Source organism: Pseudomonas sp. NBRC 111119 (genome assembly GCF_001320125.1).
Lineage (GTDB): Bacteria > Pseudomonadota > Gammaproteobacteria > Pseudomonadales > Pseudomonadaceae > Aquipseudomonas > Aquipseudomonas parafulva.
Map to the genome: position 1 here is coordinate 1 of NZ_BCAV01000019.1, position 115,343 is coordinate 115,343.

103 protein-coding genes, 1 tRNA gene and 2 pseudogenes (1 of these 106 running past the window's edge) are annotated in these 115,343 nt (G+C 63.1%); 70 read left to right on the forward strand and 36 right to left on the reverse strand.

From position 1 onward, the window contains the following. Positions 1–1,086 (forward strand): annotated as a pseudogene (locus APH25_RS25640) (ribonuclease E); the annotation flags it as partial. A gap of 99 nt (positions 1,087–1,185) precedes the next feature. On the opposite strand, the gene murB reads toward APH25_RS25640, so the two are convergent. From murB to APH25_RS07515, 8 genes are all read right to left on the reverse strand, one after another. Beyond that, positions 1,186–2,205: a UDP-N-acetylmuramate dehydrogenase gene (gene murB / locus APH25_RS07480; protein ID WP_060481527.1), complete on the reverse strand. Its 1,020-nt coding sequence runs from the start codon at positions 2,203–2,205 to the stop codon at positions 1,186–1,188. Next, positions 2,202–2,666, reverse strand: coding sequence for a low molecular weight protein-tyrosine-phosphatase (locus APH25_RS07485; RefSeq protein ID WP_060481528.1), 465 nt, complete (start codon positions 2,664–2,666; stop codon positions 2,202–2,204). The genes murB and APH25_RS07485 overlap by 4 nt, the downstream gene beginning before the upstream one ends. Then, positions 2,666–3,430: a 3-deoxy-manno-octulosonate cytidylyltransferase gene (kdsB, locus tag APH25_RS07490; RefSeq protein WP_060481529.1), complete on the reverse strand. Its 765-nt coding sequence runs from the start codon at positions 3,428–3,430 to the stop codon at positions 2,666–2,668. Before kdsB ends, APH25_RS07485 begins: the two co-directional genes overlap by 1 nt. Beyond that, positions 3,427–3,612 (reverse strand): Trm112 family protein, encoded by a 186-nt coding sequence (locus tag APH25_RS07495; RefSeq protein WP_028633616.1) that lies wholly within the window; start codon positions 3,610–3,612, stop codon positions 3,427–3,429. The genes kdsB and APH25_RS07495 overlap by 4 nt, the downstream gene beginning before the upstream one ends. A gap of 42 nt (positions 3,613–3,654) precedes the next feature. Continuing rightward, positions 3,655–4,662 carry a tetraacyldisaccharide 4'-kinase gene (lpxK, locus tag APH25_RS07500; RefSeq protein ID WP_060481530.1) on the reverse strand — a complete coding sequence of 336 codons (1,008 nt, stop codon included), beginning with the start codon at positions 4,660–4,662 and terminating at the stop codon, positions 3,655–3,657. Further along, the gene (locus tag APH25_RS07505) at positions 4,662–5,096 is read right to left on the reverse strand and encodes a biopolymer transporter ExbD (protein WP_060481531.1); all 435 of its coding nucleotides are present in this window, start codon (positions 5,094–5,096) and stop codon (positions 4,662–4,664) included. Before APH25_RS07505 ends, lpxK begins: the two co-directional genes overlap by 1 nt. Beyond that, on the reverse strand, positions 5,093–5,728 hold the full coding sequence (locus APH25_RS07510) for a MotA/TolQ/ExbB proton channel family protein (protein ID WP_060481604.1): 636 nt from the start codon (positions 5,726–5,728) through the stop codon (positions 5,093–5,095). The genes APH25_RS07505 and APH25_RS07510 overlap by 4 nt, the downstream gene beginning before the upstream one ends. 90 nt (positions 5,729–5,818) lie before the next feature. Then, positions 5,819–8,029, reverse strand: coding sequence for a DNA internalization-related competence protein ComEC/Rec2 (locus tag APH25_RS07515; RefSeq protein ID WP_060481532.1), 2,211 nt, complete (start codon positions 8,027–8,029; stop codon positions 5,819–5,821). 142 nt (positions 8,030–8,171) lie between these two features. On the opposite strand from APH25_RS07515, the gene APH25_RS07520 reads away from it, so the two are divergent. Then, entirely contained in the window at positions 8,172–8,798 is a 627-nt protein-coding gene (locus tag APH25_RS07520) for a DUF2062 domain-containing protein (RefSeq protein ID WP_156333143.1), read from the forward strand. On the opposite strand, the gene APH25_RS07525 is transcribed toward APH25_RS07520, so the two are convergent. From APH25_RS07525 to APH25_RS07535, 3 genes are all read right to left on the reverse strand, one after another. Beyond that, positions 8,682–9,461, reverse strand: coding sequence for an ABC transporter permease (locus APH25_RS07525; protein WP_060481533.1), 780 nt, complete (start codon positions 9,459–9,461; stop codon positions 8,682–8,684). The genes APH25_RS07520 and APH25_RS07525 overlap by 117 nt on opposite strands. Continuing rightward, positions 9,458–10,390, reverse strand: a complete 933-nt coding sequence (locus APH25_RS07530; protein ID WP_060481534.1) for an ABC transporter ATP-binding protein — start codon at positions 10,388–10,390, stop codon at positions 9,458–9,460. The genes APH25_RS07525 and APH25_RS07530 overlap by 4 nt, the downstream gene beginning before the upstream one ends. 144 nt (positions 10,391–10,534) lie before the next feature. After that, positions 10,535–11,158, reverse strand: a complete 624-nt coding sequence (locus APH25_RS07535; RefSeq protein WP_060481535.1) for a glutathione S-transferase — start codon at positions 11,156–11,158, stop codon at positions 10,535–10,537. A gap of 168 nt (positions 11,159–11,326) precedes the next feature. Here APH25_RS07535 and APH25_RS07540 point away from each other — a divergent pair, with 168 nt between their 5' ends. Further along, positions 11,327–13,774: an acyl-CoA dehydrogenase gene (locus APH25_RS07540; protein WP_060481536.1), complete on the forward strand. Its 2,448-nt coding sequence runs from the start codon at positions 11,327–11,329 to the stop codon at positions 13,772–13,774. Positions 13,775–13,853: 79 nt separating this feature from the next. Further along, positions 13,854–14,261: a PA2817 family protein gene (locus tag APH25_RS07545; protein ID WP_060481537.1), complete on the forward strand. Its 408-nt coding sequence runs from the start codon at positions 13,854–13,856 to the stop codon at positions 14,259–14,261. A gap of 41 nt (positions 14,262–14,302) precedes the next feature. Here APH25_RS07545 and APH25_RS07550 read toward each other — a convergent pair whose 3' ends face one another. Then, a complete protein-coding gene (locus APH25_RS07550) occupies positions 14,303–15,754 on the reverse strand; it encodes a hypothetical protein (protein ID WP_156333144.1) in 1,452 nt (483 codons plus the stop codon). Between the two features lie 376 nt (positions 15,755–16,130). On the opposite strand from APH25_RS07550, the gene APH25_RS07555 reads away from it, so the two are divergent. The 3 genes from APH25_RS07555 to APH25_RS07565 all read left to right on the forward strand — a co-directional run bounded on the left by APH25_RS07555 (position 16,131) and on the right by APH25_RS07565 (position 18,084). Beyond that, positions 16,131–16,676, forward strand: coding sequence for a fimbrial protein (locus tag APH25_RS07555; protein WP_060481539.1), 546 nt, complete (start codon positions 16,131–16,133; stop codon positions 16,674–16,676). 65 nt (positions 16,677–16,741) lie between these two features. Next, entirely contained in the window at positions 16,742–17,467 is a 726-nt protein-coding gene (locus APH25_RS07560; protein WP_060481540.1) for a molecular chaperone, read from the forward strand. Positions 17,468–17,544: 77 nt separating this feature from the next. After that, complete coding sequence (locus tag APH25_RS07565; RefSeq protein ID WP_060481541.1) at positions 17,545–18,084, forward strand: fimbrial protein; 540 nt, start codon at positions 17,545–17,547, stop codon at positions 18,082–18,084. Positions 18,085–18,133: 49 nt separating this feature from the next. Here APH25_RS07565 and APH25_RS07570 read toward each other — a convergent pair whose 3' ends face one another. The 4 genes from APH25_RS07570 to APH25_RS07585 form a co-directional block, all read right to left on the reverse strand. Further along, complete coding sequence (locus APH25_RS07570) at positions 18,134–22,000, reverse strand: RHS repeat domain-containing protein (RefSeq protein WP_060481542.1); 3,867 nt, start codon at positions 21,998–22,000, stop codon at positions 18,134–18,136. A 73-nt stretch (positions 22,001–22,073) separates the two neighbouring features. Continuing rightward, on the reverse strand, positions 22,074–24,965 hold the full coding sequence (locus APH25_RS07575) for a hypothetical protein (RefSeq protein ID WP_060481543.1): 2,892 nt from the start codon (positions 24,963–24,965) through the stop codon (positions 22,074–22,076). Between the two features lies 1 nt (position 24,966). Further along, positions 24,967–27,573, reverse strand: coding sequence for a hypothetical protein (locus APH25_RS07580; RefSeq protein WP_156333145.1), 2,607 nt, complete (start codon positions 27,571–27,573; stop codon positions 24,967–24,969). Further along, positions 27,525–29,357 (reverse strand): hypothetical protein, encoded by a 1,833-nt coding sequence (locus APH25_RS07585; RefSeq protein ID WP_060481545.1) that lies wholly within the window; start codon positions 29,355–29,357, stop codon positions 27,525–27,527. The genes APH25_RS07580 and APH25_RS07585 overlap by 49 nt, the downstream gene beginning before the upstream one ends. Positions 29,358–29,673: 316 nt before the next feature. Between APH25_RS07585 and APH25_RS25450 the strand changes: the two genes are divergently transcribed. From APH25_RS25450 to APH25_RS07605, 5 genes and pseudogenes are all read left to right on the forward strand, one after another. Next, positions 29,674–30,252, forward strand: a complete 579-nt coding sequence (locus APH25_RS25450) for a hypothetical protein (RefSeq protein WP_156333146.1) — start codon at positions 29,674–29,676, stop codon at positions 30,250–30,252. A gap of 2 nt (positions 30,253–30,254) precedes the next feature. After that, entirely contained in the window at positions 30,255–35,354 is a 5,100-nt protein-coding gene (locus APH25_RS07595) for an RHS repeat-associated core domain-containing protein (protein ID WP_060481547.1), read from the forward strand. Between the two features lie 351 nt (positions 35,355–35,705). Beyond that, positions 35,706–36,032, forward strand: a pseudogene (locus APH25_RS25890) (FimD/PapC N-terminal domain-containing protein); the annotation flags it as partial. A gap of 43 nt (positions 36,033–36,075) precedes the next feature. Next, positions 36,076–38,061 (forward strand): fimbria/pilus outer membrane usher protein, encoded by a 1,986-nt coding sequence (locus APH25_RS07600; RefSeq protein WP_256217493.1) that lies wholly within the window; start codon positions 36,076–36,078, stop codon positions 38,059–38,061. A 45-nt stretch (positions 38,062–38,106) separates the two neighbouring features. Further along, positions 38,107–39,186 carry a fimbrial protein gene (locus APH25_RS07605; protein WP_060481548.1) on the forward strand — a complete coding sequence of 360 codons (1,080 nt, stop codon included), beginning with the start codon at positions 38,107–38,109 and terminating at the stop codon, positions 39,184–39,186. 89 nt (positions 39,187–39,275) lie between these two features. On the opposite strand, the gene APH25_RS07610 is transcribed toward APH25_RS07605, so the two are convergent. Beyond that, positions 39,276–39,351, reverse strand: a tRNA-Gly gene (locus tag APH25_RS07610). A 693-nt stretch (positions 39,352–40,044) separates the two neighbouring features. Continuing rightward, entirely contained in the window at positions 40,045–40,200 is a 156-nt protein-coding gene (locus tag APH25_RS25645) for a hypothetical protein (RefSeq protein WP_162836353.1), read from the reverse strand. A gap of 29 nt (positions 40,201–40,229) precedes the next feature. Between APH25_RS25645 and APH25_RS07615 the strand changes: the two genes are divergently transcribed. The 54 genes from APH25_RS07615 to APH25_RS07880 all read left to right on the forward strand — a co-directional run bounded on the left by APH25_RS07615 (position 40,230) and on the right by APH25_RS07880 (position 87,096). Continuing rightward, positions 40,230–40,982, forward strand: a complete 753-nt coding sequence (locus APH25_RS07615; protein WP_034006773.1) for a hypothetical protein — start codon at positions 40,230–40,232, stop codon at positions 40,980–40,982. A gap of 118 nt (positions 40,983–41,100) precedes the next feature. Then, positions 41,101–41,313 (forward strand): AlpA family transcriptional regulator, encoded by a 213-nt coding sequence (locus APH25_RS07620; protein WP_023103939.1) that lies wholly within the window; start codon positions 41,101–41,103, stop codon positions 41,311–41,313. Positions 41,314–41,355: 42 nt separating this feature from the next. Then, positions 41,356–42,231 carry a ParA family protein gene (locus APH25_RS07625; RefSeq protein WP_034006775.1) on the forward strand — a complete coding sequence of 292 codons (876 nt, stop codon included), beginning with the start codon at positions 41,356–41,358 and terminating at the stop codon, positions 42,229–42,231. Next, positions 42,215–42,463: a hypothetical protein gene (locus APH25_RS07630; RefSeq protein WP_034006778.1), complete on the forward strand. Its 249-nt coding sequence runs from the start codon at positions 42,215–42,217 to the stop codon at positions 42,461–42,463. Before APH25_RS07625 ends, APH25_RS07630 begins: the two co-directional genes overlap by 17 nt. Beyond that, a complete protein-coding gene (locus APH25_RS07635) occupies positions 42,456–44,114 on the forward strand; it encodes a ParB family protein (RefSeq protein WP_034006780.1) in 1,659 nt (552 codons plus the stop codon). Before APH25_RS07630 ends, APH25_RS07635 begins: the two co-directional genes overlap by 8 nt. A 15-nt stretch (positions 44,115–44,129) precedes the next feature. After that, a complete protein-coding gene (locus APH25_RS07640) occupies positions 44,130–44,690 on the forward strand; it encodes a DUF2857 domain-containing protein (RefSeq protein ID WP_023093474.1) in 561 nt (186 codons plus the stop codon). 3 nt (positions 44,691–44,693) lie between these two features. Next, positions 44,694–45,926 (forward strand): STY4528 family pathogenicity island replication protein, encoded by a 1,233-nt coding sequence (locus APH25_RS07645; RefSeq protein WP_034006782.1) that lies wholly within the window; start codon positions 44,694–44,696, stop codon positions 45,924–45,926. Between the two features lie 316 nt (positions 45,927–46,242). Beyond that, on the forward strand, positions 46,243–47,022 hold the full coding sequence (locus tag APH25_RS07650) for a PFL_4669 family integrating conjugative element protein (RefSeq protein ID WP_034006783.1): 780 nt from the start codon (positions 46,243–46,245) through the stop codon (positions 47,020–47,022). Next, entirely contained in the window at positions 47,019–47,546 is a 528-nt protein-coding gene (locus tag APH25_RS07655; protein ID WP_034006785.1) for a DUF3158 family protein, read from the forward strand. Before APH25_RS07650 ends, APH25_RS07655 begins: the two co-directional genes overlap by 4 nt. A 72-nt stretch (positions 47,547–47,618) precedes the next feature. After that, on the forward strand, positions 47,619–48,059 hold the full coding sequence (locus APH25_RS07660) for a single-stranded DNA-binding protein (RefSeq protein WP_033894836.1): 441 nt from the start codon (positions 47,619–47,621) through the stop codon (positions 48,057–48,059). A 279-nt stretch (positions 48,060–48,338) separates the two neighbouring features. After that, complete coding sequence (locus APH25_RS07665) at positions 48,339–50,351, forward strand: DNA topoisomerase III (protein WP_060481549.1); 2,013 nt, start codon at positions 48,339–48,341, stop codon at positions 50,349–50,351. A gap of 519 nt (positions 50,352–50,870) precedes the next feature. Continuing rightward, on the forward strand, positions 50,871–52,478 hold the full coding sequence (locus APH25_RS07670) for a DNA cytosine methyltransferase (protein WP_034006789.1): 1,608 nt from the start codon (positions 50,871–50,873) through the stop codon (positions 52,476–52,478). 242 nt (positions 52,479–52,720) lie between these two features. Next, on the forward strand, positions 52,721–53,278 hold the full coding sequence (locus APH25_RS07675) for a hypothetical protein (RefSeq protein WP_034006790.1): 558 nt from the start codon (positions 52,721–52,723) through the stop codon (positions 53,276–53,278). Between the two features lie 331 nt (positions 53,279–53,609). Then, complete coding sequence (locus APH25_RS07680) at positions 53,610–53,822, forward strand: hypothetical protein (protein ID WP_003290186.1); 213 nt, start codon at positions 53,610–53,612, stop codon at positions 53,820–53,822. Positions 53,823–53,843: 21 nt separating this feature from the next. Then, complete coding sequence (locus APH25_RS07685; RefSeq protein ID WP_034006793.1) at positions 53,844–54,236, forward strand: hypothetical protein; 393 nt, start codon at positions 53,844–53,846, stop codon at positions 54,234–54,236. Positions 54,237–54,409: 173 nt separating this feature from the next. Then, positions 54,410–55,096, forward strand: a complete 687-nt coding sequence (locus APH25_RS07690; RefSeq protein ID WP_034006795.1) for a hypothetical protein — start codon at positions 54,410–54,412, stop codon at positions 55,094–55,096. Between the two features lie 80 nt (positions 55,097–55,176). Further along, positions 55,177–55,914 (forward strand): hypothetical protein, encoded by a 738-nt coding sequence (locus APH25_RS07695; protein ID WP_034006798.1) that lies wholly within the window; start codon positions 55,177–55,179, stop codon positions 55,912–55,914. A 97-nt stretch (positions 55,915–56,011) separates the two neighbouring features. After that, positions 56,012–56,290, forward strand: a complete 279-nt coding sequence (locus APH25_RS07700) for a hypothetical protein (protein ID WP_009459701.1) — start codon at positions 56,012–56,014, stop codon at positions 56,288–56,290. 289 nt (positions 56,291–56,579) lie between these two features. Beyond that, entirely contained in the window at positions 56,580–57,392 is an 813-nt protein-coding gene (locus tag APH25_RS07705) for a hypothetical protein (RefSeq protein WP_034006800.1), read from the forward strand. Positions 57,393–57,516: 124 nt separating this feature from the next. Further along, a complete protein-coding gene (locus APH25_RS07710; RefSeq protein WP_009459699.1) occupies positions 57,517–57,870 on the forward strand; it encodes a DUF3085 domain-containing protein in 354 nt (117 codons plus the stop codon). A gap of 368 nt (positions 57,871–58,238) precedes the next feature. After that, on the forward strand, positions 58,239–59,156 hold the full coding sequence (locus APH25_RS07715) for a DUF3577 domain-containing protein (RefSeq protein ID WP_034006803.1): 918 nt from the start codon (positions 58,239–58,241) through the stop codon (positions 59,154–59,156). A gap of 57 nt (positions 59,157–59,213) precedes the next feature. Continuing rightward, positions 59,214–59,903, forward strand: coding sequence for a DUF3275 family protein (locus APH25_RS07720; RefSeq protein WP_034006806.1), 690 nt, complete (start codon positions 59,214–59,216; stop codon positions 59,901–59,903). A gap of 93 nt (positions 59,904–59,996) precedes the next feature. After that, complete coding sequence (locus APH25_RS07725) at positions 59,997–60,320, forward strand: hypothetical protein (RefSeq protein WP_034006808.1); 324 nt, start codon at positions 59,997–59,999, stop codon at positions 60,318–60,320. Positions 60,321–60,422: 102 nt separating this feature from the next. Next, the gene (locus APH25_RS07730) at positions 60,423–60,830 is read left to right on the forward strand and encodes a hypothetical protein (protein ID WP_034006810.1); all 408 of its coding nucleotides are present in this window, start codon (positions 60,423–60,425) and stop codon (positions 60,828–60,830) included. A 16-nt stretch (positions 60,831–60,846) separates the two neighbouring features. Beyond that, positions 60,847–61,107 carry a hypothetical protein gene (locus APH25_RS07735; RefSeq protein WP_034006811.1) on the forward strand — a complete coding sequence of 87 codons (261 nt, stop codon included), beginning with the start codon at positions 60,847–60,849 and terminating at the stop codon, positions 61,105–61,107. Between the two features lie 73 nt (positions 61,108–61,180). Further along, complete coding sequence (locus tag APH25_RS07740; RefSeq protein WP_034006813.1) at positions 61,181–61,831, forward strand: hypothetical protein; 651 nt, start codon at positions 61,181–61,183, stop codon at positions 61,829–61,831. Positions 61,832–61,871: 40 nt separating this feature from the next. Further along, entirely contained in the window at positions 61,872–63,005 is a 1,134-nt protein-coding gene (locus APH25_RS07745) for a DUF6094 domain-containing protein (RefSeq protein ID WP_256127524.1), read from the forward strand. 50 nt (positions 63,006–63,055) lie between these two features. After that, a complete protein-coding gene (locus tag APH25_RS07750; protein ID WP_034006818.1) occupies positions 63,056–63,376 on the forward strand; it encodes a hypothetical protein in 321 nt (106 codons plus the stop codon). A gap of 90 nt (positions 63,377–63,466) precedes the next feature. Further along, entirely contained in the window at positions 63,467–63,772 is a 306-nt protein-coding gene (locus APH25_RS07755) for a hypothetical protein (protein WP_023093452.1), read from the forward strand. 135 nt (positions 63,773–63,907) lie between these two features. Further along, entirely contained in the window at positions 63,908–66,187 is a 2,280-nt protein-coding gene (locus APH25_RS07760; protein ID WP_058166161.1) for a helicase-related protein, read from the forward strand. A gap of 114 nt (positions 66,188–66,301) precedes the next feature. Continuing rightward, complete coding sequence (locus APH25_RS07765) at positions 66,302–66,784, forward strand: hypothetical protein (RefSeq protein WP_049308129.1); 483 nt, start codon at positions 66,302–66,304, stop codon at positions 66,782–66,784. A 160-nt stretch (positions 66,785–66,944) separates the two neighbouring features. Beyond that, entirely contained in the window at positions 66,945–67,544 is a 600-nt protein-coding gene (locus tag APH25_RS07770) for a PilL N-terminal domain-containing protein (protein ID WP_034006548.1), read from the forward strand. Beyond that, positions 67,541–68,182 (forward strand): membrane protein, encoded by a 642-nt coding sequence (locus APH25_RS07775; RefSeq protein ID WP_034006547.1) that lies wholly within the window; start codon positions 67,541–67,543, stop codon positions 68,180–68,182. Before APH25_RS07770 ends, APH25_RS07775 begins: the two co-directional genes overlap by 4 nt. 14 nt (positions 68,183–68,196) lie before the next feature. Beyond that, complete coding sequence (locus tag APH25_RS07780; RefSeq protein ID WP_034006545.1) at positions 68,197–68,922, forward strand: TIGR03759 family integrating conjugative element protein; 726 nt, start codon at positions 68,197–68,199, stop codon at positions 68,920–68,922. After that, positions 68,904–69,509 carry a transglycosylase SLT domain-containing protein gene (locus APH25_RS07785; RefSeq protein ID WP_034006542.1) on the forward strand — a complete coding sequence of 202 codons (606 nt, stop codon included), beginning with the start codon at positions 68,904–68,906 and terminating at the stop codon, positions 69,507–69,509. Before APH25_RS07780 ends, APH25_RS07785 begins: the two co-directional genes overlap by 19 nt. After that, positions 69,506–70,045 carry an integrating conjugative element protein gene (locus APH25_RS07790; protein WP_034006540.1) on the forward strand — a complete coding sequence of 180 codons (540 nt, stop codon included), beginning with the start codon at positions 69,506–69,508 and terminating at the stop codon, positions 70,043–70,045. The genes APH25_RS07785 and APH25_RS07790 overlap by 4 nt, the downstream gene beginning before the upstream one ends. A gap of 4 nt (positions 70,046–70,049) precedes the next feature. Then, positions 70,050–72,239 (forward strand): type IV conjugative transfer system coupling protein TraD, encoded by a 2,190-nt coding sequence (gene traD, locus APH25_RS07795; protein ID WP_034006537.1) that lies wholly within the window; start codon positions 70,050–70,052, stop codon positions 72,237–72,239. Beyond that, positions 72,236–72,985 carry a TIGR03747 family integrating conjugative element membrane protein gene (locus APH25_RS07800; protein WP_034006534.1) on the forward strand — a complete coding sequence of 250 codons (750 nt, stop codon included), beginning with the start codon at positions 72,236–72,238 and terminating at the stop codon, positions 72,983–72,985. The genes traD and APH25_RS07800 overlap by 4 nt, the downstream gene beginning before the upstream one ends. A gap of 98 nt (positions 72,986–73,083) precedes the next feature. Beyond that, complete coding sequence (locus APH25_RS07805; protein WP_034006531.1) at positions 73,084–73,467, forward strand: RAQPRD family integrative conjugative element protein; 384 nt, start codon at positions 73,084–73,086, stop codon at positions 73,465–73,467. Beyond that, on the forward strand, positions 73,464–73,697 hold the full coding sequence (locus APH25_RS07810) for a TIGR03758 family integrating conjugative element protein (protein ID WP_009459672.1): 234 nt from the start codon (positions 73,464–73,466) through the stop codon (positions 73,695–73,697). The genes APH25_RS07805 and APH25_RS07810 overlap by 4 nt, the downstream gene beginning before the upstream one ends. Before the next feature lie 16 nt (positions 73,698–73,713). Beyond that, positions 73,714–74,073 (forward strand): TIGR03745 family integrating conjugative element membrane protein, encoded by a 360-nt coding sequence (locus APH25_RS07815; protein ID WP_023103906.1) that lies wholly within the window; start codon positions 73,714–73,716, stop codon positions 74,071–74,073. Positions 74,074–74,085: 12 nt separating this feature from the next. Next, entirely contained in the window at positions 74,086–74,484 is a 399-nt protein-coding gene (locus tag APH25_RS07820) for a TIGR03750 family conjugal transfer protein (protein ID WP_034006529.1), read from the forward strand. Then, the gene (locus APH25_RS07825) at positions 74,481–75,170 is read left to right on the forward strand and encodes a PFL_4703 family integrating conjugative element protein (protein ID WP_023835765.1); all 690 of its coding nucleotides are present in this window, start codon (positions 74,481–74,483) and stop codon (positions 75,168–75,170) included. Before APH25_RS07820 ends, APH25_RS07825 begins: the two co-directional genes overlap by 4 nt. Continuing rightward, positions 75,167–76,093, forward strand: a complete 927-nt coding sequence (locus APH25_RS07830) for a TIGR03749 family integrating conjugative element protein (protein WP_034006526.1) — start codon at positions 75,167–75,169, stop codon at positions 76,091–76,093. The genes APH25_RS07825 and APH25_RS07830 overlap by 4 nt, the downstream gene beginning before the upstream one ends. Next, complete coding sequence (locus APH25_RS07835; protein ID WP_034006524.1) at positions 76,083–77,513, forward strand: TIGR03752 family integrating conjugative element protein; 1,431 nt, start codon at positions 76,083–76,085, stop codon at positions 77,511–77,513. The genes APH25_RS07830 and APH25_RS07835 overlap by 11 nt, the downstream gene beginning before the upstream one ends. After that, positions 77,494–77,934: a TIGR03751 family conjugal transfer lipoprotein gene (locus APH25_RS07840; protein WP_029885961.1), complete on the forward strand. Its 441-nt coding sequence runs from the start codon at positions 77,494–77,496 to the stop codon at positions 77,932–77,934. Before APH25_RS07835 ends, APH25_RS07840 begins: the two co-directional genes overlap by 20 nt. Then, complete coding sequence (locus tag APH25_RS07845) at positions 77,934–80,801, forward strand: conjugative transfer ATPase (protein ID WP_034006522.1); 2,868 nt, start codon at positions 77,934–77,936, stop codon at positions 80,799–80,801. Before APH25_RS07840 ends, APH25_RS07845 begins: the two co-directional genes overlap by 1 nt. Positions 80,802–80,814: 13 nt before the next feature. After that, a complete protein-coding gene (locus APH25_RS07850; protein ID WP_034006520.1) occupies positions 80,815–81,579 on the forward strand; it encodes a thioredoxin domain-containing protein in 765 nt (254 codons plus the stop codon). 177 nt (positions 81,580–81,756) lie between these two features. After that, on the forward strand, positions 81,757–82,251 hold the full coding sequence (gene radC / locus APH25_RS07855) for a DNA repair protein RadC (protein ID WP_034006518.1): 495 nt from the start codon (positions 81,757–81,759) through the stop codon (positions 82,249–82,251). A 161-nt stretch (positions 82,252–82,412) separates the two neighbouring features. After that, positions 82,413–82,859 carry a TIGR03757 family integrating conjugative element protein gene (locus tag APH25_RS07860; protein ID WP_017514119.1) on the forward strand — a complete coding sequence of 149 codons (447 nt, stop codon included), beginning with the start codon at positions 82,413–82,415 and terminating at the stop codon, positions 82,857–82,859. Beyond that, positions 82,856–83,803 carry a TIGR03756 family integrating conjugative element protein gene (locus APH25_RS07865; RefSeq protein WP_034006516.1) on the forward strand — a complete coding sequence of 316 codons (948 nt, stop codon included), beginning with the start codon at positions 82,856–82,858 and terminating at the stop codon, positions 83,801–83,803. Before APH25_RS07860 ends, APH25_RS07865 begins: the two co-directional genes overlap by 4 nt. A gap of 9 nt (positions 83,804–83,812) precedes the next feature. Next, positions 83,813–85,207, forward strand: a complete 1,395-nt coding sequence (locus APH25_RS07870) for an integrating conjugative element protein (RefSeq protein ID WP_023103896.1) — start codon at positions 83,813–83,815, stop codon at positions 85,205–85,207. Further along, positions 85,204–85,560: a hypothetical protein gene (locus tag APH25_RS07875; RefSeq protein ID WP_058166156.1), complete on the forward strand. Its 357-nt coding sequence runs from the start codon at positions 85,204–85,206 to the stop codon at positions 85,558–85,560. The genes APH25_RS07870 and APH25_RS07875 overlap by 4 nt, the downstream gene beginning before the upstream one ends. 15 nt (positions 85,561–85,575) lie before the next feature. Then, positions 85,576–87,096, forward strand: a complete 1,521-nt coding sequence (locus APH25_RS07880) for a conjugal transfer protein TraG N-terminal domain-containing protein (RefSeq protein WP_034006510.1) — start codon at positions 85,576–85,578, stop codon at positions 87,094–87,096. An 11-nt stretch (positions 87,097–87,107) separates the two neighbouring features. Here the strand turns inward: APH25_RS07880 and APH25_RS07885 are convergent, their stop codons facing one another. The 3 genes from APH25_RS07885 to APH25_RS07895 form a co-directional block, all read right to left on the reverse strand. Next, positions 87,108–87,473: a DUF3742 family protein gene (locus tag APH25_RS07885; protein WP_023103894.1), complete on the reverse strand. Its 366-nt coding sequence runs from the start codon at positions 87,471–87,473 to the stop codon at positions 87,108–87,110. Between the two features lie 85 nt (positions 87,474–87,558). Beyond that, positions 87,559–88,191 (reverse strand): RES family NAD+ phosphorylase, encoded by a 633-nt coding sequence (locus APH25_RS07890; RefSeq protein WP_034006506.1) that lies wholly within the window; start codon positions 88,189–88,191, stop codon positions 87,559–87,561. Positions 88,192–88,203: 12 nt separating this feature from the next. Beyond that, on the reverse strand, positions 88,204–88,830 hold the full coding sequence (locus APH25_RS07895; RefSeq protein ID WP_034006504.1) for an integrase: 627 nt from the start codon (positions 88,828–88,830) through the stop codon (positions 88,204–88,206). Positions 88,831–89,150: 320 nt separating this feature from the next. Here APH25_RS07895 and mobH point away from each other — a divergent pair, with 320 nt between their 5' ends. After that, positions 89,151–91,013, forward strand: a complete 1,863-nt coding sequence (mobH, locus tag APH25_RS07900) for a MobH family relaxase (protein WP_060481550.1) — start codon at positions 89,151–89,153, stop codon at positions 91,011–91,013. Here the strand turns inward: mobH and APH25_RS07905 are convergent, their stop codons facing one another. The 6 genes from APH25_RS07905 to APH25_RS07930 form a co-directional block, all read right to left on the reverse strand. Beyond that, a complete protein-coding gene (locus APH25_RS07905) occupies positions 91,014–92,501 on the reverse strand; it encodes a thymidine phosphorylase family protein (RefSeq protein WP_034032864.1) in 1,488 nt (495 codons plus the stop codon). A 53-nt stretch (positions 92,502–92,554) separates the two neighbouring features. After that, positions 92,555–93,913 (reverse strand): MBL fold metallo-hydrolase RNA specificity domain-containing protein, encoded by a 1,359-nt coding sequence (locus APH25_RS07910; protein ID WP_034032863.1) that lies wholly within the window; start codon positions 93,911–93,913, stop codon positions 92,555–92,557. 73 nt (positions 93,914–93,986) lie between these two features. Next, positions 93,987–96,299: a xylulose 5-phosphate 3-epimerase gene (locus tag APH25_RS07915; protein WP_034032861.1), complete on the reverse strand. Its 2,313-nt coding sequence runs from the start codon at positions 96,297–96,299 to the stop codon at positions 93,987–93,989. A 29-nt stretch (positions 96,300–96,328) separates the two neighbouring features. Beyond that, positions 96,329–97,222 (reverse strand): ribose-phosphate pyrophosphokinase, encoded by an 894-nt coding sequence (locus APH25_RS07920; protein ID WP_034032859.1) that lies wholly within the window; start codon positions 97,220–97,222, stop codon positions 96,329–96,331. A 290-nt stretch (positions 97,223–97,512) separates the two neighbouring features. After that, positions 97,513–97,842, reverse strand: a complete 330-nt coding sequence (locus APH25_RS07925) for a universal stress protein (RefSeq protein ID WP_371262499.1) — start codon at positions 97,840–97,842, stop codon at positions 97,513–97,515. Continuing rightward, positions 97,829–99,244, reverse strand: a complete 1,416-nt coding sequence (locus tag APH25_RS07930; protein WP_256217497.1) for an acetate/propionate family kinase — start codon at positions 99,242–99,244, stop codon at positions 97,829–97,831. Before APH25_RS07930 ends, APH25_RS07925 begins: the two co-directional genes overlap by 14 nt. A 181-nt stretch (positions 99,245–99,425) precedes the next feature. Between APH25_RS07930 and APH25_RS07935 the strand changes: the two genes are divergently transcribed. From APH25_RS07935 to APH25_RS07940, 3 genes are all read left to right on the forward strand, one after another. Beyond that, positions 99,426–100,190, forward strand: a complete 765-nt coding sequence (locus tag APH25_RS07935; RefSeq protein ID WP_034032858.1) for an SDR family NAD(P)-dependent oxidoreductase — start codon at positions 99,426–99,428, stop codon at positions 100,188–100,190. A 205-nt stretch (positions 100,191–100,395) separates the two neighbouring features. After that, on the forward strand, positions 100,396–100,542 hold the full coding sequence (locus tag APH25_RS25455; protein WP_153575514.1) for a hypothetical protein: 147 nt from the start codon (positions 100,396–100,398) through the stop codon (positions 100,540–100,542). Beyond that, positions 100,505–101,008, forward strand: a complete 504-nt coding sequence (locus tag APH25_RS07940; RefSeq protein ID WP_034032857.1) for a hypothetical protein — start codon at positions 100,505–100,507, stop codon at positions 101,006–101,008. Before APH25_RS25455 ends, APH25_RS07940 begins: the two co-directional genes overlap by 38 nt. 209 nt (positions 101,009–101,217) lie before the next feature. Here the strand turns inward: APH25_RS07940 and APH25_RS07945 are convergent, their stop codons facing one another. The 9 genes from APH25_RS07945 to APH25_RS07985 all read right to left on the reverse strand — a co-directional run. Next, entirely contained in the window at positions 101,218–102,264 is a 1,047-nt protein-coding gene (locus APH25_RS07945; protein ID WP_034032855.1) for a zinc-dependent alcohol dehydrogenase family protein, read from the reverse strand. Positions 102,265–102,520: 256 nt separating this feature from the next. After that, positions 102,521–104,968: a heavy metal translocating P-type ATPase gene (locus tag APH25_RS07950; RefSeq protein WP_079388757.1), complete on the reverse strand. Its 2,448-nt coding sequence runs from the start codon at positions 104,966–104,968 to the stop codon at positions 102,521–102,523. 51 nt (positions 104,969–105,019) lie between these two features. Further along, positions 105,020–105,982 (reverse strand): zinc-binding dehydrogenase, encoded by a 963-nt coding sequence (locus tag APH25_RS07955; protein ID WP_034032850.1) that lies wholly within the window; start codon positions 105,980–105,982, stop codon positions 105,020–105,022. Between the two features lie 81 nt (positions 105,983–106,063). After that, positions 106,064–108,619 (reverse strand): heavy metal translocating P-type ATPase, encoded by a 2,556-nt coding sequence (locus APH25_RS07960; RefSeq protein WP_034032848.1) that lies wholly within the window; start codon positions 108,617–108,619, stop codon positions 106,064–106,066. A 114-nt stretch (positions 108,620–108,733) separates the two neighbouring features. Next, positions 108,734–109,861 carry an ABC transporter permease gene (locus APH25_RS07965; RefSeq protein ID WP_034032847.1) on the reverse strand — a complete coding sequence of 376 codons (1,128 nt, stop codon included), beginning with the start codon at positions 109,859–109,861 and terminating at the stop codon, positions 108,734–108,736. Positions 109,862–109,864: 3 nt separating this feature from the next. Then, a complete protein-coding gene (rbbA, locus tag APH25_RS07970; protein ID WP_050159449.1) occupies positions 109,865–112,615 on the reverse strand; it encodes a ribosome-associated ATPase/putative transporter RbbA in 2,751 nt (916 codons plus the stop codon). After that, a complete protein-coding gene (locus APH25_RS07975; protein ID WP_060481552.1) occupies positions 112,612–113,691 on the reverse strand; it encodes an HlyD family secretion protein in 1,080 nt (359 codons plus the stop codon). Before APH25_RS07975 ends, rbbA begins: the two co-directional genes overlap by 4 nt. Further along, the gene (locus tag APH25_RS07980) at positions 113,691–115,163 is read right to left on the reverse strand and encodes an efflux transporter outer membrane subunit (protein WP_034033021.1); all 1,473 of its coding nucleotides are present in this window, start codon (positions 115,161–115,163) and stop codon (positions 113,691–113,693) included. Before APH25_RS07980 ends, APH25_RS07975 begins: the two co-directional genes overlap by 1 nt. A gap of 110 nt (positions 115,164–115,273) precedes the next feature. Then, positions 115,274–115,343 carry the 3' end of a bifunctional enoyl-CoA hydratase/phosphate acetyltransferase gene (locus APH25_RS07985; protein WP_034033023.1) on the reverse strand. It continues 1,346 nt past the right edge of the window, so 70 of the gene's 1,416 nt are visible here — the last part of the coding sequence; its start codon lies beyond the right edge, outside the window — the gene reads right to left on this strand; the stop codon is at positions 115,274–115,276.

Here is a 115,343-nt window from a genome sequence, read left to right on the forward strand (position 1 = left end):
GCTCCACGTGAAGAACGCGCCCCTCGCGAAGAACGCGCTCCACGTGAAGAGCGCGCCCCTCGCGAAGAACGTGCTCCACGTGAAGAACGCACCCCTCGCGAAGAACGTGTGCCGCAGGAAGAGCGTCAACTGCGCCCAGCCGCCCAGGCTGACGAGCAGGCCGCAGAGAACGCCGATGAGCAACTGCCGAACGACGAACTGCAGCAGGACGAACAGGAAGGCACTGATGGCGAACGCCCACGTCGTCGCTCGCGCGGCCAGCGTCGTCGCAGCAACCGTCGTGAACGTCAGCGCAATGCCAATGGCGATCTGATCGATGGCGACGAAGAAAGCAGCGAAGGCAACGAGAACGGTGAAGAGCAGCAACCACGTCAGGCGACTGATCTGGGTGCCGACCTCGCCGCTGGCCTGGCCGTAACCGCCGCTGTTGCCACTAGCAACATCAGCGCTGCAGCCGAGGCACAAGCCAATCAGCAGGCTGAAATCGCTTCTACCCAAACGCCTGAAGCGGCTACCGGTGAAGTTATCGCCCTGCCAGCCGAGCCTGCACCGCAAGCTGATGACGTTGCGATCGCCCCTGTGGTCGAGCAGCCTGTCAGCGAGCCGGTTGCAGTGGTCGAGCCGAGCATCGAGCCGGTTGTCGAGGTTGCGCCGCAGCCCGTAGTCGAAGCACCTGCCGTTGAAGCAACCCCGGTTGCTGCAGCAGAAGTGGAAACTGCAGCGCCAGTTGCTGAAGCGCCACTGGTCGAGGCACCAGCCGCCAAAGCCCCTGTGGTTGAAGCTCCAGTAGTCGAAGCTGCCGTAGTCGAGTCGGGTGAAGCCGAGAAGCCATCGCACGTTGCCGAGGCCCCAGCGGCCGCGCCAGTCGAAGCACCGGTGGTCGAGCAGGCTGCACCGGTTGATACCAAGCCAGAGGTTGCCGAGGCAGCACCTGTAGCGGCTGAACCGGCACCCGTGATGCTGACCAACGGCCGCGCACCGAATGACCCACGTGAAGTGCGTCGCCGCAAGCGTGAAGCCGAGGCCGCTGCTGCCGCAGCTCAAGCCGAGGCGTCGACCGATGAGCACAAGCCTCATCACGGTTGATAACCACGGCTGAATGAAAAAGCCCCGCCAGTGCGAACTGGCGGGGCTTTTTTTTGCGTTGCATTCAGCGCTGCACTGGCATATCCATGTGCCACCTACTCAGTACAGATTCGGCTCCATCTCCAGCTCCACGCCAAACCTGGCGAAGATATCAGCCTGAATTTTCTGCGCCAGCGCATGCAACTGCGCCCCCGAGGCCTGGCCATAATTGACCAGTACCAACGACTGCAGCCGATGCACGCCGGCATCGCCATCGCGATAGCCCTTCCAGCCTGCCTGCTCGATCAACCATCCCGCCGCCAGCTTCAGCTGGCCATCGGCCTGGGGATAAGCCACCACACCCGGATAGCGAGCGCGAAGCTGCTCGCCGAGCACGGCGCTGACCAGCGGATTCTTGAAGAAGCTGCCAGCATTACCCAGTTCGAGCGGGTCAGGCAGTTTCTCGCGACGAATGCTGCAGATCGCATCGCTGATTGCCTGCGCGGTCGGCTCGACGACCCCCTGCTCGCGCAGGCGCTGACGCACTGGGCCGTAGTCCAGGTGCGCATGCAAGCTGCGACTCAGGGCAAAGCGCACGCGCAGGATCAACCAGCGGCCGGGATTGCGCTTGAACACGCTGTCGCGGTAACCAAACCCGCACTCCTCAAGGGAAAAATCCTTGAGCTCGCCTGTTTCACGGTCGAGTGCGGTCAAGCCGGCAAACACGTCTTTGATCTCGACGCCATACGCGCCGACGTTCTGCATCGGCGCGGCACCGACGGTGCCGGGAATCAGGCTGAGGTTTTCCAACCCGCTGCACCCCTGCGCCAGGCTCCACTGCACAAACTCATGCCAGGGTTCACCGGCTTCGGCCTCGACCACCACACGATCGCCCTCCTCACTCAGCAGCCGCCGGCCACGGCTGGCCATATGCAGCACAAGCGCGTCGATGTCACTGGTCAACAGCAGGTTGCTGCCACCGCCGATGACCAGCACCGGGAGCTCAAGACGGGCCGCTTCGAGCAATGCCGCCCGTACCTCGGCGTCGCTGTGCGCCTGGGCGAAATAGCGGGCCTTGACGTCAATACCAAAGGTGTTGAAAGGCTTGAGCGATACCTGCTGTTGCCAGGTGGCAGTCATAGCCGCCCCCTGATTTCATTCACCAACTGCTCGCACGCCAGCTCGATCAGGTCCAACACCTGCTCGAAACCGGCCGCGCCGCCGTAATACGGGTCGGGGACTTCATCCAACGCGCCGTCATAACGACGCAGGAACAGATCCAGCTCGCCCTTGGACGCCGGCGGGCGTATGGCCTTGAGGTCGGCGAGGTTGCTGGCATCCATGGCCAGCAACAGATCGTACTCGGCAAAATGGCCGGCCTTGACCTGCTGGGCACGTTGCGCCGACAGGTCATAACCGCGCGCCAGCGCTGCCTTGCAGGTGCGCGCGTCCGGCGCCTTGCCCACGTGCCAGTCACCCGTACCGGCCGATGCCACTTCTACCTGGTCGGCCAGCCCGGCGCGTTGCAACTGATGGCGCAACACCCCTTCTGCGGTGGGCGAGCGGCAAATATTGCCCAGGCACACAAACAAGACGCGCATCAGGCCTCCAACAAGCGCCGAACGCGCTCCAGGTCTTCTGGGGTATCAACGCCCACGGCGGGAGCCTCGAGCGCATCTTCAACGTGAATACGCACGCCATGCCACAGCGCTCGCAGCTGTTCCAGCGCTTCGGTCTGCTCGAGCCAGCACGGGCCCCAGCTGACGAAGTCCTGAAGAAAACCGACGCGGTAGGCATACATGCCGATATGGCGGCGATAAGGCACTGCCGGCGGCAACTGCTCGCGGTTCACGGCAAACGCATCGCGAGCCCACGGCAACGGTGCACGGCTGAAGCTCAGGGCCAGGCCATTCTTATCGCTGACTACCTTGACCGCATTGGGATTGAACACCGTCTGCGGCTCATGGATCGGCTCAGCCAGGGTGGCGATACCGGCTTCCGGGTGCGCAGCAAGGTTGGCCGCGACCTGGTCGATGATAACCGGCGGGATCAATGGCTCGTCGCCCTGCACGTTGACGACGATGGCATCACCGGCCAAACCCAGCTGGGCGGCAACTTCTGCCAGGCGATCAGTGCCCGACTCATGGTCAGCGCGGGTCAGCAATACCTCGGCACCAAATGCCTGACAGGCGGCAACGATGCTGGCGTCATCGGTGGCGATCACCACCCGGCTGGCGCTGCTTTTGCGCGCCTGTTCCCAGACGTGCTGGACCATCGGCTTGCCAGCGATCAACAGCAGCGGCTTGCCCGGCAGGCGCGTGGAGCGCAGCCGGGCGGGGATGACCACAGTGAAGTCCAGGCTCATTTGTCCAGACGCTCGTCGTCGGTCAAGGTGCGTGCTTCGCTTTCCAGCATGACCGGGATGCCATCGCGCACCGGATAGGCCAGGCCTGCGCCTTTGCTGATCAGCTCGGTCTTGTCGGCGCTGAGCTTGAGCGGGCCTTTGGTGATCGGGCAAGCCAGGATATCAAGCAGTTTGGTGTCCATGAGTGCGTCCTTGGGGCCAAGCGGCCGGAAAATTGAACAGGGTCAGGTCTGCTGCGCAGGCAGCAGACGCTCAAGCTGGGCGTCGAACCAGGTACTGAAGGCCGGCGACGGTTGCGCCTCGACTGTCAGGTACCACCAGTCGTCAGCGGCAAAGGCACGGCATTTCACCGCATCTTTTTCGGTCATCACCAGCGGCAGCGTCGGGCTGAACGTCAGCGCTTCGGCGCTGAACTGCGCATGGTCGGCAAACGGGTGCGGCACCGGCTGCCAGTTTAGCTGCAGCAGGGTGTTGAAGAAACGTTGTGGATTACCGATGCCAGCCACCGCATGCACGGCCTGGCCAGGGCTGAAATGGTCAAGCCCACGGCGTTCCTCACTGCGCAGGTTGACCAGCGCCGAGGGCTTGAGTTGAAAGGCGAAGCCGTCTTCGCGGTCGCTGCTGGCACCGTTGTAGAGCAGCGCGTCGACCTCGTCGAGGCGCTCGACCGGCTCGCGCAGTGGCCCTGCGGGCAGGCATCGGCGATTGCCCAAGCCCCGTGCGGCATCGATCAGCACCAGCTCAAGGTCACGCGCCAGGCGGTAATGCTGCATGCCGTCGTCGCAGAGGATCAGGTCGAGGGGTTCGCTGGCAAGCAGCCCGCGTACGGCCGCCGACCGGTCAGGATCGATCATCAGCGGCACACCGGTGCGTTGAACGATCAACAACGGCTCGTCGCCGGCCTGCTCGGCGCTGTGCTCCGCCGCCACCCGCCAGGGCAGCGAAGGCGGCTTGGCACCGTAACCGCGGCTGACCACACCGACGCGCAAGCCCCGCTTGCGGCAGTGTTCGATCAGCCAGAGGATCATCGGCGTCTTGCCGGTGCCGCCAACGGTAATGTTGCCGACCACAATGACCGGCACCGGCGCGCGGTAAGCGGCGCTTGCACCACTGATGAAGCGCGCACGCTTGCGCAGCACGACGCGACGGTACAACAGCTCCAGCGGCCGCAACAAGGCCAGCACCGGGTGGCCGTTGTACCAGGCCGCGAGCAAGCGCTCGGTGAAAGCCATCAGGGCGTCCCCGCTGCGGCCTCGACCGTGGTCATGCGCAGCTGGCTGAAACCAAGCTTGCCCGCCGCGTCCATGGCCGTCACCACCGACTGATGCGGGGTCTTGCCATCTGCGCTGATCGACAACGGCAGCTTGGTATCACCGCCAGATTCCTGCTGCAGCGCTTCGACCAGAGTGGCAAGGTCGCTTTTCGGCAGCAGGTGGTTGTTCACCGAGTACACCCCGTCGGCACTGATGGTGATATCCACCCGCTTGCCCTCGTCGGCCTCGGCCGGCGCGCCTGTAGAGGCCTCCGGCAGTTCGACCCGCAGCTGGTTTTCGCGGGTGAAGGTGGTGGTGACGACGAAGAACAGCAGCAGCACGAACACCACGTCGATCAACGAAGCCAGGTTGATGTCGACGTTCTCCCGCGCACGGTTGCGCCGGAACTTCACGCCTTGACTCCCGCCACTTCCACTTCGCGATCACCTTGCACAACTTCGACCAGCTTGATCGCCTCTTGCTCCATACCGACCACCAACTCGTCGATGCGGCGCAGCAGGAAGCGGTGGAAGAACACCGCCGGGATACCGACCATCAGGCCTGCAGCAGTGGTCACCAGGGCTTTGGAGATGCCACCGGCGAGCACCGAAGCGTTGGCGGTCATCTGCGACCCCATGAACGCGCTGAAGATGTCGATCATGCCCAGCACAGTACCGAGCAGACCCAGCAGCGGTGCCATCGCCGCGATGGTGCCGAGCGTGCTGATATAGCGTTCGAGCTCGTGAATAACCCGCGAGGCGGCTTCTTCAATGCACTCTTTCATGATTTCGCGGCCATGGCGCGAATTGGCCAGGCCGGCAGCGAGGATCTCGCCCAGCGGCGAGTCAGCGCGCAGGCTCTTGAGCTTGTCACTGGTGAGCTGCTTGTCCTTGATCCACATCCACACCTGACCCAGCAGGTGCGGCGGGGTTACGCGACTGGCACGCAGGGTCCACAGGCGTTCGACGACGATAGCCATGGCGACGATGGAGCTCAGAATGATCGGCAGCATCATCCAACCACCGGACTTTACCAATTCCCACACAGTAATCATCCCCTCGAAAAAGGCCGCCACTCTACCATAGGATCCCCCTCGGCTGAGTTGCCGGAGGTCGCAACAATGCGCGTACCGGGGTCATTCTTTGTCACGCCAGAACCTGCGCTGGGCACGCTGCCCGGCAACCTGGGATCGAGCGCCCAGGCGCAAGCTCAAGGCGCCCTCTATGGCGGTGTCGTGAATCGCCAGCCCATGGCGCTGGTAGCGTTCCAGCACCTGCGCATGCGGATGGCCGAAACCGTTGTGCGCACCGCGGGAAATCAAGACGCCGCGCGGCCTGGTGGCAGCAATGAACGCCTCGGTGGAGGAGCTGCGACTGCCGTGGTGCGGTGACTGCAGCCAGTCGATGCGTTTGCCTTCATGCGCCGCCAGCCAGGCGCGTTCGGCGCTGGCTTCAATGTCGCCGGCCAACAGCAGACGCTCGCCCTGCGCCTCGACCAGCAATACGCAGGAGCGGTCATTGCTCGAGCGCGCCTGCGGCCAATGCCAGAGTGAAAAGTCGACACCGTCCCACTGCCAGCGCTGCCCCGTCTCGCAGCTTTGTGCCTGGAAGGCCTGCTCCGGCTCACCGGCCACAACGCGCCCGACCGACAGGCCGCGCTGCACGGCCGCTGCGCCGCCGGCATGGTCGGCATGGGCATGGCTGATCAGCAGCACATCCAGTCGATCGACGCCCAGTTTACGCAAAGTAGGCAGCACTACACTTTCGCCCAGATCGCTCTCGCCGCGCGCTGGGCCAGCATCGTAGAGCAGGCTGTGGTTGCGCGTGCGCAAAAGGATCGCCAGGCCTTGGCCAACGTCCAGCTGAAGCACCTCGACGTGCCCCTGCGGCAACGACTTGCCAGGCACCCACAGCGCCAGCAGCATCAGCGCGCCGAGGCCACGCATGGGTACGCCACGGGGCAGCAACACGATCAACGCGCCACTGAGCACCAGCAACCAGGCCAGTAGCGGCAACTGCCGGGCAATCCATGCCGGTCGCCACTGAGCCACCACCGTCAGCACGTCGAACAACCCAGCCAGCGCTGCGCCAGCCAGCCATAGCAGCAGGTCGCCAAACCCCGCCAGCGGCAGCAACAAGGTGCCCAGCAGCGTCAACGGCAGCACCACGAAGCTGATCCAGGGCACCGCGAGCAGATTAGCCAACGGCGCGCTCAGACTGATCGGTAGGCCCAGCGCCAGCATCGCCGGCAACAAGCCGATGGCGATCACCCACTGCGCACGCATCCACGCTTGCCAAGGCCGCCAACCGCCAAGGCGCTGGGCAAAGCAGTAGATCAGCACTGCCACCGCGCCAAATGACAACCAGAATCCGGGCAGCAAACTGGCCAACGGCTCAACCAGCAGCACACCGCACAGCGCCATCAACAGCGGTACAAAGGCGCTCACTTGGCGAAAGCGCAGGCGCCAGACCAGCACCCCCGCCAGCATCAGACAGGCCCGCTGCACCGGCACGCCAAACCCGGCCAGCCAGCCATAGCCCAGCGCGGCCGTCATGGCCAGTCCGCACGCCCACGGCAGCCATGGCCAGCGCGGCGGCCAACCTCCGTAACGTGCCAGCCCCGCCACCAGGCCGTAGATCAACCCTGCGACCAACCCGATGTGTTGGCCCGAGATGACTAACAAGTGCACCGTGCCGGTCGCCTGCAGCGTTTGCCAGTCTTGCCTGGCCAGCCCCGAGCCATCGCCCAGTACCAGCGCCGCCAACGCCGCTTCGCGGCCCCAAGCATCCACTGCCAGCAGGCGCTGGCGCAAATTGTCGCGCCAGCCGCCGGCCACCGGCTCCAGCAACGCTCCCGCCTTGACCGTGCCAGTGGCGCCGATGCGCCGGGCCAACAGCGTCGCCTCGCGGTCCGGCCCATGTGGATTGAGCAGGCCGCGCGGGCGTTTCAGGGTCACGGCCAGGCGCCAGCGCTCTCCGGCACGAACCTCTGGGCCATCGAACCAGCTCAGTTGCAAGCGCCCGGGCAATTCGGCGCGGCGCGAAGCGGATTCATCCAGCTCGAAGCGCACACCGTAGGCCGATACCGCTGGCAGGCCGACCACGCGCCCCTCAAGCCATAGCGTGCGGCCATCGAGTGAATGCGCCAGACGATCATCCAGCGCTTGCTGCGCCGACCAGCACGCCCAGCAAAAGCCCAGCAGCAAGCAGCCCAGCGGCCAGACTCGCGTAGCCAGGCAGCCAAGCGCAGCCAGCAGCATCACGACTAGCCAGCCAACCGTCGGCAGAACGGGTAGAAAGCCCAGGCACAACAGCCCGAGCGCAAGCGCCAACATCCCTGTGCGCATAAGGTAGAGCTCCGCAAGCAAGACAGCCTGCAGAGGAATAGCGTATTTAAGGGGCAGTCTTGCTCAACAATTGTCACAAACTCTGAACAAGCCATTCCGGGAATCAAGGCATACTTGCCCGGTCACTGCCCCGGGAGCCCCCATGCCGCGCCGCCTGTTCAAACGGTACATGCCGGATCCGACCAGCATTCGGGAACACAAGTCCTTACGCTTTTTCGGTAAGCTGCTGCACGATCCCAACCTCTGGCACCTGAACCGCCATTCAGTTGCACGGGCCATGGGGGTGGGCCTGTTTGCCGCATTGATCCCGATGCCGATGCAGATGCTGCTGGCCGCCAGCCTGGCTATCCCGTTGCGGGGCAACCTGCCGATCGCGGTCAGCCTGGTCTGGCTGACCAACCCGCTGACCATGCCGCCGGTGTTCTTGGTTACCTACATGACCGGCGCCTGGCTGTTGCAGACGCCACCACGCAGCCTGCCCGACGACCTCACTTTCGAGTGGATCACCGACCAGCTGGCTACCGTGTGGCAGCCATTTTTGCTCGGCTCAGTGGTGTGCGGCGTGGTGCTGGGCATCGCCGCCTACTTCATCACCATGAGCTACTGGCGCTGGTGGGTCGGCCGCCAGTGGCGGCGCCGCAAGCAACGTACGTCATGCACGCATGCCGCGGCCGCTGACCAGCAGGCGAATGCACAGGGCATACAGCACAGCCGTGGCCACCAGCATGAAAGTGATCGCAGTACCGATACTGATATCCGAAACCCCTAGGATGCCGTAGCGGAACGAGTTGACCATGTGCAGCACCGGGTTCGCCAGCGACACCACCTGCCAGAATGGCGGCAGCAGGCTGATCGAGTAGAACACCCCGCCCAGGTAGGTCAGCGGGGTCAGCACGAAGGTCGGGATGATCGAAATATCATCGAAGTTGCGCGCAAACACTGCGTTGACGAAGCCCAGCAGCGAGAAGATGGTTGCAGTCAATAGCACTACCGCCACGGTCACGCCCAGGTGATGCACCTGCAGGTGGGTGAAGAACATCGACAGGATGGTCACGATCACCCCTACCGCCAACCCACGCAGCACGCCGCCGAGCATATAGCCGATGAGAATGGTGTGGGGCGACACCGGCGACACCATCAGCTCCTCGATCGAGCGTTGGAACTTGCTGCCGAAGAAGCTCGAGACCACGTTGCCATAAGAGTTGGTGATCACCGACATCATGATCAGCCCAGGCACGATGTACTCCATGTAGGTGAAGCCACCCATGTCGCCAATCTGCCGACCGATCAGGTTACCGAAGATGACGAAGTACAACACCATGGTGATGGCCGGCGGCAGCAGCGTCTGCGGCCAGATCCGCAGGAAGCGACGCACTTCGCGGTAGACGATGGTATTCAGGGCGACCCAGTTGGTGCGCAGTTCCACACTCATACGGCCACCTTCGACAGGTTTTTCTCTACCAGTGACACGAACAACTCCTCAAGCCGGTTGGTCTTGTTGCGCAGGCTCTGCACCTCGATGTTCTGCAAGGCCAGCTGGCCGAACAGGGCGGTGATGCCGATATCCTTGTCGACCTGCACTTCCAGCGTATGCGGGGTGATCAGCCGGCACGGGTAGCCGTGCAGGGTTGGCACCGTGGTCAGGTCCTGCTTCAAGTCCAGCACAAAGGTCTCGACATGCAGCGTGCCAAGCAGTTTGCGCATGCTGGTGTTTTCGACAATGGTGCCGTGGTCGATGATGCCGATGTTGCGGCACAGCTGTTCGGCCTCTTCCAGATAATGCGTGGTCAGAATGATGGTGATGCCTTTCTCGTTGAGCTCGGTGAGAAAGCTCCACATCGACCGACGCAGCTCGATATCGACGCCCGCGGTTGGCTCGTCGAGGATCAACAGGCGAGGCTCGTGAATCAGTGCACGGGCGATCATCAGCCGACGCTTCATGCCGCCAGACAATGAGCGTGATGGCACGTCGCGCTTGTCCCATAGGCCCAACTGGGTCAGGTACTGCTCGGCGCGTTCCTTGGCCAGCTTGGGCGGGATGCCGTAGTAGCCGGCCTGGGTGACGACGATGTCGAAGGTCTTTTCAAACTGGTTGAAGTTGAATTCCTGCGGCACCACGCCCAGGCAACGCTTCAGCGCGGCAGGCTCGCGGTCGAGGTCATGGCCAAAGACATTGACGCTGCCGCTGGTCTTGTTGACCAGGGTCGAGAGAATGCCGATGGTGGTGGATTTGCCGGCGCCGTTGGGGCCGAGCAAGGCGAAGAAGTCACCTTCCGCGACATCCAGATCAATACCCTTGAGGGCCTGGAAGCCGTTGCCGTAGGTTTTGGTCAGCTGTCGGATGGACAGAGCAGAACTCATAGCGGTCACGTACCATTCTAGGAGGTTCAGGACACGCCAGATAAGGTCACTGGCGCAGTGAGTGCGGCCCATGGTGCAAGCCAGGGCCACACAAGTACAGTCATCTGCATTGATGGTGACTATCGAAAGCGCACAGGTGTTCGATCAGGTCAGCGCGGTCATCACCGCCGCTTGATAGGCCGGCCGCGCCTTGAGGCGCTCATACCAGGCCTGCAGATGGGGCAAATCAGGGCGCTCGATGGGCATCTCGAACCAGGCATAGGCGAAACAGCCCAGGGGAATGTCACCCATGCCAATCTGCTCGCCGGACAAGTACGGTTGGCTGGCCAAGGTCTCATCGGCGATCGTCAGGAGGTTGCCACAGGCCTTCAGCGCGGCGTTGATGGCCACCCAGTCGCGTTGCTCCTCGGGCGTGCGCAGGATGCCCCAGAACAGCGGCCGGAACGGCGTGGCCAAGGAAGACGTAGTCCAGTCCATCCATTTGTCCGCCAGGGCGCGCTGGCGTGGATCATCCAGATACCAGCCCTGCCCGCGGCCGTACTGCGCGCAGAGGTAGCGCACGATGGTGTTGGATTCCCACAGGGTCAGGTCGTCGTCTTCGACCATCGGCACCAGGCCATTGGGGTTGCGCGCACGGTAGTGCGGCTCGTTGACCAGACCAAAAGCGCCGCCGGCATCGATCGCTTCGAAATTCAGGCCGAGTTCTTGGGCAGCCCACAATACCTTGCGCACGTTGCTCGAGTTCTTGCGACCCCAGATCTTCAGCATGACGACGTCCTCATGAATGCAGAACCTGGAGTCTACTCCAGCGGACACCCAGGAAACATGCCCTGACAACACCCGGCGAACTCTTGGCGCCACGACCGGTCACTGAACAGACGAGGCCGTCTATGCTGCTGGGATCGGCTCAAGCCCAACTTCCAAGGAGGAAGGATTATGTTGCTGTTGTGGTTGCTGGTCCTGGTGATCGGCACGGCGTACCTCACCCACCGGCGCCTGCCACCGTTGCAGATTATCGCCATCGCTGCCGCTTATACCCTGCTGATGGGCATTTTCAGCAAGGCACCCGGCTGGCTGCTGGCGCTCATCTGGCTGGTGCTCGCGGCCAAGGCCGCCCTCCTGGTGCTCCACGATTGGCGCCGCAAGATCTTTACCGGGCCGGTGTTCAAGTGGTTCCAGCGCACTCTGCCGCCGATGTCGCAGACCGAGCGCGAGGCGATCGAGGCCGGCACCGTCTGGTGGGATGGCCAGCTGTTCAGCGGCCGCCCTGACTGGCACACCCTGCTCGACTACCCCGCACCGAAACTCACGGAAGAAGAGCAAGCGTTCATCGACGGCCCTACCGACGAGCTGTGTGCGATAGTCAGTGATTGGCAGATCGGCCAGGACCTGGACCTGCCCCCCGAAGCCTGGGCATACATCAAACAGCACGGTTTCTTCGCCCTGATCATCCCCAAGGAATATGGCGGCAAGGGCTTCAGCGCCTACGCCCATTCCCAGGTGGCGATGAAACTGGCGACCCGCAGCGGTGACCTCGCCTCGACCGTGATGGTGCCCAACTCGCTCGGCCCGGCAGAACTGCTGCTGCACTACGGCACCGATGAGCAACGTGACCACTACTTGCCACGCCTGGCTCGCGGCGATGACATCCCCTGCTTCGCCCTCACCGGCCCGCTGGCCGGCTCCGATGCCGGCGCCATGCCTGACACCGGCATCATCTGCAAAGGCCAATGGCAAGGCGAGGAAGTGCTGGGCCTGCGGCTGAACTGGGAGAAGCGCTACATCACCCTCGGCCCAGTCGCCACCCTGCTCGGCCTGGCCTTCAAGGCCTACGACCCGGAACATTTGCTCGGTGAACAGGAAGAACTGGGCATCAGCCTGGCCCTGATCCCCACCGACACCCCAGGGGTCGATATCGGTAAACGCCACCTGCCGCTGGGCGCCGCCTTCATGAACGGCCCCAACAGCGGCAAGGATGTGTTCATCCCATTGAGCTGCCTGATCGGTGGCCAGGAGATGCTCGGCAAAGGCTGGATGATGTTGATGAACTGCCTGTCGGTAGGCCGCTCGATTTCGCTGCCTGCCGTCGGCACCGGCGCAGCCAAGTACACCAGCCTGGTCACCGGCCAGTACGCCCGCGTGCGCGAGCAGTTCAACGTACCGCTGGCGGCATTCGAAGGCATTCAGGAATCGCTGGCGCGGATTGGCGGCAACGCCTGGATGATGGACAGCGCCCGCCTGCTGACGGCCAAGGCTGTCGACCTCGGCGAGAAACCCTCGGTACTGTCGGCGATCCTCAAGTACCACCTGACCGAACGCGGCCGCGAGTGCATCCAGCACGCCATGGACGTGCACGGCGGCAAGGGCATCATCATGGGCCCGAACAACTACCTGGGCCGCAACTGGCAAGGCGCGCCGATCTTCATCACCGTCGAAGGCGCCAACATCCTTTCGCGCAACCTGATGATCTTTGGCCAGGGTGCGATCCGCTGTCATCCGTTCGTGCTCAAGGAAATGGCCTTGGCCGGCCGCGAAGACCGCGACCAGGCGCTCAAGGAGTTCGATGCGCTGCTCCTAAAACACATCGGCTTCGCCGTCGGCAACGCCGCCAGCACGCTGGTACTCGGCCTGGGTCTGGGCCGCTTCGAGCGCGTCCCCGGCGATGCCCTCAGCCAAGGCTACTTCCGCGCCCTCAACCGCCAGGCCGCGGCTTTTGCTCTGCTTGCCGACCTGTCGATGATGCTGCTGGGCGGCGCCCTGAAACGCAGCGAACGGCTCAGCGCACGTTTGGGCGATGTGCTCAGCTACCTCTACCTCGCCTCCGCCGCACTCAAGCGCTACCACGATCAAGGCTCGCCTGAGTACCTGCAGCCGCTGCTGCGCTGGGCCATGGAAGAAAGCCTGGGCAAGGCCGAGCACGCGCTGGACAGCCTGCTCGACAACTTCCCCAACCGCTTTGTCGGCTGTGCGCTGCGCGTGCTGGTATTCCCCTTCGGGCGTCGTCATACCGGGCCGAGCGATGAACTGGATGCCGAAGTGGCGGCGCTGATCGGCTGCAGCAAGGGCGACCCGGCGCTGGAGGAGTTGCTCGACGGCTGCTTCCGGCCGCAAGCCGAGGGTGACCCGGTGGCAGCATTACAACGGGCCTGCGACCTGCTGGACGAAGCTGCGCCACTGCACAAAGTGCTGCATCAGGCGATCAAGGAGGGCAAGGTACAGCCAGCACCTGGGCAGTCGGCCATCGATGCGGCAGTTCAGAGTGGTGCACTGCAGGTCGAAGAGGGACAACGTCTACATGCAGCTGAAAATGCACGCAGGGCCGTCATCGATGTGGATGCATTCGACAAGGCGCAATTACTGCCCGAACAAGGCATGGTGCGCTGAGGGCAGGGGGCCGTTTTGCGGCCCCCTGCCCACCGGCGTATACTCCGCCCCCGTTTCAACCACCTCAAGGACCCTCCACATGGCCAACCCCCACCTGGAATACCACCTGCAACTGCTGAACCACCTGCGCACCATCCTGGTGGCGCTGGGTGAGGCCGAGCAGGTACCGGAGGAAAGCCACGCCCTGTTCCTCGAACGCTTTGACGAACTGCTGACCCTGCTGCCGCAAGACCCGCTGCAAAGCCAGTACCTGGGCCAGGACCTCATCTGCCAGGTAATCCAGCGCTACCCACAGATCGCCCATCTGGTGCCACGCGACCTGCTATGGTTCTTCGCCGGCGACTGCCTGCATTTCATGCCTGATGAAGAACTGGAACTGTATCAACGCCTTGAAGAGCGCCGGTACGAAGCCGAACAGAGCGATGAGCCGTTCGACTGGCACCAGGAGAAACAACTGCTCAACGGGCAACCGGGGCGCCAACACTAGACTGGGCTCGCCTGGGGTATAGTCCAATGTGGCAACACGCTTCACGCTTGCTGTAGCCGCAGTACATCGCGTAGAGACAGCAATGGCATCGGAATGATCGTCACCGCAAATCGCCATTCCCAGTCTACGCGAATATCTTGTGCCATCAGGATTGTCACAGGGCTAGGTGCTGCCGGCAGGGGTGTAAATATGCCTTGCGCCGATACTTCACCGTTGCCAGCAAGAATAAACCACTTGACATCCTCCGGCTTTAACACCACTTCCTCCTGATCGATGTTGTAATAGCAACAACTCAACCGCAGGGCGGCGCCCTCAGCGTGGAACCTGACGAAGTTCGTCGGCCCAACGAATGTCGTGACGAAAAGTGCTGAGGCCTGGGCTCCACCTCCAGCAGCCGTCACCACATCAGCGCGCGCGGGCAGCAACGGATAGCTTGATATCAAGGCAGCGGGGATCAGCGTTTCCCCCGGTTCGCTGAACATAACGCCAGGCGGCTTTGTCGCGGGCTCATAAAAGTGATCGCTACCCTCTTTGACAATACGTCCACCTGCATCACCCGCCACACTCCAGGCAGCACCGGGTAAGGGAGCACCGACAAACGCCAATTGCTGCTTTCGCTCACCGGCCGGGAAAATCCGTGCCTGCGGAGCAATTTTGTGAACTTCACCCGCACTCGCAACCGTTGAGGGATTCCACGGCGTTTTAGGGCCTCTCCTGTAGAAGCTGACCCACTCGGGTCCCGTGCCTCCAATCGGCACGCAGGAGCCCGGTGGTGTAACCAGATGGCTGACCCACGCATTGTCTGCGGGCGGCCTACCTGCTGCGGCTTCTGGAAAATAGGTTGGTGAAAACACCCCAAGCAAGACTGTCTGGGCTTCAGGCGTAGGGGCTTGTAGCGTCTGACCTGCCAGGCTTTGGTACGCTTGAGGTCGTTGAGCAAAATAGAAAAGCCGATCTCGCAGGTTGTCCATCGATATATAGATGTAAAGATCCTGAAGTTGCGAATCGACAGCCCGCGGCATCATCGCAATTTCGATTTTTTTTTGGCGATCATAATAGTCCTCATACTCCGCAGGCACCGTTGTAGGCGTTCTTGAGTCCTTTGGGTAGTAATAGGCGTAATAGGCTTCTCCTGCCCATTCGAAACTCAGCACACTTTGATCATGCGCCCGGTACCTGAGGTAGCTGCTATCGAGACGCAAACTCACCCTCAGCCTTCCAGCGGGGAGCGGAACCTGTGTCAACCGGAGAATCTGTTCGTCACCCATATTACCTAGCTTCTTCGTATCGGTGACAACGTCATACGCTGGGTACAGAGACACTTCGGTATAAACAATACCCGTCCCAATGATTTCAATGCGCGAAAACTTTCTCATCGTAGTTTCGATGACCCCACCCGGCATAGGCGTGGCGGTAACCATCGACTCGATCAGAAAGCCATCATGGTTGGCATCTCTCCACAACATATTGGCAGTGGACAGCTCGGCCAACATGAACAATAGTGGGTCCTCAGACGCTGGATCAGCGCCTTCCCTCATAGCATTTGTCATATTACTAGCCCGTCAATGCGTAAGCCTTGATTGAACACCCTTGAACAAGGCCTGAAAACTGGCATTTTTGTCAGTTGTTCTGAATGTTGAAATTAACCATTCTGAAACAGAACTCAGTAACGACATGCTTGCCAACGCACTGGGCGACGCATAAGCGGACCCTAGAATGATGAATTTACCTGGATATCATCGGAATTTACCTACGCAAATCGATTGCTTATTGGCCTAACCTCCGTGTCTCCCTGCCGGCCAGTTGTTCGGCAGAAACCCAAAGGACCAGAACGTCCTGCCCACAACTGACCCACAAGTAGAGTTCAACATGAAAAAGACGCTTATCACGCTTACCCTCGGGCTTGGCCTGGCCAGCAACGCAGCATTCGCCAACACCGGTTCGATCAACTTCTACGGCCAGGTCCATGCCGGTACCTGCCCGATTGTAATCATCGACCCATCAACCAGCCTGCCTGTGGCCCGCATCAACATGGGTAACGTCAACGTTTCGCAGTTCAACGCCATTGGCGATGAGGCCGCCTCGCGCGCCTTCGGCATGCGTGTCACCCCAGGAAGCGGCTGTGTCATCTCAGCTGGTAGCAACGCCAAGGTCACCTTCACCGCTGCTTACGGCGGCGCTGGTACAGGTGGTGCGTTGTATGCGCTGGAGCCAGGTGGGGCCAACAACCTGGCCTTGATCATCAAGGACAACGCCGGCACACCGGTGGTCAACGGTACCCCTTCCAAGGAGTACCCGCTGGATGACACGAACCCCACCACCATGATCTTCTCTGCGGCATACAAATCCACTGGCGCCGCCGTCACTGCCGGTACCGCCAATACCGATGTGCAATTTCTTGTCGACATCCCATGAGAAAATGCCCCGGGTGCGCTGAAGCCGCCTGGGGTTAGTTCATCCCGTTAAGCAGGTATCGCCAGATGAAGACTCACTTGCGCCGCCTTGGCTTGGGTATTTTCCTAGCAGCCATCCTGCAACCCGCTCAGGCAGCGCTCACCGTCAATACCACACGTGTCGTTTTCGACAGCGACAAACGCAGCACCTCTGTGGTAATCGCCAACCCCAGCCCGCGCCCCTACGCGGTACAAAGCTGGGTCAACACCGCCAAGGACGATACCGACACAGCCGTCCCTCTGGCGACCTCGCCCGGGTTGTTTCGCCTGGACCCCGGCAAGGAGCAGATGGTGCAGATCAGCCGCCTGCCAAACAAACTGCCTGAGGACCGGGAAACACTGTTCTACCTCAATGTTCAGGAAATCCCCGAAGTAACGCCTGAGGACGTAAACGTACTCACTATTGCACTGCGTACGCGACTCAAGCTTTTCTACCGCCCCAGCCAATTGAAAGATCGGCCCGTCGAACGCATCGGAGAGCTGAAATGGTCCGTGCGCCAAGGCCCTGGGCGTGTCCAGCTAGTGGTAGACAACCCGACGCCCTACTATTACACGTTCGGGCGCCTGGAGGTCAGCGCTGCAGGTAAAACGGAGGCTATACAGGCTATGGCAATGGCGCCACCGTTCGGCCAGCAGATTTATGACCTTGCCCAAATCAAATCGGTAAAGGGTTTGCAGTTGATCTTTACCACCATCAATGACTACGGGGTCGCCACTGAGGCGATGCAAAAAGCGCTGTCGAGCGTTCCCTGAGCCTGCCTGCCAATACATACGATCGAGCCCTCCGGGCTCGTTTGCTATCGTAATTCACAAAAATCAAGGAGCTCTCCATGAAGCCGCTAGTCATTGCCTTTGGACTCGCCATGGCCAGTCAACAGGCGCTGGCAAACACCGGCTCGATCAACTTCTTCGGCAAGGTCAGCAGTGGGACCTGCGCGATTGAAATCATCGACCCTTCGACCGGCCTGCCCGCCAGCCGAATCTACATGGGCATCGTGAACGCTGCCCAGTTCAAGCAAGCAGACGACGAGGCTGCAAACCGCGCCTTCGGCTTGCGCCTTACACCCGGCAGCGGCTGCATCCTGCTGCCCGGTGCCAATGCCAACGTAACCTTTACCGGAAATTACGGCGGCGCTGGCGCCAGTGGCACACTGTATGCATTGGAGCCAGGTGGCGCCACGGGCTTGGCCTTGATCATCAAGGACAACGTAGGCACCCCGGTGGATAACGGGATCGCCTCCAAACAGTACCCCCTGCATGACAGCAAACCTACCGACATGTTGTTCTCTGCCGCGTACAAAGCAATCGCTACCCAGGTCACCGCCGGTTTCGCCAATAGTGATGTCCAGTTCAGGGTGGACATACCGTAAGCCGCGCAAAAAAATCGGGCCTCACGGCCCGATCTTCATTTCCCCTCCCTCAGGCCTCCTGGCCGGCCAACCTGTCCAAAGGATCGTAGCTATAGCCGCTACCGTCGTAGCTGCTCAGACGCCCCAGGGCGTCATACGTCAACGCCTTGCCTTTGTCATCGACCTTCATGTTGCCGTCTTCATCATATTCCAGCGTGAAATCGCGATAGGCGGAGTGGGTGTTAGTCACACCGGTCAGTTGTGCAGGGTCTTCATTTTCGAATAGGTAGGTGGCCTCGTTTGCGCCCTTGCTACCGTCCTCTTCCTCAAATTCGGTCAGTACCCAGGTGATGTTATCGAGTGGATCGAACTCGAAATACTGCTGACGAATAGTCTTTCCAGCCGGGTCTTTCGGGCTATGGGAAAGCAACCCTTCACAGAGGTACTCCTCCAGCCGGCCGCGCACGTCGTACTTGTACGTTTCCTCCCGCAAGGCACTGCCATTCTCGCTCAACGTTTTGGAAGTAATCTGGTCCAGCACGCTATATTCCTGCACCAGTTCCTGCACACCCTGTACCCGCAGCCCGGCCTCTTCCACCAGTGCCTGCACAGTTTCGTTGGCGAACTTGAAGCCTTCAATCGGCGCCTGGACCACGGTATTCAGGAATACGAACCTGCGCAGGCTTTCACGTCCCTGGTGGTCATACTCCAATTCAGTGGCCAGCCCCTGGGTGCCATCCAGGGTGAGGATGCATTGGGTATTGCTCAAGCCATCGTAGAAGAACCGGCTGCTGGTACTCCCCAGCGCAGTCTGCTCCAGCAGGCCACTGGCGTAGTAGTCGTAGGTCTGCTTCTGGCCGAGAACATCTTTGTAGAACAACTGGCGCCCCAACAGGCTGGTCCCGTACTCCATGGTCCAGGTTTCGTCCCCGATCGTGCGGGTTTCCTCCTTGATCTCGCCTGTACTGAAATAGGCCCGGGTAATCTCATCCCCCTCCTCCTTGCACCAGGTAAGCCGCGCGTTTTGCGGATCGAATTTGTAGTCCGCCTGTTTACCGGGAATGCGCCGCACTTCCGGGTCCTCACCCAACTGCGGAATGTACTGGTATTCGATGACGTTGCCTGCAGCCATTTTCACCTTGCTCGGCCTGGATTGGCCAGGTTCGTAGTGCATGTGCCTTGCCCGCCCCCCGGTGATGGAGGTGGTCATGCGGTTCAGGCCGTCGAAAACCTGCTCCCCCAGCACAGTGCCCCCGACACTGATACTGATCGGCAGGTCGTCGCTGCTGTGCACGGCATAATCGCGGTGCACCACGGACCTGTCCGCCAGCGTCTGGTCTACCAGGCGGCCGAACGCGTCATAGCTGGAGCGGGTAACGGCATTGCGCGCATCGACTTCCCGCACATTACGCCCCAAGCCGTCATAGAAGTACTCCTGCTTGGCATACAGCTTATCCGCCAGGTCGAAACGCTGTGACTGGGCGGGCTGCTCAAACAGGTTCAACCAAATGGTGGTCCTGCCCAGGCTCAACGTACCATCGGCAGATTCGCTCCAGCTGGTCTGGGTGGGCAGCTTGCCCTCAGGGTTTTGCCCGTCAGGGTTGGACCCGATCGGATCATGCGCCTCAAACCGCTTGACTCCATCCGGCCCAATCTCGCAGCACTGCTGTCCCCAGTCGTCGTATTCATACCGGGTTGCCAGCGGCATTTGCTGCTCCCCTTTCCAATCGTATTCTATTGCCTGGGTCAGCTGGCCCAGCTCATCGTAGGTAAACGCATTGCGCGGGCGGAAGACCTGATGCAGCTGGATATTTTCGGCGTCCGCGTCATGACGCTCCTCGCTGGCCACTCGCCCCAGGCCATCGATATACGAGCGGATGGCAACCCCCTTGACGTCCACCCGGCTTTGCGACGCCTTACCGCCAGGCGCGCTCACAAGGCCATACCCATACACGCGCGATGCCGTGTACGCCGCTTCATTGGGCGATACCGTTTCGCGAACTACCCGGCGCAGAGCGTCGTACGCGTACTCGATTTCGACATCGTTGTCGTCGCGATTGAGCAGCGGCTGGCCAATGAGCATCGAATCCTTCAGCGTGATCACCTTGCAGACATGCCGTGGCTGGCCGGTCTCGGCGTCCAGTTCGCCATGATCAAAGCCCGTCACCTGCTGCTCGGTCACCAGCACAGGGTGGCCATCGAGGGTTTCCTTGCTGTAGGTATAACCGGTGTTGGTAGCTTTACCGCCCATGTGCAATGTTTGCAGCAGCGGGCGACCATGGCGCAGCAAGTCGGTGGGGTCATTGATCGAGCTAATGGTGGTGACTTGCAGCGCAGCCTGCTCCACCTCGCCAACCACTTCACACAAGCTTTCCTGGGTGGGGACCAGCCAATTTGACGCCACCCGTTTGGCCGAAGCACCTGGGTAGCTGACCCGGGCGAACGCTTCATACTCAAAACGCTTGCGCAGGACGGGCGCGGGTTGGTCTCCACCTGATGCCGGGAACTGCGTCAGGCTCTTCTGATTACGCACGAAGCCGTCCGGGTCGGGCGGGCAGCCATCAGCACCTTCGGCAGGGTAGTACTCGATAACGGTACGCTGGCCGGAGGGCGAGGTTTGAGCGGTCAAATTGCCATGCAAGTCATATTCGGTCCGGGTGGCCGGCTCGTAACGAACCTTGGAGGCATCCCCCAGCAGTGACCAACTTCGGGCTTGTTCCAGCGGCAACTGGAAGTTGCTCGGCTGATTGTCAAACTCCGTTGACACATTGCCGTGGTACGTCGTACTGCTGGCAAGTTGGTTTTTGCCTTGCAACACAACCTCACCCACCTGCAAGTGAAAACGGTTGTACGTGCGCTGGGTAGTGCGCAATACCTGGTCCTTGCCATCCGCGCCTTTGCCCCATTGGTGAGCGGTGCTGCCATACAAGTAGCTGGAGCGGGCGCGATACAGGTTATCTTCGCCATCGTCACGCCAGGTTACACCGCTGCCGTTACCGACAAAGTTGTTGGGCGCCTGAATACTGCCTTGCAAAATGGTATAGGTGTAGGTGGTTTTCATCGGCGGCTGGCCAGCACCAGGGTTGAGCACATGAGAAGTCACCCGCGGTATCGCTGTACGCGTCCCGCCGCCTGGCAACAGATGGCCTGTATCGCCATTCTCCCCATAGCGGATATCTTCCACGGCACCATAGGGTGTGGACAGCTTGGCCAGGCAGGTCAGGCCAAAGGCCGTGGTGTAGTCGAACCGCCAATTGCCCCCTGCTGCTTCCGGCAAGTCGATTTGGCTCAACGTCTCATTGCGCAGGATGAGTTTGTATCGCGCCAACGGCTGGTTGCCACCCTTGGCATTGGGGTGCAGATCGAGGGTCACCGTGCTGCCATAGCTGATTTTCAGCAATTCCAGGCCCGCGCCATCGACAATACGTTCCAGCCTTTGGCTATCGGCCGTATAGCTCAGCAGAATACGATGGCCGGAAGCAGCGCGGACTTCAGAAGGCAACGCAACCAGATTATCCCGGGTTCCGTACTCGCTCAGGACTTCTTCCATGTGGGATTTGTGAACAACACGATACTGTTTCTTGTTCCCTTCACTGTCATCGAAAAAGCGAAAACTTTTGAGCTTTCTTTCTTTGATTCCTGGCTCTGCGCCAGACCCGGTCACCTTGAAACTTTCCCCGGTGTGCAGCCGCAACATGCGCGTGCCCGGCACGTACTGGGTAAGCTCAAGGTACCAACCCCGGCCAAAGCCGACGTTCTTGTCACTGAACGGGTTGAACACAAGCCGAATCGGCAGTTCTGGCCCCACTTGGTCGTTACCGACGAGGGGTGGCAGGTTGATACTTAACGCATACTGGCCAGTGCGCGGGTCGACATTGTTTTGCACAAAGCCAGAAGCATTGAATGCATTGGAATGGAGTACGGTTTCGATCGCCATGTGATTGAGTATCCGAAAGGTGTTGTGAAGTGCTCACCCCAGCACTCAAACTGTGCCGAGGTAAGCCGTTTGCTTATCGAACGGAAAGTGTCAGGACGTCACGATGGGTTATTCCCTGTCTCTCTTCCTCCGCCGTGGCATCAAAAGCAAACGTCAGCGGATGCACGTTGCCTTCCACATCCAGCAGGGTAAACACCAGGTTCTTTTCAAGTGACTGGCGATAAACCGGGTCTTCCTGCTCACTCTGCAGAACGAAACCCGTATCCCGCTGCAGGATCAACATCAGTTGCCCGGCACCCGGTTTTACGCCTTGCACCACTTTCGGCAGTGCATACGCTCGCTGCTTCGCCATGCGGTAGAGCAATCCGTCAAACAACAATCCGTCGCGGACCCCGCCATCCACCGACTGGAAAGAGAAACCGGTGTAACTGACAAAGTCGTCGTCTTTGATCGGCGGCGTCGACGACCCGGGCTTCCACGACCAACGTACAGCCGATTTTCTATCGGCATCCCTGATGAACAGGCGGGCAAACTTGGTCACCCGGCCTTCCCTGAGAACGTGCTCAAGCAACCAGTTGTCAGTACTTTTGTCCACGTAAGCGAACTCATCCCCTTCGGACGGAGACTTATCCCCTGCCACGCGGGTGCGCTTGAAGGAATACAGCTCCTGGGTGAAGGAAGGGAGGTCCGCCCCTCGCAACTCGAGTCTGCCCTTCTCGCCGCTCCCCGACGACGTGACTGTTTTACCTGTCAAGGTATTCTGTATCGAAGCAATAACCCTGATCATCCCGGGTTTACGGGAATGGAAGAAGAACCGGCGGGTTCTGGCCCGCAAGGGCTCGATCGGCCCAGCGTTTACAGCAGCCTGCCTGTTGATGTTGTTTGCGTTCCTGTTTACCGCCCAGTCTTCACCCCCTAGATCAACGCTGCCCAAGGCTTCTTCCATCGGCGCGAGGAAGGGTAGATCGTTATTGCTGTCAGTGTTCAAGAACTTCAAAGTTGCCAGATCGGCGTCGGAAATATCGACCGGTTGATCATTGTGATCGTCCGCAGCGGCAACGGTGACCTCGACTTCGATCTGCTGCCAGCCGTTGGCGAAGCACTGGGGTGCACCGATGGCTCTAAGTTCAAAGGTGCCGAGGGCCTCCCATGACAACAGGCCGGCTGTTTCCTGCCGGCCTTCGCTGAACTCCACGATGGCGTAGCCGGCGCGCTCAACGCCGTCTCTCGCAGTCACCACCGCAATGGGTAACTGCGGGTTCTCTGGAGGCATATACACGTTGCCATCGAATTCCCCCTCCCCATTCACAGTCCAGGTCACGGTGCTGCCAATATCTTGCGAGAAGTCTTCAGACATCACAGTGAACGGCGTAGGTTGAACCGACACCGCTTGCCCCACGTGGAACGGAACCACATTCAGGCCCGCATGCCACCTGATCACTACCACCGCAGCTTCGGCGCTCTCCCCGGTGAGCTGGTTGGTACAACGGATTCGCTGGACCTTGAAGAGACTGCGATCGCCACCAGGCGCATAGGGCGTGAAAATGGCCCGACCGTCACCCTTGTCGTCAAGATCACCAATCGGCTCGTCAAGCGTCTGAACGCGTTGTTCACCTTCCGACAGAAGCGCTGCGCCCACCAGCTCCCATTCCAGCCTGCCTGCTTCGACACTGGAGGCGCGGAGCTCGATCGGATCTTCACCTTGCACCCAGGTAGTAACACGTGGTGCCACTTGCACCGCACGGGCACTTTCCATCACCAAAGCGTGGCTGCGCCCTTCGCCGCCGGTTTCAGGCGAGGTAGCGGTTACCAGCACCATCTGCTGGTCCTCGACGAAACTGCCTGCAGGGCGCGGGCTGTAGCTGGCGCCATTGAATGTGCCGACCGCCGCAGGGCGCTTCAGGTTAATGGCCGACCATCGCACGGTGCCAGTTGCGCCTGCGGCAGTGAACGGGATGGATTGCCCGGATACGACTGTCGCGAGGGCCGGCTCGACCGTTACAGCCTGCTGTTTTTTCTGCCAGTATCCGGACACCACAAGATCAGCTCCGGTATTTTTTTTGCCAAGAACGAACTCATGGCCGCTGGGCAGGCTGAAGGTCTTCAGTACATCCCTGATTTCTCCCGCCGCCAGGTCCTCGATATCAGGAACGAGGATCAGGGTGCCCGGCAACCCGCTCGCCTCCTCGGGGATCGGGTAAGGGAAGTCGATACCTGGGTCTGGCTGCCCCCCTGGACGCACGTCGATACCCAGCTGCATGAAGACCAGCACCGCACCGTCACCGAGGCGAGGGCTCCCTTCGCTTTGCCCCCAGGGTGCCGGCATGGTACGCACCATGAACTGGTCCGGGCTCAGCGGGTAGTAATCATCCATGACGAAACTGCCCAGGGAATAGGTACGTTGATAAGCCCGCATGTAGCTGATCGATTCTTGCAGGCGCCGACCAATCACGTTGTTGGCATAAGGGTTAGGCCCCAGATTGGTGGAGAATCCGGTGGCACTGGCAAGATCCAGCTCCAGCAAAGTGAAGCGGCTACCCTCCGGCCGGCCGAGCCGCAATGACAACGGTGCTTCAACCCGATAGCCCATGGCCTCGGTGATGGTGAAACTCTCCACGACGCGTTTGGGCCTGCCAGGCAGATGCACTACTCGCATGTATTCCCCGGCGAGGATGTTCATCCGCAACGTCAGGTCTTGGCTGAACCGCGTCGCATTCTCGAAGCTGACCTGGGGCGGGCCCAGCACTAGCCCTTGCAACGAAACGCTGACTCGCTCTCCCTCGTCAAGGTAGGCTTCCAGATGGATAGGGTCCATCATGCCGAAATTACCGAGCGTCTCCAGGTACTGTTCACGAAGCGAAAGGTCAAGAATACTGCGGTCCAGGGCAAGGACGCCCCCCCAACCGAGGCGGACCGACGCTTGCACATTTTCTTGCAAAACAGTGTTGTTCACATCACGGTTCATCTCACACCTCCTTGATGGACGGATTGAGGATATCGGCGTAACGCCGCACCGGAACGATGGGCAGGGGTAAAATGACGTAGTCGTGGGTATCACCCGCCATATCGTTGACCCAATAGGCCGATATGATCACGTACTGCTCGTCAGTATCGGGCGCGGGCGTGTATATCCGGGTTGCCTGGTCGACGGTTCCACCGCCGCGCAGCACTTTCCATTCGACAGGGTCAGGAACCTCAACCTTGTCAAAATCCATGTTGAGCCTGTAGAACGGCAGCTCCACGCGGCCATCGGTCATGGCTTTTGGCTCCAGCCAGTAATTGGGGTTTTTGGGGCCCACAACCAGCATGTCGATGGTCGCTGCCGCACCACCGGCAGCTGGCCGAACAGTGACCGGGTCCAGGCGCAGCGCCCTGTAGTGCTGCGGGTCTGTTGATTCACGCTTGGGCAGCGTAGCCGGCGCGGTGTACTTGTAACCTCCTGGGTTAAGCGGATCGGTATCGGGGGTTACAGTACCCAGCGCCGGGGTGTCCCATGTCAGCGCTGCAGAATCCGGGGTGCCCGCAGTCAGTGAATAGCCTTTGCCTACATTTACCGCCGCTACCCATGGGTTCACCGTGACCTGGCTTGGTACAACGCTAACCAACGTCTTGCTGACGAGTTCGCCACTGGTAGCCGTCACGATCAACCGGCGGTGGCCTTCTGCATGTAGCGCATCATCGGATGGCGCCGTAAATCGTCCCTTCAATGGATCTTTAAACTGCCCGGTTTCGCCCGTTTCGCCGGGAAGATTACTCACCCCCCACGTAACAGCGCCTGGTGCAGATTGGGCTACAAAATCGATCACCTGGCCGCTTGCAACGATGGGTTCCGAAGGGCTGATGGACAGCGTGGTACGTTTGGGCGCCAGGTTACCTAGCAGGGTCAGGTCGGTCGGCATGGCCACGGTGCGCGGTTCAACGACGTTTTCGCCACGGAACAGCAAGTTGTTAAGACGCAACGCGTCGATTTCGAACGTCATGTCCAAGAGGCTTTGGGCTTTTGCCTCAAACTCCGCCTTCAATTTATCTTCCAACTGATCTACCATGACTTTTGATTTGCTTCTGGCATCGGCAGCGCCGTTGCCAGAACCGAACCCATCTTCGACAGAAATGTCCGTGCTAATCGTGAATTTATCCATTACAAACTTTAGCATCGACTTACCCCCCACAACAGAGAGCGCGAACTTGTAGTTCGCATCAATCGATACCGTTGCATTGATATCCAGTGATTTGGTATCGCCTGACGAATTCCCGGTCTGAATCCAGTACACCAGCTTACCCACCTCTGACGTAGAGGACCAGCTCGCTTTAAGCGACCTACCCTCGAATACCAATTCTGCGTCCTTGGTAAACAGCTGGGCTTGGACTCCATTAACCGACAATCTCCAGCGCCAAGTCTGAGTTGTCCCACCATTGCCACTGTCGTAATATTCGAATGCCACGTAAGAAGTAGCCGCTGCATTGGCGACAAACTTATAACGGTCGCCAGGCAAGTCCACCACGTCAAACTTGTCCTTTATCCACTCAAACTGGTCCAGGCCAGGTTTGATGACTTGCTTGGCCAGAAACGCCGACGACAGCACCAGGTTACTGGTGTAAGGCGCCGAAGCATCAGGCAACATATACAACATGGCCGCATCGTCATGGGGATAAGACCCCGCATCACTGCCCCTCATCGCGACAAATACAACAACTGCACCGTCACCGTACGCCTCACTGCCGAGCAGCGCACCATTTGGGGCTTTATGGGTACGCAGACCAAAGACACCTGGATTGATAGGCGATTCGCTGTCAACGACCAGCTCACTCAGCGGAAACTGTGTGATTTTTTCGTTATCTTCGCTCCAGCCCTTCAACACTTGGTCGAAATAAAGCCCCAAGCGTATCTTTTCAAGCTCTGTTCCACCGGCACTGAATTGATGATCAAACCCATCCTTCAGATCAAGTAACACTTTACCGCTACTTTCAACGGAACCTTCTGTAGCCTCCAGCCGGATATTCATATCCAGTACACCACCGGTGGCCGCATTATAGACCGACAGGGCTGCTACGCTTCTGACGGGTTGGCCATCAAGGAACGTTTCGATCACTTCAATATGCTTACCGCCCACCAGACGCATCTGCAACTTGGCTTTCGACTCATTGATGCTTGCGTTTTCAAAAGACAGCCGTGGTTTGTCCAGTACGAGGCCAAGCAAGACATGCTCGATACCATTACCTGCCTCGACCGTGTCGTCAGGTAGCGCAGGGAAGAACACGTCTTCAATACCGATACGGTCAATGTACTCCTGCGACAGCAAGGCGTTGGCAGCGCCCCGGTCAAACACCAGCAGCGCATCCCACTTCAGGGTTTTTGCGCCTTTGTCCATCTCTTCAAGAAATTCTTCAAGCGATTGAGCACTCACAGCCTGAGTCACCACCGGAATTTTACTGTTCATCAGATTAATCTCCCTGTTCCATGCTTTGATTAATGCAACACCAAGCAGCCCGCCAAATTGCCAGGCCGGGCCAGCTTCAAGGTCGCTTACATTGACTTTTTCGGAGTAATAAGCAGCGGCCGAAGTGCGTGCCAACTGTCACCGCTATCGAAACTTACTTTCCCGCTAACGGTGTACTGCCTGTTTTCTTCCAGGCTGTTATAAACGCCAACACCCAACCACTGTTGTATCCGATTATTTCCATGTTCACCGGCGGTGACAGGCAACTGATCGCGTAATACGGCGCCGCCTTCGATGGCCAGCGTGAAGGGTTGGCCTGGTGCAGCGAAAGGCCAGAGCAGCACCCCGGAGACCTCGAGCAACGCACCATTATTCCGATCCAGCTCGGAGCGCCGAAGTTCGCCATTGGTTCGCGCATGTTGGCACTTGACATTATTTTCGAACACCAGCGGCTGGACGCGTAAATCCACAGTGGCGGAAGGCGCCGAGCGCCCACCCTCTTCATCGACGATGTGGTAGAACACAGTGAAACGCCTGCTGTTGTCCGCGCCGGCTTGATGCATGTTAGCGGCGACAACGCCAGGGTCTATCTTGAATCGTCGGCCGCCGGCCTCGACAGGTGTGGCAGTAATCTGCTTTCCGTTTTTTTCATAACCGTCCCAGTGAACCTCAAAGTGTTCGCCTGGACGCAACGGGATGTCAGGCACCACTACATAAGCCCCGAGAATTGCGCTGTCTGCCCTTAGCTTTTGTGTGCCTGGCACCGTATCGGAATCGGCACGCTCGATGGTTGGCTCTGCAAGGCTGCGTGCCGTTTCGAACTCGACGTCCAGGGCATGGGAAGTCAGCGCATGCCCCGCCCGTGCAATCTGGTAGAACACGTGATGTTTACCCGCTACAAGCAAGCTTGCGTCAACCTGCAAGACGGTCTCAGCGCTTTCAGGGCTGCTCGCATCCATGCGTGCAAACTGCACGGCAGGCTCGATCTGGGCGGGGCTTTTCCAGTGCAACAGCACGTAGTCGCCCGCTTGTAGACCTGAATAGGACGGTACGCGAACTGTGACTCCATTGGGGAATTTGCCAGGGTCCAGTGGGGCGCCTGTGAAGCCATCGACTTTAGGCTCGGGCAACAGGTCGACAGTGCTCGGCGCCCTTGCTACCGCCACTTCCTGCACCGGGGATTCAATTTTTTCGCCTATACCGGCCAGCGTGATGGTGTATTGGAGCTCCATCCGCCCGTCCTGCACGCGAATGAAGTGCGACTTGGCAACTTGCCACTGCAGTGGCTCAGCCAGGTTAGCTTCTGTCACCGCGTAAACTTCGCTTGCCGGTGGCGTCACTTCGACGCCTGCAGCACTGAACTTGCGCCCCACCAGCTCGATACGGTCGCCAACTTGCATGGCCCGGTAGCGTGGCGCAAACAGGCGCACACCTTCCGTCTCCAGGTCCGAAGCAACAATCACACGATCATGCGACTCACGTGCCTGCGCCACCGATAATGTTTCGGCACTGCCACCACGGTCGCGCAGTCCCAGGTAACAAAAGACCCGCATTGAGTCCGGCGTGCTCTCTGCTGCGTCATCAACCTTGTAAGATAAAAATGCCCAGCCACCGTCGAAGGGTTGAACAAAACGATTACTGACGACTGCTCGCATCGTTTTTGTAGTGTCGTAATCCAGCGGCACTTCAACCATCGCGTCAAGTTCATCAAAAGGTGTACCGTCTGCAGCGATGCCGCGCCAGACCGGATAGATATATTGACCAAACCTTATATCCGCACCTGTGATCACAAATTCCAGGGGCGCGCCATTCATGTTTTTGACATCAATTTCACCCCACGCATTTCGCGCCGGGATTTCAGGGGCGGGGTTGCGCGGGGACTGTTCAGCCCCGTATTCCACTGTGCGTTTGGTCGCCATGAAGAGGCTCCTAGCGGGTTCAAGATGCCCTTAGTTTTACGGCGCACTACCACGGCTGGCTACTGACAGAAATAACAGGTAGTACGCATCCGCCAGGTACGCGGGCACCGGATAAAACTACCAGGTGACAACAGCCATAAAGTATGAAGCAGCCCCAAACCCACTCCCCGGTACTTCAGCACACCTGTTAATTCTGACAGGTTTCACCGCACGGCAATTTGAATAAGCTGCGAGCAGAGAACCCGCCACTATCCCAGCAATACAAACCGTTTTTTTTGTCTGTTCAAACACCATGAACAACAGGGAGCCCTGAATCATGAAGCAGTTACACTATCGTCGCCTCGCCGTCACAACAGCCATTAAACAGGCCCTGTTGGCTGCACCTTTGCTTTTAAGCGGTGTTGCCGCCTTTGCAGCCACCACGACCGATTCAACCCAGGCTGATCCGACCCCCTTCCTCGCCCTCTACCAGACAGCGGATAACAACACCGAACCTGCTTGCGGGCTGGCGCTACCAGAAGCGGGTAGCGGCACTACCGTGAAACTGCTACCTAAAAAACAATGCTCAGCCGACGCCAATGAGCCTCACGCCATTCGCATTCGAAACGTGCCGATCAAATCGAATTTTCTGCTCACTGATAACGAGCGCTGTGAAAAAGCCAACAGCGCCTGGATCGAACTTGACACGAGCCGCTCCAACGCTTCGCTGGAAAAAATGGGCATCGACAAGCTCTGGACCTACGCGGGCACCCCGGAAAAACCGGGTTACCTGACCAACAGCGGCCTCGATAGCAATGCACCAAGCCGTGGTTTCAGGATCATCGGTAACGGCGACAAGATCGTGCAGGGGGAACTTGCCTGCATCGTGGTCACCATGGCCCCACGGAGCAATTGATCATGGCCAATTCTTCCGGGGTACACAGCAACGCCACCAACTTCCAGAGCTTCGTGCAGAACCATGTCGACCAACGCACCGGCCAGTACAACCTGGCCATTGACTTGCAAGTGCCGGCCGGCAACGACCTGACCGGCCCCGGCCTGCCCTTGCGCCTGTCGTACAGCCCGTTCAACAACGAGGACTCAGGCTTCGGCACAGGCTGGCAACTGACAATGACCCGCTACGTGCCCGCCACTCGAATGCTTACCCTGCACACGGGGGAAAGCTACAAAGTGACAGGTACCGGCCCGCAACCCGCTATTCGCGAAAAGAAAATTCACAGTTTCAACTTTTACGACGACGGCGAAAACGGCAATGGCCCGTACCGTGTAGAGCACAAGTCCGGCCTTGTGGAAATACTCACCCTGCATGACGTGGTCAACCCCATCGCCCTGCCCACCAAAGTCAGGGCGCCCTCCGGCCACGGGATAACGCTCAGCTACGTCCCTGAAAACCGCCGGTTGGAAGAGATCGTTGATGACAATGGCACGGTGCTGCTAGCGTTGAAGTACACCGACAGCAGGGTAACCATCGATACGCACCCAGGCGCCGGGGCCGACAACCAGCCATTTCTACGCTACATGCTGGAACTGAGAAACCGGGCATTGGTGGAGGTAAAACTACCACCGGCCGTGGGTGGCAACTGGCGCTTCGCTTACACCACAGCCCGGGGCCTGACCTGCCTTGCAAGGGTATCCACGCCTTCAGGCGCCGTGGAGGAGGTGCGCTATGGCGAAAACAACGACCCTGGCCACCTGCTGCCCGGCACGCAACCTCAAAGAGTGTTTCCACGGGTAACCACCCATGAAGTCAAACCCCGTGCCGACCAGCCGCCGCTGAAAACCACCTATACCTACACGCACTTCGATGAAGAAAACAGCATCGAGGTGGCGCACAGTTTCGTCGGCAGCAATAGCAATGTCAGCTGGCGTGACGACGGCGAGGACAACCTGTACCGGGCGCCATCGAGCTACCGTTACAGTGTCACCGCGCATTACTGGAAAGCAGGCAAGATCGCGCGCAAGCAGACGCAGACATTCAACCGCTACCACCTGTTGACTAAGCAAACGCTTGAAGAAGATGGCCACATCGAAGAAACCGACACCGTCTTCCATGAACGCCCCGGCAACAGTTTCGACGCTCAACCGCGCTACTTCCAACTGCCCAAAACCATCACCAAACGCTGGAAGCTGCGTGGCGACGCCGGCAAACTGCACGTGGAAACCGCCTCCACCCTGTATGACGATTACGGCAACGTCACCGAGGAACAGGCCCCCACGGGTGTACGCGTCACCTACGAATACTACGACAAGGATGGCGAAAAAGACGGTGACACCTGGGTCTGCCCGCCCGACCCACAGGGCTTTGTGCGCAACCTTAAGTGCAAAACGGTTTACCCCGTGCAGGATCTGCCCGGCGACGCCCCCGTGCTACGGACCCGGCTGACCTACAAGGCCTACCCGGTGCTGTCCAGCCTTGGCCAAGCGAGCGAGTGGCTTGCACCTTGCGAAGAACAGGTGTTGCAACTGCTCGATGCAGGCCAGCCCGGAGAGCGCGAACAACTACTGATCAAGGTAGAGCGGTCCTACCTGAACATGCCTGGCAATGCCTTCCTGCACGGCCGCCCAGACCACCAGTTGACCACCCGCTACGGTGACGACAGCGCCAACCCGGTACGCCGGGCCATAGAAAGCCGCTGTTCGCGTACCGATTGGGCGTACCGCAAGGTCGTCAACGAGGTGCATGGCCTGGAGTACTGGACCGAAGAAACCGTGTCCGGCTTCGACCTGGTGCAAAAGAGCACCAGCATGGCCGTGTCTGGCCTGCATGGCCAGAGCGTGTACGAAGAAGACGACACCGGCAACACCATTCGCCGCCGCTACGACCCCCTTGCCCGCCTGGTAGAGGAAACCGTTGCACCCGGCCAGGGCGTTGACGAGGCTAAGACAACCCATACCTACGGGCTGGTCACTCATCCTGAAGAAGGCCCGGCCGGGCTGGCCTCGCAGTCGGTTACAGGCAGCACGGGCGTGAGCACCTTCATCACCTTCGATGGCTGCAGCCGGGTGGTGACCGAAGAGCGCGAAACGGAAGTGCCAGGCGCCCCGGATAGCACGCCGGGTACTGAAAAAACACGGCAACGCAGAGTGGTTGCACAGCGTAATTACGACGAACTGGGCCAATTGAGCGATGAAACCGCGTTCGACTATTACGACGGCAAGACCCTGACACTGAAATCCACCTTCGAATACGATGCCTGGGGCCGGCTGAGCAAAACCACCTTGCCAAACGGCGTTACCCAACACAGCGAATTCTCGCCATTCGGCGAAGCAGGCGACGTGGTCACCAACTGGGTTGAAACACCAGACCAACCGGATGTTCGCCAGCAGCAGCAGGTTACCGAGACCAATCGCTTCGACAAAGTGGCGTGTCAGTACCGGCTGGACGACGCAGGCCAGAACGTTGGCCGCCATGACTTGAGCTACGACGGCTTTGGCCGCTGCATCAGCGAAGCACACACCTTCAAACGCAACGACAAGCCGGTCAGCCGAACGAGCACGTTCACCTACGACGCCGAAGGCCGAGTCACCCGTACCGAACGGCCCGACCAGTCGGCAGTGCTCAGCCAGTTCGCGCTGCACAGTGCCGCCCCGTTGGCCGAACAGCTGCTGGTCGAGCGGCGCAAGGGTGCCGAACCCACCCTTGCCTGGCAACGGGATTACGATGGCCTCGACCGGTTGAAGTCGCTGAAGGCGGGTTTGCAAGATGAAACCTACACTTACAAGCGCAACACCTCGCTGGTAGAAACCCGCACCACTGCGCAGCGCACCTTCACCTACCACTACCGCCCAACGCGCTCCGCCCAACCCAACCAGATCGACGTTGACGCGGTAAAGAGCACGACGTTCGATTACGACACCAAAACCTCGGCCATCAGCACGGCCAGCGACGCACAAGGCAAGCACAGCTATACCTACACCGATCAAGGCTACCTGCTGAAAACCCAATGGGAGGGCCAGGACGCCAAAGGCCATCACTGCGACTATCGCAATTCGTTCCAAGGCCTACCATTGGGCTCCACCGAAAGTGACGGCGCTGAGATGACCCACGACTACAACGCGCTGGGGCAACTGCAACAGACCAGCCAAGGTGACCTGATCGCAACGTTCGAATACGACACGCTCGGGCGGCTCTGGAAAACCACGACCCAGGACCTGGCCAACAAACAGGTACTGTTGTGCGAGCAGACTTACGACGAACTTGGTCGAGAGAAAAACCGCGAACAAACGCTCACCCGGCAAGATGGCTCCACGCTCACCCAAAGCATCGCGCTGGCGTGGCAGGAAGATGACCAACTGCGCACCCGCACCCTCACCCGTGACAACCAGCAAGTGTTGCTGGAAACCTTCGACTACGATGCACTCGACCGGCTGGAGCAACACAACTGCCAAGGCACCACCCTGCCGCGCAACGCTGCTGGCCGGGCTATCAAGAATCAGTTTTTCGTCTACGACGAACTGAACAACCTCACCGAGTGCTACACCGATTTTGCCGATGGCACATCGGACGAAGCGTTCTATACCTACGACGGCTTCATCCTGAAACTGGCAGAGCACTCCCTGCAACCCGATTATCCGGCCAGCCAGGCGTTCGAGCACGATGCCGAAGGCAACCTGCTGAACGATGAACAAGGCAACAAGCTGGTGTACGACGACCATGGTCGGTTGAGCGAGGTACAACGGGCCAGCGATGGGCAGCCCCTGTACTGCTACCGCTATGACGGCCACAACGATCTGATCGGCGTACGCCATGAGCAAGCCCCGGAAGTGTCGCGCCGTTACCAGGGCTACCGGATAAGCAGTACACGCGATGCCGACTTGCTCACCGAGTACCTGTACGCAGGCGACCGCCCTCTGGGGTTGCAACGCCCTGCTCAAACTGCAGACAACCGGCTGTACGCGACCGACGCGGCAAACAGCGTGGTGGGTGAATGCAGCAGTGATGAACTGCGCGATAACGCCTACACAGCCTATGGCGATTCACCGGACAACGACCAACTGGTGGGCCTGCTTGGCTTCAACGGCGAAGCCCGCGAACGGGCCTTGGGCTGGTCGCTGTTGGGGCGCGGCTACCGCGCCTACAACCCTGGGCTGATGCGCTTCCACAGCCCGGACACGGCGGCGCCAGAAGCGGCCGGTATCAACCCGTATGTGTACTGCGGCGGCAACCCGGTCAACTGGCGCGACCCAAGCGGCCATTACGGCATGCGGCACAGCACGGAGGCGCCGTACGTTCCGCCCAAACCACTGAAACCCAAGGCCGACTGGCGATCCTGGCTTGGCGTGGCCCTGGGTGCTGCATTTGCAGTGGTCAGCTTCATGGCCCTGCCCCCGGTAGGCCTGACCATGGCCTTCGCGTTTGGCGCAGCCAGCCTTGCCCTTGACGCGGCCGCCACGGCGGTTTCTGTGGTGGCAATGGTGACAGGGAGCAATGCGGCCTATGACTGGGCGTTCGGGCTGGGCATTGCCAGTGCGCTGAGTACGTTGGGGATCATGGGGTATAGCCGGCTGGTGGCGAAAAGGGCAGCAGCAGATGCAGCTGTCAACGCGACTTTCCCAGGCAAGTTGTATGCCTCTAGCGACGCTGTCACTTCCACAGTTACTACAAACATTTTTAACACTACCAACAAGACAGTTAATGTACACAGAACCACCAACAATATTAAAAAGATTATAAAAGCCGCCCCGAGAAAAACTGCCCAACTGGACCTTTCAGATAACTTCACCTTCAGGTCTAACCCTCTATTCGATGACGGGCTCTCCCTATCTCCATCTCCAGCTGTATCTCCCTCCAGGAAAAGCTCTCTTTCCACAGTCTCTCGGGACGACGGCCTTCAGGTAACAGATGAGTTACTTACTTCTCACACGCCGAAAATTGAAGCACCCGACATAGAAATAGGCCCGATCAAAGGTGGCTACAGGATAGTCGGAAAAGGTAAGTGGCTGAACATGCTTCCACTTCGTGATTTCAGAAATGGTAGGTTTGTCTTAGGTACATAAGCTTACAGGCGGCCTTCGCCGAAGGCCGCCCTCGCCTACAAGAAACTAGATAAAAGGTCACATCACTCAGAATTTTCCTACAGAATATGATCTGTCTTTCTCGCTATCTTCAGCCGCCTTAACTGGCATGCTCAGTAAGCGGCATTCCACTTTGAACAGCTAGCGCTGCAGACCCTATCAGCCCGCGCAAACCAACGGTTCCTTCTTATGCGTAACACCATCCGAAACCGGCTGTTGACTGCAAGCCATTGCTCAGTTCTGTTTTTGTCTGCCGCGAGTATTAGCCTGTTATTCATCGTTGTCGCGCCCGCTAAAGCCGATGAACGAAAAGTTCAATTCAACCCCAACTTCATGCGCCAAACGCCAGGCCAGTCCAGCGACGCCAGCGTAGCCGCCCTGAGCACCCTGGCCACTCAAGCCACCCTGGCGCCAGGCCGCTACCGGGTTGAAGTGCTGGTCAACCTGGCCCCGGCGGGCAAGCATGAAATCGACTTCCGTGAGCGCGGCGACGGCAAGGGCCTGGAGCCCTGCCTCAGCGCCAGCCTGCTGCGCGAACTGGGTCTGCGTGAACAGGGCTTGGCCGAGCCACTGCCCAGCGACGAGCGCTGCGTCGACCTGCTCGCACGGGTGCCCGATGCCACCTTCGACTTGGACCCCGGCCAACTCCAGCTGGCGCTGTCCATCCCGCAGGTGGCCCTACGCCGCGATGTGGCCGGCAGCGTTGCACCCGAGCGCTGGGGCCTTTGTCAGCTACCAGGCCTCCGCGCAGCATTTCAGCGGCAACACCGGCACCTCCAACAGCAGCCAGGACCTGTACCTCAACGGCGGTATCAACCTGGGCGGCTGGCGCCTGCGCAGCAGCCAAAGCTGGCGCGACGACGGCGAAGGCCAGGACTGGGTTCATTTCAACACCTACGCCCAGCACGACCTGCCCGGCAAATGGGGCACGCTGACCCTGGGCGAAACCTTCAGCAACGGCGATGTGTTCCGCAGCCTGCCCATCAAAGGCGTACAGCTGGCCACCGACATGGGCATGCTGCCCGATGTGATGCAAAGTTACGCTCCGGTTATCCGCGGCGTGGCCCAAAGCCGGGCCAAGCTGGAGGTACTGCAGAACGGCTACCCAATCTACTCCACCTACGTTGCCGCCGGCCCGTACGAAATCAACGACCTGGGCATCGGCGGCAACAGCGGCGACCTGGAAATCGTCCTCACAGAGGCCGACGGCCAAGTGCGCCGTTTCATCCAGCCCTACTCCACCCTCAGCAACCTGCTGCGCGAAGGCGTGTGGCGCTACAACCTGGTGGCCGGGCGCTATGACGGCGCCGACGGCATCGACAACCCCGCACTGTGGCAAGCCACCCTGGCCCGTGGCGGCCAGTGGGGCACCACACTGTATGGCGGGCTGCTGGGCAGCGAGTACTACGATGCCGCCAACCTTGGCATCGCACGCGACTTCGGCACGCTTGGCGCAGTGTCGCTGGACGTGACCCAGGCCCGTACCGACCTGGGCGAGCAAGGCGGCCAGGTGCAGGGGCAGAGTTACTCTGTGCGCTACGGCAAGGCCTTCCAGACCGGCACCAGCCTGCGCTTCGCCGGCTACCGCTACTCCACCGAAGGCTATCGCGAGTTCGACGAAGCCGTGCAGCAGCGCAACGCCTCCAGCCGCTACCAGGGCAACCGCCGCAGCCGCCTGGAAAGCTCGATCTACCAGACGTTCGGCAACCGCAACTCACTGAGCCTTACCCTTTCCCAGGACGATTACTGGGGCACCAACCGCCAGCGGCGCCAGTACCAGTTCCAGTTCAATACCCAGTACCGCCGGGTCAGCATCAACCTGTACGCCTCGCAGTCGTTGAGCGACGACAGCGGCAGCGACCGTATCGTTGGCCTGGGGATCACCATCCCGCTGGACTGGGGCACATCAACCACTGCAAGTTTCGATGTGCAGGAAAGCAATGGCCGCTTCAGCGAACGCGCCACTTTGAACGGCGGTTCGCAGGACAACCGCCTGAGCTACCTGGCATCGCTGGCCAACGACGAACAGCAGCGCAAGACCGCCTCGGCTTCGATGAGCTACCAGACACAGAAGGTGAACCTGGGTGCCGGCTACACCGAAGCGGATGACTTCCGCAGCGTCTCGGTCAATGCCAGTGGCGCGGTCCTGGCGCATGCCGGCGGCATCGTGCTGGGGCAATACCTGGGCGAGACCACTGCGCTGGTGCACTTGCCGGACGTGCCCGGCGTTGGTGTCGACAACGTGCCCGGTGGCAGCACCGACAGCAGTGGCTACATCCTCGCCCCGCACATGCGCCCTTACCGGGTCAACCAGGTAACCCTGCAAACCGACCAACTTGGCCCGGATGTGGAAATCGAAAACGGTGCCGCCCAGGTTGTCCCACGCCGAGGCGCAGTCGCCCTGGCAACCTTCAAGGCTCGCCACGTCAGCCGCCTGATCCTGACCCTGCAACATGCCGACGGCCGCCCGCTGCCCTTCGGCACTCAGGTCAATGATCAACAGGGCAAGCACCTGGCGGTAGTGGGCCAGGCTGGCCAGGCGCTGATTGCGACAGATGCCCAGGCACAAACCCTGGAAGCGCGCTGGGGCGACCGCGCCGAACAGCGCTGCCTGTTGAAAATCGACCCGGCAACCATGCCGGAAGAGCAAGGCTACCACCTGCAGACCTTGCATTGCCCTACTCCATGACCTAGCCCGTGCGACGATGCCGCATGCTTGCAACAGGAACCGACCATGCCCCATTTTTCGCGTTATTTCATCGGCATCGCTGCTGCGGCGACGATGATGACACTGTCAAGCCAGGCCCATGCCCTGGGATGCCAATGGCCAACGACCACAGGCCCGCTGCAGTTCACGCACAACCTCGGCGGCATGAAGTGGGTGGCACGCGATGCACCCGTGGGTAGCAAGATCTACTCAGCCACTTCCACTGGTGTACTGGGCCCCGGCTTTGCCTTGAAGTGCGACAACGACGGGTCACTAAGCCTGACAGCCAACATGGGGACGCCATTACCTGTCGCCCCCGGCACCTTCCCCCCCGTCGACGGGAAGGATGTGACGGGCAAAGTGCTACAAACCACCATCCCGGGCGTAGGCCTGTATCTGGAGCTGGGCGGCTTCCTCAACGCATCATCCAGCAATTCGTTCCAGGCAAACGACGGCGGTATCGGCGCCGTTCCCTATGTGGGTGAAAACAGCAGGGACATGAGGCCCGCGTTCCTTCAAATGACCAATCTCACCATCAAGTACATGGCCTTGATCAAGACTGGCCCCATCCCGCCTGGCATAAGTTCGTTCAACCAAGAGGTCGTCAGGGGTGTTGTCAGCGATGTAGGGGATGCCGTAAGGCTGACCCTGGGCGGGCAAGTCCAGCAGGCCCAGTGCACTGTCAGGGCCGACGCAGTCAGTGCCAACCCGGTACAGCTTGGCACTCATGACATCGCCGACTTCACAGGCCAGGGCAGCAAAACCAACCCGGTTGATTTTTTCATCACCCTCAGCGACTGCGAGGACGACCCGGCCGGCAGCGTTGCACGCGCATTCATGCGCCTGGAAGGCGTAGACGGGTCAGTGCCGGTTGACCGGGACATAGGGCTGTTCACACTGACGACAGACTCGACCGCGAGCGGCATCGGCATTCAGGTACTGCGCAGCAACAATACCCCGCTGAAATTGGAGGAGTTCGTGGATATGGTGGCCCTTACCCCCGGCACCCTGCGCCTTGATCTTCGCGCACGGTATTACCAGACACAAGCAAAGGTTACGCCCGGCGAGGCCAAAGGCGCATTGAACTTCACCATCGAATACCGCTAACCGCCAATAGCCTGGCCATGGCCAGGCTATTTCGCAGGCAAAAAAAACGCACCAAAGGAATGTTAGGATTCCTTTGGTGCGTTTTGTATTGGAGCGGGAAACGAGACTCGAACTCGCGACCCCGACCTTGGCAAGGTCGTGCTCTACCAACTGAGCTATTCCCGCAATGTAAAGCGTGCTTCCGTCGGAGTGAAAGGCTGTACTACCCTGCACCACCGCTGTTACGTCATGAACGCCACAGTTTGAAAAACTGGAGCGGGAAACGAGACGTGTACTAGGACAGTAAGTCGTTGTTTCCCAAACACTTTCTTCGTTGGACTGGCCAGCGAAGACCTCAATTGTAGCCTTGTTTTTCGTCCTCGGCAACAAATTCGTCCAAAGAGTTCCACAGACGTCCAAAGAGCTGCACTCAGCACACCAGACCCACGATCGGTACATCGTCGTAGGCAACTGCCTCGAACTCATCATCCACGCCCGGTTGCCTGCCCCGCATCCATCACCGCGAAGACGATCAGGCAGATGGTTCTGGTGATGGCACAGGTCGGATGCCACCTAGTAACGCCTGCACCACAACTCACAGGCGCCCTTCTGGTCAAGCTCCTTTGAAAGAACGCGCACGCTGGCCACCGCGTTTCCGCACACGATTCTTTGTCGATATATCAGGATGACGGGGCAAGCATGACAGGTGCGGGTTTGCTGCGTCCGGCTGGACATTCGAGGCCGATTGCGGCCCCCTCACGCTTCCTGAGACCGCTGGCATATCAGGTCATACCTAGACGGTTTTGCAGAAACCGTAACTTCTCACGACCCTGATAGCGTGAGCGTCACTGTCGAGCCTACGTCCCGATGCTCGACCTTCTAATCGATGAATTTTTGCACATCGAGCACACGACGACTACCAGTTGCGCGAACTGGTGAGAAGTATTCAAACCACATGACGAAGAGGCCTTCGGTGCCCACTTCCTGCACAGACGACAGGCCGACCATGAGGTCGGTGACAAAGGAGTCGGTCATGTAGTTCTTCTCCTGGAAGGAGACGGAGCATGCACGAGAACAAGAATGATGCACCAACATCAAAGGTGTTCTATCGCCCGATCGAAGCGTCCATCCGCTGGGCCGGGCTGCTGCGATACGAGCAGGTGATCCTGGCTTCGATTTCGTCGCCAAGGCGCCTGCCGCAGTCGTTGGACTGCCCACGTTGTGCCGAGCTGCGGCTTTGCACTGAACGTATCTTCGACGGCATCCTCAATGGAGAACTGCCCTTCGGGCAGAACGGCATCACGACGCGCGATTCAACGCTGATCGACTCCCCTGATCTGACGGTGCGCCACGTCGATCTGAAGCGCTGGATGCGCCAACACTATCCCGAGCAGCGACCCGGCTTCCTCTTCTCCCGAAGCGAGCGCATCGCCCATCCCTTCATCTCGCTGGAAACTGGGCAGGCGATGCTAATCGAGCGCCTGGCCCTGAAGTCCACCTTGGACCAGTACAAACGCCAACTGCATGAGTTGCAGGAAAAGCACGGGGCGCTTCTCAAGCAGATGCCGCCCTCTGCTGGCGCACAGTGCCTGATCAGTGATCGTGCCGAAGCCACCTACCTGAACATTATCGGCAGCATGCTGGACCTGATGCTCGGTCAGTCGCCTTCGGGCGTGCCGTACTCCAGCTTCAAGACGCAGGAGGCGGTGGTCAGCGCATTGGTCGCACATCACAGCGGCGCCATGGGGATCGCGGAGCGGACGCTAAACGGCAAGTTCGCCACGGCCAGACGCCGGCTGCGTAGCGCGGCAGTCTGAGGTTTTCCACCTTGTATATGCAATCACGGAGATTGCATTTGCAATGTCTTTTCGCGTCCATGTCTATTGAATGGTGGTCACGCCAACAAACGCCACTGAGCGTTCAGGAGTGACCGCCATGTCGCAAACACCTGCACTGCCCGCAAGTGAACGCCGCATCCTGCGGCTTGATGAAGTCGAAACCAAGTCGGGCTTCAAACGCGCCCACATCTACAACCTGATGCGCAAAGGCCTGTTCCCGAAGGCGCTGCGCCTGGGCGTGCGCGCCGTCGGCTGGGACTCCATCGAGATCGATCAGTGGATCGCCGAGCGCGTCAACAACCGGGTCTGACCCGTTCTCCAGCGGACTTCCCATCCTCACACGGAGAACGCCATGCAGGTCGTATCCATCATTTCAACCAAAGGTGGCGTCGGCAAGACCACCACGGCCGCGAACCTCGGCGGCCTTGCCGCGGACGCGGGGCTGCGTGTACTGCTGCTCGACCTCGACGTGCAGCCCACCTTGTCCTCGTACTACGAGCTAGGCCACCGCGCACCTGGTGGCATCTACGAGTTGCTGGCCTTCAACGAGCGCGACCTCGGGCTGCTTGTGTCCCGCACGATCATCGAGGGCCTGGACTTGGTGCTCTCCAACGACCACCGAGGCGAGCTGAACACTTTGCTGTTGCACGCGCCGGATGGGCGCCTGCGGTTGCGCCATCTCTTGCCGGTCTTGGCGCCTCTCTATGACCTGGTGCTGATCGACACCCAAGGCGCGCGCTCGGTGCTGCTGGAGATGGCGGTGCTCGCCTCCAACCTCGCGCTGTCGCCCGTGACCCCGGAAATCCTCGCGGCGCGCGAGCTGCGGCGCGGCACCATGCAGTTGCTCGAAGACATTGCGCCGTACCGGCACCTGGGCATCGAGCCTCCACCTCTGCATCTGCTCATCAATCGCGTCCACCCAGTGTCCGCCAATGCTCGGCTGATCCAGCAGGCCCTGCGCGATCTTTTCCAGAACCACGCCGGCATCCGCGTGCTGGCCACCGATGTGCCGGCCATTGAGGCATATCCGCGTGCAGCTACGCGCGGATTGCCGGTGCATCGGGTCGAACACCGTCAGCCGCCGGGCAGAGTCGCCCCCGCCGCGCTCGACACCATGCGCGGCCTCGCAGACGAACTATTCCCGCAATGGCGGCACCGATTTGCCATGGTGTCCGGCCGTCCGCCACACCCTCTTGATGCTGGGAGGCCCCATGGCGAACGCACATGAGCTTGCCCGAGGCCACAAACGGCTTCGCGCCCTGATCGAGTTCGCGGTTGGCGAAGGTTGGCACGTCAAACGCACGCCTGGCGGCCACCTCAAGTTCACCAAACCTGGCTGCGCCGCGATCTACACCAGCTCGACAGCCAGCGACCACCGGGCGACCCTGAATGCCCGTGCGCAAATCCGCCGCGCTGAGCGCGAGGCCCGATGCCAAGCGCAGGGAGGCGGCCATGGCTGAGATCACCTCCCAGCAGATGGCCGGCAAGCTGCTCGCGGCCGGGTTCGAGCGCAGCGGCCCGTCAGCCTCGACCTTGAGCGACCCGATCGCCGACACACCCATGGTCGTGACCCTGGATCAGTTGCGCCCCTACGACCACGATCCCAGGAAAAAACGCAACCCGGCCTACGAGGAAATCAAGGCGTCCATCCGCGAGCGCGGTCTGGACGCGGCGCCGGCCATCACTCGCCGACCAGGTGAGGACCACTACATCATCCGCAACGGCGGAAATACGCGGCTGGCGATCCTGCGCGAACTATGGTCAGAGACCAAGGACGAACGGTTTTTCCGTATCTCGTGCCTGTTCCGGCCGTGGCCCAGCCGCGGCGAAGTCGTCATGCTGACCGGCCACCTGGCCGAGAACGAATTGCGCGGGGGCCTCACGTTCATCGAGCGCGCCCTCGGCGTCGAGAAGGCACGCGAGTTCTACGAGCAAGAAAGCGGCACTGCCTTGAGCCAGTCCGAGCTGGCCCGCCGCCTCGCCGCCGATGGCTTCCCGGTACAACAGTCGCACATCAGCCGCATGAACGACGCGGTGCAGTATCTCCTGCCCGCGATCCCCACCGTGCTCTATGGCGGTCTCGGTCGCCATCAGGTCGAACGCCTGTCGGTCATGCGCAAAGCCTGCATGCTCGCGTGGGAGCGCTACGCCAAGGGCCGCCCACTGGTTCAGGACTTCGACGAATTTTTCCAGGAAGTGCTGTCGCAATTCGACGTCCAGGCCGACGAGTTCTCCGCGCAGCGTGTACAGGACGAGCTGATCGGCCAGATGGCCGAGATGCTGGGTGTCGATTACGACGTGCTCGCCCTGGACATGACCGAATCCGAGAGCCGGCAGCGCGCCTTGGTCAGCGACCCAACGCCGCCCTCGACGCCGCCTGCGTTGCCGGAGCCGGGAACCATCGCGCGCCCACCTGCCAACACTGCGCCACCCATCGCAGGGACTGCATCCGCAGCGCCGCCTGCTGGCCGACCTGCGGCAACGCCCTCGACGCGCGAGAGCGACACGGATGCCAGCCAGGCAAGTCCGGCCAACCCTGCGGCGGGTGGCGATCTGCTTCGGGAGCACATCGTCTCGCCGGCACCGACGACCGAACGGCTCCAGTCCATTCAGCGCATGGTCGCCGACCAGTTGGGTGATGCGCTGCCGCCCGACTTCTCGGCGAGCGTCTTGCAGTCCATCCCTGTGCAGGCTGGTGGGCTCTATCCGATCTCCGATGTCTGGTACATCGATCCCGGCCTGGACACCGCCGAGCGCCTGCGCATCCACATCGCACAGTTCGCCCGCGAAATCGCGGGCGAGGCAGACCTGGACGAGTGCATTGATGACCGTGCAGAGGGTATCGGTTTCGTTTGCCGGGCCCGCACCCAAAGCTCGGCGCCGCTGGGCCGTGCCGTCCTCGCGTTGTTGGCGTGCCTGGCAGGTCAGCGGCCCGCCGACGTCGGCCTGCACGACGGGCAAATCGTCATCGAACTGCCGGCGCTGCTGCACGGTCAGGGTGATGCGGCCCAGCGATTGAGCGATACCTCGCTGGTCAAGCTGTTCCGGCTGCTGCGGCTGGCCCGGCGCCTGCTCGACCTTGAAGCCGGCGCTGCGGGCGTTGGAATGTGAGCGAGGGAGGCCAGCATGTCCGCACCACACCCACTCAACCAAGCCGTCATCGCCCAGGCCCTCTATGACCTGCGCAATGGGCAACTGCGCCGGTGCAAACTGATGGGGTTTGGCGAGGAAGAACTGGACGCCCTCAAGCATCCCGCGCTGATCAGCGTGCTCGCCAACGCTAACGTCTCCTGGTGCTCGGTGACGGTCAACCGCGAAGTGCTCCGGCGACTGCTCAAGCAGGCGCAGGACGTGGAGAAGGAAATCGCCACGGTCGATCGCATGCTCAGGCTGGGCGCGAGCACCGAGATGGTCAGTCGGTTCTATGGCCTGACCCACCAGGAGGTGGCGCTTCGCCGCGAAATCCTCGGCCTGCCGAAGCGCAAGGGCCGCCACCCCGTGTTGGACGAGAAACAGGACACGGAGCTGTGGCGGCAATGGAAGGCCGTGACCGGCAGCAGGAATGTCGATCTCGAAGACGAAACCTCCATCCTCGACGCCACCATGGACTTGGCCGAAGGCATGTCGCTGCCTCTGTCGGTGGTCTGGGCCTCGATCAAGAGCTGGGTCGATCAGGGATTGGGTTGAGCCATGGCCGTGGACGACACCACACCACACCGTGGCCCCGTCGCACTCGCGGACCTGTTCGACGCCGCCTTGAAAGACCTCGTGCCCAAGCCCAGTGCGCCAGCACCCATGCCTGCGCCGACGCCCGCCACGTCCGGCGATGCCTTCCTCTTCAGCGGCAACCGGCATGAGACCGTGCCGCGGCGACTGTTCCTCGACCGTCGCCTGACGCCGCTGGAGCGCAACGCCTGGCAGGTGTTCCGGCTGATGCTCAACGACGATGGCGTGACAGCCTTCCCGACGTATGAGCAGCTTCGACCCTGGCTGGCGTCGATGCCCTGCGCCGGACAGGCCTCGCATGAAACCGTGGCCCGAGCGTTGACGCTGTTGCGCCTCACCCGATGGTTGAGCCTGGTGCGGCGACGGCGTGACCCCAAGACCGGCCGCATCCTCGGCAACCTCTATGTTCTGCACGACGAACCGCTGACGCCCTTCGAGGCCATGCAGCTCGACGCCGACTACCTGGCACTGGTCAGCCAGTCCCTTGGCCATTCGGCCAAGGCCGTCCAGATGGTCGGCCTGAACACCCTCAAGGAGATCGCAGAAGATCCGCTGCTCTCCGGGCGCACACTGCCGTCGCGGCTGCAGGTCCTGGCAGAACGCCTCGCCAGCCAAGGCATCACGGCCGCCGAGAGTTATCCACAGGAGGATGCCGCCCACGAATCCGAAGAAGGAACATCGAGCCTTCTTCGGAATGCGGATGACCCGTCTTCGGAATCCGAAGCAGGGGCGAAACCCGCGCCAGACGCCTCTCTTCGGAATCCGAAGCAGGCCCGTACAGTACGTAGTAGTCGTATTAATGAAGTACGTACTACCGCGCAGGCGCGCGCGCTGGGCGATCTGCAATGGCCCAAGCGCTTCACGGAACTGAAGGCAGAGCAGCAGACAGGTGCCAGGGTGGCATTGCAGCAGGTCGATGCCGCGCTGAGACAGGCCGTGCTGGACGAATGGGCCACACGATGCAGCAATCATGGCATCCGCAATCCTGCGGGGTATCTGTTCGGCATCATCCAGCGCGCCATCCATGGCGAGTTCAATGCCTGGGCCAAGAAAGACGCGCCATCGACATCCGTCCCGCCAAACGAGCGGCCACCACCAGCACCAGCACCGCCACCTCAGCCGCAGGGTAAGCCAGTGCCACCGGAAGTCGCCAAGCAGCACATCGAGCGGCTACGCAATCTGCTCGCCAGTAAGTGAGTCGGCATGCAAGGTGGTGAAAGTAGATGCCCATGGCCGCCAGTAGAGCTATCCCCTGGGGATAGTTCCGCTGCTGGGCACAACTCCAAGCTGTCGCAGGCCTGGGATCGACATCTGCCACAGCATCGGTGTTGTCCCCCTGATCCCGACGTGCAGCGTTCGTTGGCGCTCCATGGAGCTATCCCCTGGGGATAGCTCACGCCGCATGCAACCGCCACGCCCTAAACCGGGGCCGGCCGGAATTCGGATTCTTGACTGACTGCCTTCCGCTTCCTGCCGAAGCTGGCCGCTCCTTTTCCAACAACGAGCGGACACCATGGCAACCAATGAACCTCTGCAACTGAATCTCGGCTCCCTGCGCAGTGCGATGTCGCTGACCCTGCACACCCACCACGCTTCCCGCATCTGGCACGGCCGCGCCGCCGCCGAGGGGCGACCGGGCATCGTCGGCCTGAACGGCTACATCGCCCAGATGAACAAGATGCGGCGGGGCTCGGAGCAGGACGACCCGTACAGCGACTTCTGGATGCTGCGCATCGAGGAAAAGCTCGACCAGACCAAGGCCACACTGCAATCGCTGCGCGAACAGGTGGACCACGCGCTGGCGAGCGTGCCGCCAGCGCTTAGTCTGGGCGAAAACCTCAACGTGCAGCCGGTCAAGCTGCCGCTCTTCGTCAATGCGCAGCTCGGCTTTGCCGCGGTCTATCTTCTGGCCGACTACGACGACATCGCCCGCAAGCTGATCCTCGCCCATCACACCGCGCTCATTGACCGCAGCACCTTGGAACGCTGGCTCAACGAGGGCGCACATTCACTGCGCAGCCTGTTCTCGCTGGCCCAGCAGTACCGCTATTCGGGCTGCACACGCGATGATTTCGCGTCGAAGAATGCCGCAGCGCGGGCCGCGCTGGAGAAGTATGGCGAACTGCCGCAGGACGTGCTGGAAGGCACTCGCCGCTCGAAGTTTGCTCCGCCCATCGTGCGCCGTGGCCTGCAACAGCGCAGCGACGGTCCTGCCGAAGCACCTCCGCCCGGCGATGAAGCCACCACCGCAGAGCCGCCCGAAGCCGCAGCCGACGAGGACGAGCCGGCATGAGCGATCCGAACCAACCGACCCGCTACTTCCGAGGACTGCAACAGGGTGCCTTCATGCGGCTGGAACACGCGGCCTCTCTAAAAGGCCTTTTAAAGCCTTTTAAGGGTAAAGGGGACTTCGAGGCCTGGGCCAGCCAGTGCTTCGCCATGCGCGACGAGTTGATTGCCCTGGCGCAGCGACAGGTGCTGGAGCAGGCATGCGGGCACCCCTTCCACCTGCTGCCCATCGAACTGGCCCAACAAACCACTGGCGCAGGAACCGTCTTCTTGCGCTGGCGCAAGCACGACAGGTCGGCCATGGGTGTGGCGCTGTGGCGTGAGCTGATCGCTAGCAGCAGCACACCCGTCAACCTGCTGGCCGACCTGCACGCGATCGAGCTGCAGCGCATCACGTTGAACATGCAAATCAGCCTGCTGCACACCTTGGGCAGGCAGGCGCAGGAATGCGCCAGCAAGGCGGCCGAGGCGGACGACGCCTACCTGCGCCGGCACACGTCCGTTCCTGCCGCAATGCGCGATCGGTGATTGCGCCGTGCATCCAACACGCTCCCGGCGCCGACGAGGCACGGGTATTTCAACCACCACGGAGATCACACCATGAGCACGCATTTTTCCGGCGAAGGCAACATCGGTTCGCCACCGGAGTACCGCGAATTCCCCAACGGCAACGACGAACCCAGCCGCCTGCTACGCCTGAACGTCTATTTCGACAACCCTGTGCCGAAGAAGGATGGCACGTTCGAGGACCGGGGCGGCTTCTGGGCGCCGGTGGAAATCTGGCACCGCGACGCCGAGCACTGGAAGGATCTGTACCAGAAAGGCATGCGCGTGCTGGTCGTCGGCCGCATGGAGCGCGAACCCTGGACGGATAACGAGGATCAGCCGCGCGAGACCTGGCAGATCAACGCGCGCAGCGTCGGCATCCTGCCGTTCCGCATCGAATCCGTGACCCTCAGCCCGAAGCCGCAGGAGGCAGAGCCCAAGCCCCAGGCCGCGCAGGAACCGGCTGCGCCGAAAGAATCCAAGCGCAGGAAGTGAACCGGCATGGAGGGCGGTCGCACGTCTTCTCCGTCCTCCATGCGCTCGCGAGCTATCCCCAGGGGATAGCTCCACCAACGTCCACCGACTTCCACGCGCTCCCGCAAATCGCGGCTTCCGGTCCGCACACCTGCGGCCACGCGCCACCCCGCCCAAGCCATTCCATTCCGTGAAAGCGGTCGCCGCCGCATGCGGCTTGTTTGCTGCTGCCCTAGGTGGCGCTCGGCATCCTCGATTCCAGCAACTCCATTAACAAAACGGGAATCGGGATGGACGGACATGCGGCTGTTCTTGTGCGAGAAGCCCTCCCAGGGCAAAGACATTGGCCGGATTCTCGGTGCCACGCAGCGCGGTGAAGGCTGCCTCAACGGTTCCGGCGTCACCGTCACCTGGTGCATCGGCCATCTCGTGGAAGCCGCAGCGCCCGAAGCCTACGACGAGCAGTTGAAGCGCTGGTCCATCGAGCAGTTGCCCATCATTCCCCAGCATTGGCGGGTCGAGGTCAAACCGAAAACCGCCACGCAGTTCAAGGTCGTCAAGGCGCTTCTGGCGAAGGCGACCCAGCTTGTCATCGCTACCGATGCCGACCGCGAGGGCGAGTTGATCGCGCGCGAGATCATCGACCTGTGCGGCTACCGCGGCCCCATCGAGCGGCTGTGGCTGTCGGCGCTCAACGACGCATCCATTCGTGCCGCACTCGGCAGGCTCCGGCCATCGGCCGAGACCTTGCCGATGTACTACTCGGCGCTGGCGCGCTCTCGGGCGGACTGGCTCGTCGGCATGAATCTCAGCCGGTTGTTCACGGTGCTGGGGCGGCAGGCCGGCTACGACGGCGTGCTGTCGGTCGGTCGCGTCCAGACCCCGACGCTCAAACTGGTCGTGGACCGGGATCGCGAGATCGCAGCCTTCGTGTCCGTGCCGTACTGGGCCATCGACGTGTCCCTGTCCGCTGGCAGCCAGGCTTTCACCGCGCAGTGGGTTCCCCCGAAAGCATGCACCGACGACGCCGGCCGCTGCCTGCAGCAGCCCATCGCGCAGCACGCCGCGCAGCAGATCCGCGCCGCGGACAGCGCCCAGGTGGTGGCGGTCGAAACCGAGCGCGTGCGGGAAGGCCCGCCGCTGCCGTTCGACCTGGGGACCTTGCAGGAGGTGTGTTCCAGGCAGCTTGGGCTCGATGTGCAGGAGACCTTGGACATTGCTCAGGCCCTATACGAGACGCACAAGGCCACGACGTACCCGCGCTCCGATTCGGGCTACCTGCCCGAAAGCATGTTCGCCGAGGTGCCAACGGTCCTCGACAGCCTGGTCAAGACCGATCCCTTGCTGCGACCGATCATGGACCAGCTCGACCGCACTCAACGCTCACGCGCCTGGAACGACGCGAAGGTGTCTGCTCACCACGGCATCATCCCGACGCTCGAACCGGCGAACCTCTCGATCATGAGTGAGAAGGAACTGGCAGTGTATCGGCTGATCCGGGCGCATTACCTGGCGCAATTCCTTCCTCACCACGAGTTCGACCGCACTGTGGCGAACCTCTCCTGCGGCCAGCAGACGCTGGCGGCCACCGGCAAGCAGGTCGTCGTAAAGGGTTGGCGCCTGGTGCTGGCCGAACCGCAATCCGAGGAGGATGGTGACCCCGCGGCGCGCAGCCAGGTACTGCCCGCGCTGCGCGAGGGCCTGGCATGTCAGGTGGCCGACGTCGATCTGAAGGCGCTCAAGACGCTGCCCCCTCGGCCCTATACGCAGGGCGAGTTGGTCAAGTCCATGAAGGGCGTCGCCAAACTGGTCTCGGACCCGCGCCTGAAACAGAAGCTCAAGGATACGGTCGGCATCGGCACCGAAGCGACGCGGGCCAACATCATCAGTGGCCTGCTGACGCGGGGCTACCTCATGAAGAAGGGCCGCGCCATCCGCGCCTCGGATGCGGCCTTCACCCTGATCGACGCGGTGCCCACAGCGATTGCCGACCCAGGGGCAACCGCCGTCTGGGAACAGGCGCTGGACATGATCGAAGCTGGACAGCTCACGCTGGACGTATTCATCGGCAAGCAGGCTGCATGGATCTCACAGTTGATCGCGCAGTACGGCAGCACGTCCCTGTCCATCAAGGTTCCCCACGGACCGCCTTGCCCACAGTGCGGCGCACCGACGCGCCAGCGCACCGGCAAGAGCGGCCCATTCTGGTCGTGCAGTCGCTACCCCGACTGCAAAGGCACGCTGCCGATCGAATCCGGCACGTCCAAGCGTGGTGCCTCGCGCCCGCGCCGTAGCGGCCGCAAAGGCTCCTGACCGACCCCGTTCCCCGTGAGCCGTGCCCGCCATCGGCGGCGCGGCCTGTGTTCCGCACGCCCTGCGGGACGCCCAGCGCGCAACGCCTTCTTGTCCGTGTGCGCGTCCCGCTTGGTCATCCCCGGCCGCGGGACCTGAAGGTAGCTTCTCCGCGAACCGCCTCCTGCGCGTTCTGCTGATCTGCATTTCTCCCGCCTCTGCGAAGGGTCCCCCGGTGGCTTGCCAAGCTGCGCGAGCCACCCGGAGACCCTTCGTGGTCAGCGGTATTCGGTGCCGGTGCCCGCCGGCGCAAAAACGGGCTCCCTTTGTGCGCGGATGTGCGCCAGACGATGCCGGCGCGAACCACGACATGCGCCGGGTGTGATTGCTGATGAGCAGACGGTTCTAGCGACGACCGGGCCTGCACCAGCCCACGGGTGGTTCTGTCCTCCCGAGCCGAAGGCCGCAGGGCCTTCGGCGCCTTTCTCCTGCCTATCAACGTCCCGGCCCGCCCCGGGCCACACGAACAGGAGACCCGACATGAACCCGCAACCTTGCACCCTTCGCGGTGCACCCCAGGCCGCGCCACTGCTGTACGGCAGCGTATGCAGCGGCATCGAGGCCGTGAGCCTCGCATGGCAACCCCTCGGCCTCAAAGCCGCGTGGTTCTCCGAGATTGAGCCGTTCCCGAGCGCCGTGCTCGCCCACCGTTACCCCCATGTGCCCAACCTGGGCGACATGACCGCGATCGCCCGTCAGGTGCGCGCCGGCACCGTGCCGGCGCCCGACATCCTGGTCGGCGGCACGCCGTGCCAGTCGTTCAGCGTTGCCGGCGCGCGCCAGGGGCTGAACGACCCGCGCGGCGCCTTGACCCTTGCCTATGTGGAGCTTGCAAATGCCATCGACCAAACCCGCCACCAAGACCGCCGCCCGCCGGCAACGCTCGTCTGGGAAAACGTCCCCGGCGTCCTCAACGACCGCAGCAATGCCTTCGGGCATTTCCTGGGAGCACTGGCCGGAGAAAGCCGTGCGCTCCAGCCGCCAGGGGAAAAATGGGCGCACGCTGGTTGTGTGTCTGGACCCCGCCGCCGCATCGCCTGGCGCGTGCTCGACGCTCAATATTTCGGTGTCGCCCAACGCCGCAAGCGCGTGTTTCTTGTGGCATGTGGTGGTGATGACCTCGATCCCTCCGAAGTACTTTTTGAGCGCACAGGCCTGCGCGGGGATTCTTCTGCGGGCCGCGCGCCGTGGCAAGAAGCTGCCCGCGCTGCTGGACCGGGTGCTGCAGCAGCAGGCGGATACGCAGGATTCGCTGGACTGAACCAGCCCTACGGCAAGGTCACGATGACGTTCGGATTCAGCGGCGGCATTGGCCCCGTCGATGTTGCGGCATGCCTGATGGCCGCGGGTCCCAAGCACGACATCCGCACCGAGACGTTCATGGTGCAGTCCATCGCCGGCAGCATCGCCCACACCCTCGACACCGCCAACAACGGCAAGGGCAGCAGCGAGGACGGTACGGGAAAGGGCGTGCCGATCATCGCCTTCACCGCCCAGGGCAGCGGCGCGGACGCCACGATCGACCTGACGCCGACGCTGCGTGCCGGCGGGCATCGCAACAGCCATGCGAACGCAGGCGTCGTGCCCGCCATCGCCTTCGCGCAGAACAACCGCGGCGAAGTGCGCTTCGAGTCGGGCCATGGACAGGTGTCTTGCACCGTCCTATCCAACGGCAAGCCGGGCTACGGTGTGCCGATGGTGGCCTGCGTTGCCCTGCGGGGACGGACGCAGGGTCTTGCCGCCGAACTGGGCGGAAGCGTTGCGGCGGCGTTGCGTACCAGCGGCGGCGGCGCAGACAAGCCCCATGTCCTGGCCCCCGACTTCGAGGCACATTTCCGCTACGACTGGAATGAATCCGGTGCAGCGGACTGGTCGCAATGGCGGGTGCGGCGGCTGATGCCCATGGAGTGCGAGCGGCTGCAGGGCATGCCCGACGACTACACGCTGATCCCGTATCGCGGCAAGCCTGCCGCAGACGCTCCGCGCTACAAGGCGATTGGCAACTCCATGGCCGTCCCGTGCATGGCTTGGCTGGGCAACCGGCTGGTGCAGTGCCTGCACAAGACGGACTCGACCGCTTCGGATTGATCGACGACGCAGCCTGCCGGCCGCGCCATTCTCCCCCTGCATTGCCGATGTATCGGCAGCAGCCCGCAGCCAGGGTGTCAAGGCTGCCGTGGGTTCCGCCCACGCCACCCACCAGTTCGCTTCGGCATCTCACCGGCGAACGCTGCCCACCGGGGCATCGATGCCTCCTTTCTCCAACCCACGGGATGGTCGCCACGTCCCGTCAGGGGCATGTCGCCACCCGGTCGATTTCAGGACTTCCCATGGACACCATCACCAAGCAAGACCGCATCACGCTGAAGAACCTCAAGGTCGCCGACTTCGCCAGCGAGGAAACGCTGTGCTTCACCGCGACCATCGTGTTCGACGGCACTCCCATCGCCGAGGCCCGCAACGACGGGCATGGCGGCTCGACATTCCTCCGCGCGCTCAATGGCAAGACGACGCTGCTGGCTGAGGCCGAAGCCTTCGCTAAAGGCCTGCCGCCTGCGCCGCTCGATCTCGGCCAGGAGGGTGAGGACCCTCATTACATCGACATGACGCTCGACTTCCTGGTCGATGAGCTGGCCGATGCCATGCATGCGGAGCGCAAGGTGCGAGCCGCGTTCAACCGCGACATCGGCAACAAGGTGCTGTTCATCAAGGACGGCAAACTGCTGTTCATCAAGGGCATCAAGCTCAAGGCCATCGCCGACCGCAAGACGTACTTCGCTTCGCTGCGCGCCCGACAGGCCCAGCCCATCGTCATCCTCGCCGAGCTTCCGCCCGAGCAGGCATTCGATCTGTGGAAGCAGCATGTTCTGGGCGACAAGCCCGACTGACCCAGCGCCACCGCCCCCTCCTGACAGCCCCGCACTCGATGCGGGGCTTTTCTTTTCTCTGCGCCCATAAATCGGGGCTGGGCCGGATGCCGTTTTCCAACTGACGCAGCACGGCCCTCGCAGGAAGCTGCCCGCATGTTCGCTGATTCGTCAGCACATGCCAGCAGCCAGGGTTCCAGGCTGCCGCGGGTCTCTCCCGCGTCACCCACCAGTCCGCATCGCATCAATTCTGCGGACGCGCGTCCCCGTGACGCCGATGCTTTTTTTCAACCGCGTGCGGGAGCTGCCATCCCGTAAGGGACAAGGCCCCGCTTTTCCAAGGAGCCCGTCCATGTCCCAGCAAGCCTCTTTCGGCCAGTTGGCCCTGACCTACTGCGGCAAGTTCCTGCCGCTCGAAGTCCTGCAAAGCGCCGCCGGCCACTACATCGGCACGCGCGATACCGAAGGTCCCGTTTCGCGGGAATCCCGCGAGTACTTCCGCAGCTACGCCGCGGCTCAACGCGCCCTCGAAAGAGGCGGCTGGTCCCAGCTCGCCATTCCCTGATCCAACTGGAGAAATCACGTCATGAACCAGCTACTGCCGCGGGAAGTCGTCGATCAGATCATGCGGGAAGATCAGCATTTCGCTGCCGCGCCCCAAGCCTTCTTCGAGGCCTGGAAGCGCGGTGTCGAGATTGCTGGTCCCGAGTGGTTCGGCGACGGCACCCGTGAAGGCCTGAACCAGGCCAACACCAAGTGGGATTTGCGTCCCGACATGCTGCGGCTCAACGATGCCCTCGGCGTCCTGAGCAGCGGCGAACGCATGTTCCTGTCCGCCATGGTCAGCTTCTACAACGCGCGCGAGGGCGGTGCCATGCTCAAGCGCTGCCGCTTCCACGGGCTGTCGGACTTCGACGGTCTCGATCTGGAACGCCGCAAGGTCATCGCCGACCTGCTGGTGAACTACAGCGGTTGGTGAGCCGGTCTCCGGCACGCCACTGTCCTCTCGATCCCCCCGTGAGGGACATGCGCCCATAAGGCCATGTCCCTCAATTTTTCTTCCCCATCGCCCGACGCCAACGGCCTTGGGCTATTCCCTGCGGATGCCATCGTCCGCATGGGCTGGCTCCGCTCTTCTCGAAAGGAGCCAGCATGGCAAACAACTACTACGAAGGCACGGGCGTTCTCCTGCTCAACCGCGTTACTCCCGTCATCAAGGCACTGTTCGGTGCTTTCGCGCTCGACGAAAACCATCCAGGCAATGGGCAGGCCTACATCGCCCAGATCGCCGAAACCAATGATCCACGCTGGACAGATGTGCTGGACGGTCTGGAAAACCTGGCCACACAACTCGACATCCCCATGCCCGACGACGAAGAGTTGTCGATTCCGCCTCTGCTTGAACGGCTGGCCGCGCACTTCGGTGCTGACCAGGACGAGGAGCTGGAGAACCTGATCGAGCACCACCAATTCGAGGACAGCGCCGACCTGGAAGCCCTGCTTCTGATCGCCACCCGCTTCGATGACGGCCATAACCTGACCGCCATCCAGTTTGAGGGCTGCTGGTATTGCAGCAAGCCAAGGCTATTCGAGTTCGGCGGCAACGGCTGTTACCTGAGCCGCGAGGTCCAGGTCTTCAGAACGTCCTCGCAGGCGCTTCAACTCGGCGATCAACTGCGCAACACCATCCTGGCCGCCGACATCGAAGAGGCCTCAGCGTTGATCGCGCTGGAGGCCGCCAACCTGCTTGCCGGCATCACCGATGAGCAATTTCGCCTAAATGTGCGCCATCGCATCGCCGAACGGCTGTCTCAGACGCCAACGATCAGCGCCGACTGACGCATTTTCCACTTTCAACCCACCGGGTCCAATTCCCGGTGGCGGGGATTGGCCCCATTATTCAAATCTGGAGAGTTCCCATGTCCCAGAAACCCAATCCCTTTCTCCGCGGCTACTGGAATCTGAAAATCGTCCGCACGCTGTGCATCGGCTACGACGACGGAAGCCCGCATGTCTGGCGAATCATCCACGCGAGTCAAAAGCACTTTTCCGACGAGGAACTGATTTCATCCTCGTGCATCATCACCAGCGATTTCGCCGTGGTCAGGAATGGTCCCGAACCCGTGAGTGCCGAGGTGCTGGCCGAATGCGATACCGCAGAAGGTGTCAGCGGCGAAGGTGTAATCGGTGCCGTGGTCTATGCCATCCATGGCGACGACTTCGACGGTCGCCCCATCCACGTCGGCGACGCCTATTCGGCAGAGGCAGCGCGGGAAGTCGTACAGCGCCTGAGTTTCGAGACCGGCTACTACAGCCGGTGCTGGGAAATCAGCAGCGCACACATCAGCCAAGAAGCCGGCCAATACCTCGCCAACCTGGCAGACCTCGCTACGCCGGAGGCATTCCTGTTCATCGCGTTCCGGGTTCCGTACAGCCCGGCGATCGGCATCAAGCTGATCTCCACCCCCTGGACGGACAAGAACCTGGACCACGCCGAGGGCATCAGTGCGGAGCAGCTTCGCCAGGAGCACCGAAGCAAGGGTATGCCGGATGACCTGGCGAACGTCATTGAACTGGCTGGCCAGGCCGATGTGCGCTTCCTGATTCTCGACGCCGACGCACCCGTGCTGTTGGGCCTGCCGTTGGCCGAATCCTAGCAGCCGCTCGACGCAACATCCTTCCTCTTTGTTCTCCCCCATACCGGCCCGTCTCCCTCCCGGAGCCGGGCTGGTCCATTTTCATAGGAGCAACCTCATGTTCCCCGACCTCATCTCGCGCACGCCAGACTTCGAGCACCAGCTCGGCGCCTGCGTCAATGCCATGGGCCAGGACGACGCCATCGGCCAGATCCTGGTATTCGAGCGCATGAGCGGTACGCTGCACATGCGCCATATCGCCAGCGCCGATCTGGTGGACACCGACATTGACGACTACGAAATGGTCGTCTTCGACGGTGGCAACACCAGCGGCGATACATGGAAGCATGTCTTCTTCCCACGTCAGCGCGAGCACTACTTCGTGTACGAAGCCTGACCCAACCAAGCCCCTTTTCGAGGGGCTTTTTCTTGTCCGCAGCGCAGGAAAGCGGGTGCGACGCTGTGCGATTTCTTGCAGGCAGTCCGCCCATTCCAGAGCCATCCTTGCTCCATGTTCGTCGGCGTTGCCGACACATGCCCTGGCAGCCGAGACCTTCAAGGCTGCAAGTGCGGGAAACCGTGCTGGTCGTTTCTTCCTATGGACGTACCCCGTCCGTTCACGCCACCCACAAGGGACCTCTCCCTTGCGGGCGGGGAATCCCTTGTTCTTCCTCAAGGAGATTCCCATGGACCGTTCCCTCATCAAATCCATGATGCCTTCGCTTGTCGCGGGCCATGTCCCTCGCAACGTGCGTTCGTTCAAATACCGCGTATTCGATGATCAGCCGCAGTCCTCGACGTTGGGCTTCGCCATCGACCCTCAGCCCTTCAACGGCAAGGTAGTCTCCGCGACCGATGATGCCATCGTCGTCAAGCTCAAGCCTTCCGAGTTCGCCGTGCTCGATCCCAACCTGGTGACCACCGTTCCCAGCGAGGGCGCCAAGGTCCATGTCCAACCCTACGCCCGGCGACGTTTCGACGGGCTGCGCGCGGACACCCCGGAAGTCGTCACCGAGAAGACTTCGGATGGCACGCCTTACACCATCACGAGGCATATCCTTGGCAAAGCTCCCGCCAAGCTGCCCATTCCCGAGCCGCAGTGCATGGAGCTGGGCCAACTCATCGAGCAGTTGGAGGAGATGCCCGCGCCCGACGGGTTCCGGTGCATCACCCACATGCTGGTCGATGCAGGTGCCCGCGACTTCGCCTGGGTCGATCCCAAGCCCTCCAAGATCATCGAGACCCCGCCGGCGATCAGCTTCACGGTCTCAACCACCAAGTTCGAGGGTCAGGTGACGATCCTCTACGACCGTGGCGGCGACACCTACGTGGTGGAGCTGCACCGCGACGGTGAGTTGATCGATAGGCACGACGAGGTGTATTTCGACATGCTCGGTGAAGTGCTGGAGCGGCTCATCGACGACGGGCGCTGGCGCCTGATCGACGTGAGCGTGATCGACGCCAAAGCCTCTCGGCAACGTCAGGCGGTTCCAGCCTGACGTGCCAGACAGGAAGCCTAGCGGCACGACTGATCAGTCCACAGCCTACCGGCGACTGCCCCACAAGCCTTCCATCCGTTTCGGTGGAGGGCTTTTTTCTTCATCCATACAGGAGATTTCAACCATGTCACTGCGATTCAGAGGCTCCGACCTGCGCCCCGTGCTTGCCGAGGCCATCGCCAACCAATGCCGCGTCGCCCTGGCCAAGGACCAGGGCGTGTACTTCCTCGCCGAGCGCGGAGAGCGCCGCCCCGATGGCCGTGTGAAGCTGCTGGCCTATGCCGTCGGCTGCAACCCGGATACCGACCCGTTCGATGACTGGTGGGAACTGGCACGCGCCGAGCTTGGCGGCGACGACTTCGGCGAGTTCTTCGACCCGAAAGACAGCGTTTTCACTCGCATTCTGCAAAGCTCAGATGATCTGGAGCTGTCCGCCACCGCTACGTATCTGTCACTGGCGGCGGTGGAATCGGCGTAGTCCAAAAATGTCCGCATACCCCTTGAAGCCCCCATTTCGGGGGCTTTCTTTTGGGCGGAACTGGGCAGCCTGGAAAAAATGGGAAGCGCCCGGATGCCGATTGATTGCTGTCGCGCGCGCGAGGCCCGGCCATGCTGACCCCATGCCTGCTGACGTTGTCAGCGACATGCCAGGCAATCATCGGTCTTCGAGGTTGCGTCGCAGTTCCCACTGCGTGACCGAGCCAGCTCGCACCGCATCCATCCGCGAGCGGCCACCAGTCTCTGGTGGCGGATGCTTTCGCCTTATCGACCCACCGCGGGGTTACGCACCTTTCCCCGCATGCGTGGGGCTGGTGTGTCTCCGCTTCTTCCCTATGGAGATTCACCATGAACATCACGTCCAACGAGAAATCGTATTTCGACCTCCACACCTCGGGCATCGGCTACATCCAGCGTGTCCGTGAAGTGCCTGTCCGGGGCGGCCGCCGTGCGCAGCCTTTCCTGGCATGCACCGTTGCCGCGCTGGTCGGCCCCGCCAGGGACCCCAGCTACCGCTACTTCGACGTCAAGGTCTCGGGTGCCGAGGCCAAGAACCTCGTCCAGCGCTACATCGGCGTTGACGATCCCAAGCAGCGCCCGCTGGTGCGCTTCCGCCTCGGCGACCTGTGGGGCGATGCGTACATCCGCGACAAGGGCGAGCGCAAGGGTGAAGCCGCCGCGTCCCTCAAGGCGCGACTGCTCAAGGCCGAGCCGCTTGACCGGGCCGAACTGGCTTCCATCAAGCAGCACGAGCTGATCACCCGCGGCATCGGCTACCTCAGCCGTCCGAAGGACGTCACCCCCAAGGATGGCGATCCGTTCCTGTCGTGCTGCGTCGCGGCTCTGGCCGGGCCTGTCGGTGAACCGGACTATCGGTACTTCGACACCATCGTCGCCACCCCTGAAGCCGAGCACCTGGTTCGCCGGTGCGTGCAGGCCATCGAAGGGGACCGCAAGGTGCTGATCGCCTTCAAGTTGAACGACATGAAGATCGATCCGTACATCCGCACCAAGGGTGAGCGCGCCGGGGAGCCGGGAGCGAGCCTGGAATCGACGCTGATCCACATCGGTCTGATCAAGATCGACGGCACCCAGGTCTATCCGACGAGCCAGGCGCAAGCCGAGGCGTCGCAGGCCGAGGACGCACCCGCGCCCGAAGCCGAGGACGCCGCCGACACCGCTGCCGACCAGCCTATCGAGCCCGCCGAGCGCGAGCCCGCAGGTGAAGTCGAAGAGCAGGAGCCGGCATTGGCTGCTTCGTTCTGATCCGGCATGGCCCCTCACGGGGCCTTGCCTTTTTCCTATTCCTCAAGGAGAAGCATCATGGCAGTCACATCGGCACCCGAGAAATCGGCCACTCCCATCATCGTCCCGGGCCAGCTCGCGCTGCGCACCATTCACGGCCGCAACGGAAAGTTCAATGTTGGCAAGCTCGAATGCCAACTCGGAAAATTCACGATTAAAGACGCGGAGTTGGAGCAATACCCCGAGGGCAAGTATCAAGGGGAGTTCGTCCTTCGCTACATCTTCCTCAAAGGCTATCCGATCAGCGACGGCAGCATGCGTTTCGAGATGCGCGCCAACCTGGACGGTATGACACTTTTCGGCATCGACAAACTGAGCAAGGCCGAAGCACATAGCTTCGCCCCGCAGGAAGTCGATCCGCTCGATGAAGAGCAAGGGACACAGCCTGCGACAACGCCGGCCAAGCCCGCCAAGGCATCCAGGTCCGCCAGACCTGCACCCGTGCAGACGTCCGCGGACCCGCTGGTCGATACCACGCCCTTCGGCGTGGACGCGCCGCCTGCTGCGGCTGCTGCCCCCGGCAGCACCGAGGATGGCGACGCCGCGCTGTTCGGCCTGTTGTGGCCGCTGGGCGAGTCTGTGAAGCTGGATTCGACCATCGACCGCCGCGCCCTGCGCGCCCAGATCGCCCGCCTGGGCGAACTGGGCTACGCGCTGGACTTCAAGACGCAGGAGTGGAGCCGCCAGGCCGAACTGCAACCTGCGTGATCGCAGACGCCGCATCCGCAGCGTTCTTCATCCACCCGCCGGGGTTCCTTCCCCATGCGGGGGAGGCTCCGGTTTTTTCTGGAGGTCTCCATCATGTCCATCATCGCTTGCGACACCCCTCGTTCAATGCTGGACGAACCCGCATGGCGGGAACTCTGCAAGACGGCTGCTGCACACGCCCAGCGTGGTTGCGGCCTGTCCTACGAACACTACGTGACGCTCTTCAGCTCGGAGATCGACGCGCAAGTCGATCGTTTGCCGGAAAACCAGCGCTCTCAGGCCCTGGAAATCGCGACCCAGGAATGGGACTACGCAACACCTGCCGAACGGCAGGAAACCCAGGACTGGCTCGCTGAAAACGGCTGCTGCTCGCACGGGATCACGCTGGGTTGCTGCCCGGCCGGTTGCGGTTCCTAGTCTGCACTGCATTCCATCGCCGCACACACGGCGTTCAATCACCCGCTGGGGGTTCTCTCCCACGGGGAGACCTCGGGCTCTACTTTTCTCAGGAGGCCTCTCATGGGCTGGTATTTCTCTCATCAGTCGCGGTCTGAATTGATCATGGAACTGATCGCACCGCACGAGACCGAGCGCATCAGCGCGAAGGTCATCGCTCACGCACTGCGCGGCAACGTGCTGTGGTCCGTGGTCGAAATGACCGCCAAGGTCGAGGGTGTGCATCGTGATCTCGCACCGGGCCAGTCCCTGTGCACCATCCGCTGCGATCTGCTGGAACGCAGCGGCAACCAGTGGGGCTACAAGCCGCTGGACGAGTCCATGCACCCGTACTACTACTCGTGCCCGCTGTCCTATCTGGATCGCACGCCGGTGCAGTCCGCCGAATGGCGTGCAGGCGTTCGCGCCTACCACGCACGGCGGCGCACACCCACGGCTGTCACGGCTCCCGCCGCGACGCTGATGGCCTGAGTCAGGAGGAACCGACATGGACCCGATCCTGGCTGCGCTCTCACCCTCGCTGCTGGCACTCGTTGAAGGAAGTTTGTCCAACGACGAAGTGTCTTCCGACGAGGAAATGCAGGAGTACTTCATCAGCAATGGCCTCACCGAGGAACAGGCACGGCAGGCACTGACCTACCGCGACCAGTACCTCAACCACATCTACCTGGACGGCTTCACGCCGATCACCTCGGCAGACGAGGCGCTTCACTTCAACCCGCACACCCGGCAGTTCGAGCCGGACTGAGCGATTTTCTTCCCCCGGGGGCAGTACTTGCCCCAGCGGGCGGTGCTGTTCCCGTTCATTCGAGGACACCACCATGCCCGCAAACACCTCTTCGACCACGCTGTACTGCATCGACGAATGTCCCGACGTGATGGCCGACGCTTGCGTCGGCGATGACCAGGGCAACCTGATTTTCCTGTCCATCTGGGCACGCGACACCGCCGTCCAGCAGTTCCTCGCTCGCCTGACCCTCGGGCGCGACGAGCAGGGACTGGACCAGTTCCACGTCATCACCGACCAGGGCGGTAGCGTCCCGGTGTTCATCGGCAATGTCGATCGCCTGGAAAAGCGCATCGCGCGCGCCTATCGGCGAACGCTGTTCGGTTCGCTGTCCAACGTGTGGCTGTTCGACCGGCGCTGCGTCAAGCCCGACAAGGCCAACGCCAGCGCATTGGCACTACTGCCACGCGACAGCGCCCACCGGCTTGACCGCCTGTGGATGCTGGTGCGGGACACCTGCCCGTTGCCGCTGCTCGACCACTGGCGCGAGACCGTGCTGGACCTGCTGCAAAGCCGCGAGATGCTGGCCCGCCTTCCGTTCGCCCTCGGGCCGCTGGAAGGCCATCGGCTCGCCATCGACGTGCCGGCGCTGACCTTGGCGCTGGGTTCCCTGATCCGCAGTGACGTACTCACCGCCTATCCATACCCGGCCAAGATCTGGACGCCGGAAGTGGTAGCGGCCTGACCCACCCACGGAGGCACGCCTTGGCGTGCTTCCGTGTTTCATCCCCGCCAACCAGGAGACTTCCATGGCCCTCATGTTCCCGCGGCTCGCCCGCAATTTCGCTAAGAACGGTTACTACCCGACCGACGAACCCACGCTCGAAAGAGCCCTCAACGCACTGATGCCCAGCGACGGGCCGATGTGCATCCTCGATCCCTGCGCCGGCGAAGGCGTGGCGATCGCCGAAGCCGCCCATGCCCTCGGGCGCGAGCAGGCCAAGGCGTTCGCCGTCGAGTTCGACCCGGAGCGGGCACGTCATGCCCGCGGCCTGGTCGATCACTGCCTGCACGCGGACCTGATGGACACGATGGTCTCCAAGCAATCCTTCGGGTTGCTCTGGCTCAACCCGCCGTATGGCGACCTGTCCAAGGACGTCAACGGCAACATCGGCTACCAAGGCCAGGGCCGTGCCCGCCTCGAAAAGCTGTTCTATCAGCGTTCGCTGTCGCTGTTGCAGTACGGCGGCGTGCTGGTCTTCATCGTCCCCGGCTACGTGCTCGACGCGGAGTTGGTCGGTTGGCTGACACGCCACTACACGGACCTGCGCATCTACCGAGCGGTGGAAACGCAGTTCAAGCAGGTGGTGATCTTCGGCCGAAGGGTGCGACAGCGTGAACAGGCTCCCGATGGCGTCAAGGCCGTGCGCAATCTGCTGCTGCAGGTTGGGCTTGGCGGAGTCGAAGCCGAGGAGCTGCCGAGCGATTGGCCGTTCCTGCCGTACATCGTCCCCGCCAGTCCGGCCGAGCCGGAGCATTTCTTCCGCGTGACGATGGAGCCCGAGCAGTTCGCCGACGAGGTTGGCAGGCTGCAAGGCCTCTGGCCGTCGCTGGACACGCACCTGGGGGCCGCGCAGCAGTCGCTGCGTCCACCGGCGCGGGCTTTGTCCCACTGGCATCTCGCCCTGGCTCTGGCCGCGGGCGCGATCTCGGGGGTTGTGCGCTCCAAGACCGGGCGCGTGCTCGTCGTCAAAGGTGACACCCACAAGGACAAGACGCTCCAGCGGGAATTCACCGAACGCGAAGACGGCTCCATCGCCGAGACCCGCATCCTCACCGACAAATTTGTGCCCGTCATCCGCGCGTGGGACATGACGCCTGGCTCCGCGACACGGGGCGAGGTGTTGACCATCCGCTGATCCACCGGACGCGCTGCCGTCCTGCTGTACCACCTCGAAGGAGAAACACCATGTTCCCCAATCCGTTCAAGCGGCCAGCGCCGCACAAGCAACCGTTGTTCGCACCGAGTACGTTGAAGTTGAGCGAGAAGGTGCATTGGCTGGCCCGAAGAGGCCTGATCGACCCCTTAGCCTATGTCCAGCGCCATGTGCGCGGGGACTGGGGCGAGATCGATGAGGCCACACGCCAAGCCAACGACGTGGCGATCCAACAGGACAACCTGATGATCTCGCAGTTCAGGATCACGCCGGACCTGGCGCTGATCATCAAGACCAGCGAGGACCATCAGACCACGGTGGTCCAGCTTCCCGAAGAGCGAGACCTGATCTGACGTCCCCACATCGTCATCCTCATTCTCCTGACGGAGCCACTTCACTCCGGCAGGGGTGTCGTGGCTCAATGACTCATCAAGGAGGAGCCCATGGCATCACATCGCATCGAAACCTACTGTCAGAGCCTGGCGTTCCCCATCGGGGCGCTCATCTTCAGCAAGGGCATTGACCGCCTGGTCCGCTCGGGTCGCCTCGACCCGATCCCGTACTTCAGGCGCCACACCCGTGGCGACTGGGGCGACGTCAACGTCCAGCAATGGCAGGCCAACAGCACCGCGCTTCAATCAGGCGCATCGCTGGCATCGCACTACGTGATCCATCCGGGGCTGGCCATTCGCATCGTTACCGACGCGGAGCGCCACGCCACCGTCATCGTTCTGCCGTCCGAGGACTGAGCACGGTTCAGCCGCTGGCCGCCCAGGCCAGCACCTTCAACCACCGTCGGCCACGCGTCGATTTACTTCCCACCACGGGGCATGCCACTGCCCCGCTGGGGGTGGTGCATGCCCCATTTTCTTTGGAGCATCACCATGTCCCTCGATCTCGAAACCACTACCGCTGAAGCCGCGCCCGTACAGGGCGAACTGCTCGACGCGGAATCTTCCCCTCTGACCCTGAGCCTTCAGGATTTCGTCGGCGAGTTCGGCGACGAACTGCTCGACGCCCTCAACAGCGCCAACCCGCCGGTCTATACCGGCCAACCGCAGGCACATCGCCAGCTCATCGTCGCCAGCCTCAAGCGCAAGCTGTTCCAGGCCCAGGCCGAAGTCGTCCACGCCGCCGCGGAGCTGCTGATTGACCGTGGCGAGCGCGCCGCGATCGTCAATGGCGAGATGGGCTGCGGCAAGACGACCGTCGGCATCGCCACGGCCGCTGTGCTCAACGCCGAAGGCTACCGCCGGACCTTGGTTCTCTCGCCCCCGCACCTTGTTTACAAGTGGCGGCGCGAAATCCAGGAGACAGTAGCGGGCGCGAAGGTCTGGGTGCTCAACGGCCCCGATACCTTGGTCAAGCTCATCAAGCTGCGCGAGCAGTTGGGCGTGCAGCCGACCGGCCAGGAGTTCTTTGTCCTGGGGCGCGTCAGGATGCGGATGGGGTTCCACTGGAAGCCTGTCTTCACCCAGCGGCGCACCCGCCACGGCGACGTGGCGGCCTGCCCGGACTGCGGCACGGTCATCACCGACCTCGACGGCGAGCCGGTCAACCCGGTCGCGCTCGAAGCCGAGGAGTACCGCAGGAAGTGCAGCCATTGCGCCGCGCCCCTGTGGACGCTGATCCGCCCACGCAGCCTGTCCGGCAGCGACCAGTCCTCGGCCGTGCTGAAAGCCTTGAAGCGCATCCCGACCATCGGGGCAGTCACCGCGCAGAAGCTGATGCAGAAGTTCGGAGACGGCTTCCTGGCCTCGATGCTCGGCGACAACATCCATGAGTTCATCAACCTCATGGACGGCAACGGCGAGTTGGTGTTTTCCGACCGTCAGGCCACCCGCATGGAACGTGCGATGGCCAACATGGAGTTCGGCTTTGGCGAAGGCGGCTACCAGCCGTCCGAGTTCGTCAAACGCTACCTGCCGCAAGGCACGTTCGACCTGCTCATCGCCGATGAGGCGCACGAGTACAAGAACGGCGGCAGTGCCCAAGGCCAGGCCATGGGCGTGCTGGCAGCGAAGGCTCGCAAGACCTTGCTGCTGACTGGCACGCTGATGGGCGGCTACGGGGACGATCTGTTCTACCTGCTGTTCCGAGCCCTTCCGGGGCGGATGATCGAAGACGGCTACCGCCCGACCACGAGCGGCAGCATGACCTCGGCCGCGATGGCGTTCATGCGCGATCACGGAGTCTTGAAGGACATCTACTCCGAGAGCACCGGCACGGCGCACAAGACGGCCAAGGGCACCAAGGTATCGGTGCGCACGGTCAAAGCCCCGGGCTTCGGCCCCAAGGGCGTCTTGCGCTGCATCCTGCCGTTCACGATTTTCCTCAAGCTCAAGGACATCGGCGGCAACGTCCTGCCGCCGTATGACGAAGAGTTCCGCGAAGTCGCGATGGACACGGCGCAAGCCGCGGCCTACCGCGATCTGGCGGGTCGGCTGACCGCGGAGCTGAAACAGGCTCTGGCGCGACGCGATACGACTCTGCTGGGTGTGGTCCTCAACGTGCTGCTGGCTTGGCCGGATTGCTGCTTCCGGTCGGAAACCGTGGTGCATCCGCGCACGCGCAACACCTTGGCGTTCGTCCCGGCTCAGTTCAACGAGTTCGAGATCAGCCCCAAGGAGCGTGAGCTGATCGAGATCTGCAAACAGGAGAAGGCGCAGGGCCGCAAGGTCCTCGCCTACACGGTCTATACCGGCACGCGCGACACCACGTCGCGCCTGAAGGTACTGCTGGAGCAGGAAGGCTTCAAGGTGGCGGTGCTGCGCGCGAGCGTGGATGCAAGCCGCCGCGAGGACTGGATTGCCGAGCAACTGGATCGTGGCATCGACGTGCTCATCACCAACCCCGAGTTGGTCAAGACGGGATTGGACCTGTTGGATTTCCCGACAATCGTGTTCATGCAGTCGGGCTACAACGTGTACTCGCTCCAGCAGGCGGCCCGCCGCTCCTGGCGCATCGGGCAGAAGCACCCCGTGCGCGTGATCTATCTCGGCTACGCCGGTTCCTCGCAGATGACATGCCTCGAACTGATGGCCAAGAAGATCATGGTCTCGCAGTCCACCTCGGGCGATGTACCCGAATCGGGGCTGGATGTCCTGAACCAGGATGGTGATTCCGTCGAGGTCGCACTGGCCCGGCAACTGGTCGCCGCCTGATTCCCACGCCACAAGCCGGCCTAGCGCCGTCGGCATTTCTGTTGTTCCTACCTCGTAGCCATGCCCGTGTTCTTCGCGGGCATGGCTACGCATTTTCATTTCAAGGAGATTTCCATGAACACCAACACCCCTTCGATCGAACCCGCCGACGGCGGCGAGATCGAGATGCAAGTCGCTGTCGCCTGCGCCGATGTTTCCGGCACCCCTGACATGCCGGTCTTCAAGGTCAGAACCACCCAGGAGGAATACGATCAGGGTGCCCACTACTACAAAGCCAAGGATCTGGCCGAAGAAGCCCGGTACGAAGGGCCGTTCGTCTGCTTCGACGCTGCCGAATATGGCCCCATCCTGTCGGCCGCCCGCGAACTGGGCCTTGTCTCGCAGGTCGTCGTGGTCGATATGACCGACGGCCATATCCACTCCATTCGCTGCGACACCGGCGAGATCAAGGTCGTCTGCTACGACACCAGCGACACCGACGAGTACTCGGCGGCGGTGGCGGACCGGCCGCTCGGCGAGAACGGCCAGCTCGTGCGCTGCTGGGCGCATGCCCAACTGGCACAGGTCGATCCCGGCTTGAAGCTGGCTCGGGATTGATTCGGCAGGGTCCGATCTGCGCTTTCACTGGCCCCTTCGGGGGCCTTTTTCTTTGGAGTGAGGCTGTCGGGAAATCGGGCGCTGCCTGGTTCGCATTGTTTGCTGCTGCTCGTGACCCGAGCGGCGATGGTGAGGGCTCGATGTTTCAGGACGACGCGCCATGTGCCCCTCTCCACCCTGGTTTCACCATCCCGAACGCCGCCTGCTGACGGGATTTCTCGGCCTGCTTTGGTCGGTACTGGCTGGCGGCTGCGCGACAACGACTGCGCCGCACGCACCCGATGCCTTCGAGGAAGTCTCGACCGCGCCCGAACCCGAAGCGCCCGAGTACATCCCCGTTGTGCGCTACGGGCGCTACACGTTGGTCGAGCTGGCCCCCACGGCGGCGCAGCGCGACCTGCTGTTGCAGACCATCGATGTTTCGATGCCAGAGGATGCCCGCGCCACGGTCGGCGATGGGCTGCGGCATGTGCTCAAGCGCAGCGGCTACAGCCTGTGCCAAACGGCGCATGCCGTGATCGAGCTGTATGAGCTGCCGCTCCCGGCGGCGCACCTGCATCTCGGTCCCATGACCTTGCGCGATGCGCTGCTCACCCTGGCTGGTCCGGCCTGGGAACTGCACGCGGATGACCGCGCACGACAGATTTGCTTCGAGCGGCCCGGCGACAGCGTGGCCGCCGAACCCATGCCCGAACCGACCGCCGCCGATGCGGTGCATACCTTCCCGCTGATGCCTTCCACTCCAGGAGGCCAGCCGTGAACGCTCCGCAATCTTCGCGTCGCCCGACCGCCGCCGTGGTGGTGCAAAGCCTGCTCTGGCTCTGGCTGCTCGGTCTTAGCGTCATCGTGGCCCTCGGCTACCAGGCGATGAGCGACCAGGCCGACCAGGAACGGCTCGATTCCCGTCTGCAACGCCTCGAAGCGCAGGCGGTGGCCCTGGCCGAGGCCATCGAGACCATCCAGCAGCGTCCGGCCGTCGCAACGGCGGCGGACCTCAAAGACACCCGCCAAATCCTGGAAGCACGCGCTTCCCAGGTTGAGAAAACACTGAGCGGCTACGCAGCCGCCGATGACCTTCAGGCGCTGCGCGCGGAGATCAAGCAGATCAAGACGCGCCAGACCGCCGCACGTGCAGCAACACCCACCCAGCCGCGCACATCGAGCAAGCCCGCCGCCAAGCCCGAACCGCCGTCACTGCCGTTCCGCATCGTCGGCGCCGAACTGCGCGCCGGCCAGCTCAGCGTGTCCGTCGTGCCGAGCAGTGGGAACTTTACGCCCGACCAGCTTCAGGTGCTGCTGCCCGGTGATGCGGTCGGTCCATGGCGCTTGCAGGCAATCGATGGCAGCGCCGCGGTGTTCCAAGCCGGCGACCAGACCCGTCGCGTGGCGATTCCCTGATCGGAGCACACGACATGAAGCCGTCGATCATCCTTTCCGCACTCCTGCTGGCTTCAGTCCAGTGGCCCGCGTGGGCGCAGCAGTCAGCCATAGCTCCCGCCCGCAATGCGCAGAGCCAGGAGCGCCCGCTGGCCGCCCGCGTCCTGGACGACCGAGTAGCAAGCAACTGGGGCCTCCAACCCCAGGAATGGGCGCGCTACCGCGAGCTGATGGATGGGCCGCTGGGCATCTACTCGCCCAACCTGGACCCGCTGTCTGCCCTAGGCATCGAGGCACGCACCGACGAAGAACGGCGGCGCTATGCAGAGCTGCAGGTGCAAGTCGAGGCACGCCGCGTCGAGAAGCTGCTCGCCTATCAACGTGCCTACGACGAAGCCTGGCAGCGCCTGAACCCTGGTATGCAGCGCGTGAACCTGCCCGACGACGGGCCGGGCGCCGGCACCGCGCGCGGCAGCGGCCGAATGGCGGTGTTCGTCAAGGACGGCTGCGCGGCCTGTGGGCAGCTCGTGCAGCGCCTGCAATCCTCGGGTGCCGAGTTCGACCTGTATATGGTGGGCAGCCGCCAGGACGACGCACGCATCCGCGACTGGGCCAAGCGCGCGCAGATCGACCCGGCACGGGTGCGCAGCGGCAGCATCACACTCAACCACGATGGCGGCCGCTGGCTGTCGCTGGGCCTCCCCGGTGACTTGCCCGCGGCTGTGCGCGAGGTGAACGGCCAATGGCAGCGTCAGCCGTAGCGGCCACCTCCGTCTCGCAGCTCTTGTGCGCACTGGTGCTTGCTACCGGCCTGTGCGCCTGCGCCGTCCATGCCCAGGAGGTTCCGCCACCGGCCTACCAGCTCGCCGCCCAGCGGGCGGGCATCCCCTCGACCGTGCTCTACGCCGTGGCCTTGCAGGAGAGCGGTATTCGGCGCAACGGGCGCATCGTCCCGTGGCCGTGGTCCCTCAATGTCGCCGGCCAGTCGCGCCGCTTCGCCACGCGCGCCGACGCCTGCTCGGGCTTGCAACAGGCAATGCGCGCCACGCCCCACACGCGCATCGATGCAGGCCTGGGCCAGATCAACCTCGGCTACCACAAGCATCGCTTCACCAGCGCGTGCGACCTGCTGGACCCGTATCGAAACCTCGCCATCGCCGCTGAAATCCTGAACGAGCAGCACACGTCCGGCGAAGACTGGCTGCTCGCGATCGGCCGCTACCACCGTCCTGCGGGCGGCGAGCCCGCCGCCCGCTACCGGCGCAGCGTGTCGCGCCATCTCGCGCGTGTGCAGGGCGCACATCCAAACGCCGCGGTGCTCGCCTCGCGCCAGGAGACTTCCCCATGACGAAATCCCATCTGGCCCTGCGGGGCCTGCTTGTGCTGCTGGCAGGTCTGCCGCTGGCATCGCGTGCCGGCGATCCGCTGATCGTGGTCGAAGATCGCGGTGGCATGTCGGCGCTGCCGTACTACGAGGCCCTCAACCTCCAGCCGCGCGCCGATGTCCCGGGCCGGCCGCCCATTCCGACGCCACAGGTTCCCGCCACACCCGCGGACGAGGCAGCGATGCTGCCGGTGCGTAGCGCCAAGCTCACGCCCGGCACCGTCGCGCGGCGCGTGATCGAAGCGCCCGGCCTGCGGCCGTTCGTGGTCGTCGGCGACGACGACGCCTCCCGGGCCTGGTTGCAGCGCCGCGGCGTTGCTTTGCGCGAACGCGGCGCGGTCGGCCTCGTGGTCAATGTCGAGACCGCGCAGGGCCTGGCACGGCTGCGTGCCCTGGTTCCGGGCGTGCCGCTCGCGCCCGTAGCCGGAGACGACCTGGCCGATCGCCTGGGGCTGCGGCACTACCCGGCGCTGATCACGGCCACCGGCATCGAGCAATGAAGCCATGTCGGGGAAACAGCCGGTCGAGGTTCTGCTACGCCCAGCGGTGGAGCTATACACCGTCGCGGCGTGTGCAGGCGCCGCGTTTCTGTGCCTGGTGGCCCCATGGTCGCTCGCGCTGAGCCCGTCGATGGGCGTCGGCAGCGCGCTGGCTTTCGGCGCTTACGGCGCGATCCGCTATCGCGATGCCCGCGTGATCCTGCGCTACCGACGCAACATCCGCCGCCTGTCGCGCTACGTGATGACGAGCAAGGACGTGCCCGTCAGCCAGCAGCGGCTTTTCATCGGGCGCGGGTTCCTGTGGGAACAAAAACACACCCATAGGCTGATGCAGACGTACCGGCCGGAGTTCCGCCGATACGTCGAGCCGACGCCTGCCTACCGGCTGGCACGGCGACTGGAGGAGCGGCTGGAGTTCGCGCCGTTCCCGCTATCCCGGCTGTCCGCGCTCACGGGCTGGGATGCTCCTTTCAACCCGGTGCGTCCGCTGCCGCCTGTGGGCGGCATGCCACGCCTGCACGGCATCGAACCGGACGAGGTGGACGTCAGCCTACCGCTCGGCGAGCGTGTCGGGCACTCGCTGGTGCTGGGCACCACGCGCGTGGGCAAGACGCGACTGGCCGAGTTGTTCGTGACCCAGGACATCCGCCGCAAGAGCGCTGCCGGCGAGCACGAAGTCGTGATCGTCATCGACCCCAAAGGGGATGCGGACCTCTTGAAGCGCATGTATGTCGAGGCCAAGCGCGCGGGCCGTGAAGGCGAGTTTTACATCTTCCACTTGGGCTGGCCGGAGATCAGCGCCCGCTACAACGCGGTGGGCCGATTCGGTCGCATCTCGGAAGTCGCCACCCGTATCGCAGGGCAACTCTCCGGTGAAGGCAATAGCGCGGCCTTCAGGGAGTTCGCGTGGCGCTTCGTCAACATCATTGCCCGTGCCCTGGTGGAACTGGGACAGCGCCCGGACTACATGCTGATCCAGCGGCACGTCATCAACATCGACGCGCTGTTTATCGAGTACGCCCAGCACTACTTCGCCAAGACCGAGCCCAAGGCCTGGGAGGTGATCGTCCAGATCGAGGCCAAGCTCAACGAGAAGAACATCCCGCGCAACATGATCGGGCGCGAGAAGCGCGTGGTTGCGCTGGAGCAGTATCTCTCCCAGGCGCGCAACTACGACCCGGTGCTCGACGGACTGCGCTCGGCAGTTCGGTACGACAAGACCTACTTCGACAAGATCGTCGCGTCATTGCTGCCGTTGTTGGAAAAGCTAACCAGCGGCAAGATCGCGCAGCTCCTGGCACCGAACTATTCCGACCTGGCCGACCCGCGCCCGATCTTCGATTGGATGCAAGTCATCAGGAAGCGCGCCATCGTTTATGTGGGACTGGACGCGCTGTCCGACGCCGAGGTTGCCGCAGCGGTCGGCAACTCCATGTTCTCCGACCTGGTTTCGGTCGCGGGCCATATCTACAAGCACGGAATCGACGATGGCCTGCCGGACGCCTCGGCTGGCGCGCGCGTGCCGATTAACGTCCATGCGGATGAATTCAATGAACTCATGGGTGACGAATTCGTGCCGCTTATCAACAAAGGCGGCGGCGCCGGGCTGCAAGTCACCGCGTACACACAGACCCTCTCGGACATCGAGGCCCGCATCGGCAACCGCGCGAAAGCTGGCCAGGTGATCGGCAACTTCAACAACCTGTTCATGCTGCGCGTGCGCGAGACTGCCACTGCCGAACTGCTGACGCGGCAGTTGCCGAAGGTCGAGGTCTATACCACTACCATCGTCTCCGGGGCAACCGACAGTTCGGACATCCGCGGCGCGACGGATTTCACGTCGAACACCCAGGACCGCATCAGCATGTCCAGCGTGCCGATGATCGAGCCATCGCACGTAGTCGGCCTGCCAAAAGGCCAATGCTTCGCGCTGCTGCAGGGCGGCCAGCTTTGGAAGGTTCGCATGCCGCTGCCGCTACCAGACCCGGATGAAGTGATGCCGACGGACCTGCAACAACTGGCAGGGTACATGCGCCAGAGCTACAGCGAGGCTACGCAGTGGTGGGAGTTCACCAGTTCCCCGGCCTTGCAGGATGCGGCCTTGCCCGATGACCTGCTGGATGATGCTGCTCCAGCCGAGCCTGCTGCGGTGGCCACCGACACCGACCACAGTGGCGACGAGGCCGCGCCGTGAAGGACGCCGCATCGACCGCGCAGCGGGAGCAGAACCAGCGCCAGGGCCTGATCGTCGGCACCATCACCTTGCCGTTTCGCTTGCTTGGAGTGCTGATCGGCTCGCTGCTGTTCTCGATCGTGGTGGAGTGCGTCGGCATGCACCTGTTCTGGAAGGACCAGGGCTGGCGCCATTCCCAGCAGATGTTGCAGTACGAGCTTGGGCATCTGTCCAACCACTTCACGCGCAGCGTGGTCGTGCAGGAGCCGGGGCGCACGGCGCACGAGTTGGTGGATACAGGCTACGAATGGGTGTTTGTTCGCTCCGGGCTGCTGGCGCGCATGAGCCAGACCGCCGAGCGCATCCGCGCGCCCAGCCACGAGCAGGCGCGCAACTTCCGCTACTACATCAGCCAAGCCTATGTCTGGGCCGAGAGCTACCTGATCGCCGCGGCCTTCACGACGCTGACCTTCCTAGTGCGCCTGCTGGTCCTGGTGCTCACGCTGCCACTGATCTTCACGGCTGCTTTCGTCGGTCTGATTGACGGTCTGGTGCGGCGCGACGTGCGCAGGTTCGGCGCGGGCCGCGAATCCGGGTTCATCTACCACCGCGCGAAAGCCAGCCTTATGCCCCTGGCCGTGCTGCCGTGGATCACGTACCTGGCACTGCCGATCTCGGTGCATCCATTGCTGATCCTGTTGCCGAGCGCCGCCTTGCTGGGACTGGCCGTGAGCCTGACTGCGGGCAGCTTCAAGAAGTACCTCTAGCCGATCAATCCGGTCATCCGCAGGTTCCTATTGTTTGCGGCCTGAAACAGCCCTGATCTCCACGATCTAGCCATTGCTGATCACACAGGAATGGCGCGATGTTGGCTCCGATCTGGCTGCGCGCCGCGCATCGCGGCGTGCCCACTTTTCTCGTGACGGTCCTTGTGTTGGGCCAGTCCTCGATGGCCTTGGCCGAGTCCCCAGCGCAGCGTCAGGAGCTGGTCGCAGCGCTGCGCCAACTCGACGCGCTGGAGCGCACGGTCGCCGACAGCGCCGCGCATGCCCCCATCCAGCCGGGCGAGCGCTACCACTTCGACTACCCGAGGCTGCTGGCTGACCTGGCGCGCGTGCGCGCCGGCATCCAGGCCCATCTCACACCGTCGCGTGCCCAGCCGCGCGACCCGTCCGAATTGGCCGGCGACTACCGCACGGAGCGGGTCGTCCCGCCATCACCGCCGACGACCGCGGAGGGCAAGCCATGAACGGCGCCCAGGTCTCGGCATTTCAAGCCAACAGCGGCATCGCACCTTCAGCGATGGCGACCGTCCTGGTCGGCGTCGTGTTCGCGGTCCTGCTCGTCTGGGGCGTATGGGCCATGCGAACGGCCTACGTGGGGTGGTCCGAGAGCCGCCTCAACCAACGCCAGTTCCTCGGCGTCTGCATCCGATTCGTCGCGATGTACCTCGTCCTGACTTTCTTCCTCCTCTCCTGACCTGAAAGGCATGACCATGCAAAACCGCATCCTCAATTCCCGTCTTGCCCAGCGCGCCGCCGTGGCCCTGGGCGCCGCTGCGCTGCCCGTGCTGTCGTTCGCGCAGGGGCTGCCGCAATTGGAGAACCCGACCCGCGGCACGGGCAACGGCATCATGGAAACGATCCGCAACTACGGCTACGACATCATCATGCTCGTAGCCCTGCTGGTGGTGGCGTCGATGTTCATCGGCGTGTGCTACCACGCTTACGGGACCTACGCGGAAATCCACACAGGCCGCAAGACGTGGGGCCAGTTCGGCCTCACGGTCGCCATCGGCGCCGTCCTGCTCGTGATCGGCATCTGGCTGCTCACCGAAGCCACCGGCATCCTGTAAGGCGAGGCCGGTATGTCTGAGCAGCAGCACGTCCGTGCGGACGGGACCGTGACGTTCCTTCCACACCGGCTCAACCGCCACCCCGTTGTCGTGCGCGGCCTCACCGCCGACGAGCTGTGGATCTGCTGCGGCTTGTCCGGCGCCGCCGGCCTGCTGGTCGGCGCGCCGCTGTCGTGGGTGTTCCGCACGATCGCGCTAGCTCCCACGTTCGTCGTCCTGGGCGTGGCCTTGGGCGTGTTCATCGGCGGCGGCATTCTTCGCCGCCTCAAACGCGGGCGTCCCGACACCTGGCTGTATCGGCAACTGCAATGGCGCATTGCGACACGTCATCCACTGATGGCGGGTTGGGTGGGCGGCCATGTGCTGATCTCGCGTTCCGGCTTCTGGAGCACCCGAAGGAGCGCGCGATGAGCCGCTTCAAGAACGAGATCACCCACCTGCAGGCGCACATCAAGACGCTTCGCCTGGGGGCTGGCGCCCTGGTCATCGTCGCCCTGGTCATGGGTGGCGGCTGGTGGAGCGCTCCGCGCGATCTGACCATCCACGTTCCGCCTGACCTGCGCTCCGGCAGTACCAGGAAGTGGTGGGAAGTGCCGCCCGAATCGGTCTATGCGTTCACGTTCTACGTGTTCCAGACGCTCAACCGCTGGCCGACGAATGGCGAAGAGGACTACGCGCGCAACCTCCACACGCTCTCGCCGTATCTCACCCCGTCCTGCCAGGCCTTCCTTCGCGCGGACTACGACTACCGCCGCAGCACGGGCGAGCTGCGCCAGCGCGTGCGCGGGATTTATGAAATCCCCGGCCGCGGCTACGGCGACGACCCTACGGCGCGCGTGCGCGTGGTCTCCGACCGCGACTGGGTGGTGACGCTGGACATCACCGCCGACGAGTACTACGGCGCCGAGCAAGTCAAGCGCGCTCTGGTGCGCTATCCAGTGAAGGTCACGCGGGTGGACGTCGATCCTGCCCGCAACCCGTTCGGCCTGGCGCTCGACTGCTATGAGGGCGCGCCCCAGCGCATCAGCACGCCGGAGCCAACGCGCCCGGCGTCTGGCGGCCTGTCTCCGCAAGCGCCCCAAGGAGAAACCCCATGAAGCATCCTGTACTCACGCTGCTGGGGCTGTTGGCCGTGGCCGCTGCTCCTGCTGTCCAGGCAGTGGAGATCCTGCGCTGGGAACGTATGCCGTTGGCGGTGCCGCTGAAGGTCGGCCACGAGCGCATCGTGTTCATCGACCGCAACGTCCGCGTGGGCGTACCTGCGGGCGTCGGCGAGCGCCTACGGGTGCAGAGCGCGGGCGGCGCGGTGTACCTGCGCGCTAGCGAGCCGATCGAGCCCACGCGGCTGCAATTGCAGGACGCCGACACGGGCGCGCTGATCCTGCTGGACATTGCGGCGGAGCCAGCCAAGGACGGCGAAGCCGAGCTGGAACCAGTGCGCATCGTCGAGGGCAACAGCACCCCGGCGCGCTATGGCGATCAGCCCGGCGATGACAACGAAGCTCCGGCGCGCGCCCAGGACCAGGCCGGCGCGCGAGCGGCGCGACGCGAGACCCCGGTGTCGGTTGTCCTGACGCGCTTCGCCGCACAGAACCTCTACGCGCCGCTACGCACCGTGGAGCCGCTGCCGAGCGTCATGCGGGTGAACCTGCGCCGTGACCTCGACCTCGGCACGCTGATGCCGACGCTGCCCGTGCGCGCGGTCGCGCTCGCGTCATGGCGTCTGGAAGACCAGTGGGTGACCGCCGTGCGCCTGACCAACAGCAGCAGCGGCTGGATCACCCTGGACCCGCGCGTGCTGCAAGGCGATTTCCTCACCGCCACCTTCCAACACGAGGCGCTTGGCCCGCGCGGGACGCCCGAGGACACGACCGTCCTGTACCTGGTGACGCGCGGGCGTGGCCTTGCGCAATCGCTGCTACCAGCGGTCAACCGCTTCGACCCGGCCGTGCATCTCCCGCAACCGGAAGCCAGTTCCCAGGATGGCACCGACCGCAAGGAGGTCCGCCATGCGCAGTAATGGACTCCTGAAGTGGCTGATGATCCCGGTTGCCGTGCTGGTGCTGTTCGTCGCCATCCGGCTGTTCTCGGGAGGCAGCACTTCGGCACCACCGACCGCGGATGCCGGCGCCAAGCTCACGCCAGCGGAAATGAAGGCGCTGGGCATCGAGGGCGATACCCCGCGCGACACCGTGGCGACGCTCGTTGCCCAAGTGAAGCAGTTGCGCACCGAGCTTCAGACCGCGCTCTCGGACAACAAATCCCAGCGCGAAGAAAACCAGCGACTGCGCCAGCGCGAGAACTCCATTGACCAGCGCATCAATTCGGCCCTCGACTCCGAGCGCACCAACCTGCGTCGCGACCAAGAGCAGGCAGCCAGCGCGCGCCAGCAGACCGAAGGGCTGCTGGCCGACCTGCAACGGCGCCTGGACAGTATCGGCGGACGTGGCGGCGGCCATGCCGACCTGCCGGTGGGTCTGGGGCTGCGTGACGGCGACGAGGCCGGCATGGAAGGCGGCGTGCGCTGGGTCGAACCCGACGATGCGAGGAAAGCCGAGGGGCGCAACAGCAGTCGTGGCACGGGTAGCGGCATGAGCTTCCCGACGAGCTTCGGCCCCGCGCAGAGCAAGTTGGAAACCACGGCGGAAACCGTGGCGAACGCGGGCGCACGCGCCGCAGGCGTGAAGAGCGCCAAGGCCGTCTATACCGTACCGACCAATTCGACGCTGATGGGGTCGGTGGCGATGACGGCGCTGATCGGCCGCGTGCCGATCGACGGAACCGTCAACGATCCGTACCCCTTCAAGGTGTTGGTCGGACAAGACAACCTGACCGCCAATGGCATCGACATTCCCGACGTGGCCGGTGCCGTGTTCAGCGGCACCGCATCGGGCGACTGGACGCTCTCGTGCGTGCGCGGCCAGGTACGCAGCATCACCTTCGTCTTCCACGACGGCACGATCCGCACCATCCCCGAAGACCGCGACGGCAACCAGCAGAACAACCAGCAGCAGAACTCTCAAAGTGGAGGCCTGGGCTGGATCAGCGACCCATACGGCATTCCCTGCGTCAGCGGGGAGCGGCGCAGCAACGCCCAGCAGTACCTTGGCTCGCAAGCCCTGATTACCGCCGCCGGTGCCGGCGTCGCCTCGCTGATCGACAGCGACAGCGGCCAGATGTCCTACGTCGGCGCCGACGGCTCCATCGGCAGCGTCGGTATCTCGGGCAATGAAGCCGTGGGCCGCATCCTGGCCGGTGGCGTGCGCGACATGGCCGACTGGGTGAACAAGCTATACGGCCAGGCGTTCGCCGCTGTCTATGTCCAGCCCGGCGCGAAGGTCGCCGTCCACCTCGAAAAGCCGCTCGCCATCGACTTCGATCCCGAAGGCCGCAAGGTCGATCACCGCGCAGGAGAAAGCCATGCTCTCGAACTTGAATAAGGCCCTGGCGCTGGCCCTCGCCGTCGCGGTGCTCGGCGGCTGTGCCACCAGCAAGGAAAAGCTGCTCCCCCACGGCGACAGCACGATGATGGACATCTGGCAGCAGAACGCCGGTGACGGGGGTGGTGGCGCCGGCCAGGTGGCGCGCAGGCAATTGCTCGATGCACGCCAGAGCCTGCGCCGGCCGCTGACCGAGGCCGACGTGGAGGCCGCGCCCACCGAGCAGATGCGCTACACGCGCACGGCGCGCAACGAGGTCTATCGCCAGTTCCACCGCCTGCCGAACCCCGATCTTGTCATGTATGTGTACCCGCACCTGGCGGGCACCGATCCCGTGCCGGTTCCGGGCTACACGACGGTCTTTCCCCTGTACCAGCGTGTGCAGTACGCCATGCCGGGCGAGCGCGTGGAGGACTACTGATGCGCTGGAAACTCCCCTGGGCGAAGCTGGCTGCATCCGATGGTGGCAATGACGAGCAGCCGGACGGCTGGCAGCGCCACGTCGAGGCGTTGCGCCAGGCCGGCATTGCCGAACCCGGAGCGACGGTCCAGGGCCGCAGGCCGGCGACCGTGGCGGACGAGCAGGCGTTGTACGACGTTGCGCAGTCATTCGCGGAGCTGCTGCCGTGGGTGGAGTTCCTGCCACCGTCGAAGTCCATGCTGCTGGAGGACGGGCAATCGGTCGCGGCCTTCTACGAACTGGTCCCGCTAGGCACCGAAGGTCGGGAGCCGGGCTGGCTCGCGCATGCCCGCGATGCGCTCGAAAACGCGCTCCAGGACTCGTTCGATGAGCTGGATGAGAACCCGTGGGTGCTCCAGCTCTATGCACAGGACGAGCCCAGCTTCGACCAGTACATGCAGACGCTACGCGACTACGTGCAGCCGCGCGCCCGCAGCACGGCCTTCACCGAGTTCTACCTTCGCTTCTTTGGCCACCACCTGCGCGCGGTGGCCAAGCCCGGCGGACTGTTCGAGGATACGGTGGTCACGCGGTTGCGCTGGCGCGGCCAGACGCGGCGCGTGCGCATGGTGGTCTATCGCCGGGCCGCCGGGCAGGCGAACCGCCGCGGCCAGACACCCGAGCAAATGCTGAACATCGTCTGCGATCGCCTCTGCGGCGGCTTGGCGAACGCCGGCATCCAGGCCCGGCGCATGGTCGCGGCCGATGTTCACGACTGGCTGCTGCGTTGGTTCAACCCACGCCCCACGATGCTCGGGCCCGGCGCTGAGGAGCGAGAGCGCTTCTATGCGCTGGCCCGCTATCCCGACGAGGTGGAGGAAGGTGAGATCGAGCTGGCGAGTGGTCGGGACTTCAGTCAACGGCTGTTCTTCGGTCAGCCTCGCTCCGATGCCGAGCACGGCACCTGGTACTTCGACGGTATGCCGCATCGCGTACTGGTCACCGACCGGCTACGCATGCCGCCCGGTACGGGGCACCTGACCGGCGAAACCCGCAAGGGGGACGCTATCAACACGCTTTTCGATCAGATGCCCGAAGACACCACGATGTGTCTGACCATGGTGGCGACGCCCCAGGACATCCTCGAATCGCACCTGAATCACCTGGCGAAGAAGGCTGTCGGCGAAACACTGGCATCGGAACAAACGCTCAAGGATGTGCAGGAGGCACGCTCGCTCATCGGCAGCGCGCACAAGCTCTACCGCGGCACGCTGGCCTTCTATCTGCGCGGACGCGATGAAGCCGAACTTGACAGGCGCGGTCTGGACCTCGCCAACGTGATGCTCAACGCGGGGTTGCAGCCTGTGCGCGAGGACGATGAAGTCGCGCCGCTCAACAGCTACCTGCGCTGGCTACCGTGCTGCTACAACCCTGCGCAAGATCGACGGAACTGGTTCACCCAACTGATGTTCGCCCAGCATGTGGCGAATCTCTCGCCGGCGTGGGGTCGCAGCCAGGGTACGGGTCATCCGGGCAACACGTTCTTCAACCGCGGCGGCGGGCCGATCACGTTTGATCCACTGAACCGCTTGGACAGGCAGATGAACGCCCATCTGTTCCTGTTCGGCCCCACCGGCTCGGGAAAGAGCGCAACGCTCAACAACCTCTTGAACCAGGTCACGGCCATCTACCGGCCGCGGCTGTTCATCGTGGAAGCCGGCAACAGCTTCGGCTTGTTCAGCGACTTCGCAAAGCGCCTGGGTCTGACCGTGAACCGGGTCAAGCTGGCTCCTGGCTCGGGCATCAGCCTGGCGCCGTTCGCCGACGCTCGCCGACTGATCGAAACGCCCAGCAACGTGCAGACGCTTGATGCCGATGCACTGGATGAAGAATTGCCAGCCGATTCCTCGGTCATGGAGGAGGACGAGCAGCGCGACGTGCTGGGTGAACTGGAGATCACGGCACGGCTGATGATCACAGGCGGCGAGGACAAGGAAGAAGCCCGGATGACGCGGGCCGATCGCTCGCTGATCCGCCAGTGCATCCTCGATGCCGCCGAGCACTGCGTGGCCGAGAAACGCACGGTGCTCACGCGCGACGTGCGCAACGCGCTGCGCACGCGCGGCCAGGACCCGACGCTGCCCGAGATGCGGCGCGTGCGGCTGCTGGAGATGGCGGACGCGATGGACATGTTCTGCCAAGGCACGGACGGCGAGATGTTCGATCGCGATGGCACGCCGTGGCCCGAGGCCGACATCACGCTGGTGGATCTCGCGACCTATGCCCGGGAGGGCTACAACGCGCAGCTCTCCATCGCCTACATCAGCCTGATCAGCACGGTGAACAACATCGCCGAGCGCGACCAGTACCTGGGCCGTCCGATCATCAATGTGACCGACGAAGGCCACATCATCACGAAGAACCCGCTGCTCGCGCCCTACGTTGTAAAAATTACAAAAATGTGGCGCAAGCTAGGGGCCTGGTTCTGGCTGGCTACACAAAATATCGACGATCTGCCGCGTGCCGCAGAGCCCATGCTCAACATGATTGAGTGGTGGATCTGCCTGTCGATGCCGCCCGATGAGGTCGAGAAGATTGCACGCTTCCGCGAACTCTCGCCCGCGCAGAAAGCGCTGATGCTCTCGGCGCGCAAAGAAGCGGGCAAGTTCACCGAGGGTGTCATCCTTTCCAAGAGCATGGAAGTGCTGTTCCGCGCCGTGCCGCCCAGCCTGTACTTGGCGTTGGCGCAGACCGAACCCGAAGAGAAGGCCGAGCGCTACCAGCTCATGCAGCACTACGGCTGCACCGAACTGGAAGCGGCCTTCAAGGTGGCCGAGAAGATCGACCAGGCGCGCGGCATCAAGTCACCGGCCTTGGAACTGTCGTAAGACGGAGAACGCCATGGAACAGAAACGTCCTTCCATTCCGATGCAGGTCCAGGCGTTCCGCCGCCGCAACGGGCGGCCCCGCTGGCCCTGGGCATTGGCTGCTGTGCTGGTCGCGCTGCTGCTGATCTGGCTTGTGTCGAGGTCGCCCGGCGAATCCCCGCCGCAGCCGCCCACGCCGGTCAGCATGGCACCGGTGGCCGGGCCGCCCTGGCTAATGGGCAACCCCAAAGGCCGTTTCACGCTGACGCTCTATGCCGACCTGGAGTGCCCGTTCTGCCGGGAGTATTTCCCGCAGCTCAAGCGGTGGATCGGCAACAACACCGACGTGGCGCTGCAATGGCACCACCAGCCGCTGGCCGAGCACGAGCCGGCCGCGTCAGCCGAGGCACGCCTAGTGGAATGCGCTGCCGAAGCAGGTGGGCATGTCGCGTTCTGGCAGGCGATCGAATGGGTCTATGCCCACACGCGCAGCGACGGCCAGGGCTTGCCCGATGGCTTGCGCTACCCCGAATCGACGCCAGCCATCGAGCGGTGCATGGCAAGCGAAAGGCCCAGTGCGGCTATCCGCGCCCAATCTGCGGAAGCCACCAAGAGCGGCGTAACCGCCACGCCGTCGCTGCGCCTGCTCGATCGCCAAACGGGCCAGGCCATCCTGCTGCAGGGGCCGATCGAGGGCGATGCCTTGCTGTCAGCCATGGACATGCTGGCGGCTGACGGTCCGACCAGCACACCCACATCCGAAATGCCTGCCGACGTCGTCGGCGACATGCCCAGGTAGCCCCGGTCTGCAAGGCTACGGCGCAGTCCTCTGCGCTGACCGCGACTCGTTCGCCTTGCATCCTGGCCGCGAACGGTCACCGCAATCGCGGTGATGGATGCATCTTTTCATTCTCATCCCCAGGAGGGCTTGCCCTCGGGGGGGGCGCCCTCCGATCTCACCGTCTGGAGGTTCGCCATGTCTTTCGCCATCAATGACTCCTGTGTGGAGTCGCTTTCCGCCGTAGCTGCCCAGCACGAAGACTGGATCATCCAGCAAGCCATCGTGCTGCTGGAAAAACGGATCTTCAAAGCTGGACCATGCCTCAGCCGGCCGGCCGCCGTGCGGGACTATCTGCGCGTGAAACTGGTCGCTGAACCCAACGAGATATTCGCCGTTGTGTTCCTGGATAGCATGCACCAGGTGCTGGCCTACGAGCCATTGCTCAGGGGCACGATCAACTCGACTTCTGTTTATCCACGTGTCGTCGTACAGCGTGTGCTGGAGTTGAACGCCGCCGCGGTGATCTTCGCGCACCAGCACCCCTCGGGCATCTCCGAGCCGTCGAGCGCGGATCGTGTGCTGACCCAGCAACTGCAGGCCGCGCTGGCGCTCATCGATGTACGGGTACTGGATCACATCATCGTAGGCCAAGGTTCCCCGTTCTCCTTTGCGGAGTCAGGCCTGCTGTAACGGTCGCATTGCTTCATTGATCCTCGCGGAGGCTTCGGCCTCCGTTTTTTTATGGCGCGGGACAAGCAGGTATGCGGGCAGCCCGCGATGCGCATTGTTTGTTGGGGTGGCATCGGGTTCGCGTTTGACTATGGCCCTGATCAACTTTCGGGGCACGCGACATGCCGGCATCCTTTTCCACGTTCGCGTCGGGCTGGCGAACCCTTGGTCTCGTCGTGGCGCTGCCGGCGTCCCTGGCCGTGTTCAGCCCCGTCACCTTCGCAGCCGACGTACTGGTCGTCACCGACAGCCACCACCCGGTCAAGACCATGGGCGGCGAGCGGCTGATCGAGCTGGACGAAGCCCGCCGGATTGAAGCGGAGCTTTCTGCGGAACTGCCCGCCGCCCCCGAACAGGCGGCGGCCACCGTCAAGCGTCGGCTGAACCAAGGCGGCGCCGACCTACAGCGCCGCATCGCTTCCGCATACCAGGGCGTCACCGACGCATGGAGCCTGGGCATCACCAGCATCCCTGCTGTCGTGGTGGATCAGCGCTACGTGGTCTATGGCGAGCCGGATGTGGCCCGCGCTGTCGCGCGCATCGAGCAGCGTCGGAGGACCCAGCCATGACGAGGCCATTCGACCTTATGCGCCGCATGCGGGCTGGCGTGGCTTCCTTGCTGCTGCTCAGTGCCACGGGTAGCTACGCCTTGAACACCACCGCCATCGTTGCCTCGGTGGCCTCGCCCGATTGCTTGGAGTACCGGGTGGTGGGTATCTGCTACTGGCTCTACTGCACCTGGGGAGGCTGCACGGTGCGCACCTCTGTCAAGGTGCGCCACTACATCCCCGATGCGGTCGTCTCCAGCTACAGCAACACGGGCGAGAACCCGTGGGTCGAAGTCCGGGCGATGAGTACGGCCAACCCGTCCGCCCAAGCGGGCGGCGATGGAACGACGAACGAGGATCACGAAAACAATCTCGCGAAATTCAAGAACGCCGACGTAATCGGCCATCCCGGCGTCGAGGTGTTCAACCAGTTTGTTTCGTCCTCGGGCTACTTCTGCGAGGGCGCGGGAACGGCATTCATGCCGTATCTGCTCAGCACCTTGGACACGCTTGCCTGGCGCTACAACGTGCCCGAGATGGCCTACCCGGAGGCATTGATTCCCGGCATGCGCGAGGTCGGCGCACGCACCACGATGAACCTTTGGGGCAACGTGTATCCCCGCGGCGGCTTCCTGCACCAGACCGACGACCACAAATCGGGAGCCGTGGTGGCCCAGCGTGCGGGCGATGTCGTCACGCGCCGCGGGCAGTTGCACGTGTACCAGCCGCTGCTTGCCAATGCCCGCGATGGCTACTGGCCCGCCGGCGCGCTGATGGAGGGTGATGCCTCGACTGGCAAGTGGCAGGAACTCACGCCCGTCCTGTCCTCGTCCTGCACGGTTTTCCCACGCACCGGCTTCCTGACCCAGGCCCAGCAAGGCGACTACGCCTGGGCGCTGTGGCGGCCGTATGCCTGCTGCGAACGCCGTGGACAGGTGTTCCTTGGCAGCGTTGATTTCCTTTGAGGTGCTGCGATGAAGCGTTCCGACTCTATGCAGTTCTCCCCACCGGCTCGTGGCAAGAGGATCTGTTTGGCGCTTACCGGCGCGTTGGTTCTGGCAAGCGGCGTGGCCTGGGGCCAACTGGGCTACCAGACCAGCGGCAACGTCATCGGCGATGACGTCATGTACTCCATCGGCGGCGGCAGCGCCGTTTCGATGGGCCGCGCAGCCGGCATGCGCTCGCTCGGCGTGGGTGTCGGCTGGAACAGCAATCTGATCTGCGGCGACATGAGCATCCAGACCACGTTGAAGAATCAACTCAACGGTGTCACCAATGGCTTTCAGCAGATCATGTCCTCGGTGATCCAGAGTGCTACGAGTGCTGTGGCGTCCCTGCCGGCGTTGATCATCCAGCGTGCAGATCCAGGCCTCTACAACCTGCTCACCAACGGCGTTCTGCAAGCGCGGCTGGATTTCGACCGCTCGAAGCTGACGTGCCGCGCCATGGCCGAAAAGATGGCCGAAACGGCTGGCGGCCAACTCGGCTGGAGCCAGATGGCAGAGGGGTTGGCACTGCGTGACGCTGTTTCGAGCACGGATGCCGTCTCGGCCATCGAGCAGGCCGAGACGCGCCGTGGCAACGATGGCGTGCCCTGGGTCGGAGGAAGCAATGCCGGCGGCTCCGGTCAGCCCGCGATCAAGGTGGTCGGTGACGTCACCCGCGCGGGCTACAACCTGGTCAATGGCCGCGGGGTGACCGACACGTCGGCAATCGCTCCGGCCAGTTGCACGAGCCTGTCGTGCCAAACCTGGACCACGCCGCAGGCGGCCATCGAGTGGGCAACACGGGTGCTCGGCGAGAAGGAGCAGCGCACCTGCGACGCCTGCACCAAGACGGAGACGGTGCCCGGCGTCGGGCTGACGCCCCTTATCCAGGAGGAGTACGACGCCAAGCTGCAGGCGCTCCAGGACCTGGTCTCCAAGGCGAAGAACACGACGCCCGAAAACCTGCGGGAGGCCGGCAGCGCGTCGCTGCCCATCACGCGCGGCGTGGTCGAGGCACTGCGCGACGAACCGGACCAGCACCTGCTGTCGCAGCGCCTGGCGTCCGAGGTTGCGCTGGCGTCGGTGCTGGAGAAGGCGCTACTGCTGCAACGCACGCTGCTGACCGGCAAGAAGGAGCCCAACGTGGCGGCCAACCAGCTCGCCGTGGAGGCGGTGAACCACGAGAGCGACACGCTCGATCGCGAGATTCGCAACCTCAAGACCGAGCTGGAGCTGCGCCGGGAGCTGGCGAACAACTCGCCCATGGCGATCATCCAGCGCCACGGCACGCGCGCGGCGGGCTCGCGTGGCATCTACGAAGGCGATCCGGTGCCTGACCGCCTCGATCAGTTGCAGAAGGGTAATCCGGGAGGCCGGCCATGAGCCTGATGCGTGCGGCCTGGCTGCGCCCGCGCTGGCTGTTCAACCGGCGCGCAGCGAAGGCGCTGCTGTGGACGGTGGTACTCGCGACCGTCGCCGTGGGTGCCAACATCGTTGGCATCTACCTCGTCGGAAGCGTCGCGGGCTGGGAGCGTTGGCTGGCGGCAGCAGCGGGCTACTTCCTGGTCTGGCGGCTGTGCCTGTATGGCGCGACGGCCTACGGCTGGGTCTGGATGCGTCGCCGGCTGCTTGCGCGTGAGGACGACGCGCAAGCGCGGCGCCGCCTGGTACGCAGCGAGGTCGCCGGCGTCGTTGCCATCGTGGCGCTTGAAGCCAGCCTGTTGATGCAGGGCTGAGGGGAGGTCCGAGCCATGACGCTTTTCACGACCGACTACCTGGAGTACTACCTGACCTTGGTGTCCTGGATCGTCAACAACGGCATCTGGGCGGTACTGGTATCCAGTGGGGTATTCGCACTGCCCTTCGTGGCGATCATCGTGCAGGAATGGCTCAAGGCCCGTGCGGAGGGTGCCGACGAAGGCAACAAGGGCGTGCTCTCGGCCGCACGCATCGAGAACCGGGTGTTCGTCGCCATCGTGGTGGTGATGTTCGCCGGCATCCCCTTCATCGACGTGGACCTCAACACAATTCAGTACGACAGCTCGCGCTCGGCCCAGTGCCAGGTCAACGTGCCGCAGCCCACGGATACCGGCTGGTCCCAGTCCTTCAGCACCATCAACAACCAAAGTGCCAAGGTGCCGGTCTGGTGGGCCTTCATGCACGCGCTCTCGCGCGCCGTCACCAGCGCCTCAGTGGCGGCAATCCCGTGCGGGACAGACCTGCGACAGATGCGCATGGAGATCGACGCTACCCGCATCAATGACCCGGTTCTGGCTCAGGAAGTGGCCGATTTCACACACGACTGCTACGGACCTGCACGCGCTAAATTGTTCATGGCGCGGCCGGAGCTGGACGAAGCTCAAATGAACGACGTGACCTGGATCGGTTCGAGGTTTTTCACGGACACCGGCGGCTACTACGACAGCTACCGTTCCAGCACGGCGCGCGAGTCATGGCCCTATGACGACACCCGCGACGCAGGGCTTGCGCAGGTAGCCAGTGGCGGCGGCTACCCGACCTGCAGGCAGTGGTGGGCCGATGGCAGCAACGGCCTGCGGGCACGCCTGCTGAGCCAAGTGGACCCCAGCCTGTTGAATCGCTTGGCGGGCTGGGCCGGGTTCCTGAGCCGTACCGAGGTGGACGATTCGGTGGTCCGTACCATCGCGTCACCGCGACAGCAGAAGCTCAACCAGGGTTCGGTCTATACCGACTACGGCGGCCAGATCGACAAGACCCTGCCGAACATCGTGACGCGGGCCACGGGGGATGTAGGAATGGCGGTCGGGGCACTTGCCGCATTTCCCGCCATGGACGTGGTGCGCCAGGCGCTGCCCATGGTGCTTGCCTTGCTCAAGATGGCACTGGTCATCTGCATCCCGCTCGTACTGGTCGTCGGAACCTATGACCTGAAGACGGTCGTCACCGTCAGCGTCGTGCAGTTCGCGCTGTTCTTCACCGATTTCTGGTTCCAACTCGCACGCTGGATCGATAGCACCATCCTCGATGCGCTCTATGGGTGGGGCTTCGGCTGGAACCGGCCACACACTAACTTCGATCCGCTGGTGGGGTTGAACAATGCCTTTGGCGACCTGCTCCTGATGTTCGTCATGGGCACGATGTTCCTGGTCTTGCCGGGCTTTTGGCTTGCGAGCCTTACCTGGGTTGGGATTCGGGCCGGGCACGTCATCCAGGGGCTTTCAGATGGCAGCAAGAGCGCCGGCCAAGCAGGCGGTAAAGGCGCTGGGGCCCTTACCGGAGGTAAGCTGAAGTAGCGCGGTGCCGATCAGTCGTCGGTGTACAACTCGTGCGACGTATCGTTGTACAGATTGGGATCGTAGCCGGGTGTCTTGCGCAGTTCGGTGAGGTCGGTGAACGGCCACTCGTCTTCTTCCGAGGTATTGGCAGCCGCCGCCCATCCCGCCACCACGACTCCCAGCAACACGAGTGCGAACCAGAAGGCGGCGTAGAGCAGCGCGCCCAGCACAGCCAGCTTGACCGCCCACAGCAGCACTGTGGCACCAACCGAAGGCACCCCTTTGGCCACCAACCAATTCGATACCCGCCGTTCGCCACGCGCATAGGCACGCCATCCACGGCCAAAGGCGCGGCCGATACGTTCTGCGGTGCTGGTGCGGGTTGTGGTGTTCATGGTCGTCTCCTGCTACTGAGGAATGCCTATTCCAGTGTGCTCCACTTCATTCCGTTTCGGGCTTCCAATGCGTCTTCTCGCTGCTTCAGGACGCTTCGTCATCCGGTTCTATGGGGCCGGGGTCGGGTTCCACGCCGATGCGGTAGGTGGCAACGAAACGCGGCCAGTCCACATGGTCAACCAGATCGATGTCCTCGATGACGCTGACCTTCGTTCCCGCACGCTCGAACAGGGCGATGCTCTTGGCGGGATAGTTGTTGCGCGACGGATAGAGTACCCCGTCAAACAGAGGTTGGCCGTCGTCGCCGACCATCGCATGCACATGAGCGGACACCTGCTGCGTGTGCGTGTAGCCACGGCTGGCCAACTGCTCCAGGTTCAGGCCAAAGTAGCCCGCCATGACGCCTGGTGCCGTGAGATCGGCCAGAAGCACGTCGGCCATCACCCCTACGGCGCGCACCATCCTGCCCTGGACTTCTTTCAATGCGATCGAGCGCTTCGCGTCATCAAGCCACTGATGCTTGTGAAACACCGACTCCATCAGCGCCGTGGGCAGGTCGCACCCCAGGTAGAGCACGCCATAGGCCCGGGCAGGGTCGTCGTAGCGATTGGTGCTGCTGCGGCCATAGTACAGCGGGCTGCCCCGATAGACGACGCGGCTCACGTGCTGGAGCAGTTCACCGGCATCGATTAGGAACGAAGGCAGCTCGTGGCTCATGGCAGTCTCGCTTCAATGCACCTGAACGCCCAGCACGTTGAACACGGCCTCGGCCACGTCGTCGATCGTGCCATGCGTCACCGCATCCACCGGCGAGCGACCGCCCAAGCCTTCGAGCGGTTCGGACAATGCGCGGTAGATCGTCCAGTGATCGATACCCTCGACCTCCTGAAGCACGGTTTGGGTCAACTGCTGTTTCACCGGGTCGAGCTGCCAGTCGGGCAGCTTCTGACCGCGCGGCCCCACGTTCAGCGCCAGCAGACGACGCGCGAGGATGTCCTTGTAGATCTGCTGGCGCGACTTGTCCGCCAGCTTGGCGAACTCCGCGGGCGGCAGGTTGTGCGGCTGGTTGAAGGTTTCCAGCAGCACGGCGCGGCCTCGCTGGACGTCGGTTTCATTCGGTGTCCAGCGCGTGTCAGCGCGCAGCGCGGCCGCCTTGCGTGCAAGGGCCTGCCCAACGGTCTCCCCCTCCAAGTTGGCGGGCAGTGTCACCGCTTCCACACGCTCGTGGACGAACGCCTGCAACTCGGCCGCGAAAGCCGTGGCATCCCGGATTTCGACGGTATCCGCGAAGCGGCGTACATCTTCCACCGTGACGCGCGGCAGACGGTCGGCAATGAATTCAATGGCAGTGGGCATGGTCATCTCCCGAGTAGGTTTGGGACAGGATTCACTCTAGTCGCCTTTGTCGCATTTGTCAACTTAGTCGCCTGAGTGAGAGCAACCTACCTGGCGGAAGCAGCGTTCCCACAGCATAGGCAGAGGCCAGCGCCGGGTCGCCGTCCAATGCATTCGAGCGGGTTCCACATTGACGCTGGAGCCGCAACCCAGGCCTCGCTATACCGAAACGGTTAAAGGCCAAAGGGCCGAAATGGCAAGGGAATGGGGTGCAAGGGGAAAGGCCCTACCTCGAAAAGGCCAAAAGGCCTCCCAGTCGGCCCGTCATTAGGACACCTCACATGCTCTCCCTGTTCCAGCGAAAACGGCCCCCGGTCGCTGCCGCACCGACGCCACCACCCGTCACCGCCATCCCGAAAGGGCTACTGCGTCCTGAGTCGGCCGCATCGCTGCTGGCCACCCCACGCCGGCAGAAGCTGCTGGAGCACATCTGGCAGCGTACCTCGCTCTCGCGCAGGCAATTCGCCACCCTGTATCGCACGCCCCTGGAACGCTATGCCGAACTGGTCCAGGCCTTCCCGGCCTCCGAGGCGCATCACCATGCCTACTCGGGCGGCATGCTCGACCACGGCCTGGAGATCGTCGCCTACAGCCTGAAACTGCGGCAGTCCCATCTGCTGCCCATCGGTGCCAGTCCCGAAGACCAGGCGGCGCAGTCCGAAGCCTGGACCGCCGCCGTTGCCTATGCTGCGCTGCTCCACGATATTGGCAAGATCGCCGTCGATCTACACGTCGAACTGGCCGACGGCAGTACTTGGCATCCGTGGCATGGCCCGCTGCACCAGGCGTACCGATTTCGCTACCGTGACGACCGCGAATACCGCCTGCACAGCGCCGCAACAGGCTTGCTCTATCGCCAACTGCTCGACCGCCACGTCCTGGACTGGCTCAGCGACTATCCGGCTCTCTGGGCACCGCTGCTCTATGTGCTGGCCGGTCAGTACGAACATGCCGGTGTACTGGGGGAACTCGTCGTGCAGGCAGACCGCGCCTCCGTCGCCCAGGAGCTGGGCGGCGATCCCGCGCGCGCCATGGCCGCACCCAAGCACTCGCTCCAACGCAAGCTGGTGAACGGGCTTCGCTACCTGCTCAAGGAAGAGCTGAAACTGAACCAGCCTGAAGCCTCCGATGGCTGGCTCACCGAGGACTCGCTATGGCTGGTGAGCAAGACGGTCTCGGACAAGCTCCGAGCGCACTTGCTGTCCCAGGGCGTTGATGGCATCCCTGCGAACAACACTGCGGTGTTCAACGTGCTCCAGGACCACGGCATGTTGCAGCCGACGCCAGACGGCAAGGCGATCTGGCGCGCGACCGTGACCAGTTCCACCGGCTGGTCCCACTCGTTCACCCTGTTGCGGGTGGCGCCTGCACTGATTTGGGAGCCTGGCGAGCGGCCCGCGCCGTTCGCCGGGACGGTGGCGATTGATACGGGCTCCACGGACAACGAGGCCGATGGGCCACTCCCACTTCCCCCAGATGATGTGCAGCCCGCCGCAGCGAGCCAAGAGGCGCTGCCATGGGAAGAAGCTGGTAGCACCGCTTCGGCTCCTTCGCCCAGGCCCCAAACCAAGGCCGATGTCATGGAGGACATGCTGGCGATGGTGGGTCTACGGGATTCGTCCGGCATGGCGCGGGAGGCGGAAGCCGCCGCGGGCGAGGTGGATGCAACGCCCCCGGGAGCGCCCTCACTAATCTCGGTCACCGCTACGCCTTCATCACCGTTGCCCATGTCCCCGGTCGCGCAGCCCTCCGGCGAGCATTTCATGGCATGGCTGCAACAGGGCATAGCCTCGCGGCGGCTAATAATCAACGACGCGAAAGCGCTCGTACACACCGTGAGCGATACGGCGTACCTGGTAAGCCCAGGCGTCTTCCAGCGGTATGCACAAGAGCACCCGCAGGTGGAAGCACTGGCCAGGCGAGAGAATCAGCAGGACTGGCAGTGGGTACAGAAACGCTTCGAACGACTGCAACTGCACCGTAAACAGCCCAACGGCCTGAACATCTGGACCTGCGAAGTCACCGGCCCACGCAAGGCGCGTCAGTTACACGGCTATCTCCTGCAGAGCCCGCTGCAACTATTCCAAGACCCGCCCCCCAACAATCCTTATCTGAAAACCGGGGGCGTCTCTCCGGCGCCGTGACTAAGTCGCGATTTCGATAATGTCTCCGGCCCCGCGTGCATAGATCAGGGCATAGTCCAAGGTGCTTGGCGTTTGCGCATGCAGAAACAGCAACGGCGCCCCCGGCACAACCCGATCGCCAACCTGCACCCTCAGATCCACGCCAGCTGCCGGGTTGTCCGGAGCGCCGGCCAACTTCGCCAGCCGGGACAGTTTGCGATTGTCGATCCCCACCACCTTGCCGGCGCTGGCAGCGACCAAGGGCAGCACGCAAGGGGCGCGTGGCGGTTCTCGCATTCCGCCTTGAGCATCGCAGATGCGCTGAAACTTCTCCCACGCGAGCCCCTCGTCTAGAGTGCGCAAGGCCAACGCCATGCCTCCTCCTGCTGGCGCAGCGCCCCCCATCTCCAACACTGCGCCGGCAACCACAGCGGCTCGTTGGCGAAGATCGGCCGGCGCCCCCTCGTCATTGCGCAATACGGCCAGCACATCCCGGGCTTCCAGCGCCGGGCCGATGCCGCGGCCGACGGGCTGAGTGCCGTCCGTATACAGGCAATGCACGGCGAGACCGAAGTATGTGGCAGTGGCGGTCAACTTCGAGCCCAGCAGTTGAGCGGCCTCCTGGCTACGTACCTTGGCGGTAGGTCCGACAGGAATATCGATGACGACATGCGTCGCGCCGGCCGCGATCTTCTTGGACAACACCGAGGCGATCAGTTGTCCCTCCGTATCGATGTCTAATTCACGCTCAACGCGTACAAAAATGTCGTCGGCTGGGGACAAGTGCATGGAACCACCCCACGCCAGGCAGCCGCCTTCGCGCTTGACCACATCGCGCAGCTTGTCTAGGCTGAGGTCGACAGGTGCTAAAGTTTCCATGGTATCGGCGGTGCCGGCAGGCGATGTGATGGCGCGTGACGAGGTCTTGGGCATTAGCAGGCCGTTCGCCGTCACAATCGCCACGACGATGGGTGTGGTGCGGTTGCCCGGCAATCCGCCGACGCAGTGCTTGTCGACGACCATCTGGGCCCCCCATTTCAAGCGCTCACCCACCTGAACCATCGCGCGGGTCAGATCGACGGTCTCTTGTTCGTCCAGCGGCAGGGTGGAAGTGGCGGTCAGGAACGCAGCCAGATGCACATCCGTGTAGCGCCCCTTCACGACGTCGCCGACGATGGCGGTCATGTCCTGCATGTTCAGGCGCTGACCGTAGATCCGCTTGCGCACGCCGGCCAGCGAGTCCAGTAACGGCGGATGGCGCACCTCGACGGTATCGCCTGCATGCAACCCCAAGGCGTCCCAGGCGTCTTCGGACAAGGCCACCTGCTCGGGCGCCAGGCGCTCATCGTCCTCGATCTGGTACAGCTGGGCGAGCAGCTCGCGCTCCCCCGCCCTGACCAGCACCTGCGATCGCGACGCGAGTCCTTCAGCGAGGCAGACATAGGAATCCCTGCGCATGACAGCGACAGCTTGGTGCTGCGCATGCAGGCGCATCCGCACCGCTACCATGGCTGGTGCAACGGGTACTGCAGCAGCAGCGCCTGGCGTTCCTACGACAGCGCTCACAGCTTGAACTCCTGACCCTGCCGTGGAACCGTGGCCTGCCAGCCCAGGTCACGTTGCACCCGCTCGCGCAGCGCCTCGGATGCACTTGGCTCGCCGTGAACGATAAAAACATTCTTGGGTGGACGCTGGAAACCGGCCAGCCAACGCATCAACTCGTCGCTGTCGGCATGCGCGGACAGCCCGGGGAGCTCGGCGACCTCGGCTTTCACTGGCACCCACTGGCCATGGATCTTCGTCTCTTTTGCACCTTCGAGCAGCTTGCGTCCGCGCGTGCCCGCAGCCTGAAACCCAGAGAACAGTAGCGTATTAAGGTGATGGGGGCCGAAAGCAGCGATGTGATGCAAGACGCGTCCGCCGGTGGCCATGCCGCTGGCAGAAATGATCACCTTGGGATAACGGTTGGCGGACAACGCTTTAGACTCTTCTACATCGCGCACGCAAGTGATCGCTTCGCATGCCGCCGTGTAATCTTGTACTGAAAGCCGATGGTCGTCCGGGTAGGCATGCATCAGTTCCGTAGCACTGGTCGCCATAGGACTGTCCAGAAAAATCGGAACATTGTTCAAACGACCAGCGCGGCGCAGCAGCCACAGATCGTAGATGAGCGACTGGGCACGGCCGACCGCGAATGCCGGAACCACCACCGTACCGCCTCGCTTCACGGTGCGCTCGATCACCGCCCCCAGAGCTTCGACCGGATCGCTGTGCTCGTGGCGACGGTCGCCGTAGGTTGATTCGATCACCACATAGTCAGCCTCGGGCACGCTTTCGGGCGCATGCATCACCAGGTCGTCATAGCGTCCGAGATCACCGGAAAACACGATGCGCCGGCCGCCGATGTCGATCTGTGCCGTGGCGGCACCAAGGATGTGTCCTGCCCGTCGGAGCAACAACGTGCCTCCGCCGGGCAGCGCAACCTCCCTATGAAGCGGTGCTGTGGCGAACATGCCGATCGCGCGCTCGGCGTCGGCGACCCGGTACAGAGGCAGGGCAGGCTTGTGCTTGCTGAAACCTTTGCGATTGGCGAACTCGGCATCCTTTTCCTGCAAGAAGGCACTGTCACGCAGGATCAACGCAGCCACATCGCGCGTGGCGGGAGTGGCGTATATCGGCCCGGAGAAACCATTGAGCACGAATCTCGGCAGATAACCGCAGTGGTCCAGATGGCCGTGGGTGAGAACGGCTGCGTCCACGTCTTCTGGATTGACAGCCAGTTGCTGCCAATTGAGCTCGCGCAAGTTCTTCAGGCCCTGAAACAAGCCGCAATCGATCAGAATGCGGGTGTCGTCGCAGGTCAGCAGGTGCTTGGAGCCCGTGACGGTGCCGGCTCCGCCGAGGCTGGTCAATGAGAGCATTCTTCTTTTCCTTGTCCTAAAGATTCTTGGTCAATGCAGTTGGCCGCTTGTGTCGGCGCCCAGTCGTGGATCGTCAGCCCGGTGCAGGCGTCTTCCAGCCGGTCACTTGCGCGGCTGCCTGCACGGCGTGTATCCAAGTGCAGCGATTGGCGAGGAGCATTCCAGCCACGTCGAGCGTGCCTCCGCGACTGATGTAACCCAGCGCACGCGTCCTTGCTTGGCCGCCATCGAGGCGTCGAAGGATCCCCAACATCGGTTCGGGACGTGTGTGGCTGAGCACCACCCGCGGCAGGTCGTCGGGAAAGAACGCCTGTAATTCGTCATCGCCGAGCACGAAAGCGCGCTCGATCTCATCGCGTGGAATGCGTAACCGCCCGGGCTCGATCACCGCGGTGACGCAGGAAGCCAGCCCATGCCGCTCCAGGAAAGCGTGGGCTTTCAGCGCCTCCTCCAGTTGATACGCTCCGATGGCGACGAACTGCACGCCGGCAACGCCAGGCGTCCCTGCGATGTGCGCTGCGCCGCGCTCGACCAGCCGTTGAGCCGCGTTGGCATCGAGACGCTCGGGAGCATCCCGCTTGGACACCACCATGCAGGCGAGCTGTCCGCGGCCGGCGTACACGTCTCGCAGCGCGGCCACAGCGGTGTTGCTGTCTACCGGAAACAGTACGCGTGCGGTGTCTGACATCTCGCCCAGCAAGGCTTCGCCTATCGTCGGGTCCTGGTGAGACTGCTCGTTCTTCGAGTTCTCCCAGGTGTGCGAGGTGACGATCAGCGGAACAGATAGCCAGCCGGGGACTTGGCCGAGCGCCTTCTGATGGCGCGCGAAAATGATCTCCTGGCGCAGCAGGCCGAGCATCTTCATTGCGAACGCCTCGTAGCTGACGATCAGGTTGAGCCCCCCCTTGTTGCCAAGCGCCGCTGCGGCGACTGCCTCTTCATTGAGCGCGGTGATCACCGCGCCATGAAGGTCCTCGGCCATGCCCGGTTCCGGCACGTTGACCCGATGCTTGAGCAGCGCGAGGGTGCCGCCCATCTTGTTACTGGCCAACTCGTCGGGATTACCGAGCCGGACCCGCAATCCAGGGTTGGCCCGAACCAGCTCAACGAACCACCGATCCAGCATCGCCATGGCGCTGCCTTGGGTGCCGGCCGGTGCCCACGCCGGTTCTGGCAGGTGCAGCGCCTGCGGGTGACGATGAGCCATGGAATGCTGGCTCTCCCGACCGCGGCCCTGGCTGCGATGGGTATCGAGCACCGCAAGCGCGTGATCGAGGTCCCCAGACGCCACATGGAGCGCAGAGGCGCTGGCATTGAACGCTTCCCGGGCGCCGGCATCCCGGTGAGGATTGCCGACCAGTGGAAGATTGTGTGCGGCGTTGGTACCGGCGCCGGCGAAGCCGAACCCTTTCTCGGTCTCGGCGATGACATATGGCAACCGGGCGGGATAACGTCGTTCCGGCGCGGCGGCGAACCTTTTCAGCGCCTGCTCCGCCGCCAGGATCGCCCAGGCGATTGCGGCAGGGTCACGGCCATCGACGATCAGCGGCTCGAAGCCGTTATGGCGCACATCCTCTGCCAGCCAAGCGGCACCGCCTTCTTGGACGATCTGCGTGCGCTGCTCGATCCGGCGTCCGTTGAGGATCATCACCGGAATCGCGAAACCGCAGTCCTCGGCTCGCCACCAGCGCGGTGCCCAATCCGAGCCGCGCTGCTCTTCGAACGCGCCGTCGCTCAGGAAGGCCACCAAGCTCTCTCCCGGCAAGGGCATATGCACGTATTGCAGTGCGGCGAAGCCCAGGTATCCGCCTTCGGAGACTGCCCCTGCGGTATGGGGGCTCGCATGGCTGCCCAACGGCACCGCCGGTTCGCCACGCGCATCGACGGCGTAGGAATAGAAGTCCGCACACAGACGGGACAGCCCAGCTTCGCTACGATCGTACCGTCCCTTCTGGCTTGGGGACACGTCCCCGGTCAGCGTGTTAATCGCCTCGATGGCCGCGACGCAGTGTCCCTGCCCCATCAGCCATCCGCGGGTCGAGCCAGCCAACGCATTGGCAAGCAGATATCCCACGAAGGCCGGCACCATGTTGAGCGATCCGCCGGTATGTCCTTCCGGCACCGCCTTGAAATCATGCTCCATCAGCGGGGCGCCGGATAAGTCGATACGATTGGCGTAGGTCATGTGCGCAACGACGTTCATCGCCGCACACGTCAGGCGGTCGCTCGCGGCGAGCAATACGTAAGCATCCTCCACGGATGCGATGGACCCCGCTTCCAGCAGATCGGCGACGGCCGCGTCGATATGCTCAATGGTGTCGTGCCGTCGCTTGATTGGCCCGTGTCCGGCCAGCCATTGAGACCGTGCCGAAGTCTTGTCGTTCATGGCGATATCCTTTCCAAGAAAGTGAGGGCTTAAGCGCCAGCAGTAAGCGATGCGTCCAGCGCGCCGCAGACCAGGGCTGACAGGGCAATCCTGTTGCTGGGGTGCGGGACGGCGTCGGTGGATGTGATACGCGAGAATAGGGGGATCAATTCCACCCAGGCTTCGTCAGCGAACAGCGCATGCACCACGACGCATTCGGGTTTTCGGAGCCCCTGTTCGACAAGCTTACGCGCTGCCACCGCCAAGGTCCGTCCAGACGATGCGATGTCGTCCACCAGTACCGGCGTGCGATCGCGCCACGCAGACAAATCTGGGACCTCGATCTCGACACTGCGGTCGCCTAGGCGCGTCTTGTTCAAAACGGCATAAGGCACGCCAATGCGCCTTGCGATATCACCTGCCCACTGCTCGCTTTCTTCGTCTGGTCCGATGATCAGAGGCAGATCGACATTGGCTGCGATCCAACTGGACAACAGCGGTGCGGCATGCAGCGTTGTGGCCGGTATGGTGTACAGCGAAGTCAGTGCCGCATGTCGGTGCAGGTGAGGGTCGACGGTCACCAGGCGGTCGAAGGTCGCGGATATCAACCGGGCAAACGATCTTGAACTGATGCATTCACCTGGGTGGAATCGCGCGTCCTGCCGCATGTAGGCCAGGTAGGGGGCCACCAGGTTGACTTCGCTTGCCCCAAGGTCCCTTGCAGCATCTGCAGCGAAGGTTAGCGCCAGGAACTGTGCGTCTGGCCGTGCCAACGTGCAGATCAGATCGACGGGACGCCCGTTAGGCATCCCGTGCAGGCGTACGTAGGTCTCGCCATCGGGAAATCGGCGAGTTTCCACCGTTCCAAGTTCACCACGACTCTGTCGTGCCAGCTCGCTGGCGAAAACCTCGTTGCCCGGAAGGGGCAGGATCAAACGCTGCATGTCTTTCTAGCTCCTTCAAATCCGGCCTAGAACATTTACCTATAGCCCGCACGTCGGCGAATATGAACTGACATCTGCGCGATCCGTGGGAGGAGTCGCACATATTCATTTGCCAGCCTCGCTTGGCGGAAATCGACGAACGCGTTTTTTTCAATGACGAACCGACCGTGGGCCTTCTTCCCTATCGCCTTCCGTGGGCGAGATCGCCTGTCGTCAGCGCCAACCTGGCACTGACGGCCCCGCCTTTGGTACTGCCGGACACGGCGTTCGATGACATATTGCCTCGCTCCTCAGTCGCACTTGGCCAGCGGCACTTCGGTGGCCGCTGGGTGAGGGTGGCGCACCAGCATCACCGGAACAGGTGCGATGCGAGCCACCTGTTCGGCATCACTGCCCAACAGCAGGCGATCCATACCCCGGCGCCCGTGGGTGCCGAGCACGACCACATCGCAGCGCGCTGTTTCGGCCTGTTTGGCGATCAGCTCCGAGACACGCTCTCCCTTGGCCTCGTTGAGAAGCGTCTCCACCGCAATACCGTCTTGTCGCAGACGGCCAGCGGCCTGATCCAACAGCGCCTGGCCAGCCGCCAAGAAGCCCGGCCGCACCTCATCCAGGTACACCTTGGGGGCGCTCGAAACCGTTGCTGTGCTTGAGCTCCTCAATAACGTGCAGCAGGACGACGGTCGCTCCGCTGAGGCGAGCCAGAGCCGCAGCGTGATCCAGCGCAAGATGCGCGGTGGGACTGCCATCGAGCGGCACCAGGAGTCTTTTGTACATGGCGTTTTTCCAAGGGTCAGGACGTGGGGTTTGGGTGAGGCGCAGCACCTGCCGTGCATGGCCGGCAATGATCCATTCTTCGTTGGTGGGCTCGACACCTACCAGGACAGGGCTGTCGGACTGGGAAATCACAGGTGCATCCACGAGATTGGCTGGCTCGTCCAGAGCAACTCCGAGGAAGGCCAAGCCACGACAAACGCGTTCACGCACGAATGCGCTGTGTTCTCCGACGCCTGCGGTGAAGACGAGGAGATCCAAGCCTCCTAGCACGGCGGTCAATGCCCCGATCTCACGCACGATGCGTCGCACGTACAGCTCCAACGCGAGGCGAGCCCTGGTGCCGGGTTCGCCGGCATCCGACTCATGCTTCGCAAGCACCCGGGGCTCGGATGAAATACCGGAAACGCCGAGCAGGCCGGAGCGGTGATAGAGGATGTCGCCGACCTGCCCTAGCGACAGGCGCTCGACCTCCATCAGATAGAGCACCGCGCCTGGATCAAGCGAGCCGGTGCGAGTTCCCATCATCAGACCATCCAGGGCGGAGAAACCCATCGTCGTCGCGACGCTCTGCAAACCTTTCATGGCGCACAGACTCGCGCCGCTGCCCAGGTGCGCGACGATGGTGCGGCCTTGGGCTGCCTGGCCGTGACGCTGCGCGAGCGCAGTCGCCATGTACTCGTAGGACAAGCCATGGAAGCCGTAGCGTCGCAGACCGCGCTGCCATGCTTCGTAGGGAAGCGGCAGAACCTGCTCTACCTCGGGAAGCGTGTGATGAAAGCCCGTGTCGAAGCAGGCGATCTGGGGCACTTGCGGCAGGTCCTGCAGCAGGACCTCGATGGCTTCAAGCGCAAAGGGCTGATGCAACGGGGCAAGAGGGACGTAACCCTTCAGATCGGCGAGGACCTGCGCATCCACACGGATTGGAGCGGAGTATTTGCTGCCGCCATGCACGATCCGGTGGGCAATAGCGCTGAGGCTGCTGTGTTCATTCAGACGTGCCGACACGCGCTCACGGATCAATTGCAGCGCGCTTCGATGGGGGGTCTCCGTATCGAGTTGCACACGGAAAGGTGCAACACCGGTCTCCCCAAAATCCGGGACGTCACCACCGATTCCTTGGACCTTCCCATTCCACAACGGTCGGCGGGGCATTGGGTCAAGGGAAGCATCGAACACCGCAAACTTGATGCTCGATGAGCCGCAGTTCAGAACAAGGACAAGGCGCTCGGTAGATGGGGCAGACATCGCAATCCAGTGTTTGTCGGGGGATCGGAAATGGGGGCTGCCTGTGTACCGCGCGGAACGCGGTGCTCTCAGGCCAACCAAACCTAAGCCACTACATTAAATTCAATTTTATTTTACACTCGTTTTCAAAGATTTCAATCGATCCCCTGTAGCGAACGTTCCAGACACTGTGGAGATGAGCATGCATATAGAGCAGGAAGGGCTGCTTGGCGGGAAGGTGGTTTGCGTCACTGGCGGCGAATCAGGCATAGGGCGATGTATTGCGATGGCGTGTGCGCAAGCCGGCGCATCGGTCTGCGTTGCTGGCTTTGACGCAACACGAATCAATGGCGTGGTCGCAGAAATACAAGCTTTGGGCCGCCAAGCCTTGGGTATGGTGACGGATATCCGGGACCCGGCGCAGGTCGATGCGATGATTGCCGCGGTCGATCATCAATGGGGACGTCTGGATGCGGCGTTCGCCAATGCTGGCGGAACCCAGGCGAGCGGGCCGACGCACGAAACCTCACTTGCAGAGTGGGATGCCGGCGTGAAACTCAACCTGACCGGGACATTCCTGACCCTGACCGCGGCTGCACGCTATCTGGTCCGACAGGGAGAAGGTGGGGTGCTCATGGCGACGGGTTCATCGACCGCAGTCCGCGTCGTGCCCGACGCCTGCACCTACATCGCCCCGAAGGCTGCCGTCCACGCGCTCGTGTCCATCATGGCACTCGAGTTGGCCCCTCACCGGATTCGGGTCAACGCTCTGATTCCTGGCCCCACCGACACCCCCGCGCTTCGAGCAATTCCAGGGCACGCTGAGCGCGCAGCTGCCAGCGTGCCGCTGGGCGAACTCGTCGATCCGGCCGAAATCGGCCGCTTGGCAGCCTTTGCCGCGAGCGATGCATTGCGTCATATGACAGGAACACAGCTTTGCATCGATTCCGGCCGGATAATCGCCTGATTGACGCAGACCGACCCCTGTTGGAATGACCGCCGACACCTGAAGGAGAAACGCGATGACCGAACCTCAATCGCTAACCACCTCCCCTTAGTTTTTCTTCAACACAGACTGTGGTTCTGCCGACGAAAGGCAACTCGACGAGTGGGAATTGAAAGCGGCGCGTCGAATCCTGCTCAACCTCAAGACCCTGCTGCATGGACAGCCCATGTTCGACCTGATCCGCGATCAGATTGAGGCATCAGGCCGCCGCAACAAGCCGCAACAAGGAGATCGTGGCACGCTCAAAGGGAAGCTTCCGGCAGTGCAAGGTCGCCATGGCCGTGAAAGGCATGCCGGCGAAACGATTGTTTGAATGGATGGCCGCCGGCCTGACAGCCTCCGGTGGCGAAGGGGGAGACAAGCTGAAGGTTGCCCGGGAAATGGCCTATCCCTCCCACCCCGAGCACTACGCTCTTCCGCCTTATCCGGGCGTGAACGAAACGCTGGGCGGCCAGCCTACCCGTGTGCATGTGATTCCGACAGGCGATCTCCCGCCATTTGTCCAGGCAGCCGTCGATCCTTCGTACGAAATCCGCTCACCCTCCCGTGTCGAACTCGACGACGGCACAGTGTTTGGCTGGATACTTCACCAGTTCAGGGACTCCGGGAATGATTGCGAGGGCATACTGCGCGTGTGGTGGCCCGCCGAGGCACCAGAGGTTTTCTTCGAAGAGCACGCTCAACACTTCTCGGTCGAGTTCCGAGCCTTGTTTCTTCTCGGCGCACAAGCCTTGGAGAAAGGCGATTCGAGTCCACAACCCACCGCGACGGCACCGTGATTGATTTCGCCGCGGTAATTGAAGCACCGACTAGCATCGGCAAGAACACGTGAGATGCGCTCGAAACAGAATGCAAGAATAGAGATTGATTCAGTATGTGATTTGAACCGCACCCCGATTGTGTTGCCGTTTTCGCATTGCATGCATGCGAGGGGCGTCCTGGCCAAACCCGCCCTAGACGCCTGAGACGGCGTCCAGGGCGTCAAAGATCAGGCAGCGCCTGCGTTCGAGAGGATGATCTTCATCGCCTTCTCCTTGGCGCCATTGAGGAATACCTGATAGGCGTGCTCGATCTCGGCCAGCTCGAAGCGATGGGTAATCATCTTCTTCAACGGAAGCTTGTCGGTCGAGGCGACCTTCATCAGCATGGGCGTCGTGTTCGTGTTCACCAGTCCCGTGGTGATCGTCAGGTTCTTGATCCAGAGCTTCTGAATCTCGAAGTCAACCTTGACGCCATGCACGCCGACGTTGGCGATGTGCGCGCCGGGCTTGACGATCTCCTGGCAGATGTCCCAAGTCGCCGGTATGCCCACCGCCTCGATCGCAACATCGACTCCCTCTGCCGCAATCCTATGCACGGCTTCGACAACGTTCTCCGTGCCGGAGTTGATGGTGTGCGTTGCCCCGAGCTCCTTGGCGAGCTGGAGGCGATTCTCGTCCATGTCGATCACGATGATGGTCGAGGGGGAGTAGAACTGGGCGGTCAACAGTACGGACATGCCGACGGGGCCCGCGCCGACAATAGCCACCGCATCGCCCGGCTGGACATTCCCATACTGGACGCCGATTTCGTGGCCGGTGGGCAGGATGTCGCTCAGCAGGACGGCGATTTCGTCGTCAATTGTCTGGGGGATCTTGTAGAGGCTGTTGTCGGCATGCGGGATGCGGACGTATTCGGCCTGCACGCCATCGATCATGTAACCCAGGATCCACCCGCCGTCGCGGCAATGGGAGTAAAGCTGCTTCTTGCAGTAGTCGCACGAGCCGCAAGAAGTGACGCAGGAAATCAGGACCTTGTCGCCTTTCTTGAACTGCGTGACACTCTCGCCCACTTCCTCGATGACGCCTACCCCTTCATGGCCCAGGATGCGCCCGTCGGCGACCTCTGGATTCTTGCCTTTGTAGATGCCGAGATCCGTGCCGCAGATCGTGGTCTTCAAAACCCGTACTACTACATCCGTGGGCTTTTGAAGGGTGGGCTTGGGCTTGTCTTCAAGCGAGATCTTGTGGTCACCGTGATAAACCAGAGCTTTCATGTGTGCATTCCCCTTCTGAAAAAACCATAAACCATTGTGGTCGTCTGAAACGGCGCGCCAAGAATGGCATCGTTTTAAAAAAACACTGATCGGAAGTCTTTCCAATCCAGGCAATGGTGCCGTTGATGTCCGGTGCCTATTGTCGGTGCCGTCCATTCCTATCCATGACAGCCTGTATCATAGCATGCAGCGTTATTAATTAGACGTTAATGCGCAGCACGAAACACCACTCGGCTTGCTGCAAACTGTGCCGGCCTCATATCTTCATCGCCCTCAGCCGCAGCGCATTGCCAATGACACTGACCGACGACAACGCCATGGCGGCCGCTGCAATGATCGGAGACAGCAGCAATCCGAACACCGGATAAAGCACGCCTGCCGCGATCGGCACGCCGGCGGCGTTGTAGATGAAGGCGAAGACGAGGTTCTGCCGAATGTTGCGCATCGTCGCCTGCGAGAGCTGCCTGGCCTTGACGATGCCGGTCAGGTCGCCCTTGAGCAGCGTCACGCCCGCGCTCTCTATCGCCACGTCCGTGCCCGATCCCATGGCGATGCCGACGTCGGCCGCAGCGAGGGCCGGCGCATCGTTGACCCCGTCGCCCGCCATCGCGACGACCCTGCCTTCCGACTTGAACCGGTTGACGATCGAGGCCTTCTGATCGGGCAGCACATCCGCCTCGACCTCGTCGATGCCTAGCCGGCGCGCGACGGCCTCGGCGGTGGTCCGATTGTCACCGGTCAGCATGACAATACGGATCCCTTCGCCGTGCAGTGCCTTGAGCGCCTGTGGCGTCGTGGCCTTCACCGGATCGGCGATGGCAAAGATCCCGGCCGCGCGCTGATCGACACCGATATAGATCGCCGTCGCGCCATCTCGACGCAGTTCGTCAGCCTGGGCACCGAGCGGCGCGGTCTCGATGCCATGCTCGGCCAGGAATGCGGCATTGCCGACCACCACGCGCCAGCCCTCGACTACGCCCAGCGCGCCTTTGCCCAGGGGGGAATCGAATCCCGAGACCTGCGCCAGGGCGATGTTGCGTTGCTGGGCGGCCGCCACAATGGCCAGGGCCAGCGGATGCTCCGAGGCCTGCTCGACGCCGGCCGCAAGACCAAGAACCTCGTCCTGCGTGAAGCCGGCGGTGGCCACGATGCCTGTGACGGCCGGCCTGCCTTCGGTCAGGGTGCCCGTCTTGTCCACGACCAGCGTGTCGACCTTTTCCATGCGCTCCAGCGCTTCGGCGTTCTTGATCAGCACGCCCACACCGGCTCCCTTGCCCACGCCGACCATGATCGACATCGGCGTCGCCAGGCCCAGCGCGCACGGGCAGGCGATGATGAGCACCGACACCGCGGCGACCAGGCCGTGTGCCAACCGCGGCTCCGGCCCCCAGATGGCCCACCCCGTGAACGCGAGGATCGCGACCAGGACGACGGCCGGCACGAACCAGCCCGACACCTTGTCAGCCATGCGCTGGATGGGTGCGCGAGAGCGCTGCGCATCGGCGACCATCTGAACGATGCGCGAGAGCATGGTGTCCTTGCCGACCTTCTGCGCGCGGATGATGAGCGCCCCGGTCTGGTTCAGCGTACCGCCCACCGCCGGGTCGCCCTGGGCACGGGTGACGGGCATCGATTCGCCCGAGATCATCGATTCGTCGATCGAGGAGCGCCCGTCCTCGATCACGCCGTCGACCGGAACGGTCTCGCCAGGGCGGATGCGCAGCTTGTCGCCGATCATTACCTGCTCAACCGGCACGTCCTCTTCGGTCCCGTCCTCGCGCAGGCGCCGCGCGATCTTCGGCGCGAGGTCCAGCAAGGCCTTGATCGCCCCGGAGGTCTGCTCGCGGGCGCGCAGTTCCAGCACCTGCCCGAGCAGCACGAGTACGGTAATCACCGCAGCGGACTCGAAATACACCGCCACGGTGCCGTCCATGGTGCGGAAGGCCTGCGGGAACAGGCCTGGTGCCAGAGTCGCGACCACGCTGTAGCCCCAGGCGACGCCGGTGCCCAATGCGATCAGCGTGAACATGTTGAGACTGCGGTGGCGCAGCGAGGCCCAGGCGCGCTCGAAGAACGGCCAGCCGGCCCACAGTACCACCGGCGTGGCGAGGGCGAACTGGAGCCAGGTCGAGATCGCTGGCGGCACCAGGTGATGGAGCGCCGGAATCACGTGCGATCCCATTTCAAGCAGGAAGACAGGCAAGGCCAGCGCGAGGCCGACCCAGAAGCGTCGCGTCATGTCCGCCAGTTCCGGGCTGGGCCCGGAGTCGGCGCTCGCCACGAGCGGCTCCAGCGCCATTCCGCAGATCGGGCAACTACCCGGCTCGTTGCGGCGGATCTCTGGATGCATGGGGCAGGTCCAGATCCCCGTCGAGGATGCCGGCGCGGCTGGCTTTGCGCCCCCCCGATGGACTGCGCCGTGGGAATGCGGCGCGTGCCCGGCCGCGTCCGCGGGCGACGAGGCCGCGCCAGAAGATGCGTAGCGCAGCGGATCGGCCTCGAACTTGGCTTGGCAACCGCTGGAGCAGAACCAGTAAGCCGAGCCCTGGTGATCCACGCGATGGGCCGCGCGGCGCGGATCCACGACCATGCCGCAGACTGGGTCCCTGACGCTTGAGCCCATGGCACCATCCTGCGCACCGGGCTGGGCGAGCCGTGAACCGTCGCCATGGGCGTGGCTGTGATCGTGTTGCTCAGCGTTCATGACATCCTCTCCTGTTGCTCGATCCGCACGGAAACCCCGACGGGCGTTGATTCAAGGCACGAGCACGATGCGCCCGAAGGGGTGGCCTTCCTCCGCGTGCCGGTGCGCGTGCGCGGCCTGCGAAAGCGCAAACTTCTTGTCGATCGGCATCGTCAGCGAGCCGCCGGCCATGTCGGCGAAGATCGCCTGGATCATTGCGTGGACACGCGGGGTATGCAGTTCCTTGCCGAACAGGGCCGTGATGATCGCCAGGCTGTTCGGGGCGAGATCGGCGATCTCGAAAGCGACCCGCTCGCCGCTGGCGCCCCCCAAGGGAATATAGCGCCCGCGATAGCGCAGTGTCTTGAGCAGCGAGGCCTGCGCCTTGCCACCCGCCAGATCGATCACCATGTCCACGCCTTTGCCGTCAGTCAGCGACAGTGCGCGCTGCGCGATGTCTTCGTCCCGGTAGTCGATGCCGTGCGTGGCTCCGAAGTCCCGCAGTTTCGCCAGGCGCGACAGCGTGGACGCTGTGGCGATGACCTTCGCGCCGGCGCGATGCGCCAACTGTACGGCGGCAAGCCCCACGCCTCCGGCGGCACCCTGCACGAGCACAGTTTCGCCCTTTTGCAAGGCACCGAACTCGAACAGCCCGTCGTGGGCCGTGCCAAAGGCGATCAGGCCAACCGCGGCCGCGTCGATCTCCAAGGCATCGGGCACCGGAAACACGAAGTGCTGCGGCACCGCGAACAGCTCCGCGTGCGAGCCTTTCCAGTTGAAGCAGGCCACACGCTGGCCGACATCAAGGTCGATCACGCCTGGGCCTATGGACGCGATGACACCGGCGGCCGCGTAGCCGACGACGTAGGGCGTGGTGGGCGGGGCCATGTTGCGACGGGAGAGCACGTCGCCTCCTTCGAGGCTGACGGCCTGGACGCGGACGACGACCTCACCCTCCTTGGCCTTCGGGTCGGGCAGATCGCCGTAGGTGAGGACCTCGGGTTCTCCGTTGACGGTGTAGTAGGCAGCTTTCATGAGGTGGCTCCTTGCTTGGTTGGGGGACAGTGAAGAGATATCAGGGACGCCGCACCCGCGTCGAAAGGTGTGGGCCGGCCTTCAATCGCGCTCGCGCCATGCCAGCAGGCGCAGTGCGTTGAACACGACGATCAGGGTCGATCCCTCGTGCAGCGCGACGGCCGGCCCGATGCCCAGGCCGCCGATGGTGGCAGGGACCAGCAGCGCGACGACGCCCAAGCTGATGAAGACGTTCTGGCGGATGATGGACCGGGTGTGGCGGCTCAGCCCGACCGCGAAGGGCAGTTGGCGCAGGTCGTCGGCCATCAGCGCCACGTCGGCCGTCTCCAGCGCGACGTCCGAGCCGGCCGCGCCCATGGCGATGCCGACGGTCGCATGGGCCATCGCCGGCGCATCGTTCACGCCATCGCCCACCATGGCGACCTTGGCCTGGGCGCGCAGCTTGCGGATCGCCTGGACCTTGTCCTCGGGCATCAGATCGCCCCAAGCCTCGTCCAGCCCGACCTCTTTGGCCACGGCCTCGGCTACGGTGCGGTTGTCGCCGGAGATCATGATCATGCGGGCGATGCCGAGCCGGCGCAGCTTTTCCAGGGCGGCGCGCGCGTCGGGACGCGGCGTGTCCATCAGGCCGATGGCGCCCAGATCCCGCGTCCCCTGGCGCACGACCATGGTCGTGCGTCCGCGCTCGCGCAGGCTCGCGATCGCCTGCGATGCCCAGGCACCGAGCGGCGCGAGACCGTCCACGCCGAACATCTCCGCCTTGCCGATCCAGACTGTCTCGCCGTCCAGCGTGGCCGTCACGCCGCGCCCGGTCAGGCTCTTGAGGTCGTGCGCGGACGCGATGGCCTGCCCCTGCAGCTTCTCCTGTCCGTCGCGCGCGATGGCGGCGGCCAGCGGGTGATCGCTCAGGCGTTCGACCGCCACGGCCACCCGCAGCAGCGCCGCTTCGGTCACGCCGTCAGCCAGCGCGATATCGGTGATGCGGGGGCGGCCTTCGGTCAGCGTGCCGGTCTTGTCGAAAGCGATGGCATCGAGCGAGCCGAGTGCTTCCAGCGGTGCGCCGCCCTTGATCAGCACTCCGCCACGCGCGGCGCGCGCCACCCCAGAAAGCACTGCGCTCGGGGTCGCGATGGCGAGCGCGCAGGGACTGGCGGCCACCAGCACGGCCATCGCGCGGTAGAAGCTCTCACTGAAGGGTTCATCGATCACCAGAGGCGCGAACAGCAGCGCGACGGCCAACGCCAGCACGAGCGGCACGAAGATGCGCTCGAAGCGGTCGGTGAAGCGCTGGGTCGGCGACTGCTGGGCCTGCGCCTCGCTGACCATCTGCACGACCTTCGCCAGCGCGCTGTCGGTGGACAGGCGCGTCACCTCCACTTCGATCGCTCCCGCGCCGTTGATCGTGCCGGCAAAGGCGCGCGCCTCGGCGTCGATGGAACCCGGCCGCGCACGCGCAAGGCCGGGATCTGTGACCGGGCGTTTGTCCACCGGCATGCTCTCGCCAGTGACCGGGGCCTGGTCGATGCTGGTCGTGCCCTTGACCAGGAAGCCGTCGGCGGGCAGCCGCTCGTTCGGGCGCACGATCACCACGTCGCCGACCGCGAGCTTCTCGACCGGCACCTCATGCGTCTCGCTTCCTCGCCGCACGGTGGCGGTGCGTGGCGCAAGCTTGGCCAGCGCCTCGATGGCCTGCCGGGCGCGCCCCATGGCGTAGTGCTCCAGCGCGTGGCCGAGGCTGAACAGGAACAGCAGCAACGCGCCTTCGGCAAAGGCGCCAAGCGTCGCCGCCCCCGCGGCGGCCACCAGCATCAGCGTGTCGATCTCGAACTTCTTCAGGCGCAGGTTGCCGATCGCCTCGCGCAGCGTGTAGAAGCCACCGAACGCGTAGGCCCCGAGATACAGGGCCGTGGGCAGCCATGCAGGCGCGCCGGCCGCCAGCTTCTCGATGCCGAAGCCCAGCGCCAGTAAGGCACCACACAGCAGCGAGAACACGAGTTCGGTGTTGGGGCCCAAGAACCCGCCATGGGTGTGCGCGTGTTCGCCTTCGCCATGAGCGTGGCCCGCGTGGTCGTGCCCACGGCCAGTCTCGCCGGGATGGTCGTGACGAGGGTCGCGGCTATCGTGACTGTCGTGACCGCCTCCGGCATTCTGTTCGGCCGCGGGTTTCTCCTGGACGCGCGCCTTCGCGCGCAATCCGAGTCCTGACAGCGCCTCGAACAGCGACTGCTCCGTCACCACCCTGCGGTCGAACTCGACCCGCACGAGTCCAGTGGCATCGGCCTGTGCCTCCAGAACCCCTGGGACGCGCCGCAACGTGTCGCCAATCGTGCGTGCGCGGCGCGAATGCACGAGGCCATCCACCTGCCACAGCACGTGCCCGAAACGCGCACTGACCGATGCGCCCGCAGCCTGGACCACTTCGCGGATGCGCGCGAGCGAGAACATCGCGGAATCGTAATGAACGCACAGCATCGCCTCTTGCCTGCCGGGCGCCCCTGCTGCGGGCGGGATCACATGCACCTGCTCGACACCGCTCCTGCCTTCGAGCTCGGCGACCAGGCGGCCCACGCAGGCATCGGCAGCGTCCGACACCTCGGGCAGCAATACCGGGATGTCCAGTCTCAAGCGTTGCGTCATTGCCGTACCTTTTCAGTCATGCGCGCCGGGGTGGCCCATTGGCGTCGCTTCACGAGGAAGGTGGCCGGCAGGTTGGCGCTCTGGCGGAATGGGTGCTTCATGCGCTGCTCCTGGTCAGGCCATCCGTGCGATGGTTTTGCGAAAGCGTTGCAGCGACAAGCCGAACAGCACGGCTCCGATCAACAGCAACGCGGCGAACTGCGGCCACACCACCGCCAGGCCGGCACCACGGAACAGGATCGCCTGTCCAAGCTGCACGAAGTGCGTGGTCGGTGCCACCAGCATGATGTTCTGCACCAGCTCTGGCATGCTTTCGCGCGGCGTGGCGCCCCCCGAGAGCATCTGCAAAGGCATGATGGTCAGCATCATCAGCATGCCGAACTGGGGCATGTTGCGCGCCAGCGTCGCCAGGAAGATGCCCATCGACGTGGTGGCGAACAGGCACAACGCCGCACCGACGAAGAACAGCGGCAGCGACCCGGCGATTGGCACATCCAGCAGGCCTTGCACGACGAAACCGATCGACACGGCCGCCGCCAGCAGTACCACCGCTCCCATGGACCAGACCTTGGCCAGCATGATCTGCGCCGGCGTCACCGGCATGACCAGCAGGTGCTCGACCGTGCCGTGCTCACGTTCGCGGATGAGCGCCGCGCCTGCTAGAACGATGGACAACATGGCAATGTAGTCGATGATCTCCGCAAGACTGCCTGACCAGGAGGGCTCCAGCGCGGGGTTGAAGCGCGCCCGCAAGGCGAGATCCACCACAGGCACGGCGCTGGAGCGGTAGCGCTGTGCGAACTCACTGATCTCACCGTTGACGATCTGCTGCACGTAGCCGCTACCGACAAACGCCTGGCTCATGCGCGTGGCATCCACGTTGAGCTGGATCTGCGGTGCGCGGCCGGCCAGCAGGTCACGCTGGAAGTTGCGCGGGATCACCATCACGAACGTGTAGCGTCCCTCGTCCATCCCCACGTCCATCTCTGGCCACTCGATCAACTGCGGCTTGCTGAACTGGGGTGGATACAGGGCCGAAATGATGCGTTGGGACAGTGGGGATTGGTCTTCGTCGACGACCGCGATTGGGGCGTTGTGCAGCGTCTCGGGCATGGCCGTCGCCCCGGTGTACACGCCCAAGGTGAAGACGTACACGATGAGCACCAGCATGGTGCGGTCGCGCCACAGGCTCCACAGTTCCTTGACGCCCAATCGGTAGGTGTTGGAGAGGAATTGGCCCATGGTTCAGCGCTCCTGCTTGCGCAGCAGCGCAATCGCCGCACCGATGATCACGGGTACCGCGATCAGCATGGGAACGAGCGCCCCGCCCAGATCGCCGAAGCCTAGGGCCTTGTTGAAGACACCGCGGCTGATGCTGATCATGTGCGTGGCCGGATAGATCTCGCCCAACCAGCGCCCGCCGCCCTGCAGCGAGGACACCGGGTCGGTCAGGCCCGAGAACTGAACGGTGGGAATCATGGTTCCGATCATCGCGAAGAACATCGCCGCGATCTGGCTCTTGGTGATGCTCGATGCAAGCAAGCCCATGCCCGTCGCGCAGAAGCTGAAGATCACCGCGGCCAACACGAGCGTCAGAAAGCTTCCCTTGATCGGTACCCCGAACACGGTCACCGACAACAGCGTCATCAGGAAGAAGTTCAGCATGGCCAGCCCTACATAGGGCAGTTGTTTGCCCAGCAGGAATTCGGTCCGGGTGACGGGGGTGACGTACAGGTTCAAGATGGAGCCGGTTTCCTTCTCGCGCACCACGGCCAGCGCCGTGAGCATGGCCGGCAGCATCAACAGCAGCATCGGCACCACAGCCGGCACCATGGCCGGCAGGCTCTTGACGTCCGGGTTGTACCGAAAGCGCGTTTCGATCCCGGCTTGCCCGATGGGGGCGCTGCCCGTGCGTTCTGTAGCCTGCTCCACCAGCCAGTGCTGGTGGATGCCCTGCACGTAGCCAATGACGGTCTCGGCGCGCTGCGGCATCGCGCCATCGATCCAGGCGCCGATCTGCACGTTGCGCCCGCGCAGCACGTCGCGTCCGAATCCCGGAGGAATCTCCAGGGCAAGACTCAGCTCGCCGCTCGTCATGCGGCGATCGAGCTCGGTGTAATCGGTGATCGGCGGCTGCTCCACGAAGTACCGGGAGCCGGCCAGGCTCAAGGTGTAGCTCTGGCTGAGCGTGGACTGGTCGCGGTCAAGCACGGCGTAGCGCAGGTCCTCGACGTCCATGCTGATGCCGAAGCCGATCACGAACATCAGCAAGGCCGATCCGGCCAAGGCCAGCGTGGCGCGCACGGGATCGCGCTGCAGTTCCAGCGATTCCCGCCACATGTAGCTGAACAACCGTTGCAGGCTGAAGCGGCTGGGCTTGGCGTGGCCGGGGGCGGGCCCGGCCTGGGCGGGGCCTGCGCCGACAGGCGTGTCGGCCTGGGGCGCACCGCCGCCGGCTTCGACCAGGTAGCCGATGAAGGCTTCTTCCAGTGTCTGCGCCCCGCGTTTTTCTACCAGATTGGCCGGCGTGTCGCTATCGAGCACCTTGCCGGCATGCATCATCGACATGCGATCGCAGCGCTCGGCCTCGTTCATGAAGTGGGTGGAGATGAAGATGGTGACCTTGTCGCGACGCGACAGCTCGACCAGCAGCCGCCAGAAGGCATCGCGCGCGACCGGGTCCACGCCAGAAGTCGGCTCGTCAAGAATCAGCAACTCCGGCTTATGCACCATCGCCACGGCGAGCGACAGCCGCTGGCGCATGCCCAGCGGCATGCTCTCGGGCAGGCTGTCCTGCACCTCGCCCAGCCCGAAGCGCTGCTCCATCTCGGCCACCCGCGCGTCGATGTCCTCCTCGGGCACCTGGAACAGCCGGGCGTGCAGTGCCAGATTCTGCCGGACGGTCAACTCGCCATACAGCGAGAAGGCCTGGGACATGTAGCCGACCCGCCGACGGGTTGCGATGTCCCGCGGATCGATCTCGTGGCCGAACAGCCAGGCCCGGCCCTCGCTCGCCTCCAGCAGCCCGGTGAGCATCTTCATGGTGGTGCTCTTGCCGCAGCCATTGGAGCCGAGGAAGCCGAAGATCTCGCCGCGGCGAATGCGGAAGGAGACGTGGTCCACCGCGACGAAGTCGCCGAAGCGCATCGTCAGCCCATCGGCTTCGATGGCGATGTCGTCTTCCGAGGCTTGCAGCGGCGGGATCACCACCGGCTGGTGGCCACGCTTCTTGTCTTCGGGCAGCAACGCGATGAATGCGGCCTCCAGCGAATCGCTGCTGGTACGCGACAGCAGTTGCGCGGGCGTGCCGGTCGCCAGTACCTGGCCATCGTCCATGGCGACCAGCCAGTCGAAGCGCTGCGCCTCGTCCATGTAGGCCGTGGCGACGATCACGCTCATCGCGGGGCGATCGGTGCGAATGCGCGCGATCAGGTCCCAGAACTGCGCACGGGCCAGCGGATCGACGCCCGTGGTGGGCTCGTCCAGGATCAGGAGGTCCGGGTCATGGATCAGTGCGCAGCACAGGCCGAGCTTTTGCTTCATGCCGCCGGAGAGCTTGCCGGCCGGGCGCGCCAGGAACTTGTGCAGGCCGGTGGCTGCAGTGAGATCGTCGATGCGCCGGCGCCGCTCGGCCGCGTCGTGGCCGAACAGGCGCGCGAAGAACTGCAGGTTCTCTTCCACCGACAGTGTCGGATAGAGGTTCTTGCCCAGCCCTTGCGGCATATAGGCGATGCGCGGGCAGACCGCGTTGCGGTGGCGCCGGCTCGCCATGTCGCCACCCAGCACCTGCACGTGTCCGCCCTGCACTGCGCGGGCGCCCGCCACCAGCGACAGCAGGCTCGACTTGCCGACGCCATCGGGGCCGATCAAGCCCACCATGCGCCCCGCTGGGACGTCCAGCGTGATGCCGGCCAGCGCCCGGATCTTGCCGTAGTGCAGTTCCACCTGCTCAAGGCGGACGACGTCCGTGCTTGTGACCAGCGCCGATTGCGTCATGGCTGGACCTTCAGGGCGAGTCGGGCTGGCCACTCCTGCGAGTCATCGAGCCGCACCCAGGCCTCACCGGGCAAGCCAGTCTTCACGTACTCCAGGTGCTTGCGCAGCAACTCGCGGTCGATGTGTGCGCGCACGCGGAACATCAGCTTTTGGCGCTCGCTGGCGGTCTCCACCGTCTTGGGCGTGAACTGGGCAGCGCTGGCGATGAAGGAGACCTTGGCCGGAATCACGTAGTCCGGCGCCGCGTCCAGCACGATGCGCACCTCCGAGCCCAACGCCAGCCGTCCCGCCGCTTCAGTGGGCAGGAAGAAGGTCATGTAAACGTCCGACAGGTCGATCATGTTCATCACCCGGCCGCCGGCACCCAGCACCTCGCCCGGCTGCGCCACACGAAACTGCACCCGGCCGTCGCGCGGCGCCTTGAGCTGGCTGTCGTCGATCTCGGACTGGATGCGCTCCAGCGTGGCGTCCGTTGCGGCGACCTGGGACTGTGCGCTGGTCACTTGTGTTCGCGCGGCCGTGATGGCGGCATCGGCGGAGGCCACGCGCGCCCGGGCCGCAGCGACGGCGGCATCGGCGCTGAGCGCGCGGGCGCTGTCATCGTCGAGCGTCTGCGTGGAGGTGGCGCCTTCCTTGACGAGCGTCTCGGAACGGACGAGCCGCCGCCTGGCGGCATTGAGCTCGGCTTCGGTCTGGCGCATCTGGGCCACCAGCGCAGTCTTGTCGCTCTCGCGCATCGCCACCTGGGCCTGGGCGCTGGCCACGGCGTTGATCGCCTGTTGGCGCTGCGCCTGCGCTTCGCGCAACTGCGCCTCCAGGGTCTGCACCTGCATGGTGGCCAGTGTCTGGCCCGCCTTCACGAAGGCACCCTCGTCGACCAGGATGTCGCTCACCCTGCCTGCCAGCTTGGTGGCGATATCGACCTCGGTGGCCTCGATGCGTCCGTTGCCGCCGATGACGGAGCCGTCGTCTTGCCCGAGGGCAAAGTGTTGCCACGCGTACCAGCCAGCGGCGGCCAACGCGATCGCCACAACGGGGAGAATCAGTTTTTTGTTCAGAGATAGGGCCATGGTCATCAACGCGAATAAGGGGCGGTAGGAAGGGGCTGCGTGGACGACAGCGGCGCATCGCCGGAATCCTGCGTTCCACCGCCCAATGCGGCGTACAGCGCAATGCGGCTCGATAGCAATGCGCGACGTGTCTGAACCAGTTGCTGCTGGGATGAGATCAGGTTGCGCTCGGCATCCAGCACGTCGAGAAACGGAGACGCGCCGTTGTCGTAGCTCAGGCGGGACAGCCGCGCGCGCTCGATCTGCGTTTGGACGGCGCGCTGCTGGATACCGACCTGGCGTTCGAGCCAATGCTGCGCCGACAGCGCATCGGCCACGTCGCGAAAGGCGTTCTGCACCGTCTGCTCGTACTGCACCACGGCCAGGTTCTTGCGCACCTCGGCCAGCTCCAGGTTCGAGCGATTGCGTCCTGCATCGAAGATCGGCAGCGACAGGCTGGGCGCGAAACTCCAAGCGCGGTTGGCGCCTCGGAACAGCTGGTCCAGCTCCGTACTGGCGGCGCCGCCAAAGGCGGTGAGGCTGATGCGCGGGAAGAACGCCGCGCGTGCCGCACCGATGTTGGCATTGGCGCCCCGCAATTGGTGCTCTGCGGCAACGACGTCGGGCCTGCTGTACAGCAGGTCCGAAGGCAGGCCCGGTGACACCGGAGCCAGGATGTCCGCGTCGACTGCAGTGGCATCGTCCATCGGAATCGCGGCATCCGACAGATCGCCCACCAGGATGCTCAGGGCCAATCTTTGCGCGTCACGCTCCTGCTGCACCTGCACGACCAGGGACTCGGCCTGGGTCAGCAGGGTCTGCACCTGCGTCAGTTCAAGACGGGAAGCAGAGCCCACCTCCAGGCGCCGGGTGAAGATGCGCAGCGACTCGCGCTGGCTGGTTTCGCTTGCCTGTGCCAGCCGCAATCGCTCCTGCAATTCGCGCAGGCCCAAGTAGGCATCGGCCACCTCGGCGACGAGCGAGACGCTCACCGCACGACGGGCCGCGTCGGTGGCCAGGAAGCTCTGCAGCGCCGCTTCATTGAGGCTCGCGATGCGCCCCCAGAGGTCGATCTCCCAACTGCTCAGGCCCAGCCCGGCCTGGTACTGGCTGGCGGTGGCCGCTCGGCCGCTCAGGCTCAGGTCGGCCGGCGTGCGCGCCCGCGTGGCGTCCAGGCCCACGCCGATGGTAGGCAGCCGGTCGGCGCGCTGCACTCCGTAGGCGGCCTGTGCCTCCCTGACCCGCAGCACCGCAGTGCGCATGTCCGGGTTGTTCGCGAGCGCCTGCGCGATCAGCTGCGCCAGCACGGGGTCGGTGAAGTAGTCACGCCAGGCCAGGGTCGCGGCTGCGGTAGAACCCTGCGCCCCGGATGGCGTGCCGTGCGCGTACGCCGCGGGCATCGCCACGGCCGGCTTGTCGAGCGCAGGTGCCATCGAGGCGCAGCCGCTCATCAACAGGGCGGCGGCGCAGACGGCCAGTCTTAACGAATGGCTGTGCATGTGAGATCGAGTCCATCGAACAAAAGCAGGAGGCTGTGGCATCGACGCACAGCGCGGGCAAGACACGCTGTGGGGATTGCCCCTGAGCGTGGTGGGTGTGGACAACGGCGTCATGGCGGCGTCTGCCTGTACTGGTGCGCCAGCATCAGAGCTATGGCGCAGGACGCGACCCGTGCCTGG

What these genes read in the sequence shown, in the direction of transcription:
- murB (WP_060481527.1), bottom strand. Translation starts at nt 2,205, where the DNA reads ATGACTGCCACCTGGCAACAGCAGGTATCGCTCAAGCCTTTCAACACC.
- APH25_RS07485 (WP_060481528.1), bottom strand. Translation starts at nt 2,666, where the DNA reads ATGCGCGTCTTGTTTGTGTGCCTGGGCAATATTTGCCGCTCGCCCACC.
- kdsB (WP_060481529.1), bottom strand. Translation starts at nt 3,430, where the DNA reads ATGAGCCTGGACTTCACTGTGGTCATCCCCGCCCGGCTGCGCTCCACG.
- APH25_RS07495 (WP_028633616.1), bottom strand. Translation starts at nt 3,612, where the DNA reads ATGGACACCAAACTGCTTGATATCCTGGCTTGCCCGATCACCAAAGGC.
- lpxK (WP_060481530.1), bottom strand. Translation starts at nt 4,662, where the DNA reads ATGGCTTTCACCGAGCGCTTGCTCGCGGCCTGGTACAACGGCCACCCG.
- APH25_RS07515 (WP_060481532.1), bottom strand. Translation starts at nt 8,029, where the DNA reads ATGCGCACAGGGATGTTGGCGCTTGCGCTCGGGCTGTTGTGCCTGGGC.
- APH25_RS07520 (WP_156333143.1), top strand. Translation starts at nt 8,172, where the DNA reads ATGCCGCGCCGCCTGTTCAAACGGTACATGCCGGATCCGACCAGCATT.
- APH25_RS07525 (WP_060481533.1), bottom strand. Translation starts at nt 9,461, where the DNA reads ATGAGTGTGGAACTGCGCACCAACTGGGTCGCCCTGAATACCATCGTC.
- APH25_RS07530 (WP_060481534.1), bottom strand. Translation starts at nt 10,390, where the DNA reads ATGAGTTCTGCTCTGTCCATCCGACAGCTGACCAAAACCTACGGCAAC.
- APH25_RS07535 (WP_060481535.1), bottom strand. Translation starts at nt 11,158, where the DNA reads ATGCTGAAGATCTGGGGTCGCAAGAACTCGAGCAACGTGCGCAAGGTA.
- APH25_RS07540 (WP_060481536.1), top strand. Translation starts at nt 11,327, where the DNA reads ATGTTGCTGTTGTGGTTGCTGGTCCTGGTGATCGGCACGGCGTACCTC.
- APH25_RS07545 (WP_060481537.1), top strand. Translation starts at nt 13,854, where the DNA reads ATGGCCAACCCCCACCTGGAATACCACCTGCAACTGCTGAACCACCTG.
- APH25_RS07550 (WP_156333144.1), bottom strand. Translation starts at nt 15,754, where the DNA reads ATGTTGGCCGAGCTGTCCACTGCCAATATGTTGTGGAGAGATGCCAAC.
- APH25_RS07555 (WP_060481539.1), top strand. Translation starts at nt 16,131, where the DNA reads ATGAAAAAGACGCTTATCACGCTTACCCTCGGGCTTGGCCTGGCCAGC.
- APH25_RS07560 (WP_060481540.1), top strand. Translation starts at nt 16,742, where the DNA reads ATGAAGACTCACTTGCGCCGCCTTGGCTTGGGTATTTTCCTAGCAGCC.
- APH25_RS07565 (WP_060481541.1), top strand. Translation starts at nt 17,545, where the DNA reads ATGAAGCCGCTAGTCATTGCCTTTGGACTCGCCATGGCCAGTCAACAG.
- APH25_RS07570 (WP_060481542.1), bottom strand. Translation starts at nt 22,000, where the DNA reads ATGGCGATCGAAACCGTACTCCATTCCAATGCATTCAATGCTTCTGGC.
- APH25_RS07575 (WP_060481543.1), bottom strand. Translation starts at nt 24,965, where the DNA reads ATGAACCGTGATGTGAACAACACTGTTTTGCAAGAAAATGTGCAAGCG.
- APH25_RS07585 (WP_060481545.1), bottom strand. Translation starts at nt 29,357, where the DNA reads ATGGCGACCAAACGCACAGTGGAATACGGGGCTGAACAGTCCCCGCGC.
- APH25_RS25450 (WP_156333146.1), top strand. Translation starts at nt 29,674, where the DNA reads ATGAAGCAGTTACACTATCGTCGCCTCGCCGTCACAACAGCCATTAAA.
- APH25_RS07595 (WP_060481547.1), top strand. Translation starts at nt 30,255, where the DNA reads ATGGCCAATTCTTCCGGGGTACACAGCAACGCCACCAACTTCCAGAGC.
- APH25_RS07605 (WP_060481548.1), top strand. Translation starts at nt 38,107, where the DNA reads ATGCCCCATTTTTCGCGTTATTTCATCGGCATCGCTGCTGCGGCGACG.
- APH25_RS25645 (WP_162836353.1), bottom strand. Translation starts at nt 40,200, where the DNA reads ATGACCGACTCCTTTGTCACCGACCTCATGGTCGGCCTGTCGTCTGTG.
- APH25_RS07615 (WP_034006773.1), top strand. Translation starts at nt 40,230, where the DNA reads ATGCACGAGAACAAGAATGATGCACCAACATCAAAGGTGTTCTATCGC.
- APH25_RS07620 (WP_023103939.1), top strand. Translation starts at nt 41,101, where the DNA reads ATGTCGCAAACACCTGCACTGCCCGCAAGTGAACGCCGCATCCTGCGG.
- APH25_RS07625 (WP_034006775.1), top strand. Translation starts at nt 41,356, where the DNA reads ATGCAGGTCGTATCCATCATTTCAACCAAAGGTGGCGTCGGCAAGACC.
- APH25_RS07630 (WP_034006778.1), top strand. Translation starts at nt 42,215, where the DNA reads ATGGCGAACGCACATGAGCTTGCCCGAGGCCACAAACGGCTTCGCGCC.
- APH25_RS07635 (WP_034006780.1), top strand. Translation starts at nt 42,456, where the DNA reads ATGGCTGAGATCACCTCCCAGCAGATGGCCGGCAAGCTGCTCGCGGCC.
- APH25_RS07640 (WP_023093474.1), top strand. Translation starts at nt 44,130, where the DNA reads ATGTCCGCACCACACCCACTCAACCAAGCCGTCATCGCCCAGGCCCTC.
- APH25_RS07645 (WP_034006782.1), top strand. Translation starts at nt 44,694, where the DNA reads ATGGCCGTGGACGACACCACACCACACCGTGGCCCCGTCGCACTCGCG.
- APH25_RS07650 (WP_034006783.1), top strand. Translation starts at nt 46,243, where the DNA reads ATGGCAACCAATGAACCTCTGCAACTGAATCTCGGCTCCCTGCGCAGT.
- APH25_RS07655 (WP_034006785.1), top strand. Translation starts at nt 47,019, where the DNA reads ATGAGCGATCCGAACCAACCGACCCGCTACTTCCGAGGACTGCAACAG.
- APH25_RS07660 (WP_033894836.1), top strand. Translation starts at nt 47,619, where the DNA reads ATGAGCACGCATTTTTCCGGCGAAGGCAACATCGGTTCGCCACCGGAG.
- APH25_RS07665 (WP_060481549.1), top strand. Translation starts at nt 48,339, where the DNA reads ATGCGGCTGTTCTTGTGCGAGAAGCCCTCCCAGGGCAAAGACATTGGC.
- APH25_RS07670 (WP_034006789.1), top strand. Translation starts at nt 50,871, where the DNA reads ATGAACCCGCAACCTTGCACCCTTCGCGGTGCACCCCAGGCCGCGCCA.
- APH25_RS07675 (WP_034006790.1), top strand. Translation starts at nt 52,721, where the DNA reads ATGGACACCATCACCAAGCAAGACCGCATCACGCTGAAGAACCTCAAG.
- APH25_RS07680 (WP_003290186.1), top strand. Translation starts at nt 53,610, where the DNA reads ATGTCCCAGCAAGCCTCTTTCGGCCAGTTGGCCCTGACCTACTGCGGC.
- APH25_RS07685 (WP_034006793.1), top strand. Translation starts at nt 53,844, where the DNA reads ATGAACCAGCTACTGCCGCGGGAAGTCGTCGATCAGATCATGCGGGAA.
- APH25_RS07690 (WP_034006795.1), top strand. Translation starts at nt 54,410, where the DNA reads ATGGCAAACAACTACTACGAAGGCACGGGCGTTCTCCTGCTCAACCGC.
- APH25_RS07695 (WP_034006798.1), top strand. Translation starts at nt 55,177, where the DNA reads ATGTCCCAGAAACCCAATCCCTTTCTCCGCGGCTACTGGAATCTGAAA.
- APH25_RS07700 (WP_009459701.1), top strand. Translation starts at nt 56,012, where the DNA reads ATGTTCCCCGACCTCATCTCGCGCACGCCAGACTTCGAGCACCAGCTC.
- APH25_RS07705 (WP_034006800.1), top strand. Translation starts at nt 56,580, where the DNA reads ATGGACCGTTCCCTCATCAAATCCATGATGCCTTCGCTTGTCGCGGGC.
- APH25_RS07710 (WP_009459699.1), top strand. Translation starts at nt 57,517, where the DNA reads ATGTCACTGCGATTCAGAGGCTCCGACCTGCGCCCCGTGCTTGCCGAG.
- APH25_RS07715 (WP_034006803.1), top strand. Translation starts at nt 58,239, where the DNA reads ATGAACATCACGTCCAACGAGAAATCGTATTTCGACCTCCACACCTCG.
- APH25_RS07720 (WP_034006806.1), top strand. Translation starts at nt 59,214, where the DNA reads ATGGCAGTCACATCGGCACCCGAGAAATCGGCCACTCCCATCATCGTC.
- APH25_RS07725 (WP_034006808.1), top strand. Translation starts at nt 59,997, where the DNA reads ATGTCCATCATCGCTTGCGACACCCCTCGTTCAATGCTGGACGAACCC.
- APH25_RS07730 (WP_034006810.1), top strand. Translation starts at nt 60,423, where the DNA reads ATGGGCTGGTATTTCTCTCATCAGTCGCGGTCTGAATTGATCATGGAA.
- APH25_RS07735 (WP_034006811.1), top strand. Translation starts at nt 60,847, where the DNA reads ATGGACCCGATCCTGGCTGCGCTCTCACCCTCGCTGCTGGCACTCGTT.
- APH25_RS07740 (WP_034006813.1), top strand. Translation starts at nt 61,181, where the DNA reads ATGCCCGCAAACACCTCTTCGACCACGCTGTACTGCATCGACGAATGT.
- APH25_RS07750 (WP_034006818.1), top strand. Translation starts at nt 63,056, where the DNA reads ATGTTCCCCAATCCGTTCAAGCGGCCAGCGCCGCACAAGCAACCGTTG.
- APH25_RS07755 (WP_023093452.1), top strand. Translation starts at nt 63,467, where the DNA reads ATGGCATCACATCGCATCGAAACCTACTGTCAGAGCCTGGCGTTCCCC.
- APH25_RS07760 (WP_058166161.1), top strand. Translation starts at nt 63,908, where the DNA reads ATGTCCCTCGATCTCGAAACCACTACCGCTGAAGCCGCGCCCGTACAG.
- APH25_RS07765 (WP_049308129.1), top strand. Translation starts at nt 66,302, where the DNA reads ATGAACACCAACACCCCTTCGATCGAACCCGCCGACGGCGGCGAGATC.
- APH25_RS07770 (WP_034006548.1), top strand. Translation starts at nt 66,945, where the DNA reads ATGTGCCCCTCTCCACCCTGGTTTCACCATCCCGAACGCCGCCTGCTG.
- APH25_RS07780 (WP_034006545.1), top strand. Translation starts at nt 68,197, where the DNA reads ATGAAGCCGTCGATCATCCTTTCCGCACTCCTGCTGGCTTCAGTCCAG.
- APH25_RS07785 (WP_034006542.1), top strand. Translation starts at nt 68,904, where the DNA reads ATGGCAGCGTCAGCCGTAGCGGCCACCTCCGTCTCGCAGCTCTTGTGC.
- APH25_RS07790 (WP_034006540.1), top strand. Translation starts at nt 69,506, where the DNA reads ATGACGAAATCCCATCTGGCCCTGCGGGGCCTGCTTGTGCTGCTGGCA.
- traD (WP_034006537.1), top strand. Translation starts at nt 70,050, where the DNA reads ATGTCGGGGAAACAGCCGGTCGAGGTTCTGCTACGCCCAGCGGTGGAG.
- APH25_RS07805 (WP_034006531.1), top strand. Translation starts at nt 73,084, where the DNA reads ATGTTGGCTCCGATCTGGCTGCGCGCCGCGCATCGCGGCGTGCCCACT.
- APH25_RS07810 (WP_009459672.1), top strand. Translation starts at nt 73,464, where the DNA reads ATGAACGGCGCCCAGGTCTCGGCATTTCAAGCCAACAGCGGCATCGCA.
- APH25_RS07815 (WP_023103906.1), top strand. Translation starts at nt 73,714, where the DNA reads ATGCAAAACCGCATCCTCAATTCCCGTCTTGCCCAGCGCGCCGCCGTG.
- APH25_RS07820 (WP_034006529.1), top strand. Translation starts at nt 74,086, where the DNA reads ATGTCTGAGCAGCAGCACGTCCGTGCGGACGGGACCGTGACGTTCCTT.
- APH25_RS07825 (WP_023835765.1), top strand. Translation starts at nt 74,481, where the DNA reads ATGAGCCGCTTCAAGAACGAGATCACCCACCTGCAGGCGCACATCAAG.
- APH25_RS07830 (WP_034006526.1), top strand. Translation starts at nt 75,167, where the DNA reads ATGAAGCATCCTGTACTCACGCTGCTGGGGCTGTTGGCCGTGGCCGCT.
- APH25_RS07835 (WP_034006524.1), top strand. Translation starts at nt 76,083, where the DNA reads ATGCGCAGTAATGGACTCCTGAAGTGGCTGATGATCCCGGTTGCCGTG.
- APH25_RS07840 (WP_029885961.1), top strand. Translation starts at nt 77,494, where the DNA reads ATGCTCTCGAACTTGAATAAGGCCCTGGCGCTGGCCCTCGCCGTCGCG.
- APH25_RS07845 (WP_034006522.1), top strand. Translation starts at nt 77,934, where the DNA reads ATGCGCTGGAAACTCCCCTGGGCGAAGCTGGCTGCATCCGATGGTGGC.
- APH25_RS07850 (WP_034006520.1), top strand. Translation starts at nt 80,815, where the DNA reads ATGGAACAGAAACGTCCTTCCATTCCGATGCAGGTCCAGGCGTTCCGC.
- radC (WP_034006518.1), top strand. Translation starts at nt 81,757, where the DNA reads ATGTCTTTCGCCATCAATGACTCCTGTGTGGAGTCGCTTTCCGCCGTA.
- APH25_RS07860 (WP_017514119.1), top strand. Translation starts at nt 82,413, where the DNA reads ATGCCGGCATCCTTTTCCACGTTCGCGTCGGGCTGGCGAACCCTTGGT.
- APH25_RS07865 (WP_034006516.1), top strand. Translation starts at nt 82,856, where the DNA reads ATGACGAGGCCATTCGACCTTATGCGCCGCATGCGGGCTGGCGTGGCT.
- APH25_RS07870 (WP_023103896.1), top strand. Translation starts at nt 83,813, where the DNA reads ATGAAGCGTTCCGACTCTATGCAGTTCTCCCCACCGGCTCGTGGCAAG.
- APH25_RS07875 (WP_058166156.1), top strand. Translation starts at nt 85,204, where the DNA reads ATGAGCCTGATGCGTGCGGCCTGGCTGCGCCCGCGCTGGCTGTTCAAC.
- APH25_RS07880 (WP_034006510.1), top strand. Translation starts at nt 85,576, where the DNA reads ATGACGCTTTTCACGACCGACTACCTGGAGTACTACCTGACCTTGGTG.
- APH25_RS07885 (WP_023103894.1), bottom strand. Translation starts at nt 87,473, where the DNA reads ATGAACACCACAACCCGCACCAGCACCGCAGAACGTATCGGCCGCGCC.
- APH25_RS07890 (WP_034006506.1), bottom strand. Translation starts at nt 88,191, where the DNA reads ATGAGCCACGAGCTGCCTTCGTTCCTAATCGATGCCGGTGAACTGCTC.
- APH25_RS07895 (WP_034006504.1), bottom strand. Translation starts at nt 88,830, where the DNA reads ATGCCCACTGCCATTGAATTCATTGCCGACCGTCTGCCGCGCGTCACG.
- mobH (WP_060481550.1), top strand. Translation starts at nt 89,151, where the DNA reads ATGCTCTCCCTGTTCCAGCGAAAACGGCCCCCGGTCGCTGCCGCACCG.
- APH25_RS07905 (WP_034032864.1), bottom strand. Translation starts at nt 92,501, where the DNA reads ATGGTAGCGGTGCGGATGCGCCTGCATGCGCAGCACCAAGCTGTCGCT.
- APH25_RS07910 (WP_034032863.1), bottom strand. Translation starts at nt 93,913, where the DNA reads ATGCTCTCATTGACCAGCCTCGGCGGAGCCGGCACCGTCACGGGCTCC.
- APH25_RS07915 (WP_034032861.1), bottom strand. Translation starts at nt 96,299, where the DNA reads ATGAACGACAAGACTTCGGCACGGTCTCAATGGCTGGCCGGACACGGG.
- APH25_RS07920 (WP_034032859.1), bottom strand. Translation starts at nt 97,222, where the DNA reads ATGCAGCGTTTGATCCTGCCCCTTCCGGGCAACGAGGTTTTCGCCAGC.
- APH25_RS07930 (WP_256217497.1), bottom strand. Translation starts at nt 99,244, where the DNA reads ATGTCTGCCCCATCTACCGAGCGCCTTGTCCTTGTTCTGAACTGCGGC.
- APH25_RS07935 (WP_034032858.1), top strand. Translation starts at nt 99,426, where the DNA reads ATGCATATAGAGCAGGAAGGGCTGCTTGGCGGGAAGGTGGTTTGCGTC.
- APH25_RS25455 (WP_153575514.1), top strand. Translation starts at nt 100,396, where the DNA reads ATGTTCGACCTGATCCGCGATCAGATTGAGGCATCAGGCCGCCGCAAC.
- APH25_RS07940 (WP_034032857.1), top strand. Translation starts at nt 100,505, where the DNA reads ATGGCCGTGAAAGGCATGCCGGCGAAACGATTGTTTGAATGGATGGCC.
- APH25_RS07945 (WP_034032855.1), bottom strand. Translation starts at nt 102,264, where the DNA reads ATGAAAGCTCTGGTTTATCACGGTGACCACAAGATCTCGCTTGAAGAC.
- APH25_RS07950 (WP_079388757.1), bottom strand. Translation starts at nt 104,968, where the DNA reads ATGAACGCTGAGCAACACGATCACAGCCACGCCCATGGCGACGGTTCA.
- APH25_RS07955 (WP_034032850.1), bottom strand. Translation starts at nt 105,982, where the DNA reads ATGAAAGCTGCCTACTACACCGTCAACGGAGAACCCGAGGTCCTCACC.
- APH25_RS07960 (WP_034032848.1), bottom strand. Translation starts at nt 108,619, where the DNA reads ATGACGCAACGCTTGAGACTGGACATCCCGGTATTGCTGCCCGAGGTG.
- APH25_RS07965 (WP_034032847.1), bottom strand. Translation starts at nt 109,861, where the DNA reads ATGGGCCAATTCCTCTCCAACACCTACCGATTGGGCGTCAAGGAACTG.
- rbbA (WP_050159449.1), bottom strand. Translation starts at nt 112,615, where the DNA reads ATGACGCAATCGGCGCTGGTCACAAGCACGGACGTCGTCCGCCTTGAG.
- APH25_RS07975 (WP_060481552.1), bottom strand. Translation starts at nt 113,691, where the DNA reads ATGACCATGGCCCTATCTCTGAACAAAAAACTGATTCTCCCCGTTGTG.
- APH25_RS07980 (WP_034033021.1), bottom strand. Translation starts at nt 115,163, where the DNA reads ATGCACAGCCATTCGTTAAGACTGGCCGTCTGCGCCGCCGCCCTGTTG.